Origin of the sequence: Niveibacterium sp. COAC-50, assembly GCF_013184235.1 — a bacterium.
Lineage (GTDB): Bacteria > Pseudomonadota > Gammaproteobacteria > Burkholderiales > Rhodocyclaceae > Niveibacterium > Niveibacterium microcysteis.
The window spans coordinates 1,372,098-1,487,440 of record NZ_JABCJM010000001.1; the positions used below are offsets into that span (position 1 = coordinate 1,372,098).

Sequence of the window (115,343 nt, forward strand, 5' to 3'; positions counted from 1 at the left end):
GGCCGTTCACCGGTCTATCGACCGAGAACGGCCGTTTTCTATTTCGATACGCAGCAGCCATGCCGCACCGCATCCTCAACGTTCCCGAATTTGGCGTCCGCGACGCCTATGAATCCCTGCTGAAGGCCCGTGGGTACAAGGCCGACGCGGCACAACGCGGCGCCATCGCGCGTTTGCAGGATCTCTACACCGATCTGCTGGCCTTCAAGGCAGTTCGCCGAACGCGCTTGCGCAAGCTGGTGTTCAACCCGCACCCGCCACGCAGCGTTTATCTCTGGGGGGGGGTTGGGCGCGGCAAGAGCTTCATCATGGACTGCTTCTTCGACGCGGTGCCTTACCAGCGCAAGCGTCGGGTTCACTTCCATGCGTTCATGCGGGAAGTGCATGAGCTGCTGCGCAGCTTCAAGGACAACGAAGACCCGCTGATCCGCGTGGCCGAGACGATTGCCCGCCAAACGCGGCTGATGTGCTTCGACGAGTTCCACGTTTCTGACATCGCCGACGCGATGATTCTCGGCCGTCTGCTGGACGCCCTGTTCGCACGCGGTGTGGTGTTCGTGATGACCTCGAATTACCCGCCGGACGGCCTCTATCCGAATGGCCTGCAACGGCAGAATTTCCTGCCAACCATCGACCTGATCAAGCGGCGCTTCGATGTGCTCGAAGTTGATCAGGGCACGGACTACCGCTTGCGCGCGCTTGAGCGCATGAACATCTACATCGTGCCAGCAGGCGCCAATGCGGACGAGCAGTTGGCCAATGAATTCAGGCAGGTGGCCGGTGGCAAGGGCATGCCGGGCGAGATCGAATTGCTCGATCGCCAGATTCCGGTACGGCGCCTGCATGAAGGTACGGTGTGGTTCGATTTTGCGACGCTTTGCGGCGGCCCTCGCTCGCAAAATGACTACCTTGACCTTGCCCGGCGCTACCACACGATATTCCTGTCCGACATTCCGGTCATGACGCGCGACAACGGCAACGAGGCACGGCGTTTTACCTGGCTTGTCGATGTGCTCTACGACTGTCGCGTGAAGCTGATTATCAGCGCGGAAGCCGAAGCGCCTGATCTTTATCGCGAGGGGCCGAATGCGCAGGAATTCCCCCGCACCGTATCGCGCCTGATCGAGATGCGCTCGCGCGAGTATCTGGCGGAGCGCCATCGCCCAGTGTGATCGGCCTGCGGCGGCCAGGGTCGTCCATCGGCCGTGCTAACATCGCCGACCCACGCGCCCGCCGCCATGAAAGAACTCTCCAGCTACTTCGCCGAAGACGGCGCGCTCGCCCAACGCATTGCCGGTTACCGGCCGCGGCCTCAACAGTTCGAGATGGCGCAGGCGATCGCCGACGCCATCAAGGGCAATCGGGTGCTCGTCGCCGAAGCCGGCACCGGCACCGGGAAGACCTTTGCCTACCTCGTGCCGGCGCTGCTCTCCGGCGGCAAGGTGATCGTCTCCACCGGCACCAAGACGCTGCAGGACCAGCTGTTCCATCGCGATCTGCCTGCGGTGCGCGACGCGCTACGCGTGCCGGTCAGCGTCGCGCTGCTCAAAGGGCGTGCGAACTATCTGTGCCACTATCACCTGGAGCGGGCACAGAGCGATGGCCGATTCGCCACCCGCGAAGATGCACTGCATTTGCCCAAAATCGTACGCTGGGCCAAGCACACCTCAACCGGCGATAAGGCCGAGTGCCCGGACGTTTCCGAAGACGCTGGGGTGTGGCAACAAGTCACCTCGACACGCGACAACTGCCTCGGGCAGGACTGTCCGAGCGTCAAGGAATGCTTCGTCCTCGCCGCGCGCCGCGCTGCGCAAGAAGCCGAGGTCGTAGTGGTCAATCACCACCTCTTCTTTGCTGATGTGATGCTGCGCGACACCGGCCTCGCTGAGTTGCTGCCGGCCTGCAATACGGTGATCTTCGACGAAGCGCACCAACTGCCCGAGACGGCCAGCCTGTTCTTCGGTGAGAGTATCTCGACCGGGCAACTGCTGGATCTCGCGCGTGACACTCGCAACGAGGCAATTGCCGGCGCCAAGGATTTCATGCCCTTGCAGGATGCGACCCGTACGCTGGAAAAGGCGGCCCGCGATCTGCGGCTTGCCTTCCCGGGTGACAACCAACGGCTCGGCTGGAATCAACTCGGCAGTTTGAAAGGTCTCGAGCCGGCGCTCGATTCGCTGGTTCGGGAGATGGACGCTTTTGCCGCCCTGCTCGAAACGCAGGCTGAACGCTCCGAGGGCCTTGAACGCTGCTGGCAGCGCACCTCCGAAATCGCGGAACGCATCACGCGCTGGCGTATGCCGCCGGGGCCGGAAATCGTTCGCTGGGCCGAGGTGTATAGCCAGTCTGCGTCGCTCAACGCCACACCGCTGCATGTGGCCGGACTCTTCCGCAAACAGCTGGAAGGCACCGCGCGTTCGTGGATCTTTACCTCGGCCACGCTCGCGGTTGGGCGCGATTTCCGGCACTACTGCGAGGAACTCGGCCTCGACGCGCTGGAACCGCCACCCGACACCGCGGTGTGGGGCAGCCCGTTCGATTACGCCACGCAGGCCTTGCTGTACGCACCAGAAGGCATGCCCGACCCGAACAGCCCCGGCTATGTGGACGCGGTGGTCGAAGCTGCGCTGCCCGCGATACGTGCTGCACAGGGGCGTACCTTCGTCCTTTGTACGGCTTTACGCGCGATGCAGCGCATCCATGAGCAGCTTGCGAGCCGTTTTGAGCGCGAGGCGCTGGATTTCCCGCTGCTGATGCAAGGGCAGGGTTCGCGCAGCGAATTGCTTGAGCGTTTCCGCAAGTTGGGTAACGCGGTGCTGGTCGCCAGCCAGAGTTTCTGGGAGGGCGTCGATGTGCCGGGCGACGCGTTGTCGCTCGTCGTGATCGACAAGCTGCCCTTCGCACCGCCGGATGATCCGGTGCTGGCCGCGCGTATCGAATGGATGCGTTCTGAGGGGCGAAACCCCTTCATGGATTACCAGCTGCCGCGATCGGTGATCAACGTCAAGCAGGGGGCAGGGCGTCTGATCCGCACCGAGCGCGACCGCGGCGTCTTGATGATCTGCGACCCGCGCATGATCGACAAACCCTATGGCCGGCGCGTCTGGCAAAGCCTGCCGCCAATGGCTCGCACGCGTCGCTCGTCCGACGCGGTTGCCTTCCTCGAGACGCTGCCGCCGCCGGCCAGAACGGACTGAGCGCACAAAAGCAAAACGGCCCGCGAGGGCCGTTTTGTTGATGCGCAGAAATCCGCTTACTGGATCTTGGCGGCCTTCTTTAGCTCGCCGATGTGCTTTTCGACGGCTTGCTGTTGCAGACGCTGCTGGATGTTGGCCTTGACCTGGTCATAGGCCGGCGGCGTTGCGTCACGCGAGTCGTCCAGCAGGATCACGTGGTAGCCGAAATCGGTCTTGACCGGCTCGGTCGTGTACTTGCCCTTCTGCAGCTTGCCGAGCGCTTCGCCAAACGGCTTAACGTAGGCATCCGGCGAATTCCAGCCGAGGTCGCCACCGTTGTCCTTGGAGCCGGTGTCCTTGCTGTCCTTCGCCAGGTCGGCGAATTTGGCGCCGCCCTTGAGCTTGGTGATGATCGCCTTGGCGTCGTCTTCCTTCTCGACGAGGATGTGGCGGGCCTTGTATTCCTTCTTGGCGCTCTTGGCGACGAGCTCGTCGTAGGCCTTCTTCACGTCGGCTTCCGGAATCGGATGCGTCTTGACGTAGTCTTCGAGGTAGGCGCCGACCAGGGCCGAGCGCTGCATCAGCTGCATTGCGGTCTGGAAGCGCGGGTTCTTGTCGACACCCTTCTTCTTCGCTTCCTGGGCGATCACTTCACGACGGACCAGCTCTTCGCGGATCGCGTTGCGCACTTCAGCATTGTCAGGCGCACCGCGCTGCATCTGCTCTTGCATGAACAGGTCGGCCTGTGCCTGCGGGATGGCAACGCCATTCACCGTAGCAACGGGGCCAGAAGACTTGGCAGCCGGAGCGGCAGCCGGTTTTGCGGCAGCCTTGTCATCGGCGGAGGCCGCAACCGAGATCGCGGCGGCAACGATACCGACGAGCAGTCGGCTGATTTCACGTTTCATGGAGTTCCTCTGGTTTGGTCAAGCGTGGGGTGAGGCAGATTCATCCGGGGTTCGCGCGTCGATGGCGAGCGCGTGAATCCTGGCCGGAATCATGTCGGCGAGTCGTGCATACACCGCGCGATGGCGAGCGATCCGCGACTTGCCGGAAAACTGGTGAGAAACGATGTGCAGGCGAAAGTGCCCGCCGCCGCCCGCGGCCCCGGCGTGGCCCGCATGGCGCGCGCTCTCATCTTCGAGCGTGAGCGCAAGCGGATCCAGTTCGGTCAGACGCGACCGGATTTCGTCGATCAGGGTGGTCATCAGGGGAGTACGCGCTTGAAGGGTCGAACGACGGTGCTGACAAAGACGCCATCGGTCACGTACGGATCTTGTGCCATCCAGGCCTCGGCTTCGGCTTGGCTCGCGAATTCTGCGACGATCAGGCTGCCGACAAAACCTGCGGGGCCCGGATCAGGGCTATCGATTGCAGGCATGGGGCCGGCCAACAACAAGCGGCCAGCATCAGCAAGCGCCTGGAGGCGCGCCAAATGAGCGGGGCGTGCAGCGAGCCGTTTATCGAGGCTGTTCGGGGTGTCTTCACCCATCAGGGCGTACAGCATTACTTCTTTTCCTCATCAAGGTAGCGCGAAAGCATCAAGCTTTGCGCCACCACGAAAACGAGCATCAACCCGGTCCCCCCAAACAGCTTGAAGTTGACCCAGGTCTGTTCTGAAAAGCGATAAGCCACTGCGATGTTGATCACGCCCATCACAGCGAAGAACGCCATCCAGGAGTAATTCAGCTTGCTCCAGGCCTCTTCAGGGAGTTCCAGCTGAGAGCCGAAGATCGCTTGCATCGGATTGCGACGAAATCCCCACTGGGTGACGACCATCGCGATGGCCATGCCCCAGTAGATGATCGTCGGCTTCCATTTGATGAACGTCGGATCGTGCAGTACCAAGGTCAGCGTGCCGAAGATCACAACGACAACGGCCGAGAACCACATCATCGGTTCGACCTTGCGATGGATGAAATAAGCCCACGCGAGCTGCAGTACCGTTGCTGCCACCGCCACACCCGTCGCGACGTAGATGTCGGCGAACTTGTAGGCGATGAAGAACAGCAGAACGGGGAGAAGGTCGAAAAGTATCTTCATATCAGCCGGCCATTATAGCGATGTCGTCGTTACGCGTTGCTTGTGGTGCGCGAAGCCTGCTGAACCAGGATTTGAGCAGCGAGTCCGCCGCCTTCACGCGGCAGCAGATCCAGACGTCCGCCGTGGGCACGTGCGACCCGATCGACGATCGCAAGCCCCAGACCAGACCCCATCGCATCGGTCCGCGCAGCCTCAAGGCGGGTAAAGGGGCGTTTGAGGCGCTCGACCTGATCAGGCGGAATGCCGGGGCCGCGATCCTTGACCGAGAAGATCAGTTGCCCGCCGCGACGTTCGCAGCCCACTTCGACGGGCTTCTCGTGGCCGGCGTAGCGAAGGGCATTGTCGATCAGATTCGAGATTGCGCGCCGCAGCGCTTTGGGTTTTCCGTGGAATGGCAGCGTGGTGCCCGTGATCTCGCCGGCGACGACATTTGCCAGGCCCCGCCGTTGATAGCTCTGGATCAGGTCGTTCGCGAGGGCAGCGCCGTCGAGTTCGGCCATCGATTCATCGGCGCTGCCGCGAGCAAAATCGAGGAACTGCCCGATGATCTTGTCCATTTCCTCGACGTCGGTGGACATCGCTTCAATGTCGTCCGGGTGCGCGCCGGTCATCTCGATCCCGAGGCGAAGGCGTGCCAGCGGCGTGCGCAGGTCATGCGATACGCCGGCGAGGATCAGCGCACGGTCGGATTCGAGCTGCGCGAGACTCTCCGACATCTGGTTGAACGCGCGGCTCACTTCGTTGATTTCGCTCGGGCCTTCTTCCGGCAGGCGAGGCGGTGGCTCGCCACGACCCACCATCCGTGCCGCCGCCGCAATTTGTGCCATCGGCCCGGCAACGCGCCGCACGATCAGGTAAGCGCCCAGCATCGCGAGAATGCCCGCGGCAATGCCCCATCCCAGCCATTCAGCGGTACGGACACGTTCAAAGCGCTCGCGCGGCAACATCACCCAGAACAGATCGTTCGGATCATCCGGGTCGATCCGGAAGCTGACCCAGATGCCTTCGATGCCTTCACGGCTGCCAGCGAAACGGGTTTCGCTGCCGAGCTGGCGGCTGACTTCGGCGGCGATCACACGAATCGTCGGGGAATCGGGAAGCGGCCCCAGCTCGTCGCCGGGTTCCGCTGGGTAGATGCGGATCCCTTCCTGGACCGACAGATCGCGCAACAGCGCAAGGCGCAGCAGCGGATCGGCATTGACCAAAGCGGCGCGAGTCAGATTGACCACGCTGACTAACATCTGGCCGAGCTGGCGTGCGCGCGGCTCCGATTCGAAACGCACGAACAGCTGGTACCACGCAGCCAGCGCGAGGCCGATCAGCAGCGCGATCAGGAAGAAGGTGCGCCACAGCAGGCTGCTGGGCGCAAAGCGAATCACCACTTAACGATGGGCGTCAGCTGCTGCGCTGACCATCCGGCACGAAGACATAGCCAAAGCCCCAGACCGTTTGCAGGTAACGGGGCCGTGAAGCCTCTTCTTCGACCAGTTTGCGCAGACGCGAGATCTGCACGTCAATCGAGCGATCGAACGCGTCGTACTCACGACCACGTGCCAGTTCCATCAGTTTGTCGCGCGACAGCGGCTGACGCGGGTGCTGCAAAAGCACCTTGAGCAGCGCGAACTCGCCCGTTGTAAGCGGCATTTCCTCGCCGTCACGCGTAAGTGAACGCGTGCCGAGGTTGACCGTGACACGACCAAAACTGACGACCTCTTCGTCTTCGGCTGGCGCACCCGGCGGCGTGCGTGGCTTGCGGCGCAGCACAGCGTGGATTCGCGCCACCAGCTCGCGCGGGTTGAAGGGCTTGGGCAGGTAGTCGTCAGCCCCCATTTCCAGGCCAACGATCCGATCGACTTCGTCGCCCTTGGCGGTCAGCATGATGATCGGCAGCTCGCTGCCGTTGCCGCGCAGGCGGCGGCAGATGGAAAGGCCGTCTTCGCCCGGCAGCATCAGGTCCAGCACCAGCAGGTCGGCGTGTTCGCGGGTCAGCGCGCGGTCCATGGCCGGGGCGTCGGCCACGGCCTTCACGCCGAAACCTTGTTCCTCAAGATAGCGCTCCAGCAGGTTGCGCAGGCGTGCATCGTCATCGACGATCAGGATACGGTGGCGTTCTTTGGTTTCCATGGGCTACATGCTAACGGCTCATCGCCGCGGTCGCCAGCGCATGGCAGGTAAAGGTTCGTTGCGGAAAGTGCGACATGAAACACCTCGTAACAAGGAACGGCCATCGCCAAACATATCATTCGCGGCGAGCGGTGAAGATGCGTCCATGAAAAGCGTGGATGTCATCCCGCACAAGCAGGGGATTCGAATGGTGAAGGTGATGTGGCGGAGCGTGGGAAGCGGGGCTTTTACAGCACTGCTGCTGGCGTTCGCTCATCCAGCGGTGGCCGAGGGCTTACGCTTTGGCCACAACTTCGAGAAACGTTCAACGCAGTCAGGCTTGCGTGAAGAGTTACGGGCCGAGCGTCAGGAGCAGCGCCGGGATGACTGGCGCGAACACCAGGCCGATCGCTTTGACGATAGCCGGCGACCCGGCAGGCTTGATGCGCGCTACGACAGCGAACCCACCCCCGCCGTAAGGCGGCTTAGTGCAGAAGAGCGCCGGCAACTCCGCCGCGACCTGCAAGGCGCCGCCCGCGACCTCTACGGCCGCTGATTGGTGCATTTGTCCTTCCGGGATTGATGACTGTCAAGCGGACGACACTCGCTGCGGCGTAGCGTGTCCTGCGTGAGCCGCCCAATGCAGGCGGCTGCGGGAACGCGAGGCCGTCATGACTCTTCCCCCAAAACTGGCACAGCTCCTTGAGGAGCGGCGCGCAGCCATTCTGCTTGCGGGCGGTGCCGACAAGCTTGAGCAGCGCCACAAGAAAGGCCAGCTAGGCGCTCGCGAGCGCCTCGACACGCTTTTCCAGCAAGGCACCTTCCAGGAATTCGGCGCGCATGTAACGCATGACGCGCATGCCTTCGGCATGGAAGGCAAGACACTCCCCTCCGACGGGGTGGTCACCGGCACCGGCTTTGTCGACGGGCAGCATGTTGCCGCGTTCAGCCAGGACTTCACGGTCTGCGCGGGCACGCTGGGCAAGGCGCACGCGAACAAGATCGTCCGGTTGATGAATTTCGCGCTGGCGCAGGGCATTCCGCTCGTTGCGTTCAAGGATTCGGGCGGCGCCCGTATTCAGGAAGGTGTCGAGGCCCTTTCTGGCTACGGTGAAGTGTTCTACGCGAACGTACTGCTTTCAGGAGTGGTGCCGCAGATCGCGGCGGTACTGGGGCCGTGTGCCGGTGGAGCCGCTTATTCGCCGGCGCTGATGGACTTCATCGTGATGACGCGCCGCAATGCGCAGATGTTCATCACCGGCCCTGAGGTCATCAAGGCTGTGACGGGGCACGAGACGACGATGGACGAAGTCGGCGGTGCCGAGATGCATGCGGCAGTGAGCGGCAATGTTCACTTCCTTGCTGAGGACGATGCGCACGCGATCGCGATCATCCGTTCGCTGCTCTCCTATCTGCCGGCCAACAACACCGAAGATCCACCACACCGGCTCGACCCAGGGCTGGATCTGTCACACGACGACGCGATCGATGCGCTGATTCCGGATCAGGCGAACGAGCCGTTGGACATGCCGGCCGTGATCCGCCGCATCGTCGACGATGGCGAGCTGCTTGAGGTGCATGCGAGCTTTGCGCGCAACGTCATCGTCGGACTCGCGCGAATCGGCGGCGTCGTTGTCGGCATCGTCGCGAACCAGCCGCAGGTGATGGCCGGGGCGCTGGACATCAACGCGTCAGACAAGGCATCGCGTTTTATCCGCTTCTGCAATGCCTTCAACATTCCGCTGGTCACGTTTGTCGATGTGCCGGGCTTTTTGCCCGGTGTCGAGCAGGAGCGGGGGGCCATCATCCGGCATGGCGCGAAGCTGTTGTTCGCATACGCATCCTGCACGGTGCCGAAGATCACGCTGGTGCTGCGCAAGGCCTACGGCGGTTCCTACCTCGCGATGTGTAGCCAGGAGATGGGCGCGGACATGGTGTTCGCCTGGCCGACTGCCGAGATCGCCGTGATGGGCGCAGACGCAGCGGTGAAGCTGCTCTACCGTCGCGAGATTGAACAGACCGAGGATCGCGCAGAGAAGGCGGCGGAATATGCCGCGGCTTACCGCGCTGAGTTTGCGTCGCCGTATGCCTCCGCCGCGCGCGGCTACATCACGGATGTGATCCAGCCCTCCGAGACCCGGGCTGCGCTGCGGCTTGCGTTGCGCAAGACGCTGGCCAAACGCGAACGCCGGCCGGCCAAGAAGCACGGCAACATTCCGCTGTAACGCCGCCATGAGTCTGCCGATCACGATCCAGATTTACTTGCTCGCTGCAGTTGTGAGCTTTGCCGTTGCGGGGCTCATCCATCTGCTTGTGGTCACGCTCGATGTGACACGACGCCGGCAGGTGACGATGGTGTCCTCGGCGCCGCCTTCGGTGGCGCCTCAGCCCACATCGCCGACGGCCGCTCAAGTGGCCGCCATCAGCGCTGCACTCAACGAGGTCCTGGGCAACTACCGGATCGTTCGCATCGAAACCGCCGAGCGTGGACACACATGGGTGTCCGGCGCGCGCGCAGCCCAGCACGATTCCCATCATCTGGCCCGTTCGCCGGGTCGTTCTCCCAGTCAGTGAGGCAAAGCATGGAGCGCAGCTTCCGCATAACGGTGGATGGTCAGGTATTCATGGTGACCGTCGAGGAGCTGGACGGCACGCCGCAGACTGCACTGCCTTCGCCAGCGCAGGCCTTTGCGCAGCCTTCGTCGGCCGTCGTCAGCGCGCCTGCCGCACCGACTGCGTCGCCGCCGGCCCAGGGTGCGGTGGTCAGCCACCTAGGCGGGACGGTCGATGAGGTTAGCGTGAAAGTCGGTCAACATGTCGCGGCAGGCGATCGCCTCGCAACGATCGAGGCGATGAAAATGAAGAACGCGATCTTTGCCAGCAGCGCGGGAACGGTGAAGTCGATTGAAGTCGCTGCGGGCGATACGGTGTCTGCTGGGCAAGTGCTCTTGCGGCTCGGCTGAGAGAAGCGCGATGCACGACATACTGAGCATGCAGCTGTTTCAGGGGGTGGCGACACTCATTGCGGCGGAACCGAAGATCGCGCTGGGCCGCATTGCCCTGATCGTGCTTGGCTGTGTCCTGGTCTGGCTCGGTAAGCGGGGGATTCTTGAAGAGCTTCTGATGATCCCGATGGGGCTCGGCATGGCCGCCGTGAACGCCGGTGTGCTGTTCATCAAACCGGGCACGTTTGGCACGCTGTTCGTCGACCCGCTCGCGAACGGAACGGACGCGGTGATGAACCAGTTGCAGATCGACTGGCTGCAACCGATCTATACGCTGATGTTCAGCAACGGTCTGATCGCGTGCCTTGTTTTCATGGGCATTGGCGTCTTGCTCGATGTCGGGTACGTGATGGCGCGGCCGTTCCAGAGCATGTTTCTCGCGCTGTGCGCCGAGCTGGGCACGGTGGTCGTCTTTCCGATCGCGATGGCGATGGGGATGACGCCGGGGCAGTCTGCATCGGTTGCGTTGATTGGCGGCGCAGACGGGCCAATGGTGTTGTTTGCTTCGCTGGTGTTGGCGCGCGACTTGTTCGTGCCGATCACGGTAGTCGGCTACCTCTACCTGGGCCTCACCTACGGCGCCTATCCCTGGATCATCAAGGCGCTTGTGCCGGAACGGCTGCGAGGCATTTCAATGGACGACGGGCCGGTGAAGCAGATCAGCGCCGGTCACAAGCTGATCTTCGCGGTTGCCGCGTGCGTACTGCTGTGCCTGCTATTTCCGGTCGCGGCGCCACTGTTCCTGTCGCTATTCATCGGTGTTGCGGTGCGCGAGGCGGGCCTCAAGCATTACACGGTGTTGCTGGGGGAACAGATTCTCTATGGTGCGACCCTCTTCCTCGGCCTGACGCTGGGTGTGCTGTGCGAAGCCGGTACGCTGCTCGACCCGGTGGTGCTGAAGCTTCTGTTGCTGGGCATGCTGGCGCTGCTGCTGTCTGCCCTCGGCGGGCTCGCGGGTGGCTATGCGATGTACTTTTTCACCCGCGGCCGCTTCAACCCGATGGTGGGCGTTGCTGGCGTGAGTTGCGTGCCGACGACGGCGAAGCTGGTTCAGAAGCTCGCAGCGGATGCTTCCCCCACGGCGATGATCCTCCCGCAGGCCCTGGGCGCCAATATCAGCGGCGTCATCACGACGGCCGTGCTGGCCGGTATTTACGTCGCGCTGCTGCGCTGATCAGTCTTTCTGAACAGCGCTGCGTGGCTTCACCGCAGCGCGTGCGCGTGAGGCTGGGCGCGACGAGACCGTTGCTTCCGGGCGCCCGGTACGGATTAGCTTGGCGCTGGCGACCTTCTTGCGTGTCGGGGTCGCCCTCTTGGTGGCGCGGCGTGCGTCGGCGATCGCCAGGTACTCCTGGAAGCTGTCTCGCACACTCTGCGCGAAGACTTCCGGCTCTGGCATCTGTTCACGACAGAAGGTCGGCGACACGATGATCTTGTCGTCGTAGCTCGTAACGGCGAATACCAGCCCCTGCCCGTCGGTGATTGGCATCAGGGCGGAGAAATACGTCATCCGCGCACCGATCAGGTACAGCGGTTCATCCGGCCCTGGCACATTGGTGATCGTGCAGTTCGCGCGCGGCGCGCGCTTGTCGACCTCCATTGCCGCGCGTGTCAGGAATTTGCTGGTGAATGCGAGCGTGGCGGCTGAGGCATGCAAGCGGCTGTCGGTCAGCTCACGCGCGCCGACACCACGTTCCATCAGTTCGCTGGCGGTCTGCTCGTGAATCGCACGCAGGCGTTCGACCGGGTCGGCGATGTCGGTGCCGAGCTGAACGCGAATCCACGCCACCTCCCGACGGGCGCCCGGTTCGCTCTCCGCATCACGCATGTAGACCGGCGCCATGGCCCACAGGCTTACTGAGGGCAATTCACCTTGCATGTCGAGAAAGTGGCGTAGCGCACCGCCACATACCGCCAGCACCGCATCGTTGATCCGCGCGCCAGGCACGAGATCGCGGATGCGCTTGAAATCGTCGAGCGGGAATCGCCGGGTCTCAAAGGCCCGGTACGGGGAAACTGGCGCGTTGAAGCGCGTGAGTGCGATCCGCGCCGGACGGTTGAGCACGTCGTTGACGAATGTGGTCACCATTGGCGCCAGGGTGCGCATGAGGTTGAGGCCGGGGCGGACCAGGCGGCTTGGCGGCCAGACGCTTCCGACGAGCCCGCGCGCCATCATCGAGAGCTCTCCCGGCGGTGTTTCCGGGAACCAGGGTTCAGGCGGTTCGGGCGGATGCGGTTTGGGCGTCGTGTCGTGGAGCAAGGACGTGATCTCGCTGCCTTCCTCCACATCCAGCGCGGCGTGGTGAAGCTTGGTCACCAGCGCGAAGCTGCCGGGAGGCAGATCCACGAAGCTGTCCAGCCCCTCGATGACGTACATCTCCCAAAGCGGCCGGTTGAGGTCCAGCGGGCGGGCGTGAATACGCGAGACCTGGATACAGAACTGCCGCCAGTCACCCGGCTTGGGCAGCGCGATGTGGCGGACGTGGAATTCCAGATCGAAGTTATCGTCTTCGACCCAATACGGAAAATCGAAGTCGAAGGGCAGGCGCTTGAGCTTTTGCCGGAAGATGGGCGAGCGGTGGAGCCGGCCTTCGATGTGCGCGAGGATGTCCTTGAAGCGAACCCGCCCGCCGGGCGCCGTCGACTGATCGTAGATGTGGATCAGCGTGACGTTGGAGTTGGCATGCGCCGAGTCCGAGTACAGGAAGGCGGCATCGTGTTCGCTGAGTTGTCGCATGGCGTCGTTGTGGCTTCAGATCGGCAGTGACTTGTGGGTCAACAGCCGGTAGAGGCGGCCGGTCAAGCCGCTCGGTTCGTAAGGGTGCCAGTCGCCTTCCGGTTGTGCGAGCCGATCGGCCACGATGTTGAGCACAACAGCGTTGAAGGCCAGACCAAGGTGGCTGCCCGGTACGCGAATGTTCTCGTGCAGCGTTGGGTCGCCATCAATGGTGGCCTCTTGTGGCGGCACCACGCCGTCGCTGAGCGAATACAGGCAGCTCATCGGAATCGGCATCCGTTTCTGCTCACGCAGGTCGCGCGCCTTGGGCTGCGCCAGGTGGCCGTGCGTGCCAAGCGGGTGGGCGATCAGTCGATAGATGGCCTTTACCAGCGGCGGTGACTGGCTGCCTTCGGGCCCCATGCTGACAGGGCTGCCCAGCGTGATGATGTTGCGCACGCATTCCGGCGCTGCTTTGGCGCCATACAGGGCGAACATGCCACCGAGGCTCCAGCCGACCAGGCTGACCTTGCGGCCGCTCTTGAAGTGCATGAAGCGGATCTTTTGCTGCAACGCGTTGGCGTGACGCGTCTGGAAGCCAAGATTACGCCCGAGGCCCCAGGTTTGGACGTCGTAGCCACGGTTGCGCAGGAAGTACTTGAGCGCGAGCAGGGAGCCCTCGTCGCCGAGGAAGCCGGGCAACAGCAGGACAGGGTGGCCATCGCCTCGCTCTGCGCTGGCAAGCAGCGGCAGCCCGGCGGGCAGGGCTGCAATTTCGAGCAGCGCGCGCGGCTCGATCAGCGAATGGAGCGGGTTCGGCGTGCCGGCGTGACTGTGTCGGGTCGTCATGACCAGACAGTTTGTTTCACAACCGGACTGATTGCAAAGGCAGCGGTCGTGCGGCAGACATTTTCTGCCGGCCTCGGGCTCAGGGGGTGCCAGCCGGCTCCAGATCCAGCGCGTTGCGCACGCGCGAGCAGATCTCCGCCGGGGTGCGGGAAATCAGTTCGTCCGGGACATCGAACTTCTTCGTCAGGCGCTTGTGGTCCTCAAACCCGTAGGCAGCGACGAAAGGGTGCATGCCGGCGGCGACTGCAGCACTGAAGTCGCTGAACTCGTCGCCACACGCATAGCTGCGCGCGGGGTTGATGCCGAACCGTTCGCGCGCCACGCGGAACGGATGGCGCTTATCGTCGCCGAGGGCAAGGCATGCGACGAAGTCCAGCGCAGTCAGGTCTACATCGTGCCGCGCAAACAGGCGCCGCAACGTGTGCGCAGGTTCGAAGGTGACGTTGCGGGTGACGAGGCCGACCCGCAGGCCCGGAGTAGCGATCAACTCGCGTAGCAGCTCGGCCATGCCCGGATAGAGTCTGGCCTCGTCGCGATAGATGTCGGTCAGCGTTGCCAGCACCTGCTTGCGGGTCTGCTTGCCGAACTGCTTCTTGAGGTTGCCGGGGAACTCCTTGATCCCGCCAAGGTACTTGAAGAGCTTGCGCCGCTTCTGGAAGCGTTCGAGGTCGCCAATTTCCATGCCATGGCGGGCAAAGGCGAGATCGATCGCCGCGAAGGCATCGACGGTGGTGCCGTCTGCGTCAAACAGGATCAGTCGTTCGCTGCTGTACATGGGCATCGTCTCCGACAATGCCCTGATTCTGGCCGGCGTGTATCACGGCAATGTGACGGTGCCGCGTAGCGCCGATCAGCCCTGTTGGGGGCTCAGGGTGGGCACCCAGTCGCCAGTCGGCGCGCGCCACGCACGCATCGCGGCCAGCAGGGCTGCTGGCGTATCGCCGACGCAGAACAGATCGAGGTTCTCCGGCTTCACGAAGCCTTCCTTGACCATGTGCCGCACCATGGCAAGCAGCGGCTCGTAGAAGCCTTCCACGTTGAGCAAACCTATCGGCTTGCGGTGGATGTGCAGTTGGCCCCAGGTGAGGATCTCAAATAGCTCATCCAGTGTGCCGTAGCCGCCGGGGAGGGCGATGAAACCTTCGGCGCGATCAGCCATCGCTGCCTTGCGCGTGTGCATGGAGTCTACGACCACCATCTCGGTGGCGCCGCGGTGTTGCAGTTCGCGTTCAACCATGAAATCGGGGATCACACCGAAAGCGCGCCCACCCGACTCGAGGCTCGCATCGGCCACGATGCCCATCAGGCCGATGTCACCGCCACCCCACACCAGTTCGATGCCTTGTTCGGCGAGCAGTTTGCCGAGCGCGATGGCGGATTGCCGATAAACCGGGCGCGTGCCAGAACGCGCACCGCAGAAGACGCAAATGGATTTCATCTGATCAAACCGTCTTGCTTGAGGGAGCGGCAGTATGCCTCGCCTCGCGCAACAGGGGGATGAAATGGCCCGCCTCACTCGCCTTGCAGGATCAATACACCTTGCTGGATAAGTGCCGAGAGCGTGTGCAAGACATCCTGGGCGGCGGTATCCGCCGGTTGGCTCGGAAAGGCATGTTCACAGGCGAAGCCGAGCGTTTCCCTGGCACCCAGGGCATCGAGCAGCTTGGCTTCGGGTGTGCCGAGGCTGCGAAATTGCACCGCGAGCCCGTGTCGCCAGACCAGCAACGCGTGCGCCGAACGCTCGGGCGCTTCGCTTTCGGTATCCGGGTCGGCTTGCAATTGGTGCCAGAGCGGTTCGATCAACCATTCCAGTGTCAGCACGGATACGCTTGGATGCACTGCGAACCGTAGAGATGGCCAGTGGTCGGGCGGATAGGTCGCCAGTTGGCGCAGGTCGGACATCGCACAATCCGCGGCATCAAAAGCGTGTCGCACAGCCCACTCCATGCGGATCAGGTCGGCCAGGGCAGGGTGAGGTAGTGCTTCCGGCTCACGGGTGACGAAATCGTACAGGGCGTCGCCGAACCACCGGATCGACGGATGCCGTGACGGATGGGCGCGGAGGTAGTCCACGCCCAGGTTCGCGAAGGCTTCATCCCCAAGTGCTGCGGCAAGCACCGGGTAGTTATCGCGCAGCGCGGCGACCATGCGGCCACGATAGGCATTGGCGTAGATCGCAAAGCGCGGTTCGACCGGCGTGCAACCGGCGGCGAGCAGCGCTTGTGGGCAGGTCTCCGCAAGCAAGCTGGCGCGAAATACGCGCTGCTGATCGAGCAATGAGGTCACGCGGCCACCTTGGTCGAATCTACACGCGAGGCAATGGCGCGTGCCTGATCGAGCTCCGCCAACAACTCGGGTAACGCCGGAATGTTGTCGTCCCGCTCGATCATCGTTGGCACCTGGCCGAGCCGCTCAACCGCATAGGCGTAGAGATCCCACACCGCGTTGCAGATTGGGTGATCGTGCGTGTCGATCAGGTAGTCGCCATGATCTTCGTGGCCCGCCAGATGGATCTGACGCACCCGATCGCCCGGCAGGCGATCGATGAAGCGGCGCGGATCGAAGCCGTGGTTAACGCTGGAGACGTATACGTTGTTCACATCAAGCAGCAACAGACAGTCCGCGCGCTGAGCTAACTCTGCCAGGAAGTCCCACTCAGCCACTTCATCGTTCGCAAACGCGATGTAGCTTGAGACGTTTTCCAGCAAGATCTGGCGGCCAAGGTAGTCCTGTACCTGGTCGATACGCTCCGTCAGATGCCGCAGTGCGGCCTCGGTGTAGGGCATCGGCAGCAGGTCGTGGAGGTTCTGATGGTCAACGCCGGTCCAGCACAGGTGATCGGAAATCCACGCGGGATCCACACGGCTTGCGAGGGCCTTGAGTGCAGCGAGGTAGTCGCGATCGAGCGGGTCGGTGGAGCCGATCGAAAGCGACACGCCGTGCATCACCATCGGATAGTCGCGGCGTATCGCGTCGAGATAGTGCAGCGGCTTTCCGCCCGGCACCATGTAGTTCTCACTGATGACCTCAAGCCAGTCAACGGCGGGCCGCGTTTCGAGGAAGTCTCGATAGTGCTCGACCCTGAGGCCGAGTCCGAACCCGTGCAGCGCATGGTTCATTGTGTGAGCGATCCCTCTGTATTTGATCTGGGGTGCCGGCACCGCGACGACTCGGGTGCCGGCGTGTTCGCATCAGGACTTGTCGACCTTGCCGCCGGCTTGGGTGCACTCAGCCGCAGTCTTCGTCTTGGTCCAGCCCTGGCCCTTGCAGGAGTTCTGGCCCTTACATTCGTTCTTTGCGGTCTTGCACTCGGAGTGACCTTTGCAGCTGTTGCCACCGACACACTTGACGCCCATGTCCTCGGCCGCCGCGACGTTCAACGGTGCAGCGCCCAGCGCGAACAGGGCTGCGGCGGCGGTTGCAATGGCGATTCCGGATTTTGCGTTGATCATGATGTTTCCTCTCTTTAGCGGGTTGTCGCCGATTGGGATCGGCTGCGATTGCACGAGGTGTGCAAGTGAGGTGATCGGACCAGGGGCGGATTCCTTACACAGCGGCGCCGGAATTTCTTTCCGCCATTGACTGCGCGCGGCCCAAGCGTGTTGAGATCAGATGGTCGAGCGACAAATAGCCGCCACCGCGGGCGATCAGTACCAGCAGCACCGTCGCCCAAACGCCGTGGGTGGGATAGGCATCCGGATAGACGAAGAGCTGGATCACCAACGTCATGCCGAGGAGCGCCGCTGCAGCGAATCGGGTGCCGAGCCCAATCAGTAACAAGATCGGGAACAGATGCTCGGCAAACGCCGCTGCCGTTGCCGCGAGAGCAGGATCCAGCAGGGGCAGTCGGTATTCGTCGCGGAACAAGGCGACGGCCGATTCGGAAAGCCGCGGCCAGCCGAAGTTGACGCTTCGGTCAATCAGGTCGATTGCAAAGCCGTCAACTTTCGTTTGCCCCGATTTCCAGAACACCGCTGCGATCGAGAATCGCCCAAGTGCGCAGAACAAAGAGTCTGGAATCCGCCCGGCTAAACCGACGGCCGTGTGTACGAATCTAGCGACGCTCGATGTTGAAGCGGTAGGCATCATGTGGATAGCTCCATGGTTGGGGTGATCGCTGCAACGCAGCGACACGCGATCAGGCTTGCAAAGCACTCGCGTAGGTCGAATGCGTGCGTGGTTTGGGTCGCACCGGCGCTCGCTTCCGCCAGGCATTCACCGGCGAGGAGGCGTTCGACCAGTGCGCCTGCCGGCTCACCGATAACGTGCAACGCGACCCGATCATCCGGCCGCAGGACAAGCACCGATTCGGGGTTGCTCACATCAACGCCTTGCATGGGATGTGCCCCCTGATGCGACAGCCAAATGCTGCCGACGGCCCAGTGCGAACGAACAAGGGAAGCAGACGGCAGCAGGCTGAAACGAAGGCCGGGCAGCAGCTCCGGTCGCGCGAGCCAACGGGCGAAGTCGGCGGCAGTGAGTGGGCTTGCATCGGCAGCATGCCAAGCCTGCACGCGCTGGTATTCCAGTCGTGCCACATCCGCCAGATACGGGTAATCGACCAGTTCCTCGAGCCCCGCGAGGCATGCTGGCAGCGCGTTGCCGTATTCGAACAGGGCAGGGGATTGCGGCGGGCTTACGTGGATGAAGTCGCGCGCGATGGCGCGGAAGCAGTCAGTACCGAGCAGTTGGCTGGTCACGGGAAAGCTGTCTTCCAGTGCACCAATCAGGCCCAGTACGCGATTGTTGCGATGGACTGCCATGCGCCGCGATAGCGATAGTTGCCCAGCATCGCGAAGACCAGACGCAGAGCAATCACCAACGTCGTGCAGCGCGCTGGCGAAGCATTCCAGCGCGCTCATGCTGCGTCCGATCTGCAGCGGCCAGCGTTGGCAAGCGTGAGGTCGACACGCCGGGCTTCCTGCAGCAAGCGGTCGAAACCGGGTAACGCGTTGTCCCACTCGATCAAGGTCGGTCGCGGGCCAATCCGTTCGAGTACCTTCCGATAGAGCGCCCAGACGCGATCACCTACAGGACCATTGTGGGCGTCAATCAGCAAAGCGACGCCGGTGTCGTCAATCTCTGTGGCAAAGCCCGCCAGGTGAATTTCGCCGACCGCATGGAGTGGCAGAGCCAGGATGTCAGCCCACGGATCGCGTCCGTGGTTGTTGGCCGACACGAACGCGTTGCTCACATCTAGCAAGAGGCCGCATCCGGAACGCGCCACAAGCGCGCTGATGAACGCGCCCTCGCTCATCGTGCTGGATTCGAATTCGACGTAGGTGGCGGGGTTCTCGATCAGAATCTGCCGACCCAGTCGAGTCTGCACCTGATCGATGTGGCGGCACACCCGCGCCAGCGTTGTTTCGTCGTACGGCAAGGGCAGCAAGTCGTTCAGGAACTCGCCTGCGTGGCTGGACCACGCGAGATGCTCGGAGAAGGCGGCCGGCTGGTATCGCGCGACGAGCGTGGCAACGCGCTCGAGGTGCGCTGCATCCAATGTTGCACCGCCAATCGAGAGGCCAACGCCGTGAATCGTCAGGGCGTGGTTGGCGCTGATCCATTCGAGCATCCGGTGCGCGGGCCCACCGGCGCCGAGATGGTTCTCGGCGTGCACTTCAAAGAACACGCAGCGGCCGCAATCGTCGCGCGCATCCTGCAGGTGTTGCGGCTTGAGCCCCAAACCAGCGCCGATGGGCAAGCCAGCGGCGCGGCGGCCGCGTGCGTCGACAAGCGGCATCATCACGAGTCACGCCTTTTTGGCTTTGAACGCCTTGAGTTGCCCGAAGCCGGTGGGTGATGTGGGCGACGGTGTCTTTTCACACGTGCCCTTGGGCACGTATCGCCATGAGTCAGCTTGAAAATCGACGCGCGACGTGCCGGCGCAGCTTGTGCCGGCGCCGGCGGCGCAATCGTTCTTGCCCTTCAGCGCGACGCCGAAGCACTTTTCCTTGTCATTTGCTTCTGCGGCGGACGCTGTCTGTGAGAGGGCCGCGCCGAGCGCTGCGGCAATGCAAAGGGCTGAAAAAGGGGCAAGTGCGTGATTGCGCGACATGTGGGACTCCTTGACGATAGGTGAGGAGCGCCCGCGTCTGCGGGCTGCTCGTATCGCAGTGGATCGGCCCAGCCCGCACTTCCTTACATACCCGAAATCAATTTACATAGCCGCGTCCCGTCATTGCCCGCGAACACAACGGCACTCAATTGCGCCACCCTTGGTTCAGCTGGCCGCACAGTCGATCACCTTGAATACGACGCGGCGGTCGAGCGCGTCGCTCGCATCATCACGTCCGTTACCGATGAGGTTTTCTCGCGAGCCCACGCCGTTGGCTATCGTGCGATTGCGCAGGGTAGGGGCGCTGGCCTCAAGCTTCTGCTTGATCGCTTCCGCGCGCAGCACCGAGATGCGCTCGTTCAAGGGTTCCGGGCCGCTGCGGCTTGTATGCCCGACGATCTCAAGGCAGGCCGAGCGCTGCGCAGTCCGCTGCGCCACCTCAGAGAGCCAGAAGGGGTACGCACTGCCGAAAGTGGGGTCCGCCGCAAAGGATGTTGAGCCTGGTTTGAACAGGAAGCGCACCGCCATGCGCTTCCGATCCAGGCCGAAATCCACGATTCGTTGGAAGACGACGCGAGCGGCGTCCTTGCGACCGAGTTTCCAGTTGGCCAGATAGACCCCGTTGAGGATCCGCAACTCATCGCCGGCCGCAGCCTGCATTGCAACGCTGTAGCTTTCGAGCGCCTCGCGGTAGCGGCCGCCGTTGTAGGCATCGATCGCGCGCTGCACGCTCGCTGCCGAGACGATCCGTGCGACATAGAAACCATCCATCGGATCGCCAATCTTGCTGCCCTGGCAGGTCTTGATGTAGCCCTCGGTCACGCTGTCCAGCGCCCAGGCAGGGCTATCGCGGAAGTAGGCCAGTGGGGTGATGTCTACACCCTCAGGTTTCGCTCGGGCGACCCCCTTGCCGACAAGCGTACGGGTGTCGAGGTCCGCGAGCGCGAGGCAAATCCGGTAGGCCTCGCGGACGCCTTGCGGCTTGCCCTGAGCGTCTATGCCGGTGAAGGTGCCAATCAAGACCAGTGGTTTGCGCTTGAGGTTATCCACCGTGAAGGGCTGGATCTCGAATTGCGCAAAGCGTTCATGCGCGATCTTGGCCAGACGCGCCTGCATCTGGCGGGTCGCCTGGGTTTGCTCGCCCGTTACGCCGTCGATCAGCGGGTCGATGACCACCAAGTGTTTCGTGCCGTTACCTGCCGCGGCAACACTGCCAAATAGTGCGTCGGCCGCCCGCTCCAATGCCTGCTCGAATGGCACCGGCGTCGGCGGTGGCGGCGGTGCGGGTGGCGTTGCCGCCGCGGGCGGAGCTGGCGGCGGCTCGGTTGCCGTTGCGCTCGGGGCAGGGCCTCCGCTCGAACAGCCTGCCAGCCCAGCGCACAGCAGGAAAAGCTTGAACGCGACCCGCAGGCTGCGCCCGATATCAAGGCTGTTTCGCAGGAACATGGCATCCCTCCAGTGAGTGCATGAACGACGAGATGCTGGCAGTGCGAACGCTCGCCTACGCCCTTCCTGATTGGTAGCAGGAGTTGGCCCGCTGCGCCAGCACTGCGTAAACCTTGCGTGTGGTGTGCAAGCTGTCGTTGCAGCCGGCGCGTTGGCTCGTGATAATCCGCTTGGCACTGATGACGAACGCAACTCTCCGAGGGTAGAACTGCATGAACTTCGTGTCACCGAAATCCCTGCTCGTTGCAACGCTCTGCGCGACGCTGGCAGCCTGCGGTGGAAAGGGCCTTGCCCCGCCACCGCCCCCGACGATAGTGCAACTCACCGTGGCCGCAGACAGCGCGGTCAACCCAGACGCCAAGGGCCGCGCGACGCCGGTTGTGGTGCGTTACTACCTGCTTGGCAACTCTGGCCCGTTTGAGGCCGCTGATTTCTTCTCGCTATTCGACGCTGACGAGAAGACGCTTGGCGCCACCGTGGTGTCACGCGAGGAGGTTGCCGTGCGTCCCGGCGAGCGCATCCAGAGCCGTCTGGCGCCGCAAGCGGAAGCGAAGGTGCTTGGTGTCTTCGTCGCCTACCGCGACCCGAACAAGACGCAATGGCGCGCCGTCGTACCAGTGCCCGCAAACAAGACGACCGCCTTCACGGTTGCTGTGCAGCGCGACCGTGTAACGATCACCCCTACACCCTGAGTTCGTTGCGCGGAAAACCTCATGTCCTGGTTCAGCAAGGTTGTTTGGTCCGAAGGCCTGTTTCTACAGCCGCAGCACTTCCAGCAGCAGGACCGCCATACCGAATGGTGGGTCGAGGCGCGTACCCGTCCGGTCTCTGCGCATTTCTGGGGGTTCAGTCACCTGGTCATCGACGAGGCTGCGCTGGCTGCAGGCAAGGTCGCGATACTTGAAGCGCGAGGCATCCTGCCCGATGGGACGCCGTTTGATTGCCCGACGATAGATCTTGCTCCGCCACCGTTTGATTTCCCGGCGGACGGCAAAGACGCGCTGGTCTGCCTCGCCTTGCCGCTGCGGCGCCCTCAGGCGGTCGAAGTCTCCGGGGAAGCTGACGCTGCCACACGCCTGGCGCGATACGAACCGGCCGAGGCAAACGTGCTCGATGCGCACACCGCGGATGCGGGTACGGTGCCGATCGAAGTCGGCCATCCGCGTCTGCGTCTCGAGTTGGCTGGTCCGCTGACCGAGGCGTTCGTCAGCATTGGGGTCGTGCGGGTTTCCGAACGCCGGGCGGACAACAGCCTCCTGCTTGATCGCGGCTACGTCCCGCCGGTACTGGGGTGCAAGGTTTCCAGCGTGCTCGGCGCCTACCTCAAGGAAATTTGCGCATTGCTGCGGCAGCGTGGTGACGCGCTTGCCTCGCGGCTTGCACAGCCGGGCGCTGGCGGCGTCTCGGAGTTCGCGGACTTCATCTTCCTGATGATTGCGAACCGCCATCAACCCGTACTCGATCAGTTCGCGCAGCTCAGCCTGCTGCATCCCGAGCGTCTACATGAACGGATGCTGGAGCTGGCCGGCGAGCTGGCGACGCTGACCCGTGCGGAGCGACGCCCGGAGAACTTTCCTGGCTATACGCACGACGCGCTCGACCAGTGCTTCCTCCCCCTGATGCGGGAAATCCGCCGAGGCCTTGCGACGGTGCTGGAACAGACGGCGGTGCCGATCGAACTGCAGGATCACAAGCAAGGGCGCTACGTGGGCATGATTGCCGACCGCGGCTTGCTGCGTCAGGCGGGCTTTGTGCTCGCAGTGAACGCCCAGGTGCCCGGCGAGGCATTGCGTGCGCGCTTCCCGACCCAGGCGAAACTCGGGCCGGTGGAGCGGATTCGCGAGCTCGTGAACCTGCAGCTGCCCGGTATCGCATTGCGACCACTGCCGGTTGCACCGCGTCAGCTGCCTTATCACGCGGGGTTCTCGTATTTTGAGCTCGACAACAGCGGCGAGCTCTGGAAGCAGCTCGACACTTCAGGCGGTTTGGGCATCTACGTGGCGGGTGATTTCCCCGGGCTGGAACTCTCGCTGTGGGCGATCCGCGCCTAATGCCGGCCGGCCCCGCTTGCGGAGCAGGTGAGCGCCCCCATACGACACATCATCGAATGCCGCACCCATACGCTGGGGCCGGCCACTGGAACGGGTGACAAGCGATGGCGCAAGACGATCCCTTCGGGCAGATGCCCTCAGACCGAACGCTGATTATTCCCTCCCCGGGTGCGCGGGCGGCTGCCGCTGCGCAGCCGGCATACGTGCCGCCGCCTCCCTCGGGCGGGCGCTTTGACAGGGTCGAACTGGGCGCGCTCGATTGGGATACGGGCCTCAATCCCTTGGTGGCGGCCGCGACCCCTTTGCTGAACCTTGTGCCGCAACTTCGGCAGGCCACCCACTCTGATCCGGCTGGCCTTCGCGAAATGCTCGGGCGGGCGATGCAAGAATTCGAGAACCGCGCGCGTGCGCGGGGTGCTCAGAACGAGCACGTGGTCGCTGCGCGCTATGCGCTCTGCACCTTCCTCGACGAGACCGCTGCCAATACCCCTTGGGGCGAGAAGTTGTGGGCGCAGCGCAGCTTGCTGGTTCAGTTCCATAACGAAGCTTGGGGGGGCGAGAAGTTCTTCCAGCTGTTGGGCAAGGTTGCCGAGCAACCGGATCAGCATCGGCCGCTTCTGGAGCTCTTTTACCTCGTGCTGTCGCTTGGATTCGAAGGGCGTTACCGCGTGCTGCAGAATGGGCGCGCGCAGCTGGACCAAGTACGCGAACGGCTAGCGCAGATGCTTGCCAAGGCGCGTGGCGAGCCAGACCGCGAGTTGTCGCCAAACTGGCGCACGACTGCGACGAGCCGCAAACCGCTACGTGACAGTGTGCCGCTATGGGCGGTGGCGGCGATCAGCGCGCTGGTGCTTGGGCTCGTGTTCGTCGCGCTGTCTTTCGCGCTGAACCGGCAATCCGACCCGACCTTCTCAAACATTCTCGCGCTTCGCGTCAAACCACCGACGCCGGTGGTGGCAAAGCCGGTCCAGGTGGCTGCGCCGGATCGACTTGCGAAGCTGTTGCAGGAGGACATCAACGCCGGACGCGTAGTCGTGCGTGATCTTTCGGACCGCAGCATTGTCACCGCACAGGGTGACGGCTTGTTCGAACCGGCCAGCGCGACCTTGTCGCCGAGCTTCGTCGCGATCCTCGACCGCGTTGGCGCCGCAGTCGCAAAGGTTGGCGGTTCGGTGCTGGTGCGCGGGCATACCGATAATCGGCCGATTCGTTCGGCCCGCTTCCCTTCCAACTGGCATTTGTCGAAGGCGCGGGCGGATGCGGTAGGCGAGGCGCTTGCGCCAAAGCTCAAGGGCGGTCAACGCGTTCAGACCGAGGGCAGGGCTGAGAGCGAGCCGGTCGCCTCCAACGAATCCACCGAGGGGCGCGCGCAGAACCGTCGCGTCGAAATCATCGTTTTCCCCGCCGCTGGCGGAATCTGAAACGGGTACAGGTCTTCCGATGAAACGCTTCTTCAAGGCGCTGTTGCATCCGGTGGTATTGGGCCTGCTCGGGCTGTTGGCCCTGGTGCTGGTGATCTGGTTCGTCGGCCCGCTGATCGCGATCGCCGGCCATGCGCCGCTTGAGCCAGAATGGGTTCGATGGACGTTGATCGCGCTGGCGGTGCTGATCGTCGTCGGGCGGTTTGCATACGTGAAGTGGCGGGCCCGAAAGAACAACGCGCAGTTGCTCGACGGGCTCGCAAGCCACGGCGGTGCGGAGGGCGACTCACCCGAAGTTCAAGTGCTGCGCCAACGTTTTGCCGAGGGCGTCGCGGTCCTCAAACACAGTCAGATCGGCGGGCCGAAGAAGGATGGCGCCTTTGCGAAGCTCGCCTCACTCGGCTCCAGTCGTTACCTGTATGAGCTACCGTGGTATGTGTTCATCGGCGCACCAGGTTCCGGAAAGACTACGGCACTCGTCAATTCTGGCTTGCGCTTTCCGTTGGCGGACAAGCTTGGTTCCCATCAGATCAAAGGGGTAGGCGGTACTCGCAATTGCGATTGGTGGTTCACCGACGAAGCGGTACTGATCGACACTGCCGGTCGCTACACCACGCAGGATTCCGATCAGGCTGCGGACCGCACCGCATGGCAGGGCTTCTTGGCGCTGCTGAAGAAGCACCGGCCGCGCCAACCGTTGAATGGCGTGTTGCTCACGATTTCGCTAGGCGACTTGCTCACGCAGGGCGAAGCGGCCGCAATGTCTCACGCGCAAGCCCTGCGCACGCGCATTCAGGAACTCTATTCCGAATTGGGCGTTCGTCTGCCGGTATACGTCCTGGTGACGAAAGCGGACTTGATTGCGGGTTTCACCGATTACTTTGGTGATCTGAGCAAGGAAGCGCGGGACCAGGTCTGGGGCACAACATTCGCCCCGGATGCACAGGGGGTGGATGCACAGGACCTCTCAACCCGCCTGCAGGGGCTTCAGGCCCGGGTCGATGGCTTGTTGCTTGACCGCCTGCAAACCGAACGTGACCTCGTCCGCCGTGGCGCGATCGCGGCGTTCCCGCAGCAGTTCGCGGCGGCTTCGCGCTTGCTGCGCGACTTCCTGGACAAAGTGCTCGCGCCGTCGGGCTTTGACCATCCCTTGATGGTTCGCGGCGTCTTTTTCACCAGTGGCACCCAAGAGGGCAACCCGATCGACCGCGTCCTCGCAAGCCTTGGCGGTGCTTTCGGGTTGGAGCGGCGCGTGCTGCCGCCGCAGGCCGGATCGGGCAAGAGCTTCTTCCTGACGCGTTTGTTGCGCGAGGTGGTGTTTGCCGAGCAGCGTTTGGGCGGCACCAACCTTAAGTGGGAGCGTCAGCGCGGTCTGCTTCGTCTCGCCGGGTTTGGTGCGATCGGCTTGGTGACGCTCGGGCTGCTTCTGGCTTGGACGCTGAGCTTTATCGGCAACCGCGGCTATGTGAATGAGGTGGATGCGCGCGTCGCAGAAATCGCACCGGCGGTTTCCGCTGCAGGGAGCGCACCGGTCGATGACATCGTAGGGATCATCCCGCTGCTTGGGTCTGTCAAGACCGTGTCGCAAACCGCATCCAGACCGGACGGGCGCTCCCCGTTGTCTTTGGGTTTTGGCTTGGGGCAGGGCGACAAACTGGACGCTGCGGGGGAGCAGGCCTATCGAAGTCTGCTGCGCGACGTGCTTTTGCCGCGGATCTCCAACCGTGTTGAAGCCCAACTTCGAGGCAGTCTAGACGGCAACAACCTTGAGTTCAGCTACGAGGCGCTCAAAACCTACCTGATGCTGCATCAGACCGCCCATTTCGATGCAGAAGCATTGAAGGCTTGGATCGCTCTCGATTGGGAACGTAATTTGCCGCAGAAGACTACGAGCGACCAGCGTGCGGCGCTGGCTTCCCACCTCGACGCGTTGTTCTCGGAAGGGCCGGTTGCATCTCCGGTTGAGGCCGACGCGGCGTTGGTGGCGCAGGCGCGCAACCAACTCCTGCGCCTGTCGCTTGCGGCACGGATCTATAGCCGGTTGAAGCGCCAAGGTGTAGGCAACGACATCCCGGCGTTCACCGTTGAACGCGCGGCCGGGCCCTCAGCAGCGCTTGTCTTCGTCCGCAAGAGTGGCCAACCGCTGTCGAGCGGGGTGCCCGGGCTCTACACCTATGACGGCTATTACAAAGGCTTTGACCGGGAGGTCGGCCGGGTTTCCAAGCAACTCGCCGAAGAGCAGGGTTGGGTGCTCGGCACCGAGGCCCAACAAGGCGGCGACGCGGCCAAGGTATCGGAAGACGTGCGTCGCTTGTACCTCGCAGACTACGGCAAGGTTTGGGAAGAATTCCTAGCCGACGTGACCTTGATCCGTTCGGCTTCATTGCAGCAGAGTATTCAGGTTGCTCGCGTCCTGTCGGCGCCCGACTCGCCTCTTCCGAAGTTCCTGCGCGCTGCGTCGCGCGAAACGACCTTGACGCGCCGAGCCGAGGATAAATCGGTTGTGGACAAGGCGGGCGAGAAGCTGAGTGGCGCCAAACAAGAGCTTGGCAAGATGCTCGGCATGGGGGACGCGGCGCCGGCGGCGCCCTCCGGCGCCGCGCTCGAAAGCCTCGTGGACGATCGTTTTGCGCAGATTCGCGCGCTTGTAACGGGCGATGGAAAAGCGGCGCCGATCGACGCTGTCACGGCGCTGCTCAACGATGTGTACGTGACCCTCACGGCGACCGAGACGGCCCTGCGCGACAAGGTTGCACCACCTCCCGGCGACACCGGGGTGCGGGTAAAGGCCGAAAGCGCCCGGATGCCGGAGCCGCTCCGCTCGATGCTTCAGCAGCTCTCTGCCGCAGGTACCACGCAGGCGCTTACCGCAACGCGAGAGAACCTCTCTGCGAGCGTTGGCGCCCAGGTCGGACAGTTCTGCCAGCAGGCCATCGAGGGGCGCTATCCCTTCGTCAAGGGCAGCAACCGTGATGTCACCCGTGAGGACTTTGCCCGCCTGTTCGCGCCGGGTGGTCTCATGGACGATTTCTTCCAGAAGAACCTCGCGCAGTACGTCGACATTTCAACGCGACCCTGGAGCTTCAAGAAGGTTCAGGAACAATCGCTCGGTGGATCGGGTAGCCTGATCCAGTTCCAGCGCGCGGCAACGATCCGCGACGTCTTCTTCCGCAGCGGAGGCTCGATCCGGCTCGATTTCAAGCCGCTTGAGATGGACCCCGCGATCACTCAGTTCACGCTGGATGTCGACGGCCAACTGGTGCGCTATGCGCATGGTCCGCAGGTGCTGCAATCGATTCAGTGGCCAGGTGCCAAGGGCGGGCTGGCCGCGCGGGTGCAAATCGCTCCGGCGGGTCCGAGCGGTGCCTCCGGCTTCAACACTGAAGGGCCATGGGCTTTGTTCCGGCTGTTCGACAAAGCCAAGGTGGAAGGGCTCGGCGCGCCAGAGAAATTCCGCGTCGTCTTCGACGTTGACGGTCGTACTGCGGCCTTCGAAGTCACTGCGAGCAGTGTGCAGAACCCGTTCCGTCTTCGCGACTTGAACGAGTTCCGGTGCCCGGCCGGCCTTTGAGCATGCAAGCAGCCGGTTGGTACGGAAAACTGCCCGCTCTCGGGGATTTCGCACAGCGACGCTTGGATGCCGAATTCGTCGCGGCGTGGGATCACTGGCTGCAACAGGCCATGCTGGAGAGCCAGCGCGTGCTCGGGGCCAACTGGCTGGACTGCTATCTCACCGCGCCGGTATGGCGCTTTGTGTTGAGCCCTGGCGTGATCGGCCCGCGTGGCTGGGCTGGCCTCATCGTGCCATCGGTGGATCGGGTCGGGCGATACTTTCCGCTGACCGTGTGTGTGCCGCTGGATGGGGTGGCTCTGGATCGCGCCGCGGTCGCGTCGCTCAAGCCATGGCTTGACCGCGTTGAAGCGGCCGCACGACGGTGCCTGTCGCACGACGCCACTGTTGACGGATTTGAAGCGGATCTCGCCTTGATTGGTTGCCCGGCATTCTTCCCAGACGCGCCATCGGATTCGGGGGCTGCCTTGTTGCAGCGTGCTTCCGTGGTCGAAGTATCGCGGGACGCCAGTGGCCCAGATCTCGCTACGCTCGCTGATAGCGTGTTGGCGCGCTTGCTTTCTGGCTATAGCCTATGGTGGCGGAGCGCCGGCAACGCCACCTTACATCTTCAATTGCCCTCAACGACGCGCTTCGGCAGCATGATTGGCCCGCAATAGCGGACCGATCGGCGGACTCGTGGATGAATCCAGTGTCAGATACAAACGACGACAAGACCGTAGTTCTCGGCGGCGCGGCGGCGATCCCCGCGCCACCTCCACCGCAACGCGAATCACACTCGCAGAACGCACTCCCAATCGGCACACGCCTTGGCGAGTTCGAGATTGTTGGGCTGGTGGGCGAGGGCGGATTCGGGATTGTCTATCTCGCGCACGACCACTCCCTTGAGCGCAAGGTCGCGCTCAAGGAATACATGCCGTCGTCTCTGGCATCAAGAGCTACCGATGCCTCGGTAGCGGTTCGCTCCGAGCGCCACCGCGAAACCTTCGAGGTAGGTCGCCGCAGTTTCGTGAACGAAGCGCGCCTGCTCGCCCAGTTCGATCACCCTGCGCTGGTGAAGGTGTATCGGTTCTGGGAAGCCAACGGCACCGCCTACATGGCGATGCCCTTCTACGACGGCATCACTCTGCGCGATGCGCTCAAGGCCCGCAACGGCGCGCCGGACGAGAGCTGGATTCGAAAGATCCTCTCGCCGGTGATGGATGCGCTCGAGATCATCCATCATGACAACTGCTACCACCGCGATATCGCGCCGGACAACATCATGTTGCTCCGCGACGACCGTCCGGTGCTGCTCGATTTCGGTGCCGCACGACGCGTGATCGGTGACATGACCCAGGCGCTCACCGTGATTCTCAAGCCGGGTTATGCACCGATCGAGCAGTACGCCGAGATGCCGGGCATGAAGCAAGGGCCGTGGACCGACATCTACGCGCTTGGTGCGGTGGTTTATTTCATGATCACCGGACGCACACCGCCGCCCTCAGTCGGTCGGATGATGCAGGACAACTTCGAACCCCTCGCGCAACTTGCCGCAGGACGTTACGACGACGCTTTTCTGCGCGGAATTGATCGCTGCTTGGCAGTAAAAGCGGAAGACCGCCCGCAATCGATCGCAGACATGCGCGCGCTGGTTGGATTCAGCAGCAGCTCGCCATTATTTGCCTCGACCAGCGCACCAATCGCCAACGCCGAACCCACTGCGAGCAAGCGCGACACCGGGGTGACGGTCGTTCAACCGACTGCGCAAGCCTCGTCACGCGGTGGTGCCACAGCAGAGGCGGCCACGCCGTCGAAACGGCCGAATGGCGTCTGGATCGGCGCCGCCGCAGGCAGCCTGGCGGTGCTGGGTATCGGGGCCTACTTTCTTTTTGGTCGTGGCGGTGCACCCGAGACACCAAAACCGGAGGCCGCAACGTCGGCGCCAGCGGTTGCGGCTCAGTCGGCACCCGTGACTGCCGAAACGCAAGTCGTGCAGTCTGCACCGGTTGCGCCACCTGCACCTTCGCGGCCAGTGAGTCTGTCCGCCGCTGAGCAGGCCCTTCAGGCGGGCGCGAGTGCGGACATTGGTGTGATGATCGACAAGGTCAAGAGCCCAGTCGTGATCGGCAAGGACGCCCTCACATTCAGCTTGCGCTCGAATCGGGGCGGCTATGTGTATGTGCTGTTGCACGACAAGGGCGCCGGCACTCTCTCCCGGATCTACCCGAATGCACTCGACCCGGACAACCGGATTGCTGCCGGCAAACCGATGCGTTTTCCGCGTGAAAACTGGACCTTCGACGCAGATCAGCCAAAGGGGGACTGGGAGGTCATCGGCATCGTTTCCGAATCGCCGCGTGAGTTCGACCAGCTGTCGCTTGAAACGCGCGATGGCATTGGGGTTGCCCCAATTAGCGCGGTGGAAGCTGCGTTGCAGCGAGGCGGCGCAGCTGCATTGGCGGGCACCCTGCATTGCACGGACGGAACATCGGCGTGCGCACCGAACTATGGCGTGGCGACCTTCACCGTGAGCGAAACGGATGTGGCGCCCGAGCCACAGGCTCGGAAACCCGCAGAGCCTGCGCCGCGTACCGAGAAACCGGCGCCGCAGGCGTCCAAGCCAAAGTCACAAGCTCAACAGCCAGGCGCAGAATCGGAAGCGGAGTACATGAAGAAGCTGAACAAGGATCTCGATCAGCTTCTTGGCGGCAAGAAGTAAAGTGTGGGCAGGCTTGCTGCCTGCCAGTTGGATGACGCCTGCGGTGATTACGCGCAGGCGCCGCTGTTGATGAGGAGCTTAAACGGTCTTCTGCGATGGCGCAGGATGCGGGCGTTTACACTTCAATCCGCGCCGGATTCTTAACCTCGATGGTGACGCGTTGCACGTTGCTCGGTGTGCGCGGATCGGTTACCACACTGCGCACCACCGCGCCCTTGCCAGCCGCTTCGCGCGTCTGCTGTGCGGCAACCTTGCTGCGGCCCGCTTTGTCCGGCGGCATCGCGATCGTCATCTCGACCGTCTCGCCCCGATCGGTTGCGACTTTACGGGCGTAGTCGTTCAACTTGCGCATCGCTTCCCGGCCGTCTGCCGTATTGACCTGACTGAGCGGGATATCGACTGAAACCGACTTGAACGCCTTTACGGATTCCGTTTTCCCGGTCTCCTTATCGGTGACCTGCACGACATCGGTTTGCACCGGCGCAGCCTTCGCACCTTCAACCGTTGTTGTCGCCTGCGCGGCTTTTTGCGCTTCCTCGATCTCGTTGCTCCGCGCGCGCTGGTAGCCAATCAAGCCGCCAACCACTGCACCGGCTGCGCATGCCGTGCCCGGGTCGTTCGAGGTGACCTGTGCAAGAACGGCGCCAGCCGCACAGCCGATTGCCGCGCCGATCATCGCGCCTTGGGTCTTTTCGTCCATGCTCGCGCAACTGCCAAGGAAGATCGGGACTATTGCAGCACTCAGGATTCGGATTCGTGTTGTCATGTTTTCGCTCCGGGAAAGGCGTGTCACTCGGCCGGCGTGCTGTCCGGCATGATGATCGTTGTTGTCGGCTCCCCCGAACCGACAACGACGCATACAGCGGTGAAGTTATCGTTGCCGCTACTTACTTTGGCGCGCAGCGCCTCACTCATCAAGCTTAGCCAGTGGGCGGGGGTGCTCGCCAGTTCAAGCAGACGGAGCATGTCTGTTTCTTCAACATACTCCCACCATCCGTCAGTGCACATGAGGAATGTGTCGCCCGACTGAATCTTGAGCGGCGTGCCTGCTACCGACAGTTCAATTGCCTCGGCCGAGCCGATCGCCGAAGTCAGCAGGCTTCGCTGCGGATGGCTGCGAATCATCTCAGTGGTGCCATAGCCGGCGTCGATGAGGTTTTGAACCAGGCTGTGGTCGCGTGTGCAGTAGGCGACCCTGCCGTCGCGGAACAAGTAAATGCGGGTGTCGCCTGCATGCCCCCAGATGGCCTCGTCCCGCTCGCGATCGATCAACAGCATCGCGGCCGTGGCGTGCATGTCGTCCTGCGTCGCACCACTTCTCTTGGCGTGAATGACCGCATCGTTTGCGCCGCGCAACAGTTCAACGGCGCGATCGGAACTGATCGCCGGGTCCGCCGAGAAGGCTTCCAGAATGCGGCTCACCACCAGGCGCGAGGCCATATCGCCGCTGCCGTGGCCGCCTGCTCCGTCGGAAACGACCCAGCAACCTCGTGTCTCGGAGCTCCAATAACCGCACGCGTCCTCATTGCGCGAACGGCCTCCGGGGTCGGTCAGGTACGCTGTCTCGAGCTTGAGCATCAATAGCTCCGCCGTTGCGTCAATCGCGACCGGGTTCGGACGCGAGTCGATCGATCTGCTCTTCATACGCGCGCAGGAACGCGCGCCCGAAGAGATTCTGGAAATCATCCTCCGCTTCGCGGGAGATGTCGGCGTAGTGCTGTTCGTAGAGATCCCAAAGGCGCGCCTTCCTTGATCCAGGCAGGACGTTGTCAAGGAAGCCGCGGTCGCTGATCCGCCCCTCAAGCTGTTCGGGTTTGAAGCGTTCGAGCACGCCGGTTAGCGCTGCGCGCATGCCCGCCATGAAACCGAACTGATGTGAGCGCAGGTCGTCATAGGCGTCGCGCATGGCCTTCACGGGCTCCATGAAACCACGCCCCTGCGGTGCCAGGAGCTGGACGAGCGCGAACTCGACATCCGGCGCAAATTTGAGGGGGTTGTTCTCCTTGCTGACGATCATCGTCACTTCCGCACGGATCTCTCGTTTGGTGAGCGCGCGCGCTGTCAGCAAGGCCATCGTGCCCGATACGGACTCGCGCAGCACCCGCCCGATCTGTTCCATGCGGTCCGGTGTCATGCCCTCCGGCAACTGCAGCGGGAAACCAAGACCCCGCTGGAATGCAGCAAGCAGCTCGTCCGGCGCCGCGCCAGGCGCAGGCGTTTTCGCTGCCGTCGCCGGTTGCGATATCGGTGCAGCTGGCGCTGGTGCCGGTGGGGCCATAGGCGCGACTATCGCCGGTTCTATGCGTACCGACACCCCCGGCGCAGCGGCCGGGCCGGGAACGACCCGTTCATGGGTGTCTGGCGGCGTCGGCGTAGACGCCTGGAGCGGTGACTCGGTCCAGGACACAACGATGCCCGCCGGTGGCGTGGCGTCGCCTGTGGGCGAGGCTGGTGCGGCTGCTTGCGCTTGCGCTGCTGGAATAGGGGCTGCTGTGGGGATGATTGGTTTCGGCGGCGTGAAATTCTCGGCCAGCATCGGTGCGTCGTCGCGAAGCGGTGCCGGGGTGGGGCCGGCTGCGGGTGCAGCGCCAAATAGCGCCAAGGGATCGGCCGCGTTGCTGCTGGCGGCAGGCGGTGCACTATGCGCTGAAAGTGCCGTGCCCGCGAATGGATCGGATGCTGAGTTCGCCGGGCCAAGTCCGAATAGATCGTCCACGCTGGCTGCAGGCGCAAGGTTGAGATCCATCCCCAGCGGTGGTGCCGGTTTCGGCGGGGGAGGCGGAGGCGCAAACGGGTCCGCCGTCGGGGCTTGAACGGCCGGCGCCGGCGTTGGCGCGGGCGCAGCCGCCATGAAGACCGCGAACGGGTCGTCGATCGGCGCAGATTGACGCGCGGCCTGCGACGGCGGGTTGGCGACCACTGGGGTTGGCGACGGTGTAGCGAACGGATCCGAACTTGGCCCCCCACCAAAGAGCCCCAAGGGGTCGCTTGCGATGGTAGGGGTGTTGACCGGTGTGACAAACTGTGCCGGCGCCCGGGTCGCCTCGGCACGCAACTCATAGCCACCAATCGCGAGCGTGTCGCCATCATTGACTGGCTGTCGATTTCCGCGCCCGACGGGCCGACCGTTGATCAGGGTGGGGTTGCCGCCATGATCCTCGATCAAGAAGACGCCGCCTTCGCAGAGCACTTGCGCGTGGAGGCGTGAGATGTGTCGTTCCGGGTCGGGCAACACCAGATGGTTTCCCGGCTCCCGCCCGATCGATCCTCCCTGCGGGCCAAACTCAACCTGAACCGGGCTTGGAGGTGGCGAACCTTTGAAGGTCAGTACCGTGAGACGCATAGCTTGAAGTCTTGCTCGCTGAATAAAGTGATCTTGTCGCTAAATGGCTGGCGGCGGCGGAAATACACGCGCTCCCGCGAGCGCTGCGCGGGCGCCAAAGTCCCATCTGGCCTCCAGGTCGATTGTCCGCTGTGCGGCCGAGGATAGGCTGACGCCAATGTCATGGCCACGGCACCAACGTGCGCCGGCAAGCCAACGGGCACCGTTTGCTGCCCATTGCTGCCGTGCCCGCGCCAGATCCGGCAGACGGACCTCCGGAGCGAATTCGCGATCGATTTCGTCCGCCTCCGGTCCGACCGGCACGCTTGCCCGCTCGCCTTCGACGTCAAAGCCAGTGACGCGAAACCAACCTGCGCCCGCATCCGCAGCGGCTGAAGGGTCTTCGCTCGACATCCATTCGAGCAGATTCTGGATTGCGGCTGGATGTCCGCTACGCGAGGCGAGTTTGCAGTGCCCCGCGTTCGCTTGGGGCGCGAGAGCTTTCAGCAGGCCCTCCGCGCCGGTCGCATCACCCACTGCCATGAACCATTCAAGGCCGAGTGCGTTACCGGCTTCCGCAAGCTTGCGTATGACCGTCGGCGCCCAGGGTTCGCCACGCCATATGCCAGCCTCCAGCGCGGCCGCACGGAGTTCCGGGTTCTCGTGGCCGATTGCCGCAGCGTAGGGCCGCGGGATGGGATTCGCCGCCGTGTCGACTTGAAGCAACGCTTGCCAGGCTTGCACTGCGATCGCCGGGGTAGGGTCGTCTAGCAGACGAGCGAGGCGCGAGTCGGCCGGATCAAGTCGGCGCTGCATCGCAAGCGCGAGGGCGGCGGCGGCGGCGTGCGCAGGGCTGCCGTGTGATAACGCGGCACGCAGGGTGGCTTCGGTGTGCAGCGGGGAAGCCATACCCAGCGCATCACGCAACCCATACAGTCGCGCGCCTTGGGCGAGGGCAAAGGCCGATAGAACAGTCTTCGCGGCCTCGGCGCTTCCGCTGCGTAGCAGGGGCCATGCCCCCGCAAACACCTCATCGCGGTCGTCGAGACCCAGCCGTTCGCCGACAACTTCCGGTAGTGAAGCAGCACAAAGCAGAAGCCCTTCGAGGTGGGCTTCGATGCGTTCGTTCAAGTCACCGAAGTCTCTGATCGTAAGTGTGGATGACCGAATCGCAGAACGACGGCGATGCCATAGATAGGCAAGCTCTTCCGCGTGGGTTTGGGCGAGCTCCGGAATGAACTCCCTACGACGAATCAGCGGCGTCGTGCGCATGGTTTCAGTTGATCGAGACACTGCCGGCTTTGATGCGCTGCAGGCCACGCGCGCGTATCAATACATCGTCGCCCTTCAACACCGCCTTGCCGTCGGCACGCAGATCGAGTGTCGCATCGCCACATTTGAGCGTGAGCACCTCGGTCGCTTCAAGCGTGAATCGGGCGGCCGGCGAAGGTGCGCGGTACGGACCAACGCGGCCTAGCACGACGCCACGCGCGTCACCATCAAAGAACTGGACCAGCACGGTGTCACCCACGTTGAGTGCGTCGACTCGCAATGCGTGGGTATCCAGCCAGTCGCAAGGGCGCTCCGCCCAAGCTTCATCGCGCACCCAAAGCGTGCCGTCTTCCGAGATCTGCGTGAGGCTGCAACGGCGGGTACCGGGTGCCGGGCGAGGGCCATTGACCGGAAGTGCGACGACGCTGCTGTTCTGTTTTGTCATGGCTTGTCAGCCTCTGCTCGGTAGAGTGTGGACGTATTGCGCTTTCCGATGCTTTGCCGCGCGGGAAGGCTGCGGCGATTCGCCATTGCCACGATCGGCTGGTGTCCGCATGCCAACCTGCGTCATACCATCACCCGCAGATGTTCTTCTTGTTGTGCCAGAGCGGGTCACCCATGCGGCACACGTTCTTGCCGTCCAGCATCACATTGAAGGAGTACATCAGGAATTCGCACTCCTGCTTGAAGGTGCCGCTCATGACGCCACCGACCGTGCCCGGTTCGTCACCGGCGCTCATCATGTACTTTGCGCCCTTGACCATCACCATGTTGCCGTCGGCCTTGACCGTCGAGGTGCCCGAGGTGGTATCGGCGGACTTGCCGATGTTTGGATACGGAATCGGAATTGGCGGCGCAGGTGGGGCAGGCGTCTTGCAGACGTCGGGAAATACCATGCTCATCCCTCCGCTGCCTTTGTGGGCGAACCCCTGGATGTTGTGAACGGTACACGGCATCGACGGTTACTCCGGCTGATTATGCGGCGCGATCCAGGATGGCTGCGGCGCGATCGGCGTGGTCGGATGAAGCATAGACCAGCGCTGGTGCGCGTCGGTAGCCCCGCGCGATGCCATGTGCGGCAAGTGCCGCAAGTGCGACACCGTGGGCCGCCCCAAGGTCGCCAAAGCACTCGGCGGGGTGCTCCATAGCGGCATCGTCCGCAAAGGCTGCGGCGTTCCGGATGCGTGCTACACCGAACTCTCGGGCCCAGTAGCGCTCGCCGTTGAAGGTGCAGAAAACGCTCGCGATTTGCGTCGGGAGCTCTGCCGCGTCGATCGCACTGCTTACAGCGCTAGCAAGCCCCTCGCCGAGATACGGTTCGTCTGAATACAGGTGGCCCGGCTCCTGACCAATCGCTGCGGCACTCACGTTGGCCAGGGCCGGAATGCCGTAGGCTCGAGTGGTGTCTGCATCACCAAGCAGAACAAAAGCGGCACCCTCCGAAGGCGAGAAGCCGTCGCTGACGGTCTCGCCGCGAACGCGATCCTCGCGATCGAACGTTCCCAGCAAGTGGAGATCGACAAGACTATCGACGCCACCGACCAGGACGAATTTCGACTGACCGCTCTCGATGCGCTGCAGGGCTTGCTTAATTGCCATTACCCCTGCGGCACGTCCGCGTGGTGCGGCAATACTGTTGCCAAGGTCAAAGCAGGGGCCGGCCTGAAGGGCCAGCCGTTGCAGAAAGCGTGCGGGCTCAATGGCTATGGTGGTGTGATGTTCCGGCAACGCGAGCAGTAGAGGGGGTGCCTCAATTTGCGGCGGCAAATCGCGGACGACATCAGCCAACGCCGCGTGCGCCAACTGGAGCATCCGCGACTCCCGGCTCGGACGCATTTGCGCCGCGAGGGCAGCATTGAGTTCCGGTAGGCCATCGTCGGGGACGCGCCCAACCACGAATGCATCGAATCGACGGTCGAGCCAGTCAATTGCTTTCAAGCGGGCTACGCGAGCACGGGTGCTCGCTGCGGTTTCGGCAAGCGTCAATCCGCCCGGGGTAATGCAGCCAGCAGCCAGGATTGCACATTTCATCGCCTCGCACCTCGCGGGTTGCTTACCTGGAAGCGTTTGAGCTTCAGCAGACGTTTGTCCACCACCAGCGGGGCGCGCCACACCATTTGCATGCGAGCGAGATCGGGCTCAAACAAGATCGTGTCGAGATGCGCCTCCGCAGCGATTTCTGCGCCGGCAAAGTCAAACGCAAGTTCAACGTCAGGAGTCGGAAGATCGAACGCTAGCGTGCTGGCGGCTACACCATGCAAGGCCACTGGCTCGCCGCCAACGAAGCGCCTCGCGGGTACGAGCGTAGAGGGCGCCGCGTGAAGGAAGCGTGGATCGAAATCCAGCGGGAGATGTGGGGCGCGGCCTTTTTGCCAAGCCGCATCGTAAGTGCCAGCGTACTGGCGACGCCCTAGCCAAGCCGGAGCGAGCGGGGCGAAGCCTACCGGCGTCGGGCGGTCGTACGGCGTCGTCATCAGGTTGCCCGGGTCTTCGATATTCGGAAGCGGACGCCCTTCAAGTTCGGTTTCCCATGAGGCGACGAACCCACGGCCCACCGGATTGCGGGGCTCATTTTCCAACGGATGATTTGGATCGGCGGGCGAACTGCCGCCGAAAGCAAACTCCCAACGCAAGGGCATGCGATCAAACGATAGAGGCTCGCTAACACGCCAAGCCTTTCCGTCGCGGAGCCAGACACGGTCGCCGGTTACGCGCAGCGCTTGCTGCACCGACCCCACCTGCATACGCACATCCATCGCTGGTACGGGCCCGGTGATCGAGACGGCTCGGCCGATCAACATGACATCCGTCGATGGTTTAAGCAGCGTAACGTCGCCCGCCGCACGCAGCGAGCTCTCCGCGGGGTCGGCCCAATAGACGTCGGCCGCAAGGAACCCGGCTTGGCGGGGCGAGGGCACCGGCCGGCCTGTCGAGAGGTCGTACGTGATCTTGACCGCACCGTATGCGGTCTCTACCCCGGATGGAGCCGGGAAGACCGAAAGCAGCGCGGCAAAGGGGGTACGGTTATCGACTTGAAGCATCGTGTTCCGTCGGTTGCTGGCGGTTTGAAGAAACGCATCGACCACTCAAGGCCATTGGGACTCGGGTGTCGCTCAAACGGACTTCCATACCGTGGAGGCCCGGAACACCAGACAGCATTCGCGTCCTGCTAGTTGTTCGCAATCTTGGAGCCTTTCATCACCAGGTCGCCCGATGCTTTGACGCCGATCTTGCCGCTGCCCTGAATCGTGATGTCCTTGCCCTTGATCGTGATCGTGCCGTCCTTCTTCAGCGTGATGCTCGCGTCACCTGTCTTGAGGGTGATTTCATCGCCCGCCTCAAGGTAGTACTTCTTGCCAACCTGAGCCTGCGCGTCCTTGCCGACCGATACGGACTGGTTTTCGCCGATGCTAACGGTGACGTTCTTGCTTACCGTTTCGCTCAGATCAGCGCCAATGTTGATCGTTTCATTCTTCCCGACGTTGCGTTGGCGATTCGCACCCACGTCGTGTGACTCGTCAGCGCCGACTGAGATACTTCTGTTCTTGGCGATCGTGGTGCTTGCGTTGGCGCCGACATCGAGGGTGCGCTCGGCGCCGATGGTGACGGACTCGTTCTTGCCAACCGATTCCGTACGATTGACCCCGATCGTGATTGTCTCGTTGTTATCGACAGTCTCGGTTCGGTCGTGCTTGACGTGTGTGGTCTCGTCGTTGCCGATCGTTTTCGTGCGATCGTGTCCAACCTGATGGGTCTCGTCGTTCTCGACAACGATGTCCTGATTCTTCTCGGCGTGGATGTAGACCTGTTCCTCGCCTTTCTTGTCCTCGAATCGGATCTCGTTGAAGTTGGCCGGCCCGCCCTGCTTGGTTGAGCGGGTTTTGATACCGGTTTGCGTCATGTTCGCCGGTAGCTCGTACGGCGGCATTTGCTCGGCGTTGTAGACGCGGCCGGTGATGATCGGGCGATCCGGGTCGCCTTCCAGGAACTCGACAATAACTTCCTGACCAATGCGCGGAATTGCCACCATGCCCCAGTTCTTGCCGGCCCACGGGTGTGATACGCGAATCCAGCATGAGCTGTTTTCGTCGCCGGTTGCATAGCGATCCCAGTGGAACTTCACTTTTACGCGGCCGTATTGGTCGGTATAGATTTCGTCGCCTGAGGGGCCGACCACAATCGCGGTTTGCGGGCCTTGTACAAACGGTTTCGGCGTCGTACGCGGCGGGTGGTAAGGCTGGCGACTCGGAATCGTTGTGATCGATACTTCGAAACGATCACCCTCGTCGTCCGTCGACTCATGGCCCGCATGTTCGATCGCGTAGCTCGCGCCAATGATCAGGTACTCACGGTTCTGATCCTCGCGCGGATATTCCGCGAGTTTGAACAGCGCGCCCGTGGTGAGCCCGCGAACATTGCCGTTGCCGCTGCAGACTTCGTATTGGTGACGTAGTTCTTCGATGCGCACGCGCGCCAGTCGCTCACCCTCGGAGCGCGCGACATATTCGCCCGGATAGTCAAAAACCTCGTGATCCGCCTGCGCGTGTTTGCCCGGAATCGAACCGGCCTTGCTCGCCAGGAGATTGGCCCCCGGTTTTGTGAAGTCGAAGTCGGTAACGGCGTATTTTGACGGCTGGATCTCGCGTTGCAGACGCCAGCCGCGCAAGCCGGGGCGCGCCTCGACACCGCGATCGGAATGCGGGACGAAATCGACCGTCTCGAAGCCAGGTTGTGCGCGGTGTCCGGCGTACGAGTCCGTCACCACCATCGTGTGCCGGCCGTTTGCATGCTTGAAGTAGAAGTAGATCCCTTCCTGTTCCATCAGCCGGCATACGAACCCGAGGTCCGTCTCGCGATATTGCACGCAGTATTCGCGTGTCGGATACGAATCGGAGAGCGAATACTCGACATCTGCTACGGCGTGGTCGGCAAATACCGCTTTGATGATGTCTGGAATGCTCTTCTGTTGAAAAATTCTGCAGTCAGCCGTGCGTGACAAGAGCCAGGCCCACGGGCGTACCGTGAGCTGATAGCGGTGAAAACGGCCTTCAATGCCGGTTTGTGCCATTGCAGTGACAAACCCGCTGAACTCCCGGAGTTTGCGCTCGGCGACCTGGACCTTGATGGTGACGGTTTTCCCGATCAGATCGTTGAGTTCAATCTGCTCTTTCTGTGAGAGCACGACAACCTGATACTGGAAAAGCCGACTGAGCTCTTCGTGGCCTTGCATCGACCGGAAGAGCAGATCCCCCCTCAGTGGTGAGGTGATCTCCACGAAGCTGTCTAGCTGCATTGATTCCTCCCGGCGTGCTCAGCGCACATCGGTTCTATTGCGGGTTGAGCCTCAAGAAGTTTGGCCAATGTTCGACTCAATTCTGTGGCTTGCGGGCGACCACCACTAGGCCTTCGACCGGTTTGCCGTTCTCCGTCCGCAGGATCGCAGAATCGACGGAACATCGCTCGAAACCGGACGCGCGCAAGCATGCTTCGATATGGCCAACCGTGTGGCTGTAGCGCCCGTGCGGATTGATTTTATGCCCTTCGTCCGCAATGGACTCGTCGGTTGCCTCGACGCTGAATGTGAGTACGCCTCCACCGCGCAATGCTCGCGCAGCCGCCTGAATGGGTTCGGCAAGCGATCCAAAGTAGCACAGCGTATCGGCGGATACGATCAAATCGAACTGCACCGGATGGGCCGCGATCCATGAAGTCAGTTCGGCTTTGATCAGCTCGTCATAGCAGGCCTTGCCAGTGGCTTTCTGAAGCATTCCCGATGATAGATCCACCCCAACCATGCGCCGCGCCCATGGCTTGAACAGCGGACCGCAGAGGCCGGTTCCGCAACCCGCATCCAGCACATCCAACGCGTGACACGGTGCGGGTAACACTCTGGCGCTTGCCTCCGCAACAAGCTCCGGCGCGCGATATGAGAGCTTCTGTTGGAGTTGCTGCTCGAAGCTCTCTGCGAAAAGGTCAAAGGTGCGCTCCACATAGTCGTCCGCTGCACGTACGGGCACGTCGATACCGCTGCAGGCGGCGTACATATGGCGTGGGGTAGGGTGGTCGGGCATGACCTCCATCCAGTGGCGGTAGACATCTGCCGCCTCCTGTAGGCGCCCCTGGGTGAAATAGAGTGCTCCGAGAAGATGGTGGCCGTCCGCGTGCTGCGGCATCAAAGAAATGGCCCGCGAGTAGTAGCCGATCGCGTCGTCGTGGCGTTCAAGCTGATCGCAAAGAAGTCCGAAATTATTGAGCGACTTGAGGTGATCTGGCGCGATGCTGAGCGCAGTGTTCAGCAAGGCTTCGGCTTCCCCGAAGCGATCCTGCGCCCGGCAAAGCGTTGCGAGGTTGGATAGCGTGTCCGGGCTCTCCAGTCGCAGTTCGAGTACACGTCGATAGTGTCGTTCGGCCTCGTCGAGTCGACCGGCAAGGGCGAGGATATTGCCGAGGTTGTTGTGAAAGTCTGGGAAGTCCGGGACCATCGCGATGGCTTGCTCAATAAGCGCTATCGCCTCGTCAGGGCGCCCTTTCTGATTAGTAAGAACGCCAAGAAAATGCAGCACATCGGGGTGTTCAGGAGCAACCTCCAGTATTCGGCGATACAGCGCCTCTGCCGGATCAAGCCGACGCTGACGATGCAGCGCTACCGCGTATGCAATGGCTTCTCCAAGGTTCAGCTCAGTAGCCACCTCCGCCTCAGCACTGGATGGAGGAGGAGCCAGACGTTCACTCGTATTCAAGGCTGAGATTCCCCCGGGTCGGCTTACAGATCAGAAATTCAGATTCGGTCGATTGGAGTGCGCAACGCTATGGTTGTTCTCCAGACGCAAGCTCAGCCAGTCGCACGTCTGGGCCAGACCATCGCGACTGGCGGCGGAGATGCTCCTCAAAACTCGCCATCTCCGCCTAGCGTTGCTGGCCTCTCGTGCGAGGACACTGTGGTGGTGGCAAACGCGTTCTAAGCCACCTTTCCGGCCTTAGCGTATGAACTCACCCAGAAAACGGTTGTAGTTCTCCGCATTCAGGGCCGCCTTCTGCGGGTCGTTTGCCGCATAACTCAAGCAGACATCGACCTTGTAGCTGAGATCGGTCGTACCGCCAACCTTGTGTGAGAGTTCGTGATACATGGTCTCCGCGAGATCGTTGATGTTCCCGTTATGCGTTTTGGGGACCATGAGTACGCGCATACCGCTACCGGCATGGATGGTTCGGCTGAACTGGTCCCCCGGGCCGTCGTTACGGATCTTCCAGACGTAGCCGCAGAGCCCACCTTCCTGCTTGTCGATCGCGTTCCCCGTAGCGTCTGCAAAGGTGATTGGACGCTTCTGGATTGCTTCGTCGATTTCCTTGACGATGCTTGCTACCTTCATCAGGTGAGCGTTTTTTCCGGTGCTATCAAACCACTTGCTGAAGGCCGTAAGGTCACCCGAAAGCAGGGCGTCCTTCGCCGCCGCCGATGCGGCCTTGAGAACCATTGTCGCCGCGATCAGTTGTTGCTGTTGAGGGATCGAAAAACCATCAAATTTGAAGGGCATGGCGGCATCCTCATTTAAGTTTCGGTCTGGACACGGAGCGGCCCGTCGGACCACGGGATCGCTCGACGAACGAGAAAGCGAGTTGAGGGCTCAGAACTCGTATTTGAAGTCTCCACTCTCCGTTCCGACGCGTACCCGTTGGATCGGTGTGCCTTCCATCATTCGGGTAAGGAATTCGCGCGAGATATCCGGCAGCATGGTGTTAGTCAGAATCGCGTCGATCATCCGCCCACCGGACTCGCTCTCAGTGCAGCGCGAGACCACCAGCTTGACAACGTCGTCGGCGTATTCGAACGGAATCTTGTAGCGAGCTTCAACGCGCTTCTTGATGCGGTTGAGTTGCAGCTTGACGATCTTGCCCAGCATCTCGTCCGAAAGCGGGTAGTAGGGAATCGTCACCAAGCGGCCGAGTAGGGCGGGCGGGAAGATCTTCAGAAGTGGCTCACGCAGTGCCTTGGCGAGGCCTTCCGGATCCGGCAGCAACTCCGGGTCGCGGCACATCCCGGCGATCATTTCGGTGCCGGCATTGGTGGTCAGCAGGATCAGCGTGTTCTTGAAGTCGATGAAGCGGCCTTCGCCATCTTCCATGAAGCCCTTGTCGAATACCTGGAAGAAGATCTCGTGGACATCCGGGTGGGCCTTCTCCACTTCATCGAGCAGCACGACGGAGTAGGGCTTGCGGCGCACCGCTTCGGTCAGCACGCCGCCTTCCCCGTAGCCGACGTATCCGGGCGGGGCGCCTTTGAGCGTGGAGACGGTGTGCGCCTCCTGGTATTCGCTCATGTTGATGATGATGAGGTTCTGCTCACCACCGTAGAGCGCCTCGGCCAGCGCCAGTGCAGTTTCCGTCTTGCCGACACCAGACGTGCCAGCAAGCATGAAGACGCCGATGGGCTTTTGCGGGTTGTCCAAACCGGCACGCGAAGTCTGGATGCGCTTTGCGATCATCTCCATCGCGTGGTCTTGACCAATGACTCGTTCGCCAAGCGTCTTGGCAAGATTGAGAATTGTCTCGACTTCGTTGCGTGCCATCCGCCCAACTGGGATACCGGTCCAGTCGCCCACAACACTCGCGACGGCTTGGTAGTCAACGGTGGGCAGGATGAGCGGGTTTTCACCCTGCAATTCTGCGAGCTGCCGCTGCACAGATTTGAGGGTTTCGAGGTGCGCCAAGCGTTCCGCCTCAGCGGCAGCATCGTCACTTGTCGGTGGGGTTGTGCTCTCTTCAGCAACCGCCTCCGCGGCGGCTTCGAGCTTGCTGCCGGTACCTTCCACCGGCTTGATGCCGGCGCGCAGTTTGGCACGCAGATCGAGCAACTGCGTAACGAGTTCGCGCTCGCCATTCCAGCGCGTCTCTAGCGAGGCCAGCCGCTCTCGCTCGTGGGCAAGCAGCTCGTTTGCTTCGACCTCACGCTTGCCGATATCGATGCCGATGGCCTTTTCGCGCCCAATGATCGCCAGCTCTGTTTCCAGACCCTCGATGCGCTTGCGGCTGTCGTCAACCTCCGCGGGTACGGCGTGCAGGCTTACTGCAACGCGCGCACATGCGGTGTCGAGGAGGCTTACCGACTTGTCCGGCAACTGCCTTGCTGGAATGTAGCGATGCGAGAGTTTGACGGCAGCCTCGAGGGCTTCGTCGAGAATCTGAACCTTGTGGTGTTGCTCCATTGTTGAAGCGACGCCGCGCATCATCAGTATCGCTTTGGGCTCGTCCGGTTCGTCGACCTGCACCGTCTGGAAGCGTCGTGTAAGCGCCGGGTCCTTCTCGATGTGCTTCTTGTATTCGGCAAACGTCGTTGCGCCAATCGTCCGCAGAGTGCCACGCGCCAATGCGGGCTTCAGCAGGTTGGCGGCGTCACCGGTCCCGGCCGCGCCGCCGGCGCCTACCAAGGTGTGCGTCTCGTCGATGAAAAGGATGATCGGCTTGGGACTGGATTGGACTTCTTCGATGACGGAACGCAGACGCTGTTCGAACTCGCCTTTCATGCTGGCCCCGGCTTGCAGCAGGCCAACGTCAAGGGAACGAAGCTCCACATCCTTCAGGCTGGGCGGTACGTCGCCACGGGCAATGCGCTGCGCAAACCCCTCCACAACGGCGGTCTTTCCGACGCCGGCTTCGCCCACCAGAATCGGATTGTTCTGACGCCGGCGCATCAGGATGTCGACAACCTGGCGGATTTCGTCGTCACGGCCAACGATTGGATCCATCTTGCCGCCGCGAGCCTGCTCGGTCAGGTCAACAGTGAATTTCTTGAGCGCCTCCTGCTTGCCGAGCGCAGCCGGCGCGATGGCACCGCTGGCTTCGCCAGGCGCGCCGCTGCCATCGCTCGGGACTCCGCCGTCTTCTGGCGAACCGGCAACGATGCGCGCGAAGTCGTCGCTCAAGGTGTCTGGCTTGATGCGATCGAACTGCTTGGAGATGCTGGAGAGTGCGTTGCGCAGGCTTGGCGTTTTGATTGCGCCAAGAATCAGGTGGCCTGTTCGTACCTGATTGTCCTTGAACAGCAACGAGCCATAGACCCAGCCACGCTCGACAGCGTTTTCCACATGCTCCGACAGGTCGGAAATCGCTGTGGAGCCCCTCGGCAAGCGGTCCAGCGCCGCAGTGATATCGCCAGCAAGTTTGCCGCTATCCAACTCAAAGTGACGCACGATGTGATGCACGTCCGAGTCGGGGTTCTGCAAGATCTGCGCAATCCAATGGACAAGCTCCACATAAGGATTGCCGCGGAGTTTGCAGAAAACCGTGGCGCCCTCGATGGCCTTGTAGCCTAGGCTGTTCAGTTTTCCGAAGAGTGCAACTCGACTGATTTCACTCATTGCTGTCTCGCTGTGGGGTGTAGGGTTGTGGAGTCAGACTTTGGATGCGTCTGGTGCGCTGCGCTTTCGCCTTACGAGGCGTTCGACGTCCAAAACGAGATCGGTCGCATCCTTTGTTCGATGCTGGCATCCGAGCCAACCACTCAAGCCGAGGCGACCTAGACGACCTAACGCCAGCTTGGGAATCTCGCCGCGCTTCAGAGTGAGCCGCGCATCCCAGTCATACTCGTGACCGGTGTAGTTCCGCACACAGGCTGCAAGCTTCGAGATCCCGACTGTGTCGGGGAGCAGCGCCGAGTATTCCGCAAACGATAGCGGACCGAGATGCAGGCGGAATTTATGCTGGCGATCCCAGATTCGTTGCCCCGCCAGCGCATTGCGCCCGAGGCGGGCGGTATTTCCACCTAGACGCGTGCGGTCGCGCGTTTCCATCGTCATCCAGTGACCGACAAACTGTTCGACCTCGGCGTGAATTCGGAAGGTGCCAGATACCAGCTTCGCGAGACCTTCTGCATTCCTGACCTGGCGGCTTAACAGCCCCGCATGGTGCAGCTTGGCAAAATCGGGCATCGCATCGCGGTTACGCAGCGATGGCAAGCCGACGCCAAAAAGGGCGCCCACCTGATAACCGAAACGATCTTCGTCGGGGCGGTCAAGGCTTACCGTTGGCTGCGCCTGTGCCCACGCACGGTAGAAGAGCGTGAGCAAGCGGTGGTGGAAGATGTCGGCGAAGCGGGCGAAAGTTGGATCGCCGGCATTCATCAGACGCCCGCGAGCGTACTCAGTCAGGTGTAGCGGCAGCGGGCCGTTTGGACCGAACAACCCGAAGAAGCGCACTTCGAGTCGTGGTGTAGGCGCATTGCTCGGGCGAACCAGCGCTGAGAGGCTTGCTGGCGCGAAGGACATGGCGGGTTCCTGCCCGAGCCGAATTGGCTCTTCCGCGGGCTTTAGCGCAGCCCCCCAGCGAGGACGCTCTGGATACAGACATTCCAAGCGCCTTAGGGTCTGGAAGAAGTCGTGTTTCCAGGGAGCCTGCGCGATCGCCCCAAGCAGCGCATCGCGGCTCGCTTGCCTTACAGCGTCGGTCGCAAGCCGCATCGCGCGCTCCAGTGCATCAGTTGTCCGCGCGACATCGAGTGCAGCACGGTCTCGGTGAAGCTGTTCAGGCTGACGTGGCGGGAGAAGAACCGCTCGAGCACGGCGCCAAGCAAGAACGCACTGCCCCCCTCAAAGGCCATTTCATCGACGGTCACAGCAATCTGAACGCCTCGGCCGAAGCAAAGCGGGCCCGGCATTGGCAAGCGGGTTACGACGGGCACGCTTTCGATCCCTCGAACGCCTTCGATTTGGCGTCGCATGCCGGCATCATTGGTGGAGGCATAGAGTTCGAGCAATTCGCGCAGAGCCGCGGCACCGGACTGTTTGTCCGTATCAAGCAGCGAAAGGTAGTTGAGCGAGAGGTGGCTAATCAGCTTCCAGGCCGTCACCCCATCGGCGATAGCGGCGTAGGGTTTTGAGGGGCCCTTGACGACCCGGATCGCGGTTACGGGTGCCGAGATGTCCAGCGTGAAGTCGCTCCGGGTCAGCCCGAACGGCATCAGGATCGGCAAATCACGGTTCGTGCACAACGCTTTCAGCGATAGCTGCCGCAGATCCGCGCGATAGGGTGCTTCGTTCGGGTCGACCAGCGAGATAAAGACCTCACTGCCGATATAACTCGACCTTGCCCCAACACGCTTTTGCTTCTCGGAGTAGAGACGGGGCTCCCGGCGCAGCGTATAAAAGCCGTGCGATGCGGCTTCTGCCGCCCCGATATCTGCATAAAAAGGCTCGAAACGCTGCTCACTATCGGGGCCGGTTCCGTGACCCGTGACTTCAACAAGGTCATAGACCTCGAAGTCCATCGGCCGTGTTCGGTCCACCACGACCTGAAATTCGTGGTTGCTGTCGTCAAGGTGGATACGGTCGGTGCGACGGGAGAAGAGATTGATCGCTGGGGTGCAGTTCAGCGCGAAATTGGCGGCTTCGACGACCCCCTCCAGCGCAGCATCGCCCCGCCCGAACAACAGGATCAGTTCAACTTCGTTAGCCTTGCAGCGAGAGAAGGCCCGCGCGAGTCCGCTGACATCAAAGAACAAGTAGCGCTGCGGGAATGAAAAATATTCCTGCAGCAGACGATAGCCACCGAAGGAGCGAGTCGATATCGGGAGAAGCGCGTCGGCATCATCAAATCCGGCGAGTTGAACCTGATCCGAGTCGAGGAATTCACTCCAAGACGGCGCGCCCGACGGTGGCGCAACGACTGCGCCCAGGCAGCTCGAGCCGATGAATTCGTGAAGGCGGTATGCGACCTCATCGGCTCCTGCCAGAAAGAAGCGCAATTGCTTGGTCTGCAGGTCAGAGAAGTTCAAACCGGCGGTGGTCCGCAACTGCAGCCGCACCCCGCCTTTCACGCGCGCGCCCGCTGGCAAGCGGGGTAGGGGTATGTCTGGCGCAAATGAGAAATAGCGTGCGCCAACCGCGTCGAGCGGCCACAGCGTCACATCCTGAGCGGTGGTGAATTCACAGGGCGTGATCTCGTTGCGTGGGATTACGCCTTGTAAGGCAGTGCCGCGAGGGATGATCACCCCCGTTCCCAAATTCGGGTCGCCCAACTCTGGTTGCAACTGCGCCACCAACATTGCCGGCGTGGGTGCCAGGTAGTGCGGGTACAGCATCTCGAGCAGACGCTGGGTGAACCTCGGAAACTCTGCGTCCAGCTTGAGCTGGACTCGCGATGTGAGAAAGGCAAAGCCTTCCATCAAGCGCTCGACGTATGGATCAGTCACTTCGATGCCATCAACGCCAAGCCGGCCGGCGATCTTCGGAAACTGCTGGGCAAACTCTGCGCCCATCTCGCGCAGATGCCGCAATTCGTCGTTGTAATAGCGAAGCAGGCGAGGATCCATGGGGCTACTTAGGCGTTAGCGTCGGCCAATTCCACTTGGCCGGTTTCGAGATCGACTTCCGTACGCAGCAGCAATTCGAGCGGTACCGGCTGAGCCCACAGTTGTGCAGAGATGCGAACACTCACGATGTTGTGCCAATTCAGAACGCTGTCCTGCGTAACCGCCTCAACCTGAAGCGTTTCGGGAAGGATTCGCGGTTCGAAGCGGACGATGGCTTCGCGGATTGCGCGTTCCAGGTCGCCCACTTCAAGGGTTGATGCTGTCTCGCCTGAGAATGCAGGTAGTCCGAAATTCAATACGGACGACTCGACGTCCGGATAGAGCGAGAGATCCTCGGTGGCCGACAGACGGGTTGCGTTCATGAGCCAAGCCAGATCGCGCAGCACCGCGGATCGAAGTTGGCTCTTGGTCAAGACGCGTCGCTCCCGCGCTTCGGACTGCTGGCTAGGCTCGTCGTCGGTGAGGCGGTCGAGCAACGCTGGTTGCAGCCGATCGAGCGGCGTTAATTCGGCCATGCCTACGCAACCGCAGTTGGTGAAAAGGCGATTTCCCGTATGTTCATCAACGGTTTCTCGCTGACGTTTGTCGTCAGCACCCGCTGTCCGAGGCCATGGAATACGCCGTTGGAAACCTCAACCCAATCGGTCTTCCGCGCCAGGCGGATCAAAGGGTCTGGGTCTTGCTCTGAACCGGGGTAGCGCGTCGGAATCACTCCAACCGCTTCACCGCCATTGGTGAACAAGAAGTGTGCAGGCATCCACACGAGATCACGCAGATCCTCCGGCGGCTCGATATCGATCTTCGCGAGTGCCGAATAAGGAACGAAGTAGTACTTGCCGTTGATGACCGCCTCACATACCGGGCCAAGGCGCATGTCAGCATCGGCAATCCAGGAGAAAGCTTCTCCGTCAATCGTGCCGGCCGAAGGCGTCGCATCGTTGAACGCCTGCTCTCGCAAGGCCGTTGCACGCGCCGCGTCGCCTTGGCCGGCCGCGAGCAAAGACTCAATTAGCAGCGCGAGCCATTGCTCCGGCATCCCAAACACGAGCGGGGAGCGACGACCCGCAAACACATCATTCCGCAACGCTTCGCAACGAAGCGCCTCACGATACATCTGCGCCATGGCAAGGGTGGATGCGTCGAGCTCTGCAGCAACGTTGAGCTGATTGAGAGCTCGATCCCACTGCCCTTGGACTGAGAGTAACTGGAACAAGAAAACGCGAAGTTTCGGATCGGCTGGGTTGCCCCTGACGCCGTCCTGCAGGTACTTGAGCGCGAGGTCAGGATCAGCATCGCGAATGGCTTGTTCAGCAGCGGCAACCGGATTCATAGGTTCGATCTCGCGCTAGGCGTGTCAGTCGGGTTGAACGTCAGTCTCAAAAATCATCGCGCCGCGTGAGCCACCAGTCTTGGTCTGTGGCTGATACTCAACGGCAATCTTCTGGAATCCCACTCGAAACACTTCACCCAGCACGGTGGAATCGGCATCCAGTCCGCCCTCTATGTGGTGGTGGGTAATCCGTGCTTTCTCCAGCGTGATCGTGAAATAGTCCAGGGCGTCGACACCGCCCGCTTTTCGAACAGAAAGCGTGAGCTTCTTGATCACCTCGTTGCTGCGCAATGCGGCCATCAGCGCTGTGGTCGCCGAATCCACACGCTTGGTGATTTCAAGCTCCTGTAAAGAGGTTCTCCCGCCGCGTTGGCCGAGCGCTTCGTGCGAAGCGTCCATCCCCCAAGCCCAGCTGATGACGTCTATTTCGTCCGGATGTTTGGGGTCAACCGATTCGCCCTTGATCACACCTTGCTTTGTGCCTTCGATTTTCACGAACATGTCGCGGTGTGACATGGGGTGCGAGCTCCAATCAAGCCGTTAAGTAAGACTCTCGACGAAACTTGGCACCCTGCGGTGATGTCCGCAGGGTGCCGGCTGCAGATCAGCCGAATGCCGTGTTCTCGGCAATGTTCCAACCAACGATCTTCGGACCGCCATCCGGACCGCCTTTTTCGTTCTGCGGTTGGTACTCAAACTTGACCTTGGCGAAATTCAGCGTGACGTTCTCAGTCAGACGGTCTTCGCCGCCGCTGCCACCCGTGCTGACGGAGGTGATGATCACTTCGTTCATCGTGATCTTGATGTACTCAAGCGGATCCTTGCCGGCCTTCCGGACGACAAGAACGGCTTCGTCGTGGTGCTCGCCGTTGCAGCAGGAGAGCATCAGTGCGTGGGTGGATGCGTCGACCCACTTGGTAAAAGAGATGTCCTGAACGCTCACCTTGCCCGAGCCGCCACCGCCACCCATGTGGGTTGTGCCTGATTGCGACATGCCCCAGCTCCAGGCCAGCACATCAATCTCTTTCTTGTGCGACTTGTCGGTGGACTCACCGTCAATGCCTTTGATCTTCATGAACATATCAACTGCCATGGTGCCTCTCCTTAGTGGGTTGCCTGCTGTTCGCGCCCGTTTCGGGCAGGTACGTCATGAGCACGAGACGGCGTGCCCGCCCAGATCCAACCCCGCCCGACGTGGGCGGGGTACTACCAGTTGTGCGCAATCGCCAAAGCGACGACCGGCACTAGCTTCAACAAACGATCCTGGCGTCCTGCGCGTCAGGCGCTCTTCTGCGAAGGCAGCTTCGAAACCAGTCGCAGAGAGACCGTTAGGCCCTCAAGCTGGTAATGCGGCCGCAGGAAGAACTTCGATGAGTAGTAACCCGGGTTGCCTTCGACTTCTTCAACCTTGACTTCCGCTGCCGCGAGCGGGCGACGGGCTTTCGTTTGTTCCGACGAGTGCGCCGGATCGCCATCGACGTAATTCATGATCCACTTCTGCAACCAGCGCTCCATGTCGTCACGCTCCTTGAATGAGCCGACCTTGTCGCGGACGATGCACTTCAGGTAGTGCGCAAAGCGGCAGCATGCAAAGAGATACGGCAGGCGCGCCGCAAGGTTTGCATTGGCTGTGGCGTCCGGGTCGTCATATTCAGCGGGCTTCTGCAGTGACTGGGCGCCGATGAACGCAGCAAAGTCTGAATTCTTGCGGTGAATCAACGGCATGAATCCGCACTTGGCAAGCTCGGCTTCGCGGCGATCACTGATGGCGATCTCGGTCGGGCACTTCATGTCAACGCCGCCGTCATCGGTCGGGAAGCTATGGACAGGAAGCCCTTCCACGGCGCCGCCGGATTCAATGCCGCGGATACGTGAGCACCAACCAAACTCCTTGAAGGAACGGTTGATATTGACCGCCATGGCATAGGCCGAGTTTGCCCAGGTGTACTTGCTGTGGTCGGCCGCGCCAGTGTCTTCTTCGAAATTGAATGCCTCGACCGGGCTGGTCTTGGCGCCGTAAGGCAAGCGCGCCAGAAAGCGCGGCATGGCAAGGCCGATATATCGGGCGTCATCGGAGTCACGCAGAGACCGCCATGCCGCGTACTCCGGCGTCGAGAAGATCTTCGTCAGATCACGGGGATTGGCGAGCTCTTGCCACGAACCCATCTGCATGACGGTCGGTGACACGCCAGCGATAAACGGCGCGTGGGCGGAAGCTGCGACCTTCGCCATTTCGCCAAGCATCTCGACATCCGGGGCGCTCTGATCAAAGTGGTAGTCCCCAACCAGACACCCAAAGGGCTCGCCACCAAACTGACCGTACTCTTCTTCGTAGACCTTCTTGAACAACGGGCTTTGATCCCAGGCGGTACCCTTGTACCGTTTGAGGGTCTTACCAAGTTCCGCCTTTGAGATGTTCATCACACGGATCTTGAGCTGCTCGTCGGTCTCGGTGTTGTTGACCAGATAGTGAAGACCGCGCCATGCGCCCTCGAGCTTCTGGAAGTCCTCGCTGTGCATGATCAGATTGATCTGCTCCGACAGCTTGCGATCGAGCTCCGCGATCATTGACTCGATTGACTTGATAACATCCGAACCGATCAACTGCGTCTGCGACAGCGCTTGTTGCGCGAGTGTCTGCACAGCGCGGCTTACGGCATCGCGCGCCTCGTCGGTTTTCGGCTTGAACTCGCGTTGGAGTAGCGAAGAAAAGTCGCTTCCTTCTGCTGCAACGGCGGCTTGCGATTCCGTTTGCATTTGCGGGTCGGCCATTAGGGTTTCCTCCGGCTAAATTAGTAATTGGACGGAACGGTATGCGCTTAGCTGCCTGACTCTTCAGCCGGCTTCGGTGTCGCGGCGAGCGTCTGGAGCAGGGCGGGATCACTCAGGACTTGCGAGATGAGCTCTTCAGCGCCGGTCTTTCCGTCCATGTAGGTAATCAGGTTCGAGAGCTGCTGACGCGCTTCGAGCAATTTGTTCAATGCATCTACTTTGCGAGCGACCGCAGCAGGCGAAAAGTCGTCCATGCTCTCGAACGTGAGTTCGACATTCAGGTTGCCTTCGCCGGTCAGCGTATTGGGCACGGCGAATGCGACACGTGGTTTCATCGACTTGAGGCGACTGTCGAAGTTATCGACATCAATCTCCAGGAATTTGCGATCGGCCACGGGTGCCAGGGGCTCCGCGGGCTTGCCGGACAGATCCGCAAGAACACCCATCACAAAAGGCAACTGGACCTTCTTTTCCGCGCCGTAAAGTTCGACGTCGTACTCGATCTGGACTCGCGGTGCGCGGTTCCGCGCAATGAACTTCTGGCTGCTATCGGCCATGTCTGCCTCCGGTCAGGGTATTAGCGTGATCCCCGTCGAGGGGACCGCGATGGTCATTACTCGTTTTCAAGCTTGGCTCCGACAATCTTCTCAGCCTGCGACAGGCCGTCTGGAGCAAGATCGTTCAGCAGCTCAAGGAAATTCATATTCATCATTCGCTGAGCACGTCGCAGGACCAGTTGCACTGGGTTGCTCGGCTCCGTTCTGGCAAGGTACTCGCACATCCGTTCAAGTGTCGTGACAACATCCTCGCGAGATCGAATTTCGCCTGGCCTCGTGACGACTACCCCTTGACGGTCGGATTCGCCGGGCTGCGCACCAGCCGTTTCCGACTCCGCGGCGGTCTCGGCCGTCTGGGGAGCAAGTCGATCGACGAACTGGCGCACTGAAAACAGCGTCCCCAAGATTGGTTTTAGATCAAGCGATTGGGCACCGCCAACCTTGTCGGCAATGTAGCTCTCGATGGCTTTGATGATTTCGAATGAGGCGCGGACTCGTGCCGGTAGTTCAGGATCGTCAGCGATACCTGCGGACAGCATGCCGCTCACTTGCGCTTCGCTCAGCGGACTCTCGGATCGCGGCGGCAGGCGACCAGCAGCCACCTCGATATCGCGTACGGTGAGGGCACCTGCCTGTCGCGAGCGGACCAACCATGCTTCGCGCAGATCACCGACGACAGCCTCTACCGCAGTCAGCGGCGTCAGCGCGTTGACGCGCATGGTCGGGTCATTGTCGTCCTCCGCATCCAGCTCGGGATGAAGTGCGTCCCAGTAGGTTTCGAGAAGCCGCTGAATCAGCGTAATGCCCTGGACAAATCCCGCAAAGCCGTCAATGTGGGTCGAAGCCCGAAGCAGTTGCATCGCAACGCGCAGGTCCTTCGAACGTGTTAGCAGCGAAGTGGCAATACGACTCACCAAGGCCCAGTCTGGGCCATTCCCTTCGATGCGACGCACGCCGGAGCCGTCGGTCGTCCCGAACTCCTGGTCTGGCTGAGCTTTGGCCGCTTCCTCCAGTTCCAGAAACTCTGGGTCGTACTCAAGGTTCGGACCACAGGGTGATGAATCTGACACTGGCTTGAGTGCTTCGTCGATATTCACTTTGTCCCCTCCGGAGTCACCGACCTGCGTGGCACGGCGCTATCCCGATATTCTGCACGCATGAGGTGCGTTACGACTACTTGCATGACAGCGAATTAGCGTCCGGATCACAAGTTTCTGGACGACGCAGCCCGTCAACGTCGGTCGTGGCGGGGCGGCCGGGGCCTACCTCAGCGATGACGCCGCTGCGCAGGCGCCGCGTAACGTTCTCCGTCCGCACCGCATCTTCAATCTTCTGGCGACGTGCATCCTCCGCAATGGCTGAGACGGCGGTCAGGGCGCCGACGAGGTTCGCGGACTGAGGCAGGGCGCCGTTGTAGAAGATCTGAATCTCAGTGCTTACGTTCGTGCCATCGTAGAAGGGAATCTGGCTCGTCGAACCACCGGCAAATACAGCGAAGTCTGGTCGAAATGCGCCCTTCGGGTTCAGCGTTACGAACCCGCCGCGGCCCTCGTCACCGATCTGGATCCGGATCCAGTCACCTTGAGACGGGGAGCCAAACCCTTGGCTCGTCAGCCCTGCAGGAAGAATGTCAAAGACCACGCCTGGCAACGAGGTAGGCACACCCTGGGCATCGATGTAAGGCAGACGGGCTTTGATGAGGCTGTCGGTGCCGGTCCGAAGATGGGTGCTGGTGATCTTAATGGCGTCGGCGAGCAGCCCTGACGCGGGGGCCGAAAGATCGGCCCTGGGGGAGCCGGCCACATTGATTTGGTCTGAGCTGAGCCGGACAAAGCTCACCGGGATTGATTTCGCGGTCTGGCTAAACCGATTGGCATCGCTATAAGTACCGCTGATGGCGGAGACGTCGCCATGTAGGGTGTTCGTTGTCCCTTCGATGTTGATAGAGCCGCCACCGGTGGATCGCAAGGCGAGCAGACTACCCGCGGCGGTATTGATGGACGAGCCCGCCTCTTGTGAGATCGTCGCGCTGTATTCCTGCAAATCGGCCGAACCAAAACGAAGTGAAGGAACGCCTGCCTGGCCGGCGCGGGCAAGGAGCGCGGGATCGGAGTAGTGGCCCAATACTGTTGGCGTCGCGTTACTTGTCACCACCAGCGTTCCGCCGTCCAACACCAGGTCGCCGCCAAAGGTGACGACCTGGTCGGCCGTGATGTCGCCGCCCGCGCGCAGATGGACGTCTCCAAGACGCAGCGAATTCGAGCTACGAACTTCTGCGCTGTTCGCGTCGATATTCAGAGCGTTGCCCGGTGCGGCCCAACGATTGGCGGTGTTGGTCGCAATAACGCTGCCACCGGCGTTCAAGGTCAAAGGACCGTCGCTTACCACTGCGTCTCGAATGACGATGTCGCCCGTCGTACGAACGGACGGGCCAGCGGTTCCAAAAGCGAACTCCGTTTTGTCACCGGCCGAACCCGAGTAATCAGTCGCGACGCGGCCCAGCGCGCCTTCGACTCCCAGGGCGCGCGTGAACCGTGTAACGCCTGCTGTTTCGGCCGTTAGCGACGAGCCGTTAGCACTATTGATGGCGCCGTTGAAAACGATCGACCCCGCTTCCTGGCTGACGAGTCGAGCGTCGCTATTCAGCCAAACGGCCCCATTCCAGTGCTGGTCTCCGCGTGTCGTGATGGACGACGCTGCAACGTCAATTCGGTCTACTGCGCTAGCTATCAGCGACGTCGGGGCGGCGGTTGCACCGACCGCTCCGCTGATCGTAATTCGCGTCGCAGCGTCGAGCATCAAAGCGTGTGGTCCGTCGATTGGCGCACGAACGGCCACTGTATTGGCGCGCACGGCGACATTTCCGCCTAACGTTACCGGACCGTCAAAAGTGATCGTGCCAGCTGAGGCGCCGAACGTGTTCGTCAGCAAAACAGCAGAGCCGTAGTGTTGCGAGCCACTTGTCTGCACGCCATGCAGGCTCGCTGGGCCCGTTACATCGAGCATAGTGAGCGCAGCACTGCTCCCAACCAGACTTGAAAGCTCCGTGGCCTTGGCGCTGTCGAGGATTAAACTGCGGCCACCGTCGACTCGATCGGAGAACGAGATTGAGCCGCTGCCAGTGCTAACGGTAGTGTCGCCGACGAGGGTGGTTGTACCCGTCACCGCAAACGCGTCGTTGCTGGTGGTGTAGCTGCCATCGAGCGTCGTGGCACCGTTGAGCGCCACATCGCCACCGGCGGTGAGGTTCTTCAGGCCAATGCTGGTGGCCGTAACGCTGACCGCACCGTTTGTGCTGATCGCTTGGGCTGCGTTGAAGCTGCCCGCCGAGGCGGTGAGGGTGGTGGGCGGGCTGCTGGCGCCGACCGTGCCGCTGAACGTGGTGCTGCCGGTGTTGGTGGTGCTCAGTGCATGCGCGCCGTCAACGGTGCCGCCGAAGCTGATCGCCCCCGTGCCGGTGTTGACCGTGGTGTCGCCGGCGAGGGTGCTTGCACCCGTGACGGCAAACGCGTCGTTGCTGGTGGTGTAGCTGCCATCGAGCGTCGTGGCACCGTTGAGCGCCACATCGCCACCGGCGGTGAGGCTCTTCAGCGCAATGCTGGTGGCCGTGACGCTGACCGCACCGTTGGTGCGGATCGCTTGGGTTGCGTTGAAGCTGCCCGCCGAGGCGGTGAGGGTGGTGAGCGGGCTGCTTGCGCCGACCGTGCCGCTGAACGTGGTGCTGCCGGTGTTGGTGGTGCTCAGTGCATGCGCGCCGTCGACCGTGCCGCCGAAGCTGATCGCCCCTGTGCCAGTGCTGACCGTGGTGTCACCCGCGAGGGTGCTTGCACCCGTGACGGCAAACGCGTCGTTGCTGGTGGTGTAGCTGCCATCGAGCGTCGTGGCACCGTTGAGCGCCACATCGCCACCGGCGGTGAGATTCTTCAGGCCAATGCTCGTCGCCGTAACGCTCACCGCACCGCTGGTGGTGATCGCTTGGGCTGCGTTGAAGCTGCCCGCCGAGGCGGTGAGGGTGGTGAGCGGGCTGCTGCCGCCGACCGTGCCGCTGAAGGTCGTGCTGCCGGTATTGGTGGTGCTCAGTGCATGCGCGCCGTTCACGGTGCTGCCGAAGCTGATCGCACCACTGCCAGTGCTGACCGTCGTGTCGCCGGCAAGGGTTGTTGCGCCGGTGACCCCAAAATTGCCACCAGAGGTGATGTAGTTGCCGCTGAGCGCGGCATCGCCGCCGATCGAGATCGCGCCGCCGCTCGTTTCGACGCCAATGAGTTGCGTGGTCCCGGAGCCCGTGCTGGTGAGGCTGGCAAGATGCATGGTGCTTCCAACCAGCGCGCTGAAAGTCTTGTCGAAGTTCCCGTTGAGTGTGAGTGCGTAGGCGCCGTCAACCAGTCCGCTGAAGGTGAGTGTCCCGGTGGCGTTCAGGGTAACGGCGCCGAGCAGGTTAAGACAGGGCATGCTGCCACTGGCTGAGAACGTGCCAGCGATACTGTCGCACCCACCAACGAAACCGTCGCGCTTTGCAAAGCCGTTGCCCGCACGGTCTAACGACACGAGTCCATTAATCGACCCTGAGATGCTCTTGAGGAAAGTCGGTTGCTCAAGCTGCACCGGGTCGTCGTAAGTCTGGTCGTACGTTGTTGTAACGCTTGCGATATTGGGATAGCTGGTGCCGGCCACCGCCAACTGCGTCAAACCGCCTCCCGTGATGGTCAGGCTTGAGAGTGGTGTCGTGGCGCCAACGGCGCCACTGAGGCGGGTCGTGCCGGTGTTCGTGAGCAGAAGCGAGTGAGCGCCGTTTACGGTGGCGCCAAAACTGATCGCCCCCGTGCCGGTGCTGACCGTGGTGTCGCCGGCGAGGGTCGTTGCGCCGGTGACTGCAAACGCGTCGTTGCTGGTGGTGTAGCTGCCATCGAGCGTCGTGGCACCGTTGAGCGCCACATCGCCACCGGCGGTGAGGCTCTTCAGCGCAATGCTGGTGGCCGTGACGCTGACCGCACCGTTGGTGCGGATCGCTTGGGTTGCGTTGAAGCTGCCCGCCGAGGCGGTGAGGGTGGTGAGCGGGCTGCTTGCGCCGACCGTGCCGCTGAACGTGGTGCTGCCGGTGTTGGTGGTGCTCAGTGCATGCGCGCCGTCGACCGTTCCACCAAAGCTGATCGCCCCCGTGCCGGTGCTGACCGTGGTGTCACCCGCGAGGGTGCTTGCACCCGTGACGGCAAACGCGTCGTTGCTGGTGGTGTAGCTGCCATCGAGCGTCGTGGCACCGTTGAGCGCCACATCGCCACCGGCGGTGAGATTCTTCAGGCCAATGCTCGTCGCCGTAACGCTCACCGCACCGCTGGTGGTGATCGCTTGGGCTGCGTTGAAGCTGCCCGCCGAGGCGGTGAGGGTGGTGAGCGGGCTGCTGCCGCCGACCGTGCCGCTGAAGGTCGTGCTGCCGGTATTGGTGGTGCTCAGTGCATGCGCGCCGTTCACGGTGCTGCCGAAGCTGATCGCACCACTGCCAGTGCTGACCGTCGTGTCGCCGGCAAGGGTTGTTGCGCCGGTGACCCCAAAATTGCCACCAGAGGTGATGTAGTTGCCGCTGAGCGCGGCATCGCCGCCGATCGAGATCGCGCCGCCGCTCGTTTCGACGCCAATGAGTTGCGTGGTCCCGGAGCCCGTGCTGGTGAGGCTGGCAAGATGCATGGTGCTTCCAACCAGCGCGCTGAAAGTCTTGTCGAAGTTCCCGTTGAGTGTGAGTGCGTAGGCGCCGTCAACCAGTCCGCTGAAGGTGAGTGTCCCGGTGGCGTTCAGGGTAACGGCGCCGAGCAGGTTAAGACAGGGCATGCTGCCGCTGGCCGAGAATGTGCCAGCCAGGCTGTCGCAGCCCGCTCCGCCTCCGTTTCTCGTCGCAAAGCCGTTCCCGCCCGTAACGGGGGCGTAGACGAGAACGACTGACGCGCCAGTACTTTTCAGAAAGGTCGGTCTTTCAAGCGTGACCGGGTCGGCGTACGTCTGGTTGCCGGTGGTCGTGACGGTGGCGATATTGGGATAGCTGACGCCCTCAACCGCTAGTTGGATCGTGCCACCGCCATCAATGGTTAGATTCGACAGCGGTGTCGCAGCACCCACTGCACCTGCCAGGCGAGTGGTGCCATTGTTGGTAAGTGTGAGCGACCGAGCGCCATCCACCGATCCATCGAAACGAATTTCACCGCTGCCGGTGCTGACCGTGGTGTCGCCGGCGAGGGTCGTTGCGCCGGTGACTGCAAACGCATCGTTGCTGGTGGTGTAGCTGCCAGCGAGCGTCGTGGCACCGTTGAGCGCCACATCGCCACCGGCGGTGAGGTTCTTCAGCGCAATGCTGGTGGCCGTGATGCTCGCCGCACCGTTGGTGCGGATCGCTTGGGCTGCGTTGAAGCTGCCCGCCGAGGCGGTGAGGGTGGTGAGCGGGCTGCTGGCGCCGACCGTGCCGCCGAACGTGGTGCTGCCGGTGTTGGTGGTGCTCAGTGCATGCGCGCCGTCGACCGTGCCGCCGAAGCTGATCGTCCCCGTGCCGGTGCTGACCGTGGTGTCACCCGCGAGGGTGCTTGCACCCGTGACGGCAAACGCGTCGTTGCTGGTGGTGTAGCTGCCATCGAGCGTCGTGGCGCCGTTGAGTGCCACATCGCCCCCGGCGGCGAGATTCTTCAGGCCAATGCTCGTCGCCGTAACGCTCACCGCACCGCTGGTGCTGATCGCTTGGGCTGCGTTGAAGCTGCCCGCCGAGGCGGTGAGGGTGGTGAGCGGGCTGCTGGCGCCGACCGTGCCGCCGAACGTGGTGCTGCCGGTGTTGGTGGTGCTCAGTGCATGCGCGCCGTCGACCGTGGCGCCGAAGCTGATCGTCCCCGTGCCGGTGCTGACCGTGGTGTCACCCGCGAGGGTGCTTGCACCCGTGACGGCAAACGCGTCGTTGCTGGTGGTGTAGCTGCCATTGAGCGTTGTGGCGCCGTTGAGCGCCACATCGCCACCGGCGCTGAGGTTCTTGAGCGCGATGCTGGTGGCCGTGACGCTCACCGCACCGCTGGTGCTGATCGCTTGGGCTGCGTTGAAGTTGCCCGCAGAGGCGGTGAGGGTGGTGAGCGGGCTGCTGCCGCCGACCGTGCCACTGAACGTAGTGCTGCCGGTGTTGGTGGTGCTCAGTGCATGCGCGCCGTCGACCGTGCCGCCAAAGCTGATCGCGCCACTGCCGGTGCTGACAGAAGTGGGGCCGGCGAGGGTGGTTGCACCAGTGACTCCAAAATCGCCACCGGTTGTCGAGTATGCGCCCAGTAGCGTCGCCGGCCCGCCGATGGCAATCGCGCCCGATGCGTTTACGCCACGCGCGTCCACTGGGCCTGTTACGGAAAGGCTGCCAAGCCGGGTACTGAGACCTACGCCTGCACCAAAGCTCGTACCAGCAGATGAGATGGTGGAGAGGGACTGCGCACCATCCACTGAACCGTCAAAAATGATGGCCCCACTGCCGGTGTTGATCGTTGTAGCACCCGTCAGGGTTGTCGCACCAAATACGCTCAATGCGTCATTCGACGTTGCGATGGCCCCCTTCAGGCTGACTGCACCGGTTAGTGTGATGTCACCGCCAGCAGAGATGCCGTTAGCACTGATTGTGGCTGCTGTGAGGCTTGACGTACCGCTTGTTGTGACGGTTTGCGCTGAATTCGCGATACCAGCGCTGACTGTCAGGCTGCTCAGGGGGGTGCTGTTGCCGACAGCCCCAACGAATGAGGTACTCGCGCTGTTCGATGTGCTAAGTGAATGGGCGCCATTCACCGTGCCGCTGAACGTAATCGCGCCAGCGCCCGCAGTGATCGACGTATCGCCGCCCAACGTAACCGCGCCACCCGCGGAAAAGTCGCCACCGCCCGTCGTGTAGGCGCCATTGAGTGTCGCAACGCCGTTGAATGTTTGGGCACCGTTGGTTTTGACCCCGAGTGCATTGGTTGCGCCACTCACCGTAAGGCTGGATAGCGGAGCCGTTCCTCCAACCGCATCGGAGAAGGAAGCGGTTCCGGAGGTGTTGATGGCGAGTGCGTGCGCGCCGTTGACCTTCCCAAAGCTCGCACCACTCTGGGCCGTGATCGTAACGTCCTTTAGAAGGCTCGTTGGGCCGCTAGCAGTGAAACTTCCATTCTTAAGATCAATCGTTGAGTTATTGAGCTGGATGCTTCCCGTTCCGCTCTGCAGCGTCAGATTGAGCCGGGTTGTGTCAGTGTCGCCGGAGATCTTCCCATTAAGAATGACGCTCCCTGCTGCATCCAGAACTAGCTGCCCGTTATCGCCAGTGCGTGTGTATTTGAGATCGGCTGTCAGGGTGATGTCGCCATTCTCGGCGGCAGAACCACTACCAACGGTCGTTACCGTGACGGTTGTCCCTGCGTCGAGGGCTCCTTCGATCTTGTTAACCCCAATTTGCGAGCCAGTTGCCGTCGGGCTGAACGGCGACGAGCCTGTCGCGTTGGTAACGCTGTTGCCCGCAACGATCTCGATGTTGAGCGGGTCGATCAACCAGCTTCCGCCAACGCCCGCATTTGGTGTGCCCGCAATATCGAGATGGCCCGCGGAGGACGTCTCAATAAAGCCGCCGGATTTACCCTGTGTGCTGAGTGCGCCGCCCACGTAGGTGCTTCGATTTGACCAAACGACAAGCGATCCACCAGCACCGAAGTCGCTGCCATCTGCTTGCAGAAATGCGCCATCGGCAATATGGACTTGATCGGCGTTCTCTATCGAGCGATCGGCCCCGCGGATCCCGCCGCCGATCCGGATAGCTCCGCCGCTTACCCCAGAACCGTCGAGTTTGCCAGAGGCGTCGATCAATACCTTCTCGCCCGTGACGCTTATGTCGCCGCCCCGGCCCTGCGATGACGTGGCATCGAGGGTTCCGGCCACGCGGGTGATGCCGGACGGACCACCATCCAGCACAATTCGACCGCTCTTCTGTCCGATCCCACGCGCCTGAACTACGCCCTCCATGTTCAGGACGGTGTCAGACAGCACTGCTCGTGCCTTTGCCTGCAGGCTGACCGAACCACCATCAGCCTGTATGCGCCCGAGTTGTTCGATGCGAGGCGCCAGTGCGCCACTTTCGACGCGGAAGGCCATCAACCCGTCGCCGTCAACATCCACCAGTACTGTGTCACCAGCGATCAAGCCAACGCTCGCCCCGTCAGCCCGCAAGTTGCCTTGGTTCGCGACGCTCGGCGCTATCAACGCGATCCCGCCGGAGCCGGCGGTGATGGCCCCTTCATTGCGGACAACGCCAGCGCTGCCATCGTTGGTGAAGCGCAGTCGATTTGCGAGGAAGTCTTGTGTAGAGAGCGACAGCGTTGATGCAACCAGCCCACCAACGTCGACCCGAGCATTGCGGCCAAACACGATGCCATTTGGGTTGACGAGGAATACGCGGCCGTTGGCTTTGAGGTCACCCAGCAGTTGGCTCGGATCCATGCCGAGAACGCGATTGAGGACGACGGCACTAGACGACGGCTGGGCAAACTCCACTGACTCTCCCGCGCCGATGCCGAAACTCCGCCAGTTGATGACCGCCTTGTCGGTGGTCTGACGGACTGTCAAGGCGTTGGGCGCAGCACTCTTGATTGCCGCCTGCCCCGTTTCCACGACAGGATCTGTGGGCAGTGCGTACGCAACGTCGCAACCCAACAGCGCCATTGCAATCGCGTTCGCAAGGATCGTTCGACGAGGCAGCGTGATAGTGCGGCGGGCGTTGGGGTTGTTTGCCATCGTGCTTGAGCCTTGGTCGGTTGGCGAACGGGATCAGAATGCTTGCGTTGCAACGAAGTAGAAGCGGGGCAGACGGTCTGCCGAGTCACTGGTGCCCGGCCCGGTCGCCCGCCAGGCTACTGACGCGCGAACCGTGCTGCGCTGCGGTCGTTCCCAGGTCAGGCCAAGGCCGCCACCGGCGAGGTAGACCGAATTGTCGAACCCGTGCGGCTGCCTGGAAACGTCGTGCCTCAACTTAGCGTAGCCCCAGTCACCAAAGGCCGACAGCGAAAGTTCGCGTGCGATGTAGAACCATTGCGCTGGCGGGAGAAAGCGGAATTCCAAGGTCCCGACGTGCGCACTGTCGCCGGCCCCTTCGCCTGGTGCGTAGGCGCGTACGCCAGACTCACCACCGAGGCTGAAACGCTCTGTCGAGTCCAGGTTCGCGAATGCAACCTGCCCGTTGTATCGCGCGAAAAGCAGAAACCGATTGGGAATGATCGCTTGAAGGCGTGATGCGGAAAGACCGAGCTTTGTGAAGCTTCGATGATTGTCGAGCCCCTCGGCTGGGTTCTCAGGCACCACCTTCCCGCTGGCAAGCAATGCGCTGAATGACATGATGCCGCCTCCGAGCAACAGGTCTCGCGAGTCGCCCGCGAGGCCCGTCCACACCAAGCGCGTTTGCTTCCGGCTCTCGATATCAAGGGCGGTCTGGCTATCGACGAAGTCTTTGCGGTCCCAGCCTAGTTGCGCAAACAGATTGAGGTTGCGCCCACGCACCACGGGATAGAGCGCGAACAGGGAATACGCGTCGGTGGTGCCCGTCAGCCCAAGCGGGAAGTCGTCCTCGTTCAGGCGATAGCGCATGTGCGATAGCGACACGCCGAGCTTGAAGCCGTAACGGGACACCGGCACCGTGTAGTTCAACAGCCCGAATCCAAGACCGCCGGTTTGCGACACCATGCCGTTCAAAGAAAGTCCGTCGCCAAGCCCCAGTGGGCTCATCACCGATCCGCCGACACCTAGCCGATACTCGCCGGAATAGCGCGACCCCAGGTTGTCCAGCGTGACCTGGCCGGTGTAGCGCGCGTCCGGCTCCGGTATGACCACCAAGGTGGCAGTGCCCGGAAGACGACCGGACTTGACCTCGAAACGAGCACTCCCGCCGAGCAAATCATTGAGAACAAAAACGAGGCGTTCGACGTCGCGCACCTTGATGATGGCACCCGGCTGGATCGCCGCCAGGTGCGACTCAATGACGCTCTGGCGAATCAGACTCTTGGGATTCCACTCAAGTGAGATCTGGTCAAGACGCCCCTCCATGACCGCAATTTCGATGATCCCGTCTTTCGGCGTCTGTTCCGGAAGGTAGGCGTAGCCAAGGTAATAGCCGAGTTCGCTTTGCAGATACTCGGTGGCGGCAGCGGCTGCGTTTGAGATGTCCTCATAGCTGCGTGCACTGCCCGAAAATTGCTGAAGCAGCTGCTCAAGCTCTTGCGGGTTTGCCTCGGTCAAGCCGGTGACCTTGTAACCGCGCACATCAATCCGCATGTCTTCCGCCGGCTTGCCCAACTCACGAGTCGGCGCAGCAGGCGCAGTCGGTGGCTTGGCCTCGTCCTCGCGCTGCGGGGCTGCCTGTTCCACGTCGCGCTTGAGCTCTTCGATTCGGGGGACGACGGGCCGAATGGGCGCTGTCTGTGCATGGGCGCTACCGACGACAGTCAGCAAGAGAAGCAGAGCCAAACGGCGTGCAGCGAGCGGCCAGGGCATCTTGTGTTCGGTGCAGTGCGGACTAAGCAGGTGACGCAATCGGAAACCTCGTTTGCTCGTTGCCGCACTTCCGAAACCGGGCGGTGAACCCTGCCTGCGACCGGAAACACTGGGCTGATTTGCAATAACCAAAACAACTGCTTATGCAGCAGAGCGGGTATTGCCGGGTGTCAAGGCGACAGCACGATAAAAATGCCTCGCATATTTGCGAAGTATGCCGTCGGCAAGCGGCGATGTGTGTGCAGCGTTACGCATCCTGCAAGATTATTGGCCGCCAACTTGCTCTGGTGATGGTGTTCTTGTGCCTACAATCCAGGCTCATCGAAACACTGGATCGCCCTCAATGCGCCGCACATCCGCCACGCTGTCGATCTCGCGCCGCCACTTTCTTGCGCTGCCCTTGCTCGCAGCGGCCACTCGGCTTGGCGCAACACAGGGTCAGAAGCGCCTGGCGCTGGTTGTGGGTAACCACCTGTACCCCGATCCGTTTGATTTGCCACCGATTCCGAAGAACATTCGCGACGTTAGTGCTGCGCTCGAACTACGCGGCTTTCAGGTCGCGACGGCCGCCGATCTGGTTACACCCGCCTTTCTTGGTGCTATCCGTGATTTCGCGAATCGCGTGCGGGCGGCGGGCCCAGATGCTGTGGCGCTGTTCTTCTTCTCAGGACATGGCGTGCAGGTGGAGGCCGAAAATCTGTTGTTGTCGGCGGGGCTCAATCCAGCGAGTGCAGCGCGCGATCTGTTGGGGCAGGCAATCCGGCTGCGGCGGGATGTTCTGGACATCTTGCCGCAGCGGCCGGAGGGTTTGACCATGGCCGTCATCGATGCGTGCCGGACGTCGATCAGTTCGGTTACGCGGGACACAGATGGTCTCAATCAGATCGAGCCACCGCCTGGCGCGCTGGTTGCCTTCGCCACCGGCGCTGGACGCCCGGCGATCTCACCGGTCGATCCAGCGCAGAACACTTTCTACACAGGCTCGTTCGTCAAGGTTTTGAAGCAAGCGCCGGACGACGTGTCGTTCTCCGACTTCTTCCGCATGGTCAAGACCGATGTGACGCGAACGATGGAGAGCCATCCTGTGCGCGCCATACGACAGATCGCGCAGATCCCGTATATCGCGGAGAACACCCGTCAACGTACGCGCCTGGGCCTTGGGACGGAGACTGTACCGATGGCCGCGGACGAGCAGGGCGCTTGGGCGGAGGTTGAGGCTGCGACGTGGCCAGCCGACGTGATCAGTCGCGCGGAGAATTACCTGCGCGCCTATCCAGAGGGGCGCTTTGCCGCAAGCGCAACGGTTGCGCGAGACGGCGCGCGCGAAGCAGCAACGGCGCTGGGATCGCGCGATGTGCGGTTGTATCGCAGTGCGTTCGCGACCGACGTCGGTGACAGTGATTACCGCAGCGATCTCGGCAAGGTTGTTCGCGGCGACAAGGACGCTGCCGCCCGCATCGGGCGCATGTATCGCGATGGCACGCACCGCATCGCGGCAGACTTGAAGCGCTGGGAGGGTTGGCTGCAGTTGGCCGTGGAGCTTGGCAACGGTATTGCAAGTTATGAGCTGGCCCTGCATTACCGTGCGACGGATCAGCCCCATCTCGCATCGCGCTACGAGGGGCGGGCGAGGGCGCTCGGCTTCACGCCGCCGCCCACGCTCGACAATACCCGGAAGTAGCCTTACTGCTGGCGGCCGATCTCAACACGACGGTTTTCGCCGCCGGCAGGATCCTTCGGGTTACGCAACTTCTTCGATCCCATGCCGGCCGCTTCGAGCTGCCCCGGCTGCGCGCCCTTTGCGATCAAGTAGCTACGCACCGCTTGTGCGCGGCGGAACGAGAGTTTGTCATTGAGTGCATCAGGGCCGGTAATGTCCGTGTGCCCTTCGATCACGATCTTGTAGCTCGTATCGGTCTTGGTCTTGAGTACTTCTGCAAACGCGTCGAGCTGGTTCTTGAGTTGATCGCTGAGTTCGGAAGAGCCGCGCGCGAAGGAGGCGCCGGGCAATGAAAAGCGCACCGCGGGCTTGAAGCCCATGCACTTGAATCCGCTCGCCTCGAGTTCCTTGCAGGTGTCTTCGGGGAACAACCCCTCAGCCACGGTTTTAGCGTCCGGCACTCGGGTCCCGAGGTCGATGACCTCCTCTGCATAGGCGCCAGAAACATGAAGCAGCATGCTCGCCAGCAAGGAGGGGGCAAGACGGCGGAGTTTCGATGACATTGGGAATTCCTGCTGTGTTGGGTGGTTTCGTTTGCACGTTAGCCCAGCAGGAATTTCTGTCAAGCTCATGGATCACGCTCCGCCGCATGCCCGAGAGTCGCGCGTCAATTGGCTGGCGCCATCTCCTCGTAGTAGCGCACCAAGCGCTCGACTTCAGACCGCGACCCCATCACCACCGGGATCCGCTGATCCAACGCGTCGGGCTGTACGTCGAGGATGCGGCCGGTCCCCGTCGATGCCATCCCACCGGCCTGTTCCACAATCATCGCCATCGGGCTCGCCTCGTATAGCAGCCGCAGCCGCCCAGGTTTGGTCGGATCGCGCTTGTCCTTCGGGTAGATGAAAACGCCTCCGCGCGTGATCAAGCGGTGCATGTCGGCGACCATCGAGGCCACCCATCGCATGTTGAAATCCTTGCCGCGAGGCCCATCCTTACCAGCCAGCAACTCGTCGATATATCGCTTGATCGGTGCATCCCAGAGCCGTGCGTTGGAGTGGTTGATTGCGAACTCCTTCGTCTCGGCTGGAATCTGCATATCCCGCTGTGTCAGGAACCAGGTACCGAACTCGCGATCGAGCGTAAAACCGACGACGCCGGCGCCAACGGTCAGCACCAACAGCGTCTGGGGTCCATAAAGGGCGTAGCCCGCGGCGTGCTGGCGGGCTCCTGGTTGCAGGAAGGCCTTGGTATCCGGCGTCTGCCCCTCAGGGCAGTGAAGCACGGAGAAGATGGTTCCGACGGAAACGTTGTATTCCAGGTTGTTCGTGGCATCGAGCGGATTGAACACCAGCAGGTATTCACCCTTCGGATAGCGATTCGGGATGACGTAGGGTTCGCTCATGGTGTCCGACGCCATCGCCGCGAGGTGGCCACCCCATTCGTTGGACATCAGCAGGATTTCATTGGCCACCTGGTGAATCGGCTCGGTGTGTGGTGGCACTTCGTCGTCCGACCCGTACCCGGCGCCGATCGTGCTTGAAATGTTGGCTTTGCCGACATTGACACTGATCGCGCGAACAGCGCGAGCAACCACTTCAATCAACAGTCGCAGATCGGCTGTGATGACATTGCGGTCCCGCTGTTGTTCGAGCAGGTATTGCGTGAGCGTGATGCGTTCCATCGTGTCCCCCATCCCCATGCGTCATGACGGGCCCTGCGATTCCCCCGAATCCTGCTGGCGCCCCGGTTGATTAGCGCCAGTATGTCGTTTCGTTGCCTGGCGCAATAGTGGGGATCCCCCGAGGTGCGGCGACCATTCCTGGCGATGCCAACCTTTGCGACTGCCTGCTGGCCCGATTTCCCTGACGCCGCGCAAAAGCACCGCTCACCCGGCGCCTAGAATGAACTGTAGCCCGACGCTGCCGGGCATACGTGCGGAGGAAAGCGATGCCGCTGTCGTCCAGCCTGGATCGGGTGCTTGCAAGAATATCTGCACGCTACCAAGACGATCCGTACCAGTTGCTGCAAATGCTGCGCGCGGTGCAGGCTTCGTACTCGCACGTGCCGCAGGCGGCGATGCAGTTCTTTGCGCGCCACTTGGGCGTGCCGCTCTCCCAAGTCCAGGGCGTGGTGGAGTTCTACGCCTTCCTGCATGAGACGCCCCGCGGCCGCTACGACATCCGCTTTTCGGACAACATCACCGACCAGATGCTCGGCGCCCGCACGCTGATGCAGCGACTGTGCGAGCGGCTGGGCGTTTCCGCCGGTGTGCCCCGCGGCGATGGCGCGGTCACCGTGGATCTCACCTCGTGTACCGGCATGAGCGATCAGGGACCGGCGGCCTTGGTCAACGGATTGGCCGTGACGCGGCTCGACGCGGCCCGCATCGATGAGATGGCCGACCTGGTTGATGCGGGGATCGCACTGGAAGCCTGGCCCCGTGATTGGTTTGCGGTGCGCGACAACATTCGGCACCCGGGCCCGATGCTGGAACTGGCGATGGCGCCTGGCGCGGCATTGAAGGCCGCCGTTGCAAGAGGGGCCGCCAGTACCTTGACCGAATTGGCGCATTCGGGCCTGCGCGGGCGTGGTGGAGCGGGCTACCTGACAGCACACAAGTGGCGCTTCTGCCTTGAGGCACCGGGCGTTCAGCGCTTCGTGGTGTGCAACGCGGATGAGGGCGAGCCCGGTACCTTCAAGGACCGCGTGTTGCTGACACGCTTTGCGGACGAGCTCTTCGAGGGCATGGCGCTGGCCGGATTCGTGGTTGGCGCACGCCAGGGCTTTCTCTACCTTCGCGGTGAGTATGAGTACATGTTGCCGCATCTCGAATCCGTACTTGAGCGGCGCAGGGAAGAAGGGCTGCTTGGCAGCAATGTGATTGGCGCTGGCTTCGACTTTGACATTGGGATTCACCTTGGGGCCGGCGCGTACATCTGCGGCGAGGAGTCGGCACTGATCGAATCGCTCGAGGGCAAACGGGGCCAGGCGCGAGTGCGGCCGCCATTCCCCGCTGTTCGGGGCTATGCCGACAAGCCAACCGTCGTGAATAACGTACAAACGTTCATCCAGGCAGCGCAGATCTCCGCGATGGGGGCGCCATGGTTCTCGTCGCTGGGCACGGAAAAGTCACGCGGTACGGTGCTGTTATCCATCTCTGGTGATGTGCCGCGCCGCGGTATCTTCGAGTATCCATTCGGCGTCACGATCAGCGAAGTGCTGGCGGATTGCGGCGCCACCGCGGTGCAGGCGATTCAGATCGGTGGGCCGTCGGGCCACCTTATTGGCGCAAGTGAATTCGGGCGCCGCATCGCGTTTGAAGACATGCCCACGACGGGTTCGCTGATGGTGTTTGACTGGAGTCGCGACGTGATCGCCGTGGTGCAGAACTTCGCGCGCTTCTTCCAGCACGAGTCATGCGGTTTCTGCACACCATGCCGTGTCGGCACGACGGTTCTCCGGCAACTGGTGGACAAGGTGGCCGACGGCCACGCGAGCGCAGCAGACCTTGTCGAGATTGAAGGTGCCGGCAGGGTGACGCGCGCACTGAGCCATTGCGGGCTCGGGCAGACCGCACCGAATCCGGTGTTGGACGCGCTGACACGCTTTCGTCCTGCGTTCGAGGCCCGCTTGACCAGCGCAAACGGCGATCCGGGTTTTGATCTGGATGCTGAGCTCAGCGAAGCGCGGCAGATGAGCGGCAAGGAGATGCAACATGGCGGATAAGGGCCACTTTTTGTTCGACGGCGCGCCGACTCCGTTCGTCGCGGGGCAGACGATCATCCAGGCTGCAGCGGCAGCCGGGCACTACATTCCGCACCTGTGCTATCGCCCGGAGTTTCCACCGCACGGCTCGTGCAAGCTGTGCTCGGTCAAAGCCAACGGAAAGTTCACCTCGGCCTGCTTCGAGCCGGTCACCGAAAGCATGAAGGTGGAGAGCGAGACGCCGGAGATCCAGGGCTATCGCAAACGCGTGGTGCAAATGCTCTTTGCAGAAGGCAACCATTACTGCCCGTTCTGCCAGCAAAGCGGCAATTGCCAGTTGCAAGCAGTCGCCTACTACCTTGGCATGGAAGACACGCACTACGCGCATCAGTACCCACGGCGCGAGCTTGATGCCTCACACCCGGACACGATGATCGATCACGACCGCTGCATCCTGTGCGAGCTGTGTGTGCGAGCAAGTCGCGATGTGGACCACAAAGAGGTGTTTGGGGTCTCCGGGCGGGGCATTCACGCGCGCCTGGTCGTCAATAGCGCAACCGGGCTGCTCGGCGATTCACGCTTCTCGGCGAGTGATGTGGCGGCGCAGGTGTGCCCAGTGGGGGCGATCGTGCCCAAGCGGGCAGCGTTTGCGGTACCGATTGGTCAGCGTCGCTACGATCACCATGACATTGGCGAATCCGGCGACGCATCACCAAGCGCAACCAGCCCGGAGTGAACCGCGATCCGGCAGGTTGACGCCGGACAAGAGCGCAGTCGTCCATGAGGGGTATCAATTCGCATAGCGAAACCAACCCACGGGACACGACATGGCTTCCCCCCTCGGTCAGTCCACAACGCTGCACGACATTGCAGCGCGTCACCTCCATGCGCGCCATCGCCTTCTGCAGATGCTGCGCGAAGTCCAGGCGACGCGCTCGTATGTACCGGAAGAGGCAATCCAGTTCTTCGCGCATGTGCTCAATTTGCCGATCGCCCGCGTGCGCGGTTGCGTCGAGTTCTATAGCTTCCTGCACACCACACCGCGTGGTCAGTTCGACGTTTATTTCAGCGACTCAGTTACCGACCGCATGGCTGGCAGCCAGATTGTGGCAAAGCGCCTTGCTGAGCGGCTGGGCGTGACGTTTGACAAGCCGCGGCCAGACGGGCGCGTCACGGTGTCGCTGACTTCATGTACGGGGCACTGCGAACAGGCGCCGGCCGGCTTGGTGAACGGCCGCGTCTTCACGCGGATGACCGAGGCGCGCATCGAGAAAATGGCGTCATTGATTGAGCACAGGGTGCCGGTCAGCGAGTGGCCCGCCGACTGGTTTCACGTCGACGACGGAATTCGCGAGCGCGGTATCACGCTCGATACCTTCATCCCGCCGGGTGAGGCGATTCGCACTGCGCTCGCTCGCGGCCTCCCCGCGACGCTCGACGAAGTCGAACGTTCCGGACTCCAAGGGCGCGGCGGTGCAGGCTTCCCGGTTGGGCGTAAGTGGCGCGGCGCCTATGAAATGAAGGGCACCCATTACATTACCTGCAACGCCGACGAAGGCGAGCCCGGTACCTTCAAGGACCGCGTGCTGCTGGCCAAGTACGCCGACGAATTGTTCGAAGGCATGACGATTGCCGGACTGCTTGTGGGCGCCAAGAAGGGCTATGTGTACGTACGCGGTGAGTACGAATACATGATGGAGGGCTTGCAGAACGTGCTCGCCGAGCGCCGCGCAGCCGGGCTGTTGGGCGACAACGTGTGTGAGAGTGGGCTGGATTTCGACCTGCGGATCCACCTTGGGGCGGGTGCCTATGTATGCGGGGAACAGTCTGCGCTGCTCGAATCGCTGGAAGGCAAACGCGGCATTCCGCGCGTACGGCCTCCGTCTGCAGTGAAGATCGGCCTCTTCGGTCAATCAACCATCAACAACAACGTTGAGTCCTTCGTGCAGGCGGCGCAGATCGCCTGGAAGGGCGCAGAGTGGTTCTCCAGCCACGGGGAGGCCAAATCGCGCGGCACCAAGTTGCTGTCGGTTGCCGGCGATTGCCTGCGCCCGGGTATCTATGAACTGCCACTTGGGACCACCGTTCGGGAGTTGCTCGCACGCTGCGGCGGGGAGAACGCCAAAGCGGTGCAGGTAGGCGGCCCAGCGGGTACCTGCGTCGGGCGCGATGAGTTCGACCGCCGCGTGAGCTACGCCGACCTCGCTACGGGTGGCAGCATCATGGTCTTCAATGACTTGCGCGACATGGTGGACGTGGCGCGGCAGTTCGCTCACTTCTTTGCCCATGAGTCATGCGGCTTCTGTACGCCATGCCGCGTTGGCACCCAGATGCTCAAGCACTATGCCGACAAGATTGCGGACGGGCAGGGCACCAAACGCGACCTTGAACAGGTGCGTTCGCTCTGTGACTTCGTCAAGGGCTACTCGCATTGCGGCCTGGGAGAAACCGCGCCGAATACCTTGCTCGACACCATGAAGAGCTTCCCAGAGGAATACTCCAGTCGGCTATTGGCGGAGGCGGACTTCGTGCCCGATTTCGATCTGGATGCCTCGGTGACCGAGTCGCGTGCGCTGACCGGGCGGCAGGATCAACTTGACCAGATTCACAGCGATTGAGAGCCCCATGAGCGACCCGAAGAACACCTTCACACTGGACGGCCAGCCCGTCGAATTTGAAGCTGGCCAGACGATCATGAATGCCGCGCTGGCCGCCGGTCACTACATCCCGCATCTTTGCCATCACCGGGAGTTCCAACCTCACGGCAGTTGCAAAGTATGCACGGTGCGGGTGAATGGCTGGCTGAGCGCCAGTTGCACCACACCGGCGAGTGCTGGCGCAAAGGTAGAAAGCGATGCGGCGGACATCCAGGACGCACGACGCCGCATCGTTCAGATGCTGTTCATCGAGGGCAACCACTTCTGCCCGTTCTGCGTGAAAAGCGGCAATTGCCAACTGCAGGCCGTGGCGTACCACCTCGGCATGGAGGACACCTCGCTGCCGCATCGATTCCCCAGCCGCGCAATGGATGCGTCGCACCCCGAGGTCGTGCTGGACCGCGATCGCTGCATCAATTGCTCATTGTGCGTCCGCGCCAGTCGCGACGCCGATGGCAAGGAACTGTTCGGCCTCTCTGGGCGGGGCATCGACACGCAACTGGTCGTCAATTCGCCTACCGGCTTGCTGAAAGACACCAATATCGAGGCGACCGACCGCGCGATCCAGGTGTGCCCGACGGGTGCCTTGCTCGTGAAGCGTCGTGGTTACGAACAGCCGATTGGCGAGCGGCGTTTCGACGCCCAAACCATCGAATGTGAATTCGAATCCAAATACTGAACGGGACTCCGCAACGATGAACGCGCCCAACGAACAGCCCCCACGCCTGACGGTTGCGACCTGTTCGCTCGCAGGTTGTTTCGGGTGCCACATGTCCTTTCTGGATGTGGACGAGCGGATCGTTCAGCTCGCCCAGCTCGTGACCTTCGACCGCACACCGCTCACCGATGTGAAGCACTGTTCGGAGCATGTCGACGTCGGCCTGATTGAGGGTGGTCTCTGCAATGTCGAGAACGTTGAAGTGCTCCGCGAGTTTCGTGACCGCTGCAAGTACATCGTGGCCGTGGGCTCCTGCGCGATTACTGGCGGTGTGCCGGCTGTGCGCAACAAGTTCACCCTTGAAGCCTGCCTGCGGGAGGCATACATCGACGCACCAGGCATCGAGAATCCGCATATTCCGTTCGATGCCGAGATTCCGCTGCTGCTCAACAAGGTGCGACCAATCCATGAGGTGGTGCGGGTCGACTATGTGCTGCCCGGCTGCCCACCGCCCGCCGACGCATTCTGGGAGTTGCTGACCGCCTTGGTGGAAGGGCGCGAACCGCAGCTTGCCTACGAAAACCGAAGATTCGACTGAGCCGGAGCGCAACGCATGTACGAAAATCTGGAGACGGCAAGCGAGTCGATTGGCCTGCAGCGCCTCGCGATCGAACCGGTCAGCCGGGTAGAGGGACACGGCAAAGTCACGCTGCTACTGGACGCCGAACGCCGCGTGCGGCAGGCGCGCCTGCACGTCGTGGAGTTCCGCGGCTTCGAGAAATTCATCCAGGGCCGGCCCTATTGGGAAGTACCGACGCTGGTACAGCGCCTCTGTGGCATCTGCCCGGTGAGCCACCTGCTTGCAGCGTCGAAGGCAACCGACTTCTTCGTCGCCGGCAATGTGCCGATCTCGCCCACCGCAACCAAGCTGCGCCGCCTGTTGCATTTCGGCCAAGTGCTGCAGTCACATGCGCTGCATTTCTTCCATCTCGCCTCGCCGGATCTGCTTTTTGGATATGACGACCCGGTAGCGCATCGGAACGTCGTCGGCGTTCTGCAGGATCATCCGGAAATCGGATTGATCGGCGTGAAGCTGCGCAAGTATGGGCAAGAGGTGATCCGCGTGCTGACAGGCAAGCGTGTTCACGGCACCGGCTCAGTGCCGGGCGGTTTCAACAAGCCCTTGTCCGCCGAAGAGCGGGACTACTTGAAGCAGGACATGCTCACCGTGCTGGGTTGGGCTTCACACGGTCTCGCGATTGCCAAGCAGCTCTATGTGGCCGATGAGGCCGCAAACCAAGGCTTTGCCGCGGCGCGCTCGAACTTCCTGTCGCTGGTGGCGCCGGATGGCGGCTTGGAGCTCTACCACGGCGGCATTCGCGTGAAGGACGCCGACGGCGGCATCGTGCTCGACCATTTTGACTATCGGGGCTACAACTCCATCCTTCATGAGGAAGTGAAGTCCTGGAGCTACATGAAGTTCCCGTTCCTGACCGCGCTGGGCAGGGAACAAGGGTGGTATCGCGTGGGCCCGCTGGCTCGCATCAACAACTGCGACCATATTCCGACGCCACGTGCGGAAGCCGCGCGCGCCGATTTCATGGCCCACGGCGGCGGCCATCTGGTGCAAGCGACACTGGGCTACCACTGGGCGCGCATGATCGAGTTGCTGCATTGCGCAGAGGCGATCGCGGAATTGCTGGACGATCCGGAAATCACCGGAACAGACCTCTCTCGCTCGGGTACCCCGCTGCGTGAAGGGGTGGGCGTGATCGAGGCGCCGCGCGGTACCTTGTTCCACCATTACCGGATCGACTCCAACGACCTCATCACGATGGCCAACCTGATCGTTTCGACGACCAGCAACAACACCGCGATGAACGAGTCAGTGCGTGCGGTAGCCGCCGAATGTTTCGACGGGCGAGAGGTTACAGAGGGTCTTCTGAATCGCATTGAAGTGGCGATCCGAGCATACGATCCTTGCCTGTCCTGCGCGACCCATGCAGTGGGCAAGATGCCGCTGAGCATCGAAGCCATCGCGCCAGATGGTGAGGTCGTCAGCCGCTTGGTCAAGAGTGGCGACGGCAGCTTTAGCCGCGAGGCCGAAGCATGAGCGCCGCTCCGGTGCTTGTCCTTGCGTTCGGGAATCCCGGGCGCGGTGACGATGCGCTCGGACCGATGCTTGCCGATCGGCTGGAAGACTGGCTTGCTGCCCAAGGCCGGGACGACGTGGAGGTGATCGTCGACTTCCAACTCAACATCGAACATGCCCTCGATCTGGCTGATCGCGAGCGCGTGCTGTTCGTGGATGCGCGCGCGTCGGGCGAAAACGGCGCCAGGCTGGATGCGATTTCCGCCCGAGCCGATGCCAGTTACTCCACGCACGCGGTTTCACCGCAAGGCTTGCTGGCGGTGCATGAGCAGGTTATCGGGGAGACGCCACCACAGGCGGAACTGCTTTCCTTGCGGGGGCATTCGTTCGAGCTGGGTGACCCACTGAGCCTTGCGGCACGACAAGCGCTGGAAGCGGGATGGAGCGGCCTACTCGGATGGCTGGATGCTGCGACGTGCAGTCGGACGACGGCCACCGTCTGAGGCCAACCGCCGCCGCGATGGCGTGACCTCATTAGGTTGCTGGCGAACATCCACGTTGTCGGTGTTTCCGTGCCGCGCTGTGCCGGCGCTGAGGCTATGGGCAACAGGGCTGCTGTGTGCCCGGTAAGGCCCCTACGTGATACGCGACCGGATAGTCGCTGGGCGATCAACAACGGTGAGTGGTTCGCGAGCCATACGCCGAGCGCCAGCGCCCCTTTGCCCCGAACTGACGCGTAGCCCCTCAGAGGTCAGCGGATGGTTGCGACGCAATCCTGCGCCAACTGCTGGGCGGCTACAAAACCATCGATCCGGTCACCCGTCGAGTCAAACAGCGCGTCCGACTTGATATGGCGAGCCCTGACCACGAACGACTCTTCAGCCTGAAGTTGCTTGACGAGCCTGGCCGTATCCTTGGCCCCGAATCGCAGCGTGCCACTCGGGCTCAGGTGCACGTCGGAGAGGAACGCCTGGCCGGCGATGTTGATGCCGACGCCGTTGGTGTTTGTGCTGAAGGGCATCGACGGCGTGCCGGGCTCTGCTGCCGAGACAAGTTCCGCGATCTCGCCTTCTTTTGTGTACTCGACACGTAGGCGTGCCACCGCAACCGGGCGATAACGCGAACCAAAGCCGATCGAAGGCGACTGCACAAAGCAGCCTGACTTGCCGTTGCCGTCGGTTCGCTTCTCGAATTGCCAAGCCGAGCCTGCATCCCGTTGGGCGCCAACATGCTCGGTCCGTGCTTCCGGCGCACATGGAATGTCCTGAAATACGGTCCGTCCGTCGGCCATCTTGCACTTGTAGGTGGTCGCAAATGCGACTGGCGAGGCGACGAGCAGGATACTGATAACGAGCAGGCGTGTTTTCATGGTGGCCGGAAGTTGGTGAGGTCGGATGCCTTGCGGATTGTAAGGCCTCGCAAGAGCCCGCCCCGTGCCTCAGTTCATTAAAGATTATCAATTGCCTTGTTCTGGAATCGGCGCATCATGTCGCCCGCAAAAGGCCCGCGTGGCCAACCAGGACAACGGAGGTTTGAAGCATGCGTATCGAACAGGATCTGAAACTGGACTTCAAGGATGTCCTGATCCGCCCAAAGCGGTCGACCTTGTCCTCGCGATCGGAGGTCGACATTTCGCGTGAGTACACCTTCCTGCACTCAGGGCGAAAGTACCGCGGCGTACCAATCGTGGCGGCCAACATGGACGTCACGGGCACATTCGAAATGGCCACCGCGCTCGACAAGCAGATGCTCGCGACCGCGCTGCACAAGCATTACGACGATGACGCCCTGGTAGCCCATTTCAGCGCACTCGCGGATAACGCCACCCGCTTCTACTCGATGGGCATTGGGGCCGCGGACATGGCGAAGTTTCGCCGGGTCATGGAGCGGGCAGGGCCGGCAATCAAGAGCGTCTGCATCGACGTTGCGAACGGCTATACCAAGGCGTTCGTTGACTTCATCCATTCACTGCGCGAGGCCTATCCGGCGCTGACGATCATGGCCGGCAACGTTGTTACCGGTGAAATGACCGAAGAGCTGGTGCTGGGCGGGGCCGATATCGTCAAGGTTGGCATCGGCCCAGGCTCGGTGTGCACGACCCGCAAGATGACGGGCGTGGGCTATCCGCAGCTCTCCGCGATCATCGAATGTGCCGATGCCGCGCACGGCTTGGGCGGTTTGATCTGTGCGGACGGCGGCTGTACGACACCGGGCGATGTGGCTAAAGCATTCGGCGGCGGGGCGGACTTCGTGATGCTCGGTGGCATGCTGGCCGGGCATGATGAGTGTGGCGGGCAACTGGAAGAAGTGGACGGCGTACGCAAGATGCGCTTCTACGGCATGAGCTCCCGCATCGCGATGCAGAAATACGCCGGGGGCGTAGCAGAGTACCGTGCCTCCGAAGGCAAGGAGGTGCTGATCGACTATCGCGGTCCGGTGGAAAACACCCTGCAGGATCTGCTCGGCGGCGTGCGCTCAGCTTGCACCTATGTGGGCGCCCGCAAGCTCAAGGAGCTATCCAAGCGCACCACATTCATCCGCGTCAGTCAGCAGCTCAACGAGGTTTTCGGCAAGTCCTGAACGAGTTCAGATCGTCTCCGGCACCATCTCGATTGCGCCGCAGGGGCACTCTGCGGCGCACAGACCGCAGCCCTTGCAGTAGTCCAGGTTGATCTTGAAGCGTTTGCCCGGACCAAGTTTGATCACCGCGTTGTCCGGGCAAACCCCGTAGCAGTTGTCGCATTCGAAGCAGTTGCCGCACGAGAGGCAGCGGCGTGCTTCGAACAGCGCCGTATCTGCGTTCAACCCGCTTACGACTTCGTCGAAGGTCGATTCGCGCCGCACCCGCTCCAGCTCTTGCTGCACCGAGCGCGGAGCGTCTGTGTAGTACCAGGTATTCAGACGTTCGAAGGGGGCCACCGGGTGCTTTTCGGGTACATCTGGGGCCTCACCCCGCAGCCATGCATCGATATGACGCGCCGCTTTCTTCCCGTGGCCGAGGGCGACGGTTACCGTGCGTTCGGCCGGCACCATATCGCCGCCGGCAAAGATGCCCGGGCACGCTGTCATCATGTTCGAGCCGACGCCGACCACGCCGTCAGTGAGCTGCAGATCTGGCACATCATCAAGGAGTGACAGGTCAACGTCCTGCCCCAGAGCGAGCACCAGCGAGTCGGCTTCGATCTGCTCAAATTCGCCGGTTGGCTGAGGAAAACCGGTTTCGTCGAGCGCCATCTTCTCGATGGTGAATTGCTCACGCGCTCCGGCGTCCGCCCCCATCTTGATCGTGGACAGCCACCGGAACATCACGCCCTCGTCCAGAGCTTCCTGAACTTCGGAGTCATGCGCCGGCATCCGGTCGCGCGTGCGCCGGTAGATGATGACTGCCTCCTCGGCGCCAAGGCGGCGTGCAGTGCGCGCAACATCAATCGCAGTATTGCCACCGCCATACACCAGCACACGGCGGCCGAGCAGGGGCTTTTCGCCGAGTTCCACACTGCGCAGCACGCTCAGTGCGTCCATGATGCGCGCAGCCTCGCCAGCGGGCACCCAGGCCCGTTTGGATACATGCGCACCGACGGCAACGAACGCCGCGTCAAAACCACCTTCGTCGCGCGCCTTGAGGAGATGCTCGACCTTTGTATTGAGCCGGATCGTCACGCCGAGTTGTTCAATGCGACGAATCTCGGCGTCCAGCACATCGCGCGGCAAGCGGTACTTCGGGATACCAAAGCGCATCATGCCGCCCGCCATCGGGCCCGCTTCCCGCACCTCCACCGCATGCCCCAGGCGCGCCAGGTGGTACGCCGCAGCCAGGCCAGATGGGCCTGCACCGACAACCAGCACGCGTTTGCCACTCATGGCTGGCGGTCGCGCGAACTGCCAGTTCTGCTTGATCGCTTCGTCACCGAGAAAGCGCTCAACTGCGTGGATGCTGACCGCGGAATCCAGCCGCGCGCGATTGCACGCCCCTTCGCAGGGGTGGTAGCAGACGCGTCCGGTCACCGCTGGCATCGGATTGTCCTGAACCAGCACCCGCCACGCCGCCTCGTATTGTCCGCTCTCGGCGTGGTAGAGCCAGCCCTGGATATTTTCGCCAGTTGGGCAGCCTTGGTTGCAGGGCGGAAGGTGGTCGACATAACTTGGCCGAGCGGTGCGCCAGCTGCCGGTGTGGTTGGCCAGCGACGAGCCTGGGTCAAGCGTGATGGCAAACGGTTTGTCCATGATCGGCTCCGCTCCTCAGGGCAGCAGTGCGTAACGCTTGATGTTGCGATCGGCCTGCGCCTGGATGACTGCAATCCGTTCGGTGTCGATCGTAGGTTCGAACAGATGCGCAAAGCGCTTTTGCAGGCGCAGGAACTCATCGACCGGAACTGGGCGCCGGATCGGGCGAGCCTCGCTCACCTCACCGAAGCGCGCTTCGAAGATCGGGAACAGGCCGCTCTCGGTTGCCAGTCGCGCCAGGCGGATCGTGTCGCTGGAAGCGGCGCCCCAACCAAGCGGGCAGGGCACAAGCACATGGATATAGCGCGCGCCGCGAAGATGGGTGGCTTCTTCCACCTTTGCCTCCAGATCGCGCAAGTCAGCAACGCTCGCGGTGGCGACATACGGAATCCGATGCGCCATGGCGATCTCTGGCAAGAACTTGCCTTGTCCGAATTCGTTGCCGGGCGCCGGCCCCATCGCCGGTGTTGTTGCGGTTCTTGCCGCTGCGGGCGTGGCGGACGAGCGCTGCACGCCGGTGTTCATGTAGGCCTCGTTGTCGTAGCAGATGTAGAGCACATCATCGTTACGTTCGAACATGCCGGAAAGGCAACCAAAGCCGATGTCAGTTGTTCCGCCGTCGCCCCCCTGTGCGATCACGCGGACATTGCGCCGCCCCTTTACGCGCAGGGCTGCGGCAACGCCTGTGGCAACCGCGGGCGCGTTGCCAAAGAGCGAGTGCATCCATGGCACCTGCCATGATGTTTCGGGGTAGGGCGTTGAAAACACTTCGAGGCAACCGGTGGCATTGACGACCACCATCTGCCTGTCGGTGGCATGCATCGCAGCATCCATTGCATAGCGGGCGCCCAGTGCCTCACCGCAGCCTTGGCAAGCGCGGTGGCCAGAAGTCAGTGAGTTGGCACGGGCGACGGTCGCCTGCACGGTACGCTGCGCCTCATCGAGCAACCGGTTGCCGACGGTGTAGGTGCCAGTCTGGTAGAAGCGGACAGGTTGGAAGCTCATGCTGCTCTCCTACTCGATGCGGACACTGGCACGTGCGATCTCTTGCACCATCCGGTTCGCCAAAGGCCCACTGCGGCGAACCTCGCGTTCATGCGCGAGAACGCGGTCGACCGCGCCCTGGTCGAGATCGAGGAAGCTCAGACTCGCCAACGCTCCTGCGAGCGCTGTGCGGAACAAGCGTTCGAGCGAGACAGCCGTGATCGGCCTGCCACCGAGACCTGCGACGACGGTGTGCGTTGGAATGTGCAGGCCTGCGAGTGCCTTGCGCAGCGAGTCGGCGACGATGCCCCCCTGGCCAATGGCAAAGCTGCGCTCAATTACAACGACGCGCTTTGCTTGAGCCAACGCTTCACGTACCGCGTCGAGCGGGAAGGGGCGGAAGGTCTTGATGGCCAGCACGCCTATCGAGGCCCCCTCAGCGCGCAGCGCGTCCACCACGTCCTTGATGGTGCCGAGCACTGAGCCGAGCGCAACGATCACGGTGTCGGCGCCCTCGCTGTGGTATTCGGAAATCAGTCCGCCGGCTTCCCGGCCGAAACACTGGCTGAACTCAAGCGCCAGTTCAGGGATCAGCGCCAAGGCCTGCAGTTGCCGCGCGTGGGCAAGGTAGCGCACCTCGGTGAAGGCCTCGGGGCCCACCATTGCACCAATCGAAACCGGATCGTCCGGGTCTAGGAGTTGGCGCGGTTCGTAGGGCGGCAGGTAACTGTCGACCAGCGCCTGGCTCGGGATGTCGACGCGTTCGTAAGCATGGGTAAGGATGAAGCCATCCATGCACACCATAACCGGCAGCGACAAGGCTTCGGCCAACTTGAAGGCCTGGATGTGCAGATCCAGAGCCTCCTGATTGTTCTCGGCGAAGAGTTGCAGCCATCCGCTGTCGCGCAAGGCCATCGAATCGGAATGATCGTTCCAGATGTTGATCGGCGCGCCGATCGCACGATTGGCTATCGTCATCACGATCGGCAGGCCCAGCCCCGATGCGTTGAACACTGCTTCGGCCATGAACAGCAGGCCTTGAGAGGCGGTGGCTGTGTACGCACGCGCCCCCGCGGCCGAAGCGCCGATCGCTACCGACAATGCGGCGAACTCCGACTCAACGTTGATGTATTCGCAGGGCCATATATCGCCGGTTCGCACCATCTCGGAGAGCGCTTCAACGATGTGCGTTTGCGGAGATATCGGATAGGCGCAAATCACCTCGGGCCGGCATAGCGCTACCGCTTCGGCGACGGCCCGCGAACCTTCGATCTGTTTAAGCACGTGAGACTCCCTTGCAGCCCGGTCGGCCAACTGGCAGTTCAGATTTCGGCGGGTTGGAGGGCCGCCATTGATCGCGCGGTGGCGAAGGCATCACTCGCGGCCGCGATGTTGGCCTCGGCGATGCGCGGATTGAACTTCTCGCGAATTGCGGCGTGGATGGATTCGAGTCGCACCAGGCCGGTAATCGCTGCGAAGCCGGCCAGCAGCGGGACGTTCGGGACCGGGCGACCAACATGCCGCAAGGCGATTTCGGTCGCGGGCATCGTGCATAGGTGCGCCGGCGGGAAGCGCTCTGCGACCGAGGCAAGGCCCAACTCTTCGAAACTGCTGCTCGAATTGATCAACACGTAGCCGGTACTGACCAGACCCGCGAACACGTCGATCTGATGGAGCAGGGTGGGATCCTGAATGATCAGCGCGTCCGGCTTCATGACCGGCTCACGCGACCGGATCTCCTTCTTGTCGATACGGCAGAAGGCGACTACGGGCGCGCCTGTGCGCTCTGAACCGAAGCTGGGAAAGGCTTGCGCCCATTCGCCATCAAGAAAGGCGGCGATCGAGAGCATTTCGGCGGCGGACACCACCCCCTGACCACCGCGACCATGGATGCGTATCTGGAACATCGCGCCTCCCCCGAAGCTGATGCTACCCAACCAACCTGAAACCCCCACGATGCCGTTAACCGCATCGATGAGCCGGATTGTGGGCGCCATGCAGGGCGCGACCTTGACATTGGGCAAAAGCAATGCGGCCCGCACGATGGCGGGCCGCAAGGAGGAATGAGGCTGTCCGGTCAGCGATTACTTGGGAAGCTGAACACCGTTCCTTCGCGCACGCCAGCCGACGGCCAGCGCTGCGTAATTGTCTTGCGGCGGGTGTAGAAGCGCACCGCGTCCGGGCCGTATGCCGACAGGTCGCCGAACAGCGAGCGCTTCCAGCCTCCAAAGCTGTGATACGCCACCGGTACCGGCAGCGGTACGTTCACGCCCACCATGCCGACCTTGATGTTGTCGGTAAAGTAGCGGGCTGCTTCGCCGTCGCGGGTGAAGATGCAAGTGCCGTTGCCGTACTCGTGGGCATCGATAAGGTCCATGGCCTCCTGCAAGCTCTTTACACGCACCACCGAGAGCACCGGCCCGAAGATCTCGTCACGGTAGATCTTCATCTGCGGGGTCACGTTGTCGAACAAACAGCCGCCAAGGAAGTAACCGGACTCGTGCCCAGGCACCTTGATGCCACGGCCATCGACGACAAGCGTGGCACCTTCCTCGACCCCAAGGTCTACATAGCCCTTCACCTTGTTGAAGTGCTCGCGCGTGACCAGCGGCCCCATGTCGTTGCTGTTGTCGGTGCCGGGCCCGACCTTCATCTTGGCCAGTTCTGCGGTGAGACGCGCCACGACGTCGTCACCCACCGCGTCGCCGACCGCAACGACGACCGGAATCGCCATGCAGCGCTCGCCGCAGGATCCATATGCTGCACCCATCAGCGCGCTGACCGCGTTGTCCAGGTCGGCATCGGGCATCACGATGGCGTGGTTCTTGGCCCCACCCAAAGCCTGAACCCGCTTGCCGTTGGCGCAGCCGGTAGCGTAGATGTACTCGGCGATCGGGGTTGAGCCAACAAAGCTCACCGCCTGTACCCGCGGGTCGGCGAGCAAGGTATCGACCGCGACCTTGTCGCCGTTGACCACGTTCAACACGCCAGGTGGAAGCCCAGCTTCCATCGCCAATTGTGCGATGTAGAGCGTTGAAGACGGATCGCGTTCGGAGGGCTTCAACACGAAGGTGTTGCCGCAAACCACCGCCATCGGCCACATCCACAGCGGCACCATGCAGGGGAAGTTGAAGGGGGTGATGCCCGCTGCAACGCCCAGCGGTTGGAATTCGCTCCATGAATCGATTGCCGGGCCAACGTTCTTGCTGTGCTCGCCCTTGAGTAACTCGGGCGCGCAGCAGGCGTATTCCACGTTCTCAATGCCGCGCTGGAGTTCGCCCATTGCGTCGTTGAGCACCTTGCCATGCTCGTCCGTGATCAGCGCGCAGATTGTGTCGGCGTGCTCTTCAAGCAACTGCTTGAAGCGGAACATGATGCGCGCGCGCTTGATTGGTGGGGTATCGCGCCAGGCAGGGAAAGCGGCCTGCGCTGCGGCGACCGCCGCCTGAACGGTGTCCGATGAGGCCAAGGCGACCTGCTTGGTCGCTTCGCCCGTGGCCGGGTTGTAGACGTTCTGCACGCGCCCGGCATCGGCAACCGCCTTGCCGCCGATGAGGTGACCTACGATATTCATGGTGCGATCCTGCATGTTCGTTTGAGTGGGCATCAGGGCAGCGACTGGATGACGTCGCCCAGGGCGTCGACCAGGCGATCGATCTGCTCTTTTTCGACAATGAATGGCGGTGCCAGCTGAATCGTGTCGCCGCCGTACCGAACGTAGAAGCCCTTCTCCCAGCACTTCATCGCGATCTCGTATGGGCGCCGCGCAGGCTCGCCCGGCATCGCTTCAATGGTGAGGCCCGCAGCAAGCCCGTAGTTGCGGATATCGCTGATGTACTTGAGTCCCTTCAGACCGTGCACCGCGTTCTCGAAGTACGGTGCAATTTCGGCGACGCGCGCCACGAGGTTCTCCTTCTCCAGCACATCCAGTGCCGCCATCGCTGCGGCGCAGGCGAGCGGGTGGGCGGAGTAGGTGTAGCCGTGCGGGAACTCGAGCATGTATTCCGGGCCACCGCTGTCGATGAAGGTGCGGTAGATCTCCTCGGTCGCGATCACTGCGCCCATCGGCACCGCGCCGTTTGTAATCTGCTTTGCGACGTTGAGGATGTCCGGCACGACGTCGAAAGCCGTGGCGCCGAACAGCGAACCGGTGCGCCCGAAGCCGGTGATGACTTCGTCGAAAATCAGCAGGATGTCGTGCTGCGTGCAGATCTCGCGCAAACGTTTGAGATAGCCCTGCGGCGGAATCACCACCCCCGACGAACCCGAGAAGGGTTCCACGATCACGGCCGCAATGTTCGACGCATCGTGCAGCGTAATCAGATTCAGCAGTTCGTCTGCGAGGTGCGCGCCGTATTCGGGCGATCCGCGCGAGAACGCGTTTTGCTTCAATTGGGTGTGCGGTAGATGGTCGGCCTCGATTCCTTGGCCGAACAGCTTGCGGTTGCCGGCAATGCCACCGACGCTGATGCCTCCGAAGTTGACACCGTGGTACCCCTTTTCGCGGCCGATCAAGCGTGTCTTGCTCGCTTTGCCCTTTTGCCGCCAGTACGCGCGCGCCATCTTCAGCGCGGTGTCGGCGGATTCGGAGCCGGAGCCGGTGAAGAACACATAGTCGAGTCCTGCTGGCGCCATCTCCTTGATTCGGTGCGCCAGCTCGAAAGCAGTAGGGTGCCCGAACTGGAACGCGGGGGAGTAATCGAGTGTCGCCGCTTGGCGTCGGATGGCTTCGGTGATCTCCGGGCGGCAATGCCCCAATCCAGAGCACCAGAGCCCGGAGAGCCCATCAAACACCTGTCGCCCGCTGGCGTCATACAGGTAGGCACCCTCTGCGCGTGTAATCAGGCGTGGGTTCTTCTTGAAGTCCCGGTTTCCCGTAAATGGCATCCAGTGCGCTTCAAGCTGTTCGGCACTCAGGCCGCAGTTCAGGCTTTCCATCTTCATGCGAACTCCAGTGAGCTGGCGAGTCTTCTGACGTAGCAATCTTCTCCCAAGTGCTTGCTTGCGTTAAATTGCAATATATCCATGTTTACTTGCCGAATCGTGCAAACAAGCGCCTATGAAACGGAAGCCAACGCTCGGCCAAGTGAGTGACCTTGATATCCGTCTGCTACGGGTCTTCCGAACAGTTGCGGAATGTGGCGGATTAGCAGCGGCGGAGCTTGAACTCAACATAGGCGTCTCGACCGTGAGTCGCCATATCAAGGATCTCGAAGACCGGCTCGGACTGGTTCTGTGTAGGCGAGGGCGGGGCGGCTTTGCGCTGACTGCCGAGGGCCAGCAGGTCTATGACGACGCCTTGCGGCTACTCGCCGCGATCGACGGGTTTCGAGCGGGCGTGGAGGAGATCCACCAGCGGATGACTGGTTCAATCGCGATTGCGTTGTTCGACAAGATCGTCAGCAACCCTCAGGCGCGGGTGAGCCACGCTCTGGGGGCCTTCGCAGAACGCGCACCCGATGTCGCGATTGAACTGCACGTTGCGCCGCTGAACGCGATCGAGCGTGGCGTGATGGATGGTCAGTATCAGATCGGCATCGCGCCGATGCATCGATGTTCGGCAAGCCTCGATTATCACCGGCTGTTTCCGGAGCGCATGTACCTCTACTGCGGATACGACCACCGTCTCTTTCGGGCAAACGATGGCACCCTGACCTGGGACGATATCCGTGCCGAAAGCTATGCCGGACTCGGCTACCACTCGCCGAACATGGAGCTCAGTCACAACGTGCAGTTGCGGCGAGCGGCCTCGGCATACGACCAAGAGGCGGTGGCGATGCTCGTGCAGTCCGGGCGCTTCGTCGGCTTTCTGCCCGATCACTACGCCCGCAGCTTTGAGGAGGATGGCGCGATGCGGCGTCTGCGCCCGGAGATGTTCAACTACGACGTTCAGTTCGCAGCTTTGGTTCGCCACGCACCAAAGCCATCACGCGTGGCGCAGACCTTCATCGACTGCCTCCTGGCCGCCCACCAGGTATCTCCAACGAACTGAGCGCATGCCATAAATAGCAACGGGCACCGGGGCCTTCACCGCCGGTGCCCGTTGGCAGGCATTGCTAACGCACGCCTAGAAGGCTGTGTCGTCCTTCACCACAAGAAGTGCTGTCTTGAAGATGATCCAGAGGTCCAGACCAGGCGACCACTTGCGCAGGTACTCGAGGTCAAACTCGATGCGCTTCTGCATCTTGTCGATGGTCTCGGTTTCGCCGCGGTAACCATTCACCTGAGCCCAGCCGGTGATGCCCGGCTTCACCTTGTGGCGAACCATGTAGCCTTTGATCAGCTTGCGGTACTGCTCGTTGTGCGCGATCGCGTGCGGGCGCGGGCCAACGATACTCATCCGACCCTGCAGCACATTGATGAACTGCGGCAACTCGTCGAGCGAGGTCTTGCGGATGAACGCGCCGAACGGGGTAATCCGCTGATCGTTGCGTGTAGCCTGCTTCACCACCGCACCGTCATCGCAGACAGTCATCGAGCGGAACTTATAGACCGTGATGTCCTTGCCATCGAGGCCGTAACGCCGCTGCTTGAACACGATCGGCCCCGGCGAGCTTCGCCAGACACCGATTGCGACAGCAATCAGAATTGGTGAGATCAGGATCAGGATCAAGATCGACAGGACGATGTCCTCAAACCGCTTGACGACGCCATTGAATCCCGAGAACGGCGTATCGCACACAGCCACCACCGGCATGCCAGCAACTGACTCGGTCCGTCCCTGGATCAGGTCGGTCACGAAGATGTCCGGCACGAAGTAGATGGATGCGGTGGTGTCCTTCAAATCATCCAGCAACGCGAGAATCCGCGGCTGAGTCGCCATCGGCAGTGCGAGGTAGATGCGATCGATGTGGTGCTGCTTCACGTAGTTGGCAACCTCGGACAGCGAACCCAGCAGTTGCACATCATCCTGGGCACCCAGACGAGCACGGCTGCGGTCATCGAAGAACCCCATCAGCTTTACGCCCAAGAAACGGTTGCTGAGGAAGTGCGACGACAACTGCGACCCGATGTCGTTGAAACCGCACACCACCGCTGTGACCTCCGCCTCAGAAAGCGTCAGCACCCGAGGGATCGCATAACGGGCCGCTGCATGTGTAGCAAACAGCACCACGGGCAGCGAAGCGAACCACGCAAACAGCACTTCAGCCGGAAAGTAGCTCGCGTAGCCGGTTGCATAACCGAGCAGCAGCAAGATCCCGGCAAGGATCATCGCATTCAGGAATGCATCTTTCGCCACCCGGCGAAGCGGGTCGCTCAGCAAAGTGTTTCCTGGAAAGCTCAAAGAAAACGCGATCAGCGAAAGGATCACATAATCAGCATCAACCGACTCCCCGAAAATCAGGGCCGAGACGAACAAGGTGAGGATCACCATCACCGGGTCGAGGAAAGTCTCCACCACGCCGGCCAGGGTGACATTGTTTCGCAGGGGGGTGCGTTGGGCTTCAAGTCGGGCAAGCATCGTTTAAGCGAGAATCCGTTGGCACAGAATTTGAAAGCTGGGCGTCATACTATCGACACCAGTGTTGCGAACATTCGATCGTGTCGCATGTTCAACACGAACTACTCAATTTAAGAAACAGATGAACATATCAAGCAAGAAATTCGCCCGTTGTGGCATCGCCAGTGTCATGAGCGTCGTGCCACTTGTCTTGACACCGCCTGCGCTGGCGGAAGATCCGACACCGCTTCGCTACGGTGCGGGTGTCACCTTCCAGAGGGACTCAAACCTTTTCCGAGTCGATTCCGAAGCGTCGGGAGGTGTCCAGTCTGACAACATCACCAACGGCTACGCCTACCTCGGCTTTGACACGACGCTCAGCCGGCAAAGGCTCTACGGAAACTTCAATTTCGGAAAAACGCAGTTTAGCCGATTTTCACAACTTGATTATGACAAACAGGACATCAAGGCAGGCTGGGACGGCGACTTCCCAGGCCAGGTCCGAACCGGTTTGGTATGGACACGGACGGCTCAACTCGCGAACTTCGCCGATCTAACGATTCCTCGCCGCAACGTCATCACACGCGACGCAGTGCGATTGGATCTTGATGTTCCCGTCATGGCGAACTGGCACATTATCGCAGCAGGCACCGTCAACCAAGCAAGGAACAGCAACACGCTCGACCGCGGGAATGATCTCGATGGGCGCTCTGTGGAGGGCGGCCTGCGCTACGTCACGCCCTACGGGAATCGACTCGATTTCGTTGGCCAGCAGACCAACGTCGACTACACGGAGCGCACGCCAAATCCATTCTCTGACTCTGCCTACCGCGAGCGTATGGGGTCGCTTCGGGCGCTTTGGGCTATCACTGGCGCGAGTCGTCTGGAGGGGTACGTTGGCTACTTGGAGCGTCGCAATGAGAACTTCTCCAACCGCGATTTCTCGGGTCCGAGCTTCCGTGTTGCATGGACCTGGGAGCCGGCCGGCTCCACCGTTGTCGCCATCACCGCATACCGCACGATGGGTGCAGCCGGTGACAACGAGTTCGATGCTGCGGTAACGAAGGCGCTGCGCATTGCGCCGGTTTGGGAGGTGACTGGCAAGCTCTCGCTGAATGCGCTGCTTGAAGCTGGCCAACGCCGCTACATCGGAAGCATCTTCGAGGGGCTGCCGATTGAAATCGAGGCTCCGGGCAGGGAGGACGACTTCCAATCCTGGGGCGTGGGCTTGCGTTATGCAGCGCTGCGCTGGTTGCTTGTGGACCTCGGATATCGCGGCGAACGCCGCGACTCAAATCGATATTTGCGCGACTACGACGACCACACTGGCACCGTGACAGTGCAGATCGGTTTTTGATGGTGCAGCGCAGCGCTGCGAACCCCGCATGGGGTGACCAGATCCGACTTGACGACGCCACTGACGATCCGCCTGATAAGGCCGCAAGATGGTCGCATAAACAGCTTGAATGGCAGTAACGGTAATAAGTCGCGCGCAATACCTTTGTCATGTTGCGACGCAATCCTTCACTCGCTAGACTCCGCGCTCCAAAGCGGTTCAGGCAGCGGAGTCTGGCGGTAGACGGTGTTCTTATGGCGACGGCGGGCTCTTTTGCACTTGGGTCCGAAAACAGGTCGCACTTGGCACGTCGATTGCATAAGTGAAGCTGCCCGACCAACACAACAGAGGTCATCCCATGAGTTCTACTGCAATCAAGATCATCGCCGCCGCTGTTGCGGTGATTGGCTCTGCCGCGGCATCTGCTGCGGTTACCACGCTCGACGGCAAGGGGTTCGATGTCAGCTTCAACGGCAGCACGTTTGCCCCCGGCGCCATCAGCCTCTCCGCTGACGGTAAGTCGGTACTGTTCGACACCGACGCACTGTCCGCCTTTGCGGAAAAAGGCGACTCCGACTTCGCATTCGACAAGCTGAACTTCTCGATCACGCTTGATTCCGGCTACACCTTCAAGTCGCTCGAGATGTCGCAGTCTGGCGACTACGCGCTGTTGAAGAAGAACAGCGAAGTGTTTGCTTCGATGACCAGCACCGTGTCGATCGCTGGTGTCGCCAAGAGCGCAGCGTACAAGACCGCGATCTTCGATCTTGACGGTGTGAAGAAGGGTGCGGATAGCTGGTCGCTGACTTCCACCTATAACCTCGCTGGCACGCCGTACGCCAACGCTTCGAAGCTCAACGTCTGGGCGCTAAGCCTCCTGTCCGCTGACGCGGCCAAGGGTGGCTTCGCATCCATCGCTGCGCATGACTACTCGCTGCAAGTCATGACTGCCGCTGTTCCGGAACCGGAGCAGTGGGCGCTGATGCTCGCTGGCATCGGCATGGTGGGCGCCATCGCCCGCCGCCGTTCCGCTCGCGTCTAAGCGCAACTGCCTGCATCGCACCGGGTCACAGTTCACACTCGGTGCGATGCAGGCGCCCGCCGTAATTTGCCACCATTGATATTTCTGGCAAATTGGCGGGTTCTTGCCCGACTTCCCGGGCGTCACCATCCAGAGGTCCCGATGTCTGCTGTTTCTGTTCGCCACGTTGCCTTGGCGCTGCTCGCTGCTGCCGTGCTCGCCGGTTGCGGATCCAAGTCCAAGGAACCCAGCGCAAGCCAGGTTGCTGCAAAGGTCAATGACGAAGAAGTGACCGTTCACCAACTGAATGGTCTGCTGGGCAAGGCGAACATCCCTCCTGGAACCGATGTCAACGCGGCACGCAAACAAGCGCTCGACCGCCTGGTCGAAGAATCCCTCCTCGTGCAAGCCGCAAAAGAGAAGAAGCTCGATCGTGACCCGCGTGTTGTCCAGGCAATCGAAGCCGCACGACGCGAAGTCATTGCCCGCGCGTATCTGGAGCAAGTAGCAAATGGCCAGGCCAAACCAACGGACCAAGCCATCTCCGCGTACTACACCGAACACCCCGAACTGTTTGCAGAACGTCGCATCTATAACTTCCGCGAACTCGCGGTTGCCGACGGCAGCAAGCAGGACATGATCAAGAGCCATTTCGATGCAGGCAAATCGATGGATGACTTGATCGCCGTACTTCGCGCCCAGAATGTTCGCTTCGCCGCAAACGCCTTCGTGAAGCCGGCGGAACAGCTTCCGCTCGACGCTGCGCGGCGCCTGCATGGTCTCAAGGACGGCGAAGTGTCGATCATCCCGCGCGGCCAAGGACTCATCGTCCTGCAGGTCGCTGCGTCGCGCACCGAGCCCGTGGACCAAGCGAAGGCCAAGCAGGCCATCGAGCAGTTCCTGACGAACAAAGCCAAGTCCGAGGCGGTCGCTGCGGAAGTCAAGCGTCTGCGCGATTCCGGAAAGATCAGCTACGTCGGCGAGTTCTCAAAAGACGCACCGGCCACGCCAGCGACTGAAACGTCAGCCCCTGTCGCAGACCAGTCCGCCGCGGCCGACGGGATGCAGCAAGGCATCAAAGGTCTCAAGTAATTGCCGCGTGTCGTAGTAACGAATAGAGGCAACAGAAGCATGTATTCACTTAGAGCATCCATTTCCGGGGTTCAGCGCATTGTCCGTCTAGCGGCGCTCGCCCTCTTTGGCTTTGCCATGACCGGCGTAAACGTCTGGGCTGCAACTGAGCAGCCTGCGGTCGAGAAGGGGGCTGAATACCTGCTAGGTCCGGGCGATGTCATTCGCATCAGCGTATTCCAGAGCCCGGATCTCTTGCTCGAGACCCGTGTATCCGAGAACGGTAGCATCAGCTACCCGCTGATCGGCAATGTGAAGGTCGGCGGGCTTGCGCTATCCGTGGCTGAGGCCAAGATCGCCAAACTTCTGAAAGACGGCGGTTTTGTCGTGCAGCCGCAGGTTTCGATCCTGCTGTTGCAAATTCGCGGCAACCAGGTCGCGGTGCTGGGCCAGGTCAATCGCCCCGGCCGCTACCCGCTCGAAACTGCAAATACGCGCCTGTCAGACATGCTCTCCCAAGCAGGCGGCATTGCTGCGACGGGCTCTGATGTTGTCATTTTCTCCGGCGTGCGCGACGGCAAACAGGTTCGTCGTGAAATCGACATCGCCTCGATGTTCCTCCGCGGCGATGCTCAAGACGACCTCGCGCTCAAAGGCGGAGACATCCTCTACGTGCATCGTGCCCCGGTGTTTTTCATCTATGGCGAAGTGCAGCGGCCCGGGGTCTTCAGAGTCGAACGCGATATGACAGTGATGCAGGCCCTGGCGTCAGGCGGTGGTCTCACCCAGAAGGGTACGCAACGTGGTCTGCGTATCCATCGTCGCGGCGCCGATGGCAAGGCTCAAATCATTGAGCCGGCACTCGACGAGCTTGTTCAACCGAATGACGTTGTGTACGTCAAAGAAAGCATCTTCTGAGAGACGCACTGACATGACATTTCAACAGTTCGTCCTGGTTCTAAAGGCTCGCTGGAAAATCATCCTGACGATTTTCTCGGTCGTAGTCAGCCTCGCATTAATCCTGAGCCTTGTCTTGCCGCGGCAATACACTGCGTCGGCGTCGGTTTTGGTCGATGTGAAATCCACCGACCCGATCTACGGCGCCATGATGCAGGCGCAATTGTTGCCTGGCTATATGGCAACCCAAGTGGACATCATCACAAGCGATCGCGTAGCACAGCGCGTAGTCCGGATGCTCGGTTTTGACAAGAGTCCCGAGGCAATCGCGCAATGGAAGGACGAAGGCGAAGAAAAAGGGACCGTAGTGAGCTTCTTTGCCGACCTGCTCCAAAAGAAGCTTGATGTTAAGCCTTCGCGTGAATCGAGCGTTATTACGATTGGCTTTACCGGAGTGGACCCGAAATTCGCCGCGGCCGTCGCGAATGCTTTCGCTCGGGCCTACATTGATACCAACCTGGAATTGAAGGTTGAGCCCGCTAAGGAGTTTGCGAACTGGTTCGGTGATCGCGCCAAGCAACTTCGCGACAATCTTGAGGCCGCCCAGGCGCGACTCTCTGCCTATCAGAAAGAAAAGGGCATTGTTGCTACGGATGACAGGCTTGATGTTGAAAACGCCCGGTATGCTGAGCTTTCGTCACAGCTCACGGCCATCCAAGCCCAACGCGCCGATTCATCGTCTCGCCAGCGTCAAGCCACCGGCCGGATGGATACGTCGCCGGACGTCCTAAATAGCCCGATCATCCAGTCGCTTCGCGCTGATGTGGCGCGCCAGGAAGCAAAACTAAAGGAAATGGCAGGCCAATTGGGTCAGAACCATCCGCAGTACCAGCGTACGCAAGCGGAGCTCGACGCACTCAAATCCAAGCTCGACGCCGAAATGCGTCAGGTGGCATCGTCAGTAGGCACATCGAACGTCGTGAATCTGCAGCGCGAACTCGAACTTCGCGCGTCGCTTGAAGCCCAGAAGAAGAAAGTACTCGAATTGCGCGCGCAGCGTGATGAGGCGTCCGTTCTTCTCAAAGACGTCGAGACTGCGCAACGAGCCTACGATTTGGTCGGACAGCGCTTGTCGCAGACAAGTCTTGAGAGCCAGACGCAGCAGACGAACATTGTCGTGCTGACACCAGCCGAACCGCCAATCAAGCATTCGAGCCCAAAACTGATCCTGAATTTGGTGGTGGCAGTGTTCCTGGGCACTTTGCTTGGAATCGGGGTTGCTCTGTTGCAGGAAATGCGTAACCCGAGGATACGGTCGCGTGACGGCCTTGCCGAGATGCTTGGTCTGCCCGTGCTCGCAGTGCTGGAGTCGGTCGCGTTGCCACGACCCAAACGTCGGATCGGCTTTCGAAACAAGGCGATTGCCTAACCGGCTGCACTGACTCGCGACGGTTTTCCGTGGAACCAAGAAACGACGAAGACGATTCGCGGATAGCAAAGCAACGGCGACACCATCGGGAGAAACATCGTCGTTCGCCGGTGGGCAACAAAGAAAGAGCAGGATCATGGATATGAATCAGCCCAACGTAATCGAAACATCGGCGGCGGCTCGAGCCGCAGGGACTTTGGGGCGCGACCGATCGATTGGTGCGATCCTGATCGATGCAGGTCGGCTTGATGTAGAAAGCGCCGAGCGAATCATTCGCGAACAGAAGGCGAAAGGACTACGGTTCGGTGACGCGGCTATCGAGCTCGGTCTCCTCAAACAGAGCGATATCGATTTCGCCCTCGCTCGCCAGTTTGACTATCCCTACTTAAACGCTTCGGATGAAACGGTAAGTCCCCAGTTGGTCGCCGCGTTCAATCCGTTTAGCCCTGCCGTTGAGCAACTGCGTGCGCTACGAAGCCAACTCATGGTTCGCTGGTTTGCGGAAGACCCCTCGCAGAAAGCCTTGTCGATCGTAAGTCCAGATCGTGGTGATGGGCGCAGCTATATTGCAGCGAACCTCGCCATTGTTTTTTCGCAACTCGGCGAGCGCACGCTGCTGATCGACGCAGACCTTCGCAATCCAAGCCAAGACAAACTGTTCAAGCTTGATCCGCGTGCCCCAGGGCTCTCCGCCGTGCTCTCCGGTCGCGCTAACGGTGAAGCGGTAGTGCGTATCCCGTCACTAGTCGGGCTTTCGGTCTTGCCGGCAGGTGCAGTGCCGCCGAATCCGCAGGAGCTGCTTTCTCGTCCTCAATTCTCAAGATTGATCGAACAGGCGAGCAAGTCTTTCGACGCCATCATCATCGACACGGCTGCGGCGAGTACAGGTGCTGACGCGCAGGTCGCAAGCGCACGAGCAGGGGCTTCGCTCTTGGTCGCCCGGCGTGACTACACAGCGACGGAGCAGTTGCACGCACTTATCGCTTCACTTCGGGGCTCAAGTGCACAGCTGCTCGGTTCTGTGTTGAACGCGTACTGAACGATGTTCGGCTTGGGGCGGGCGGTTGCCGCCGCTATTTGGCGGCGAGCAAAGCCGCGCTCGGCCGTCCAATAGCCTGGCCGCTCTGCCCGAAAGCGCGGTGATGCGGTTGCGGTCACGCCTACCGCATAGACATTCGCACTTAGCGCTCACTGCGTTTTCAGCAACAACAGAACTGACTTGCCGCCATGTCTGCCACAACATCCGCCGCTCCGAGCTCTAATCCTGACCCACTGATTGCACTCGTGGGTCCGTGGGTAGCAGTACTTATTGGCCTTGGTGTGCTCTACGTGCCTACATTCTCCGACTTGTTCAACGGCCTGTGGAGTACCGACCAGAACGCGCACGGGCCCATCGTATTTGGCGTTGCGATGTGGTTTCTCTGGTTCAGGGCCAGGGAAATTGCAGCAGACTCAAGCATCAAAGTCGTTCCTTCATCGTTTATCGGTGGCGTCACTATCTTCTTTGCCCTCGCACTCTATGTCCTGGGCAGGTCGCAGGCGGTCTATCTCTTCGAAGTTGGCTCGCTAATTCCCTTGCTCGCCGGTGGCGTCTTGCTGTTCTTTGGCGCTGCCGTGTTGCGAAAGCTGTGGTTTGCGTTCTTCTTCATGCTCTTCATGATTCCGCTGCCGGGATCGGTCACCGATACCCTTACCCAACCAATGAAGATTGCCGTCTCTTGGGGAGCAGAGCATGTCCTCTATTGGCTTGACTACCCCATTGCACGCAACGGCGTTGTGCTTAGCATTGGGCCCTATCAGTTGTTGGTCGCTGATGCCTGCGCTGGCCTCAATTCGCTATTTACGCTCGAAGCATTGGGTCTCCTCTACCTCAACGTTACCCGCCATGAAACGGCGTTCCGCAACATTCTTCTTGCCACACTAATAGTCCCAATCAGTTTCACGGCGAATTTGATCCGCGTGGTGACGCTCTCACTTATTACGTTCTACCTTGGCGACGCAGCGGGGCAGGGGTTCCTGCATAAGTTCTCTGGAATGGTGCTTTTCATCAGTGCGCTTGCTCTAATCATCGTGCTCGATGGGGTGCTACGTCGTGCATCCATCATCTGGTATCAGCGTAAGGGCCACAAAGCATGACCGCGGTTGCCAGCCTTATTCCCCGCATTTCGCTTCGCACGGCCCTGGCGTACTCGATAGTCTGTGTACTGGCGGCAGTTGGCGCTTGGGTGCTTACCCCTCATCCGGTCGCCGTGCTAAACGCGCAACGCCTTGAAGACAGTGTTCCACGCCAGTTTGGCGATTGGTCCGAATTGCCATCGCCGTTCACGCAAGTCAGCCTGAGCACCGGCGACGCACCGAACATAGATCAGCCATATGATCAGACCTTGATGCGTACCTACGTCAACGGGAAAGGTCAAATCGTCATGCTTGCGCTCGCTTGGGGCGCAACGCAGCGTCAGGAAGTCAAAGTTCACCGCCCGGATCTTTGCTACGTTGCTCAGGGGCACAAGGTGAAGCGAATGAGTCCGATGCAATTCTCGGCAATAGTTGGAACTGGCGGGCCGATAACCGGCACGCGCATGCTTACCGAGAGTCCACGGGGTGGCGAGGCGGTGATGTACTGGATTCGAATCGGGAACATCTACAGTGAGAGTGCACTAACCACGCGGCTTCATATCCTGTCGGAAGGAATATCCGGACGGATTCCGGATGGCATTCTCGTGCGCGCATCTGTGCACGTTGCCCGCGAAGATGATGCAAACGCTGCTTGGCCCCTGATGGAATCGTTTCTCAATGAGCTTGTTTCTGCCACACCAACGGAAGCCCGAAAGTTGATGGTCCGATAGTCATGCAGCCAACGAGCTCAAGGTCAAAATTCATTGCCGGGGTTGCGAAACTCCTGGGTGGAAACATGGCCGTCGTGGTCGTTCAGGCACTGCAATTTGTGCTGCTTGCACGAGTGCTCGGCGTCGATCAATTTGGCGAGATCGCTGCTGCAAACGCGCTGTCGGCGGTGCTCATCCCGCTGTCTGGTCTTGGCATGGGTAACGTCATGCTCATGGAGGTCTCACGTGATCACGCCGCTGGCCGTCTTTGGGCGGGAAATGCCCTTGCGCTGACCTATCTTTCAGGCGTTCTACTGGTTGCTGGCGGAACGATCGCCGCCTTTTACATCTACAAGATGGGTGTATCGCTATGGGTGGTTGCTGGGGTGCTATCCGTGGAGTTGCTGCTTTCGCGGACTGTGACGCTCGCAGCCCAGTATTTCTCAGCGCTCGAAGACTTCCGTCGTTCCGCAATGGCGACGCTATCGGTAGCGCTTGCACGTTTGGGCGCCACGGCCGCTTTGTTTTCGGGTTTGGTGCCACGGACTTCGTCTGTGTGGGTTCTGATCTCAATCGTCTTCTCGGCTTTCTTGGCGGCCGCTTACGTATTCAAACTGATCCGGCATTCCGGTGGTTTGTCAGTCAATATTGATTCGATTGCAAAGCGCGCGCGAATGGGAGTCGCTTTCGCATCTGGAATTGGCGCAAAAGCAGTCTATACAGATGCCGACAAGATAATGCTCGCGCATTTCGCGTCGGCGGGTGCGCTAGGTGCGTATGCCTCGGCCTACCGCCTCACCACCATGGCGTTCATGCCTGTCCGCGCGCTGCTTGACGCGAGTGCGGCACGTTTCTTCCGCGCGGGCGAGGGGGGCATGGGTGGCGCCGTCGCGTTATCGCTCAAGCTCCTGCGCGTCTCGGTCCCATATGGCGTTTTCGTTGGGGGCTCGATGTACCTCTTTGCTCCCCTTGTACCGCACATACTCGGGCATTCGTTCGCGACTGCGCCTGAGGTGCTCCGTATTCTGTGTCTGCTCCCATTCATTCAGTCGGTTCATTACGTGCTTTCTGATGCTCTTACGGGGGCGGGCCTTCAGGGACTTCGGACCAAGATACAACTCCTCGTCGTCGTCGCTTACATCGTCGCCGGGTATCTGGCAATCCCCGCCTACGGATGGCGAGGTGCTGCCGTGGTTTGCATCTCGGCCGAATCCCTACTCGCTGTCATGATCGCTCTTGCTGTGTGCTGGGAGCATCGGCGCGACCAACTGGAACGAGACCATAATCGATGACAACGCTGATGCTCACGCACGAATATCCACCATATCCGGGTGGAGTGGGTCGTTATTGTGCTGAACTGCTGTCCGCCGCAGAGGAAAGCGGCATTGATCTACATGTGCTCGCCCCCGAGTTTTCCAGCTACGGCGAATCCAGGCATCACGCACGAATCACGAGATTTCCCGGAGGGGTATTTCACCCTCGTGGCTTGTTAGCTGCTGTATCAGCGATTAATCGCGTTATTCGAACGAAGAAATTCGATCGAATTCACGTGGCGGATTGGCCCATGCTGATAGCACTTTACTGGTCGCGCGCGCCGAAAGATATTCCGGTGTCGATGACGTTCCACGGCACAGACGCGCTGATTCTTGGGCGTTCGAAAGTGCTACGTCTTCTTGGCGCGAAACGCGCTGCAAGGCGTGTAGATACAGCATTTGCGAACAGTGCATTTACGCTCGGCCTCGTACGGAGTGCCTTCCCCGAAGGGCTCGGAAAAAGGCAGGCGGTAACGCCGCTGGGAGTGGGGGCCCATTGGTTCGAGCCGCCGGAACCTTCGTGGTGTCAGTCGGCAAGGACTCTCGCCGGCGCGAAAGACGGCGACGAGATCATCCTGACCGTGGCGCGCCTGGATCGCAGAAAGGGGCACATAAAGGCCTTGCGTGCCATCGGGCAGATTGAAAAATCCGAACGCGATCGGCTCTGCTACTTGGCAATTGGTGGCGAAGTGGACAAGGGCTACAAGGCGGAACTGGAAGCCCTTGCGCGCGAACTTGAGGTGAGGGCGGTCTTTGCGGGGCGACAGCCCGACGAAATTGTGCGGGGTGCCTACGGCGCTGCCTCCGCCTTTCTGCTACCGGCAGAGCCGGATCCGAGTCGAATAGAAGGATTTGGGCTCGTCTTTCTTGAGGCGGGGGCGCAGGGTTTGCCGTCGATCGGCTGCCGTGTGCACGCGATTCCCGAGGTGATCGCGGAGGGCTCTACCGGGTGGCTTTGCGATCCAGATGACGTTTCCGACATTGCAGCGAAGATCAAGCTCGCCATTGTATTAGGCCGAGATTCCGCCGCGCGCCTTGCCTGTATTGAGCACGTTCGCCAGTACACCTGGGCTCGATGTGCCGCGCAAACCTACACGAGCTGAAAGCGCAGGATGAGAATCGCGATCGTAAATACCTACTACCACCCTCAGGACGTTGGGGGCGCTGAACGCTCCATTCGCTTTCTCGCGGAAGCCTTCGTGCAGCGGGGTGACCAAGTGATGGTTGTCGTCACAGGAGACACCGATAGCGAAGAGGAAATCGGCGGTGTCCGTGTGGTTCGCCGCCGTCGGCGCAACGCCGCCCAGTTGCTTCCGCTCAAGGGCGCAGCGGGAAAGCTCCTTTGGCACTCGGTTGACACATGGAACCACGCCGCGGCGGGTGACGTTGCTGCCGTGATCAACGCCTTTGCTCCCGACGTTGTTCATACGAACAACTTGTCAGGAATCTCCGTCGCGCTGTGGCCGCTCCTCAAGCGCGCGGGAATACCCATCGTCCATACCCTGCGCGACTATTACCTGCTGTGCCCAAATACCGCCATGTTCAAGCACGACAAGCAATGTCCGTCAGGGCGCTGCGCAGTTTGTCGCGGCCTTTCTAGCCCCCGAATACGAGCGACCAAGCATGTCGATGTGGTCGTTGGAAACAGCCGCTTTATACTGAATAAACATAAAGAACATGGGGCGTTTTCGAATTCACAATCCCATGTGATCTATAACGCCTATCAGCCAGTAAACGCGGAAGAAGATAACCGCGACCCCGGATTTGTGACGTTCGGCTATATCGGGCGTTTGGCGCCAACAAAGGGTGTTGGGATTTTGTTGGATGCGTTGCGCGCGGCAATGCCGTTTTTGCGGCCGATACGCTTACTCATTGCGGGCGAAGGTGATCCCGAGTACGTCGCAACACTACACCGAATGGCTCTCGATCTGCCGGTGGAGTTTCTGGGAAGAGTCTCTCCACAAGATTTTTATCCGAGAATTGATTGGTGCGTCGTCCCATCACTCTGGGACGAGCCTTTGGCGCGCGTTCTCTTTGAATCGTTCGCGCATGGCATACCTGTAATTGGCGCTAGAACTGGTGGAACTCCTGAATTGATCAACCACGGCAAAAATGGGTTCGGCTATGCCGCAACCGACGTGGCAGCCTTGGCTAAAACTATAAAGGATGCGACCGTCACGTCACGTGTTCAATGGCTTGATTTCAGCCGTCAGTCCCGAAATGACTCTACTTCATTTTTGCCGAGCCGCGTACTTCATGGTTACACCTTAGCGTATCAGGATGCCTGCAGTGAACCCTAGTGAGACGATAGGCAATACAAGGACGTCAGCCAAGCTAGAGAGGAATGTGCTGTTTCTCTGCTGGCTCTACCTAATTACGTTTGCGTTCGATGCCTTACTCCGTTTCGGTCTCAGCAGAATTGGATTGGCGACCCTCCTTTACGGTCGGGACTTGGTCCCGCTGGTGATAATTGCCGCATCAGTCGTCATGTGGAGTCGTCGCGACACAAGGTTCGTTTGGATCTTCGTCGCACTCTACATCTTGTGCATCCATGTTGCGATAGGTCTGCTATTTACGTCCGGAGTCGTTCAAGTCCTGTTTGGATTGAAGATACTGTCGTCGGTCTTTGTAGGGTTGTTTATCGGATGCGTTGCAAACGATACGGCTTTGTTGGGGTGGCGGACTGCCTATCTATTACTGCTTGTCTCGGTTGTAGGAATATTCGTTAACTACTTTGTGGCGTACCCGTGGGGTGGTGGCGAGTTCAGTTCGGCCTTCGGAACGGTCGCTATGGCGAAAGACTGGGCAATGGACGGTGTAAGACGGCTTGCCGGATTTGCAAGAGCCTCTTATGACGCTGCGTCCGTTGTTGGCGCACTAATGATTGTCGTGCTGTCTTACTGTAACCGGTTTTATCTGAAGTCTTTTGCTGCGGCACTCTCGCTCGCTGCCATATTTATGACGACTACCAAAGGTGCTGCCATCAGCGGAATGGTTGTCGTTGTTGTTTGGCTGACATACCTTCTGTTTGCTTCAGCCTTAGTCTTGCGGGTCGCTCTTTTGATCGTTGCCATCCTTTCGCTCGCGATTCCACTTGGCACTGTAGTGCTATTTCCATCTTCATTGTCAGTGGGTAAGTCAGCGCTCCTGCTGTCGTCCTTTGTGGAGCGGATTACCTACATGTGGCCAATGGCCTTGAAAAATGTTACGGAATCCGGAAGCTTAATCTTTGGACGAGGAGTTGGCGGAATTGGCGTTCCCCAGCTCTTTGGGGAATGGTGGATTCATAATGCCGCCGACAACATCTTTGTCTATGGATATTCGGTGTTTGGGATGGCGAGCCTTGTTTATGTTCTCTGCTATGTGGTCACCATCATTCGATCGCCGACTAAAAGCCGACACACGCTATTTGCGCATTTATTTAGCATCTTCACATTTTCTTACGGCATCACGGCTAACGTATTTGAGCAGCCGGTGCTTCTATCTGGGCTCGCGGCGTCGGCGATACTAGTGCTCGCAAATCGAAATAGAGGCTAATCAGATGAGGTACTCAACGTTCGTAGGTGTAGTTCAGATGCTATTTCTTTGGCATTGTGGAATTGCGCTAGCTAAAGATGATTTTGTGGTTGGCGTTAACGTTGCGACGGGTCAAAACAAAGTCCGATTCGAGGAGGCAAGAGCACTACTTTCTATGGCGAGCTTTACGTCTGTGCGAGTTGAATTTTACTGGCATCGACTGCAGCTACCCGGCAAATCGCTCTCGTTTCCAGATAGCCTCAATGATTCCAAGTGGACCGTCGAGTGGATGCGCAAGGCGGGAGGTCGGCCCCTAGTGGTTTTGGACTATGGAAACGATAATTTTGGGGGCGGACTTCCGCTAACTCCGGCAGCGAGAGCAGGATTCTCAGAATACGCCAAATTCCTTGTGCGAATCTTGGGCGACGCGGTTTCGTATTACGAGATTTGGAATGAGTGGAATATCGGCGCAGGAGCGCTAAAAGGAAGCCCTAGGTACGGGGATCCGGCGGCGTACGTTGAACTAGCAAAAACCGCGAGCGAGTCGCTGCGGAACGCTGGATCAAAAGCAAAGGTGTTGTGTGGCGGAATTGCAGATCTAAATCAATCTTGGGCGGAAGAAACGGTGGCCCTTGGCATCATGAAGTACTGCGATGGATATAGTGTCCATCCTTATGTCTTCGGTTTTGGGAGGACGGGAACGGCTGAGCGATCAATCGCATGGGTTAAGGCGCTACAGCGAAGACTTAGTGCGATTGCTGGCTTCGAGGTTCCGATCTACATAACTGAGATCGGTTGGCCAACAAGTACCAATCAAGAAGGAGTAAGTGAGGGCCGCGCAGCGGACGAACTGAAGAACCTTATCAGTTTGGCTAGAAATGATCCTCACATCAAGGGTGTCTGGATCTATGAGTTAGTTGATAGTGGAAGCAGCGATAACGAACGCGAGCATCGCTTCGGTCTTGTTCGGAGGGACCTAACGCCAAAGAGGGCGTTTATGACCACCGGTCGGGGTGAATAGCCCGCTTGCGCGCGCCACCGCCCGAGATGCAACGTTGTGATCTCGATTTGGTGAGCCCCAAATTGCGGGATCTGCAGGCGCCGAGAATCGTCACCGCAGACCCGCAACATAGAACTTAGGAAAATGGCGAATACCAGAATTGATTGGATAGATGAGCTCAAGGGATTAGGCATGCTGTTTGTTGTCATAGGACACAACGTTGGCATTTGGCTTAATGCACCGGACCTTGCGAGGGCAATCTATCTTTTTCATATGCCCCTATTCTTTTTTACGACAGGCTTGACAACTGACTTGCTTGGTGCGGCAGGCCTCAATGTTCGACGCGTCATTGTCGTCGCAATCCAGTATTTGGTTCTTTCGATCGGAATGATTCCGGTGGGAGTGCTCTTTAATGGCAACGGATCGCTAACGGCTCAACTCGCCGGAATTCTATATGGCACCGGTCATACAATTGACGTAACGCCACTGTGGTTTCTCCCGTGTTTGGCATGCGCCCTCACGTATATATTGTGCATTGGTAATGCAATGAAGCTGGTCGGCGTAAAAAGCATCGAGCCGCTCACTATTGTCTTGATTGCCACGGCGCTTTCTTTTGTTGGGGCTTGGGCTCTCAACTTCCTTCACGGTGAATATCAATACATACTTGACTGGGGTAGTGTGCATGAGTCAGGTACGTTCTGGGGCGCAGATGTAGCTATTTTGGGTTCTGCGTTCGTTCTATTCGGCATTGGATGGAGGGTATATGGAGCGCGTCTGGGAGGTCCGTTGTTGAATTTCGGATTTGTTGCGGGAGCTGTGATTGCGCTCGCATTTGCCGTTCGTTACGGAGTCCGCACGGACCTTCATTTTCGTCGTTTTTCGCCCAGTATTTTCGCTCTACTTTGTTCATTGATCGGCATTGTTGGATCCATAGGATTGATTAATCTGCTCGCTCGCATTGAGTATGTTGGTCGCGCTCTTAGTGTTGTTGGAAGATCTAGTTTGATTGTTTTGGTTCTTCATAATGGACTTCAGAATCGGGGGGCCAAAGTTTCTCTATTGCCAGTCTTGGGCGATGGCTTTCTATATTGGGCTGTTGCAGCATCCTTGGCAGTTGTGCTCCCGGTTGCAATCGATCGTCTGATCATCAGAAAGGTCGCCCTTCTGAATTCTATCGTTTATCCGAGAATACATTGGCTTGCTCGGTCTCATCGATCAGGAGTTGATTGTGCGCCTAGGTAGTGCTTCGATTTCGATTAATGGGCGTTTCTTAGGTCGCCGCGCAACCGGTGTCGATCGGTTTGCCTTGGAAGTGATTCGCGCTATTGATATCCTGATGACCGAGAGGTGTCCGGAAGTCGCCGGAATGAATATCGAACTCCTTATTCCGCATGGAGTGAAGTCGGTTCCGCCGTTCTCATCCATGACAGTACGTGCGGTCGGCTCGTTTGGTGGGCAGCTTTGGGAGCAGGTTGATTTGCCCCGCGCAAGCGCACGAGGGACACTGGTTTTGAGTCTATGTAACACAGCGCCGGTTTATTGGCGCAATCAGGCTGTCGTTATACACGATGCGGCGACAGCAGCAATTCCGCAGGCTTTTAGCCGTGGCTTTCGGTGGTGGTACCGTTTGTTAATGCCGATGCTTGGTTGGGTAAGCCGTTCGGTATTAACGGTTTCGGATTTTTCGCGGTCGGAATTGGTCGAGAGATTCAAGATTGCAGAGAATAAGATTCGAGTGGTAATGGAGGGCGGTGAGCATATCCTGCGTGTGCCGAGCGACGTGAGTGCGATTGACCGTTTCGGATTGGCGGAACGCCCATTTGTTCTAGCTGTAAGCAGTATGGCAGCCCACAAGAACTTTCAATTGGTACTCGATGCGATCGCAAAGCTCGACGACCCGCCTTTTGATATTGCGATTGCGGGCGGTGCGAACTCACGAGTGTTCGGCACCGCGGGCTTGGTGCATTCGGATCGTATTAAGTGGCTGGGCTATGTGAGCGACGAGGAGCTTCGCGCGCTGTATGAAGGCGCGATGTGTTTCGTGTTTCCGTCGCTTTATGAGGGCTTTGGCATTCCACCGCTGGAGGCGATGACGTGCGGCTGCCCGGTTTTAGCGGCGCGAGCAGCGTCTATTCCGGAAGTGTGTGGCAATGCAGCGGTGTACTTTGATCCACGCGATGCGGGTGAATTGGCTGCGCAACTGATGCGCGTTGCCAGCGATGCTGATCTGCGTGCTGAACTCGTAAATAGGGGGCGCGCGCAGGCGGCGAAGTTCTCGTGGGAAACTGCGGCCCGTCAGGTGCTTGCGGCCTGTCGCGAGGTGGCGAATTGAATGCTTCGTGTGGCGCGGTTTTGCATTGCGCTGAAACGATAAAGGGGGGCATCGCGACCTATTTGCGCGAATTGATCCCTTTGCAGCGCGACGAATTCGGCCCCAACAAGGTGTTCGTCGTGATACCAGAATCGCAGCGCATGGAGTTACCTGTGCCCAACGGCGTTACGGTGGTGACGTATGCGGACGGCGGCGGGCGGGCGGCCAATGCCATGCGACTGGCCCTCAGGTCTCTTGCTGTTGCACGTCGCGAGCGAGTTGCCGTGGTACACGTTCATTCAACGTTTGCCGGCGCTTTGGTGCGGCCACTGCTGGCCTTGGCGTATCGCTCTGCAAGGGTGGTGTATTGCGCACACGGCTGGGCGTGGGATCGCCCGCTGTCAGGCAAAGCGCGAGCCGCGGTTGTAGCGGTTGAGCGCTTGTTGTCGTTGCTGAGCGACATGATTGTTTGTATTTCCGAGCACGAGCGGGTGACCGCGATTGATAACGGCATTTCGCCATCGCGCCTCGTTGTGGTGCGCAATGGAGTTTCGCAGCAACGACCGGTGCCGCTTGGCGACGCACCGCACTGGCCGGAAGGGCGGCTGCGTGTGCTGTTTGTGGGGCGGTTTGATCGACAGAAGGGTGTTGATCTGCTTTTCGATGCCCTACGGGTGCTGGGCGACAAGGTTCACGCAGTGGTTGCAGGGGCTGCAGTGCTTGCTGACGGCACGGTCCTTGCGATGCCCGACAACGTGACCACGATCGGATGGGTGTCGCCTGGCGAACTGGAAACGCTGTTCGCTTCGGCGCAGGTGCTTGTCGTGCCCTCGCGGTGGGAGGGCTTCGGGCTTATCGCGGCTGAAGCGATGCGGGCGGGGCTGGCCGTAGTCGCTGCTCGCGTCGGTGGCCTACCCGAAGTGGTGGCAGATGGGGTGACGGGCATGGTGATCGACCCTGGGTCGACTGATGCGCTGGTTGCAGCATTGGCGCAGCTTAGCGCGGAGCGCGCGCGCGAAATGGGTGATGCCGGGAAAGCGCGCTTCCTTGAACATTTCACCATGGAACGCGTGCACCGCGAATTGCGCGAGGTTTATGGATTTAGTACGTGAAGGCAGCGCTGCTGTGCGGCCTGCCTTACAGCAAAAGACTATCGACTCTCTCTTCAAACTAATCGGAATTCAAAGCCATGAAAGTCACTGTAGTAGGAACCGGCTATGTCGGTTTGGTCTCGGGCGCATGCCTTGCCGAGATGGGTAATGACGTGCTGTGTCTTGATCTCGATGCGAACAAGATCAAGATCCTTCAGGATGGCGGCATTCCGATTCATGAACCTGGGTTGGATAAAGTCGTCGAGCGCAACGTGGCCGCAGGTCGCCTGCACTTTACGACCGACGTTGAAGAGGCGGTCCGCTTTGGGACGATTCAGTTCATCGCAGTCGGAACGCCGCCAGATGAGGATGGTTCTGCCGATCTAAAGTATGTATTGGCTGCGGCGCGCAGCATCGGCCGCCTGATGACCGATTACAAGGTCATTATCGACAAGAGCACAGTGCCGGTGGGTACGGCAGACAAGGTGCGCGCGGCGGTGGCAGACGAACTGGCAAAACGGGGTCTGGACCTTGAGTATTCGGTGGTATCGAATCCCGAGTTCTTGAAGGAGGGCGCGGCCGTTGAAGATTTCATGAAGCCGGATCGCATTGTGGTTGGCGCCGAGGATGATCGGGCGATTTACATGATGCGGGCGCTCTATGCTCCGTTCCAGCGAAACCACGACAAGCTGGTGGTGATGGATGTGCGTTCCGCGGAGCTGACGAAGTACGCCGCGAATGCGATGCTGGCCACGCGGATTTCGTTCATGAACGAACTGGCGCTTTTGGCCGAAAAATTGGGCGCTGATATTGAATTGGTCCGGCAGGGCATTGGCTCCGATCCGCGGATCGGCTACCACTTTCTCTACGCTGGATGCGGTTACGGCGGTTCGTGCTTCCCCAAGGACGTCAAGGCCTTGATCAAGAGCGGTGCAGATGCGGGGCAAGATCTGAAGGTGCTCAACGCCGTGGAAGCGGCCAACGATGCACAGAAGCTGGTGCTGGTGGAAAAGATCGTCAAGCAATTCGGTGAAGACCTGAGCGGCAAGCGCTTCGCCCTGTGGGGGCTGGCTTTCAAGCCGAACACCGACGACATGCGCGAGGCAACGAGCCGTGTAGTGATCAACGAATTGTTTAAGCGCGGTGCGACGGTAAGCGCGTATGACCCGGTGGCGATAACTGAGAGCAAACGAATCTTTGGTGACGAGCCACGCCTGGCCTACGCAAATAACCCGATGGAGGCGCTGGAGGGCACTGACGCCCTGGTTATCGTTACCGAGTGGAAGGAATTCCGGAGCCCCGACTTTGCGCGAATCAGATCTGTGCTACGCAGCCCAGTTATTTTCGACGGACGTAACCTCTACGACCCCGCAATGCCTCGTGCCGCGGGCTTGACCTACTTGCCCATCGGCCGCCCTTGAGTCGGCGAGAATGAAGGCGTTGGAGAAAGCGCCGGTTTGGATTGTTGGCCGCCTTCTCCTATCAAGGCTAATTTGCTGGATAAAATCATGACTGGAATGACGAAGGCGATCTCGATTGACGAGATCCAAAAGACACGCGGCGTACGCTTTGGAACCAGTGGCGCACGGGGTCTGGTGGCGGACATGAGTGACGAAGTCTGTTACGCCTATTCTGCAGCTTTCCTCAAGGCAGTCGCGGCGCGAAGTGGCGCGATCGCACTGGCTATGGATTTGCGACCGAGCAGCCCGGGAATCTCAGCTGCCTGCGCGGCTGCGATTCAGCAGGCAGGGTTGTCTGTGGATTTCTGTGGTGCAGTGCCGACACCGGCGCTTGCCTATCACGCTCAGACGAAGCATCTGCCGGGAATCATGGTAACCGGGAGTCATATCCCCTTTGACCGCAACGGCATTAAGTTCTATCGCGCCGATGGCGAGATCACAAAAGCGGACGAGGCGAAGATCAGCGAAGCCGTCGTCGATGTGCCGAACGTAGGCACTGCCGCAGTGTTGCCTGAAGTGAACCGTGGTGCCTATGACGCCTACGTGGCGCGCTACATCGACTTCTTTGCGCCACAGAGTCTCGCTGGAATGCGCCTCGGCTTTTATGAACACTCGAGTCTGGCCCGCGAAGTGCTTAGGACGATTCTCGAGCGGCTGGGGGCGGAAGTCGTCTCATTGGGGCGTACTGACGAATTCGTGCCGATTGATACCGAAGCTGTGAGCCGCGACGACATTGAGCAAGCTAGACGTTGGGCGACCGAACACGGTTTCGATGCAATCTTATCTACCGACGGAGACGCCGACCGGCCATTGGTTGGTGATGAGAACGGAGACTGGTTCCGTGGAGACGTCGTCGGCATCCTCTGCGCCCAGTACCTTCGAGCCAAGGGTGTTGTCACCACCGTTAGCTCGAATACCGCAGTCGAACGGTGCGGCGCATTTGCAAAGGTGTCCCGCACTCGGATCGGCTCGCCTTATGTGATCGAGGGTATCGAACAACAGCTCTCAGACGGTATTGCGCCAGTTGTCGGCTTTGAACCGAACGGCGGTTTTCTTGTGGGTTCAGTGATTGAGCGTGACGGTCGAACCCTCTCGCCTTTGATGACACGCGATGCGGTATTGCCGATCCTTTGCGTGTTGATGATGGCCCGCGAGCGGGGTGTAAAGGTTTCCGCGCTGCCTACAAACTTGCCTGCACGATTTACGGCTAGTGACCGGATCCAATCCTTCCCGACAGAATTAAGCCGCAAGTTGATCGCTGATTTCTCAACTTCGGACGACGCCTTTTCCAAGGTGTTCGAAGATTTGTGCGGTGAGTCTGTGAGTCAGGATCACACGGATGGTCTGCGCGTTACGCTGAAGAATGGGGAAATCATCCATCTGCGCCCGTCAGGAAACGCCCCGGAACTGCGATGTTACGCGGAAGCTGACACCCAGGCGCGGGCGGAGTATCTGGTCCGAGAGGCTCTGTTGCGGATGAGAACGCTCGGACCTGCGAACTAACCTTTTTTATGGGTCCTGGGACAACGGTCAGTGGCGACGTCGAAACATCAGAGAAACTAGGGGAAATAACAATGGCAAAGGCATTGATCCTTGCTGCCGGACAGGGCACGCGCGTAAGACCCTTGACGAAGCACACGCCGAAACCGATGGTGCCAATTCTCGGCAAGCCGGTGATGGAGTACCTGATCGATCACCTCGCGCTCTATGGCGTGAAGGAGATCATGGTCAACGTTGCTTTCATGCACTGGAAAATCGAGAACTACTTTGGGGATGGGCGCCGCTTCGGCGTCGAACTCGGATACTCGTACGAGGGCGTGCGCGAAAACGGTGAGGTGGTCTGCAAGCCGGTCGGTTCTGCAGGCGGCATGCGCAAGATTCAGGATTTCGGCGGCTTCTTCGATGACACGTTCATCGTGCTGTGCGGAGACGCAATCGTTGATCTCGACATCAAGGCCGCGCTATTCGAGCATAAGACTAAGGGCGCAATCGCCAGCGTGATCACGCTGGACGTACCTCGCGAAGAGACGAAGAACTACGGGATCGTTGTAACCGATGAAACCGGACGCGTAACGTCGTTCCAGGAGAAGCCAAAACCCGAAGAGGCCAAGTCAACGGCGGCGTCGACCGGCATCTACATCTTCGAGCCAGAAGTCCTTGATCTCATTCCGCCAGATACCGAGTTCGATATCGGTAGTCAGTTGTTCCCGCTCTTGGCTGAGAAGGGGTTGCCGTTCTTCGCACAGAAGCGGTTCTTCAACTGGATCGACATCGGTCGTGTGTCCGACTACTACTCTGTGCTGATGCGCGTTTTGCGCGGTGAAGTGGCTCAGATGGATATGCCGGGTAAGGAAGTCGCGCCCGGGGTGTGGGTTGGGCTTAACACATCGATTGCGTGGGATAGCGTTCAGATCGTCGGGCCTGTGTATATCGGCTCAGGCGTGAAGATCGAGCCCGGTTGTAGCGTGATTGGGCCGGCATGGATCGGGCACGGCAGTCATCTACGGCATGGCGCAAAGGTGATTCGTAGCGTGCTGTTTGAATACACCCGTCTGGGTGAAGACATGGTCTTCGAGGAGATGATCGCCTCTCCGCAATACTGCGTGGACAGGAAGGGCGAGACCATGTACGTCGGCGATGATCGTTGCCTGCTACGCTGGGGTGACGCTCGGGCCTAACGGACTAATGCGGGTAGTGCGAAGAGCCGGCCGAGCCGGCTCTTTTTTTGTTTGCTTGGTGACCCGCGAGATCCGAAGGCGTGACAGCGTAAAATCGGCAACTTTCGCTGTATTCGACGCCCGATAGGACTTCCAACGCTGTCGTGGTTCGACTGTTCGATCTTGACTAGAGACCCGATGACCATACTTGTAACCGGCGGCGCCGGCTTTATTGGCGGCAACTTTGTTCTGGACTGGATCGCCAACACAGGCGAGCCGGTTATTAACCTCGACAAGCTCACCTATGCGGGCAACCTTGAGACGCTCAAATCGGTTGAAGACGACGCGCGCCACACCTTTGTGCAAGGCGATATCTGCGACCGTGCGCTAGTCGATTCGCTCCTAGACGCCCACAAGCCGCGCGCAATCGTCCACTTCGCTGCCGAGTCGCATGTTGATCGTTCCATCCATGGCCCTGGCGAGTTTGTTCGCACGAACGTGGAGGGCACCTTCACGCTGCTTGAAGCCGCGCGAGCCTACTGGAATGGACTTGAGGGTGATGCAAAGTCGGGTTTCCGTTTTCATCACGTCTCGACCGATGAAGTTTACGGCTCGCTCGGCCCGAATGATCCGCCCTTTACCGAGACCAACACCTACGAGCCGAACAGCCCGTACTCGGCGAGCAAGGCCGCCAGCGATCACCTCGTGCGCGCTTGGCACCACACCTACGGTCTACCGGTCACGACTAGCAATTGCTCGAATAACTACGGCCCCTATCACTTCCCTGAGAAGCTGATTCCTCTGATGATCGCCAACGCACTGGCTGGCAAGCCGCTTCCGATCTACGGCGACGGCCAGCAGATCCGTGACTGGCTCTACGTCACCGACCACTGCAGCGCGATCCGCACGATCCTCGCGCAGGGCAAAGTGGGCGAGGTCTACAACGTGGGCGGTTGGAATGAAAAGCCGAACATCGATATCGTGAAAACGATCATCGCCCTGCTTGACGAACTGAGCCCCAGTCCCGAGGGTAGCTATGCGCGTCTGATCACCTACGTGACAGACCGCCCCGGCCACGACCGCCGCTACGCGATCGATGCCCGCAAGATCGAGCGCGACCTTGGTTGGAAGCCGGCTGAAACCTTCGAGACCGGCATCCGCAAGACGGTGCAGTGGTACCTCGATAACCAGGCCTGGGTGCAGAACGTTTTGAGCGGTGCCTACCGCGACTGGGTGGCGAAGAACTACGGCGACCGCGCGGGGGCATGATGAAGATCCTGCTACTCGGAAGGGGTGGGCAAGTCGGTTGGGAACTGCAGCGGGCACTGGCGCCGCTTGGTTCGATTGTCGCGGTCGACTTTGAAAGCGCCGATTACTGCGGCGACTTCACGGATCTGGACGGTTTGGCTGCGACCGTCCGGGCCGTGGCGCCGGATGTGATCGTCAATGCCGCAGCGCATACCGCTGTGGATAAAGCCGAGAGCGAATCCGATTTGGCGCGCACCATCAACGCGCTTGCGCCGGGCGTGCTGGCGCGGGAGGCCGCTGCGACGGGCGCACTGCTGGTGCATTACTCCACCGACTATGTTTTCGACGGTAGTGGTGACACAGCGCGCGACGAGTCAGCAGCCACGGCTCCACTGAGTGTTTATGGGGCTACGAAGCTCGAAGGCGAGCAACTGATCCAACACAGCGGTTGTCGGCACCTGATCTTCCGCACGAGTTGGGTGTACGCCGCGCGCGGCGGCAATTTCGCCAAGACGATGCTGAAGCTGGCGCGTGAACGGGAGCGCTTGACGATCATAGACGACCAAATCGGGGCCCCAACGGGCGCCGATTTGCTCGCTGACGTGACGGCCCATGCGATTCGTACGGTACAGGCGCGGCCGGATCTGTGCGGTCTGTACCACCTTGTCGCTGCCGGAGAAACGTCCTGGCACGGCTACGCGAGCTTCGTCATCGAGTTTGCCCGTCGTGCGGGGGAAGTACTCGCGGTCAATGAGATTGCGCCGGTTCCGACGACGAGTTTTCCGACTCCGGCAAAGCGGCCGCTCAACTCAAGAATGTCGACGGCGAAGCTGCGGAACACGTTCAGACTTACGCTCCCCGACTGGACGGTCGGCGTGGAGCGCATGCTCATCGAGACCTTGGGCAAATAGGTCTTCAGTCGAAAAATGGCGCTTGCTCGCACACGTTTCGATTGTTTGCGGGCCAAACACCAGCCGGAGAGGACATGACATCACGTAAGGGAATTATCTTGGCCGGCGGTTCCGGCACTCGATTGCACCCAGTGACACTGGCAATCAGCAAGCAATTGATGCCAGTGTACGATAAGCCGATGATCTACTACCCGCTATGCGTGCTGCTGCTGGCGGGGATTAGGGAGATCCTGATCATTTCAACGCCGCAGGATACGCCGCGTTTCGAACAGTTGCTCGGCAATGGGAAACAGTGGGGCATCGAGATCTCCTATGCGGTACAACCAAGCCCCGATGGTTTAGCGCAAGCGTTCATCATTGGTGCGGATTTCGTTCGAGATTCGCCGTCGGCTCTGGTGTTAGGGGACAACATATTTTACGGGCATGACCTGCAACGTCGGCTTGAAGAAGCCGACAAACGAACGGGAGGCGCGACCGTCTTCGCGTACCCGGTGCAGGACCCCGAGCGCTATGGCGTTGTTGAGTTTGATCCCGATGGGCGTGCGATCAGCCTTGAGGAGAAACCCACGGCACCCAAGAGCCGCTATGCGGTTACGGGTCTTTATTTCTATGACCAGCAAGTCGTAGAGTTTGCGCGCCAACTTCGACCGTCAGCCCGCGGCGAACTTGAAATTACCGACCTGAACCGAATCTACCTTGACCGAGACTTAATGGACGTTCAAGTGATGGGTAGGGGGGATGCTTGGCTCGATACAGGTACCCACGACAGCATGCTTGAGGCCGGTCAGTTCATCCAGACGATCGAGAGACGACAAGGTTTGAAGATCTGCTGCCCCGAAGAAATCGTCTGGCGCAAGAAATGGATCAATGACGCGCAAATGGCCGCGCTGGCGAGGCCGCTCGCAAAGAGCGGCTACGGCCAATACCTCGCGAGAATTCTCGAGGACAGGGTCTTCTGATGCAGGTAACCGCTACTGCACTCCCTGAAGTGCTAATCCTAGAACCGAAGGTATTCGGCGATTCGCGCGGTTTCTTCATGGAGAGCTTTAACGCGAACACGTTCCGTGAAGCCACCGGGCTCGACGTGCAATTCGTGCAGGACAATCACTCACGCTCGACGCGAGGGGTACTGCGCGGTCTGCACTACCAGCTGCAACAGCCCCAGGGCAAGCTGGTGCGGGTTCCGCGAGGCCGCGTTTTTGACGTGGCGGTGGATATGCGCAGATCCTCGCCGAACTTTGGTAAATGGGTCGGTGTCGAGCTGAGCGAAGATAACCACCGACAGTTGTGGATCCCCGCAGGCTTTGCGCACGGTTTCGTGGTGCTGTCGGACTCAGCCGATTTTCTCTACAAGACCACGGACTACTACGCGCCGGCGCATGAACGCTGTTTGAAGTGGAATGATACGACCGTGTGTGTTCAATGGCCACCCGAAGGGATTGAACCGTCACTGTCCGCGAAAGATCAGCTAGGCAAGCCACTAGCGGATTGCGACACGTTCGATTGACGATCTCGCCCTTGCCGTCATTTGCGCGACGGCCAGCCTCACGTACAACTGCAGGCTGGCATGAAGAAAAACGCCGACGATATGTCAGCATTTTGCTTTGCGGGTATCAGACCGAGTCAGCGTCTCGGTTTGCGCATCAGGGTCGACTTCCCGAAGAGGCTTTCGATCAGGTCCACCGCGAGTAGTGCCGTCTGATTCTGGCGGTCGAGGGCGGGGTTGAGTTCGACGACATCGAGGGAACCCAGCATGCCGGTGTCGGCGATCATTTCCATGCACAGTTGTGCTTCGCGGTAGGTGGGCCCGCCGCGAACGGTTGTGCCAACGCCGGGGGCGATTTCTGGATCGAGGAAGTCGACGTCGAAGCTCACATGCAGGTGGGTGTCGGGGTCCAGATCGTCCAGGGCGAGCTCCATCGCCGCGCGCATGCCGGCTTCGTCGATGAAGCGCATGTCGAAGACCTCGAGGTTCTTGGTGTGCACGAGGCGCTTTTCACCTTCGTCGACACTCCGGATACCGATTTGCCGAATGCAATCCGGCTCAATCGCGGGCGTCTGACCACCGATCTCGATCAATGCTTGCGGCCCGAGCCCGCACAGGCAAGCCACCGGCATGCCGTGGATGTTTCCACTCGGCGTGATCTCGCTGGTGTTGAAGTCGGCGTGAGCGTCCAGCCACAGGATGCGTAGCTTGCGGCCCGTCTCACGGCAGCGACGGGCGACGGCGCTGATCGAGCCGATCGCGAGGCAGTGGTCGCCGCCGAGCATGATCGGTAGCCGGTCGCGTTGAAGTTCGCCATAGATCGCGTCGTGCACGGCGCGGTTCCACGCGACGACTTCGTCGAGGTGACGATAGCCCTCAACCGGCGGCAGCCAAGGATTCTTCGGGCCGGCGATATTGCCGCGGTCTTCGACGTCGAGGCCGTGGCGCTGCAGCATCGGTCCGATATCCGCCACGCGCAGGGCCTCGGGGCCCATTGAAGCGCCACGGCTACCTGCGCCGATGTCGGTGGGTGCGCCAATCAGGCTGATGCGAGTTTTCATGTTCGGGCGAGCGGGCAGGTGAGCGATGCGTGATTTCACTCCGACAAGCTGATCCGCGCAATCGCCCTTGCGACATGAACGTCCG

99 protein-coding genes are annotated in these 115,343 nt (G+C 60.9%); 47 read left to right on the forward strand and 52 right to left on the reverse strand.

Annotated features, from left to right (window positions below):
* The first annotated feature begins 59 nt into the window (after positions 1 to 59).
* On the forward strand, positions 60 to 1,172 hold the full coding sequence (zapE, locus tag HH302_RS06110; protein WP_172199630.1) for a cell division protein ZapE: 1,113 nt from the start codon (positions 60 to 62) through the stop codon (positions 1,170 to 1,172).
* A gap of 66 nt (positions 1,173 to 1,238) precedes the next feature.
* On the forward strand, positions 1,239 to 3,197 hold the full coding sequence (locus tag HH302_RS06115; RefSeq protein ID WP_172199633.1) for an ATP-dependent DNA helicase: 1,959 nt from the start codon (positions 1,239 to 1,241) through the stop codon (positions 3,195 to 3,197).
* 56 nt (positions 3,198 to 3,253) lie between these two features.
* Here the strand turns inward: HH302_RS06115 and HH302_RS06120 are convergent, their stop codons facing one another.
* Genes HH302_RS06120 through ompR form a run of 6 tightly spaced genes read right to left on the reverse strand, consistent with a single transcriptional unit; the run spans position 3,254 to position 7,343 of the window.
* Positions 3,254 to 4,084: a peptidylprolyl isomerase gene (locus HH302_RS06120; protein WP_172199636.1), complete on the reverse strand. Its 831-nt coding sequence runs from the start codon at positions 4,082 to 4,084 to the stop codon at positions 3,254 to 3,256.
* Positions 4,085 to 4,102: 18 nt separating this feature from the next.
* Positions 4,103 to 4,384 (reverse strand): BolA family transcriptional regulator, encoded by a 282-nt coding sequence (locus HH302_RS06125; RefSeq protein WP_172199639.1) that lies wholly within the window; start codon positions 4,382 to 4,384, stop codon positions 4,103 to 4,105.
* Entirely contained in the window at positions 4,384 to 4,683 is a 300-nt protein-coding gene (locus tag HH302_RS06130; protein ID WP_172199642.1) for a YciI family protein, read from the reverse strand. The genes HH302_RS06125 and HH302_RS06130 overlap by 1 nt, the downstream gene beginning before the upstream one ends.
* Entirely contained in the window at positions 4,683 to 5,219 is a 537-nt protein-coding gene (locus HH302_RS06135; RefSeq protein WP_172199645.1) for a septation protein A, read from the reverse strand. The genes HH302_RS06130 and HH302_RS06135 overlap by 1 nt, the downstream gene beginning before the upstream one ends.
* 29 nt (positions 5,220 to 5,248) lie before the next feature.
* The gene (locus HH302_RS06140) at positions 5,249 to 6,601 is read right to left on the reverse strand and encodes an ATP-binding protein (protein ID WP_172199648.1); all 1,353 of its coding nucleotides are present in this window, start codon (positions 6,599 to 6,601) and stop codon (positions 5,249 to 5,251) included.
* A 13-nt stretch (positions 6,602 to 6,614) separates the two neighbouring features.
* Entirely contained in the window at positions 6,615 to 7,343 is a 729-nt protein-coding gene (gene ompR, locus HH302_RS06145) for a two-component system response regulator OmpR (RefSeq protein WP_172199667.1), read from the reverse strand.
* A gap of 145 nt (positions 7,344 to 7,488) precedes the next feature.
* On the opposite strand from ompR, the gene HH302_RS06150 reads away from it, so the two are divergent.
* The 5 genes from HH302_RS06150 (at position 7,489) to HH302_RS06170 (ending at position 11,501) form a co-directional block, all read left to right on the forward strand.
* The gene (locus HH302_RS06150; RefSeq protein WP_172199670.1) at positions 7,489 to 7,878 is read left to right on the forward strand and encodes a hypothetical protein; all 390 of its coding nucleotides are present in this window, start codon (positions 7,489 to 7,491) and stop codon (positions 7,876 to 7,878) included.
* Between the two features lie 115 nt (positions 7,879 to 7,993).
* Entirely contained in the window at positions 7,994 to 9,547 is a 1,554-nt protein-coding gene (locus HH302_RS06155; RefSeq protein WP_172199673.1) for an acyl-CoA carboxylase subunit beta, read from the forward strand.
* A gap of 7 nt (positions 9,548 to 9,554) precedes the next feature.
* Positions 9,555 to 9,896, forward strand: coding sequence for a hypothetical protein (locus tag HH302_RS06160; protein ID WP_172199676.1), 342 nt, complete (start codon positions 9,555 to 9,557; stop codon positions 9,894 to 9,896).
* Between the two features lie 8 nt (positions 9,897 to 9,904).
* Positions 9,905 to 10,285, forward strand: coding sequence for a biotin/lipoyl-containing protein (locus tag HH302_RS06165; RefSeq protein WP_172199679.1), 381 nt, complete (start codon positions 9,905 to 9,907; stop codon positions 10,283 to 10,285).
* Positions 10,286 to 10,295: 10 nt separating this feature from the next.
* The gene (locus HH302_RS06170) at positions 10,296 to 11,501 is read left to right on the forward strand and encodes a sodium ion-translocating decarboxylase subunit beta (protein WP_172199682.1); all 1,206 of its coding nucleotides are present in this window, start codon (positions 10,296 to 10,298) and stop codon (positions 11,499 to 11,501) included.
* On the opposite strand, the gene HH302_RS06175 is transcribed toward HH302_RS06170, so the two are convergent.
* The 12 genes from HH302_RS06175 to HH302_RS06230 form a co-directional block, all read right to left on the reverse strand.
* Positions 11,502 to 13,064, reverse strand: a complete 1,563-nt coding sequence (locus tag HH302_RS06175) for a wax ester/triacylglycerol synthase family O-acyltransferase (protein ID WP_172199685.1) — start codon at positions 13,062 to 13,064, stop codon at positions 11,502 to 11,504.
* A gap of 15 nt (positions 13,065 to 13,079) precedes the next feature.
* Entirely contained in the window at positions 13,080 to 13,892 is an 813-nt protein-coding gene (locus tag HH302_RS06180) for a triacylglycerol lipase (protein ID WP_172199688.1), read from the reverse strand.
* A gap of 79 nt (positions 13,893 to 13,971) precedes the next feature.
* Positions 13,972 to 14,667 (reverse strand): HAD family hydrolase, encoded by a 696-nt coding sequence (locus tag HH302_RS06185; protein ID WP_172199691.1) that lies wholly within the window; start codon positions 14,665 to 14,667, stop codon positions 13,972 to 13,974.
* Positions 14,668 to 14,742: 75 nt separating this feature from the next.
* Positions 14,743 to 15,330: a TIGR00730 family Rossman fold protein gene (locus HH302_RS06190; protein ID WP_172199694.1), complete on the reverse strand. Its 588-nt coding sequence runs from the start codon at positions 15,328 to 15,330 to the stop codon at positions 14,743 to 14,745.
* Between the two features lie 74 nt (positions 15,331 to 15,404).
* Positions 15,405 to 16,178 (reverse strand): DNA-binding domain-containing protein, encoded by a 774-nt coding sequence (locus HH302_RS06195; protein ID WP_172199697.1) that lies wholly within the window; start codon positions 16,176 to 16,178, stop codon positions 15,405 to 15,407.
* Positions 16,175 to 17,011, reverse strand: coding sequence for a DUF692 domain-containing protein (locus HH302_RS06200; protein ID WP_172199700.1), 837 nt, complete (start codon positions 17,009 to 17,011; stop codon positions 16,175 to 16,177). Before HH302_RS06200 ends, HH302_RS06195 begins: the two co-directional genes overlap by 4 nt.
* A gap of 72 nt (positions 17,012 to 17,083) precedes the next feature.
* Positions 17,084 to 17,344, reverse strand: coding sequence for a hypothetical protein (locus HH302_RS06205; RefSeq protein ID WP_172199703.1), 261 nt, complete (start codon positions 17,342 to 17,344; stop codon positions 17,084 to 17,086).
* A 94-nt stretch (positions 17,345 to 17,438) separates the two neighbouring features.
* Positions 17,439 to 17,981: a DoxX family protein gene (locus HH302_RS06210; protein WP_253945992.1), complete on the reverse strand. Its 543-nt coding sequence runs from the start codon at positions 17,979 to 17,981 to the stop codon at positions 17,439 to 17,441.
* Positions 17,978 to 18,754, reverse strand: a complete 777-nt coding sequence (locus HH302_RS06215; RefSeq protein WP_172199706.1) for a DNA-binding domain-containing protein — start codon at positions 18,752 to 18,754, stop codon at positions 17,978 to 17,980. The genes HH302_RS06210 and HH302_RS06215 overlap by 4 nt, the downstream gene beginning before the upstream one ends.
* On the reverse strand, positions 18,751 to 19,635 hold the full coding sequence (locus HH302_RS06220; protein WP_253946056.1) for a DUF692 domain-containing protein: 885 nt from the start codon (positions 19,633 to 19,635) through the stop codon (positions 18,751 to 18,753). Before HH302_RS06220 ends, HH302_RS06215 begins: the two co-directional genes overlap by 4 nt.
* Positions 19,636 to 19,641: 6 nt before the next feature.
* Complete coding sequence (locus HH302_RS06225) at positions 19,642 to 19,947, reverse strand: DUF2282 domain-containing protein (protein ID WP_172199709.1); 306 nt, start codon at positions 19,945 to 19,947, stop codon at positions 19,642 to 19,644.
* A 165-nt stretch (positions 19,948 to 20,112) separates the two neighbouring features.
* Complete coding sequence (locus tag HH302_RS06230) at positions 20,113 to 21,393, reverse strand: OmpA family protein (RefSeq protein ID WP_216661761.1); 1,281 nt, start codon at positions 21,391 to 21,393, stop codon at positions 20,113 to 20,115.
* Positions 21,394 to 21,605: 212 nt separating this feature from the next.
* On the opposite strand from HH302_RS06230, the gene tssJ reads away from it, so the two are divergent.
* The 6 genes from tssJ (at position 21,606) to HH302_RS06260 (ending at position 31,137) form a co-directional block, all read left to right on the forward strand.
* Positions 21,606 to 22,085, forward strand: coding sequence for a type VI secretion system lipoprotein TssJ (tssJ, locus tag HH302_RS06235; protein ID WP_172199712.1), 480 nt, complete (start codon positions 21,606 to 21,608; stop codon positions 22,083 to 22,085).
* 21 nt (positions 22,086 to 22,106) lie between these two features.
* Positions 22,107 to 23,444, forward strand: coding sequence for a type VI secretion system baseplate subunit TssK (tssK, locus tag HH302_RS06240; protein WP_172199732.1), 1,338 nt, complete (start codon positions 22,107 to 22,109; stop codon positions 23,442 to 23,444).
* 104 nt (positions 23,445 to 23,548) lie between these two features.
* Positions 23,549 to 24,865 (forward strand): DotU family type VI secretion system protein, encoded by a 1,317-nt coding sequence (locus HH302_RS06245; protein WP_172199735.1) that lies wholly within the window; start codon positions 23,549 to 23,551, stop codon positions 24,863 to 24,865.
* A 19-nt stretch (positions 24,866 to 24,884) separates the two neighbouring features.
* Positions 24,885 to 28,436 carry a type VI secretion system membrane subunit TssM gene (tssM, locus tag HH302_RS06250; RefSeq protein WP_172199738.1) on the forward strand — a complete coding sequence of 1,184 codons (3,552 nt, stop codon included), beginning with the start codon at positions 24,885 to 24,887 and terminating at the stop codon, positions 28,434 to 28,436.
* 2 nt (positions 28,437 to 28,438) lie between these two features.
* Positions 28,439 to 29,095, forward strand: a complete 657-nt coding sequence (gene tagF / locus HH302_RS06255; RefSeq protein ID WP_172199741.1) for a type VI secretion system-associated protein TagF — start codon at positions 28,439 to 28,441, stop codon at positions 29,093 to 29,095.
* 23 nt (positions 29,096 to 29,118) lie between these two features.
* Positions 29,119 to 31,137 (forward strand): serine/threonine-protein kinase, encoded by a 2,019-nt coding sequence (locus HH302_RS06260; protein ID WP_216661762.1) that lies wholly within the window; start codon positions 29,119 to 29,121, stop codon positions 31,135 to 31,137.
* A 115-nt stretch (positions 31,138 to 31,252) separates the two neighbouring features.
* Here HH302_RS06260 and HH302_RS06265 read toward each other — a convergent pair whose 3' ends face one another.
* The 23 genes from HH302_RS06265 to HH302_RS06375 all read right to left on the reverse strand — a co-directional run bounded on the left by HH302_RS06265 (position 31,253) and on the right by HH302_RS06375 (position 65,240).
* On the reverse strand, positions 31,253 to 31,903 hold the full coding sequence (locus HH302_RS06265) for a glycine zipper domain-containing protein (RefSeq protein ID WP_253945994.1): 651 nt from the start codon (positions 31,901 to 31,903) through the stop codon (positions 31,253 to 31,255).
* A gap of 23 nt (positions 31,904 to 31,926) precedes the next feature.
* A complete protein-coding gene (locus tag HH302_RS06270) occupies positions 31,927 to 32,715 on the reverse strand; it encodes a PP2C family serine/threonine-protein phosphatase (RefSeq protein WP_172199744.1) in 789 nt (262 codons plus the stop codon).
* Positions 32,716 to 32,734: 19 nt separating this feature from the next.
* Complete coding sequence (gene tagH / locus HH302_RS06275) at positions 32,735 to 34,480, reverse strand: type VI secretion system-associated FHA domain protein TagH (RefSeq protein ID WP_172199747.1); 1,746 nt, start codon at positions 34,478 to 34,480, stop codon at positions 32,735 to 32,737.
* 39 nt (positions 34,481 to 34,519) lie between these two features.
* Positions 34,520 to 35,590 carry a hypothetical protein gene (locus HH302_RS06280; RefSeq protein ID WP_172199750.1) on the reverse strand — a complete coding sequence of 357 codons (1,071 nt, stop codon included), beginning with the start codon at positions 35,588 to 35,590 and terminating at the stop codon, positions 34,520 to 34,522.
* A gap of 145 nt (positions 35,591 to 35,735) precedes the next feature.
* The gene (locus HH302_RS06285; protein WP_172199753.1) at positions 35,736 to 36,176 is read right to left on the reverse strand and encodes a hypothetical protein; all 441 of its coding nucleotides are present in this window, start codon (positions 36,174 to 36,176) and stop codon (positions 35,736 to 35,738) included.
* 130 nt (positions 36,177 to 36,306) lie between these two features.
* Positions 36,307 to 36,627, reverse strand: a complete 321-nt coding sequence (locus HH302_RS06290) for a DUF4150 domain-containing protein (protein WP_246479868.1) — start codon at positions 36,625 to 36,627, stop codon at positions 36,307 to 36,309.
* Between the two features lie 79 nt (positions 36,628 to 36,706).
* Positions 36,707 to 37,669, reverse strand: a complete 963-nt coding sequence (locus HH302_RS06295; RefSeq protein WP_172199759.1) for a beta-ketoacyl synthase N-terminal-like domain-containing protein — start codon at positions 37,667 to 37,669, stop codon at positions 36,707 to 36,709.
* 89 nt (positions 37,670 to 37,758) lie between these two features.
* Positions 37,759 to 38,772 carry a DUF2169 domain-containing protein gene (locus HH302_RS06300; RefSeq protein ID WP_172199762.1) on the reverse strand — a complete coding sequence of 338 codons (1,014 nt, stop codon included), beginning with the start codon at positions 38,770 to 38,772 and terminating at the stop codon, positions 37,759 to 37,761.
* 128 nt (positions 38,773 to 38,900) lie between these two features.
* Positions 38,901 to 41,024 carry a type VI secretion system Vgr family protein gene (locus tag HH302_RS06305; protein ID WP_172199765.1) on the reverse strand — a complete coding sequence of 708 codons (2,124 nt, stop codon included), beginning with the start codon at positions 41,022 to 41,024 and terminating at the stop codon, positions 38,901 to 38,903.
* 76 nt (positions 41,025 to 41,100) lie between these two features.
* A complete protein-coding gene (locus tag HH302_RS06310) occupies positions 41,101 to 42,420 on the reverse strand; it encodes a tetratricopeptide repeat protein (RefSeq protein ID WP_172199768.1) in 1,320 nt (439 codons plus the stop codon).
* 288 nt (positions 42,421 to 42,708) lie between these two features.
* A complete protein-coding gene (locus HH302_RS06315) occupies positions 42,709 to 43,266 on the reverse strand; it encodes a M35 family metallo-endopeptidase (protein ID WP_172199771.1) in 558 nt (185 codons plus the stop codon).
* Positions 43,267 to 43,356: 90 nt separating this feature from the next.
* Positions 43,357 to 46,086 (reverse strand): type VI secretion system ATPase TssH, encoded by a 2,730-nt coding sequence (tssH, locus tag HH302_RS06320; protein ID WP_172199774.1) that lies wholly within the window; start codon positions 46,084 to 46,086, stop codon positions 43,357 to 43,359.
* A 33-nt stretch (positions 46,087 to 46,119) separates the two neighbouring features.
* Entirely contained in the window at positions 46,120 to 47,184 is a 1,065-nt protein-coding gene (tssG, locus tag HH302_RS06325; protein WP_172199777.1) for a type VI secretion system baseplate subunit TssG, read from the reverse strand.
* Positions 47,160 to 49,034 (reverse strand): type VI secretion system baseplate subunit TssF, encoded by a 1,875-nt coding sequence (tssF, locus tag HH302_RS06330; protein ID WP_172199780.1) that lies wholly within the window; start codon positions 49,032 to 49,034, stop codon positions 47,160 to 47,162. The genes tssG and tssF overlap by 25 nt, the downstream gene beginning before the upstream one ends.
* 8 nt (positions 49,035 to 49,042) lie before the next feature.
* Positions 49,043 to 49,549, reverse strand: a complete 507-nt coding sequence (tssE, locus tag HH302_RS06335; protein WP_172199783.1) for a type VI secretion system baseplate subunit TssE — start codon at positions 49,547 to 49,549, stop codon at positions 49,043 to 49,045.
* Between the two features lie 2 nt (positions 49,550 to 49,551).
* Positions 49,552 to 50,364: a type VI secretion system accessory protein TagJ gene (locus tag HH302_RS06340; RefSeq protein WP_172199786.1), complete on the reverse strand. Its 813-nt coding sequence runs from the start codon at positions 50,362 to 50,364 to the stop codon at positions 49,552 to 49,554.
* A 24-nt stretch (positions 50,365 to 50,388) separates the two neighbouring features.
* Positions 50,389 to 50,880, reverse strand: a complete 492-nt coding sequence (locus HH302_RS06345; protein WP_172199789.1) for a type VI secretion system tube protein Hcp — start codon at positions 50,878 to 50,880, stop codon at positions 50,389 to 50,391.
* An 88-nt stretch (positions 50,881 to 50,968) separates the two neighbouring features.
* Positions 50,969 to 51,457 carry a type VI secretion system tube protein Hcp gene (locus HH302_RS06350; protein WP_172199792.1) on the reverse strand — a complete coding sequence of 163 codons (489 nt, stop codon included), beginning with the start codon at positions 51,455 to 51,457 and terminating at the stop codon, positions 50,969 to 50,971.
* A gap of 185 nt (positions 51,458 to 51,642) precedes the next feature.
* Positions 51,643 to 53,136 (reverse strand): type VI secretion system contractile sheath large subunit, encoded by a 1,494-nt coding sequence (gene tssC / locus HH302_RS06355; protein ID WP_172199795.1) that lies wholly within the window; start codon positions 53,134 to 53,136, stop codon positions 51,643 to 51,645.
* Between the two features lie 47 nt (positions 53,137 to 53,183).
* Positions 53,184 to 53,693, reverse strand: a complete 510-nt coding sequence (tssB, locus tag HH302_RS06360) for a type VI secretion system contractile sheath small subunit (RefSeq protein WP_172199798.1) — start codon at positions 53,691 to 53,693, stop codon at positions 53,184 to 53,186.
* 56 nt (positions 53,694 to 53,749) lie between these two features.
* Positions 53,750 to 54,790 (reverse strand): type VI secretion system protein TssA, encoded by a 1,041-nt coding sequence (gene tssA, locus HH302_RS06365; protein ID WP_172199801.1) that lies wholly within the window; start codon positions 54,788 to 54,790, stop codon positions 53,750 to 53,752.
* 76 nt (positions 54,791 to 54,866) lie between these two features.
* Positions 54,867 to 63,452: a filamentous hemagglutinin N-terminal domain-containing protein gene (locus HH302_RS06370; protein ID WP_172199804.1), complete on the reverse strand. Its 8,586-nt coding sequence runs from the start codon at positions 63,450 to 63,452 to the stop codon at positions 54,867 to 54,869.
* Positions 63,453 to 63,485: 33 nt separating this feature from the next.
* Positions 63,486 to 65,240 (reverse strand): ShlB/FhaC/HecB family hemolysin secretion/activation protein, encoded by a 1,755-nt coding sequence (locus HH302_RS06375; protein WP_172199824.1) that lies wholly within the window; start codon positions 65,238 to 65,240, stop codon positions 63,486 to 63,488.
* 304 nt (positions 65,241 to 65,544) lie between these two features.
* Between HH302_RS06375 and HH302_RS06380 the strand changes: the two genes are divergently transcribed.
* Complete coding sequence (locus HH302_RS06380; RefSeq protein WP_172199827.1) at positions 65,545 to 66,882, forward strand: caspase family protein; 1,338 nt, start codon at positions 65,545 to 65,547, stop codon at positions 66,880 to 66,882.
* A gap of 2 nt (positions 66,883 to 66,884) precedes the next feature.
* Here the strand turns inward: HH302_RS06380 and HH302_RS06385 are convergent, their stop codons facing one another.
* A complete protein-coding gene (locus HH302_RS06385) occupies positions 66,885 to 67,493 on the reverse strand; it encodes an OmpA family protein (protein ID WP_172199871.1) in 609 nt (202 codons plus the stop codon).
* A gap of 35 nt (positions 67,494 to 67,528) precedes the next feature.
* On the reverse strand, positions 67,529 to 68,545 hold the full coding sequence (locus HH302_RS06390; RefSeq protein ID WP_172199874.1) for a class 1 fructose-bisphosphatase: 1,017 nt from the start codon (positions 68,543 to 68,545) through the stop codon (positions 67,529 to 67,531).
* Between the two features lie 266 nt (positions 68,546 to 68,811).
* On the opposite strand from HH302_RS06390, the gene HH302_RS06395 reads away from it, so the two are divergent.
* The 7 genes from HH302_RS06395 (at position 68,812) to HH302_RS06425 (ending at position 76,479) form a co-directional block, all read left to right on the forward strand.
* Positions 68,812 to 70,590, forward strand: a complete 1,779-nt coding sequence (locus HH302_RS06395; protein ID WP_172199877.1) for an NAD(P)H-dependent oxidoreductase subunit E — start codon at positions 68,812 to 68,814, stop codon at positions 70,588 to 70,590.
* Positions 70,580 to 71,305, forward strand: a complete 726-nt coding sequence (locus tag HH302_RS06400; protein WP_172199880.1) for a 2Fe-2S iron-sulfur cluster-binding protein — start codon at positions 70,580 to 70,582, stop codon at positions 71,303 to 71,305. Before HH302_RS06395 ends, HH302_RS06400 begins: the two co-directional genes overlap by 11 nt.
* 91 nt (positions 71,306 to 71,396) lie before the next feature.
* Positions 71,397 to 73,187, forward strand: a complete 1,791-nt coding sequence (locus HH302_RS06405) for an NAD(P)H-dependent oxidoreductase subunit E (protein WP_172199883.1) — start codon at positions 71,397 to 71,399, stop codon at positions 73,185 to 73,187.
* 7 nt (positions 73,188 to 73,194) lie between these two features.
* Positions 73,195 to 73,905 (forward strand): 2Fe-2S iron-sulfur cluster-binding protein, encoded by a 711-nt coding sequence (locus HH302_RS06410; RefSeq protein ID WP_172199886.1) that lies wholly within the window; start codon positions 73,195 to 73,197, stop codon positions 73,903 to 73,905.
* Between the two features lie 16 nt (positions 73,906 to 73,921).
* The gene (locus tag HH302_RS06415) at positions 73,922 to 74,482 is read left to right on the forward strand and encodes an NADP oxidoreductase (RefSeq protein ID WP_172199889.1); all 561 of its coding nucleotides are present in this window, start codon (positions 73,922 to 73,924) and stop codon (positions 74,480 to 74,482) included.
* A gap of 15 nt (positions 74,483 to 74,497) precedes the next feature.
* The gene (locus tag HH302_RS06420; protein WP_172199892.1) at positions 74,498 to 75,997 is read left to right on the forward strand and encodes a Ni/Fe hydrogenase subunit alpha; all 1,500 of its coding nucleotides are present in this window, start codon (positions 74,498 to 74,500) and stop codon (positions 75,995 to 75,997) included.
* The gene (locus HH302_RS06425) at positions 75,994 to 76,479 is read left to right on the forward strand and encodes a hydrogenase maturation protease (protein WP_172199895.1); all 486 of its coding nucleotides are present in this window, start codon (positions 75,994 to 75,996) and stop codon (positions 76,477 to 76,479) included. Before HH302_RS06420 ends, HH302_RS06425 begins: the two co-directional genes overlap by 4 nt.
* A 248-nt stretch (positions 76,480 to 76,727) precedes the next feature.
* Here the strand turns inward: HH302_RS06425 and HH302_RS06430 are convergent, their stop codons facing one another.
* Positions 76,728 to 77,345 (reverse strand): DUF4124 domain-containing protein, encoded by a 618-nt coding sequence (locus tag HH302_RS06430; protein WP_172199898.1) that lies wholly within the window; start codon positions 77,343 to 77,345, stop codon positions 76,728 to 76,730.
* A gap of 170 nt (positions 77,346 to 77,515) precedes the next feature.
* Here HH302_RS06430 and HH302_RS06435 point away from each other — a divergent pair, with 170 nt between their 5' ends.
* Positions 77,516 to 78,556, forward strand: a complete 1,041-nt coding sequence (locus HH302_RS06435) for a GMP reductase (RefSeq protein ID WP_172199901.1) — start codon at positions 77,516 to 77,518, stop codon at positions 78,554 to 78,556.
* A gap of 6 nt (positions 78,557 to 78,562) precedes the next feature.
* Here HH302_RS06435 and HH302_RS06440 read toward each other — a convergent pair whose 3' ends face one another.
* From HH302_RS06440 to HH302_RS06455, 4 genes are read right to left on the reverse strand one after another with little or no spacing between them, the layout of a single operon-like run.
* The gene (locus HH302_RS06440; protein WP_172199904.1) at positions 78,563 to 80,200 is read right to left on the reverse strand and encodes an NAD(P)-binding protein; all 1,638 of its coding nucleotides are present in this window, start codon (positions 80,198 to 80,200) and stop codon (positions 78,563 to 78,565) included.
* A 15-nt stretch (positions 80,201 to 80,215) separates the two neighbouring features.
* Entirely contained in the window at positions 80,216 to 81,205 is a 990-nt protein-coding gene (locus tag HH302_RS06445; RefSeq protein ID WP_172199907.1) for a thiamine pyrophosphate-dependent enzyme, read from the reverse strand.
* A 9-nt stretch (positions 81,206 to 81,214) separates the two neighbouring features.
* Positions 81,215 to 82,468, reverse strand: coding sequence for a transketolase C-terminal domain-containing protein (locus HH302_RS06450; protein WP_172199910.1), 1,254 nt, complete (start codon positions 82,466 to 82,468; stop codon positions 81,215 to 81,217).
* A gap of 38 nt (positions 82,469 to 82,506) precedes the next feature.
* Positions 82,507 to 83,091, reverse strand: a complete 585-nt coding sequence (locus HH302_RS06455) for a 2-oxoacid:acceptor oxidoreductase family protein (RefSeq protein ID WP_172199913.1) — start codon at positions 83,089 to 83,091, stop codon at positions 82,507 to 82,509.
* Between HH302_RS06455 and HH302_RS06460 the strand changes: the two genes are divergently transcribed.
* Positions 83,075 to 83,251, forward strand: coding sequence for a hypothetical protein (locus HH302_RS06460; RefSeq protein ID WP_172199916.1), 177 nt, complete (start codon positions 83,075 to 83,077; stop codon positions 83,249 to 83,251). The two genes, HH302_RS06455 and HH302_RS06460, sit on opposite strands and share 17 nt — an antisense overlap.
* A 10-nt stretch (positions 83,252 to 83,261) precedes the next feature.
* Here the strand turns inward: HH302_RS06460 and HH302_RS06465 are convergent, their stop codons facing one another.
* Together HH302_RS06465 and HH302_RS06470 are read right to left on the reverse strand one after the other, a co-directional pair.
* Positions 83,262 to 84,758, reverse strand: coding sequence for a CoA-acylating methylmalonate-semialdehyde dehydrogenase (locus HH302_RS06465; protein WP_172199919.1), 1,497 nt, complete (start codon positions 84,756 to 84,758; stop codon positions 83,262 to 83,264).
* A gap of 32 nt (positions 84,759 to 84,790) precedes the next feature.
* Positions 84,791 to 86,128 carry an aspartate aminotransferase family protein gene (locus HH302_RS06470; RefSeq protein ID WP_172199922.1) on the reverse strand — a complete coding sequence of 446 codons (1,338 nt, stop codon included), beginning with the start codon at positions 86,126 to 86,128 and terminating at the stop codon, positions 84,791 to 84,793.
* A 115-nt stretch (positions 86,129 to 86,243) separates the two neighbouring features.
* Here HH302_RS06470 and HH302_RS06475 point away from each other — a divergent pair, with 115 nt between their 5' ends.
* Positions 86,244 to 87,176: a LysR family transcriptional regulator gene (locus HH302_RS06475; RefSeq protein ID WP_172199925.1), complete on the forward strand. Its 933-nt coding sequence runs from the start codon at positions 86,244 to 86,246 to the stop codon at positions 87,174 to 87,176.
* Positions 87,177 to 87,251: 75 nt separating this feature from the next.
* Here the strand turns inward: HH302_RS06475 and HH302_RS06480 are convergent, their stop codons facing one another.
* Positions 87,252 to 88,646 (reverse strand): undecaprenyl-phosphate glucose phosphotransferase, encoded by a 1,395-nt coding sequence (locus HH302_RS06480; protein ID WP_172199944.1) that lies wholly within the window; start codon positions 88,644 to 88,646, stop codon positions 87,252 to 87,254.
* A gap of 121 nt (positions 88,647 to 88,767) precedes the next feature.
* On the opposite strand from HH302_RS06480, the gene epsL reads away from it, so the two are divergent.
* The 23 genes from epsL to rfbC all read left to right on the forward strand — a co-directional run bounded on the left by epsL (position 88,768) and on the right by rfbC (position 114,218).
* On the forward strand, positions 88,768 to 89,982 hold the full coding sequence (gene epsL, locus HH302_RS06485) for an XrtB/PEP-CTERM-associated polysaccharide biosynthesis outer membrane protein EpsL (protein ID WP_172199947.1): 1,215 nt from the start codon (positions 88,768 to 88,770) through the stop codon (positions 89,980 to 89,982).
* Positions 89,983 to 90,319: 337 nt separating this feature from the next.
* Complete coding sequence (locus HH302_RS06490) at positions 90,320 to 91,003, forward strand: PEPxxWA-CTERM sorting domain-containing protein (protein ID WP_172199950.1); 684 nt, start codon at positions 90,320 to 90,322, stop codon at positions 91,001 to 91,003.
* Between the two features lie 141 nt (positions 91,004 to 91,144).
* Positions 91,145 to 92,074 (forward strand): EpsD family peptidyl-prolyl cis-trans isomerase, encoded by a 930-nt coding sequence (locus tag HH302_RS06495; protein WP_172199953.1) that lies wholly within the window; start codon positions 91,145 to 91,147, stop codon positions 92,072 to 92,074.
* 39 nt (positions 92,075 to 92,113) lie between these two features.
* A complete protein-coding gene (gene epsE / locus HH302_RS06500; RefSeq protein WP_253945996.1) occupies positions 92,114 to 92,971 on the forward strand; it encodes a polysaccharide export protein EpsE in 858 nt (285 codons plus the stop codon).
* Positions 92,972 to 92,984: 13 nt separating this feature from the next.
* Positions 92,985 to 94,379 carry a chain length determinant protein EpsF gene (epsF, locus tag HH302_RS06505; RefSeq protein WP_172199956.1) on the forward strand — a complete coding sequence of 465 codons (1,395 nt, stop codon included), beginning with the start codon at positions 92,985 to 92,987 and terminating at the stop codon, positions 94,377 to 94,379.
* Positions 94,380 to 94,515: 136 nt separating this feature from the next.
* The gene (epsG, locus tag HH302_RS06510) at positions 94,516 to 95,418 is read left to right on the forward strand and encodes a chain length determinant protein tyrosine kinase EpsG (protein WP_253945997.1); all 903 of its coding nucleotides are present in this window, start codon (positions 94,516 to 94,518) and stop codon (positions 95,416 to 95,418) included.
* A 188-nt stretch (positions 95,419 to 95,606) separates the two neighbouring features.
* Positions 95,607 to 96,515, forward strand: a complete 909-nt coding sequence (gene xrtB / locus HH302_RS06515; protein WP_172199959.1) for an exosortase B — start codon at positions 95,607 to 95,609, stop codon at positions 96,513 to 96,515.
* On the forward strand, positions 96,512 to 97,225 hold the full coding sequence (locus HH302_RS06520) for an exosortase C-terminal domain/associated protein EpsI (RefSeq protein WP_172199962.1): 714 nt from the start codon (positions 96,512 to 96,514) through the stop codon (positions 97,223 to 97,225). Before xrtB ends, HH302_RS06520 begins: the two co-directional genes overlap by 4 nt.
* Positions 97,226 to 97,227: 2 nt before the next feature.
* Positions 97,228 to 98,496 (forward strand): oligosaccharide flippase family protein, encoded by a 1,269-nt coding sequence (locus tag HH302_RS06525; RefSeq protein WP_256378318.1) that lies wholly within the window; start codon positions 97,228 to 97,230, stop codon positions 98,494 to 98,496.
* Positions 98,493 to 99,620: a glycosyltransferase family 4 protein gene (locus HH302_RS06530; protein ID WP_172199968.1), complete on the forward strand. Its 1,128-nt coding sequence runs from the start codon at positions 98,493 to 98,495 to the stop codon at positions 99,618 to 99,620. The genes HH302_RS06525 and HH302_RS06530 overlap by 4 nt, the downstream gene beginning before the upstream one ends.
* A gap of 9 nt (positions 99,621 to 99,629) precedes the next feature.
* Entirely contained in the window at positions 99,630 to 100,817 is a 1,188-nt protein-coding gene (locus HH302_RS06535; RefSeq protein WP_172199971.1) for a glycosyltransferase family 4 protein, read from the forward strand.
* Between the two features lie 124 nt (positions 100,818 to 100,941).
* Positions 100,942 to 102,054 (forward strand): hypothetical protein, encoded by a 1,113-nt coding sequence (locus tag HH302_RS06540; RefSeq protein ID WP_172199974.1) that lies wholly within the window; start codon positions 100,942 to 100,944, stop codon positions 102,052 to 102,054.
* Between the two features lie 37 nt (positions 102,055 to 102,091).
* Positions 102,092 to 103,054, forward strand: coding sequence for a cellulase family glycosylhydrolase (locus tag HH302_RS06545; RefSeq protein WP_172199977.1), 963 nt, complete (start codon positions 102,092 to 102,094; stop codon positions 103,052 to 103,054).
* A gap of 123 nt (positions 103,055 to 103,177) precedes the next feature.
* A complete protein-coding gene (locus tag HH302_RS06550; RefSeq protein ID WP_172199980.1) occupies positions 103,178 to 104,275 on the forward strand; it encodes an acyltransferase family protein in 1,098 nt (365 codons plus the stop codon).
* Positions 104,232 to 105,365, forward strand: a complete 1,134-nt coding sequence (locus HH302_RS06555; RefSeq protein WP_216661765.1) for a glycosyltransferase family 1 protein — start codon at positions 104,232 to 104,234, stop codon at positions 105,363 to 105,365. Before HH302_RS06550 ends, HH302_RS06555 begins: the two co-directional genes overlap by 44 nt.
* Positions 105,311 to 106,456, forward strand: coding sequence for a glycosyltransferase (locus HH302_RS06560; RefSeq protein ID WP_371814587.1), 1,146 nt, complete (start codon positions 105,311 to 105,313; stop codon positions 106,454 to 106,456). Before HH302_RS06555 ends, HH302_RS06560 begins: the two co-directional genes overlap by 55 nt.
* A 77-nt stretch (positions 106,457 to 106,533) precedes the next feature.
* Positions 106,534 to 107,856 (forward strand): UDP-glucose/GDP-mannose dehydrogenase family protein, encoded by a 1,323-nt coding sequence (locus HH302_RS06565; RefSeq protein ID WP_172199986.1) that lies wholly within the window; start codon positions 106,534 to 106,536, stop codon positions 107,854 to 107,856.
* An 87-nt stretch (positions 107,857 to 107,943) separates the two neighbouring features.
* Positions 107,944 to 109,398: a phosphomannomutase gene (locus HH302_RS06570; protein ID WP_253945998.1), complete on the forward strand. Its 1,455-nt coding sequence runs from the start codon at positions 107,944 to 107,946 to the stop codon at positions 109,396 to 109,398.
* A gap of 71 nt (positions 109,399 to 109,469) precedes the next feature.
* Positions 109,470 to 110,573, forward strand: coding sequence for a sugar phosphate nucleotidyltransferase (locus HH302_RS06575; protein WP_172199989.1), 1,104 nt, complete (start codon positions 109,470 to 109,472; stop codon positions 110,571 to 110,573).
* Positions 110,574 to 110,750: 177 nt separating this feature from the next.
* On the forward strand, positions 110,751 to 111,821 hold the full coding sequence (gene rfbB / locus HH302_RS06580; RefSeq protein ID WP_172199992.1) for a dTDP-glucose 4,6-dehydratase: 1,071 nt from the start codon (positions 110,751 to 110,753) through the stop codon (positions 111,819 to 111,821).
* Positions 111,821 to 112,711, forward strand: a complete 891-nt coding sequence (rfbD, locus tag HH302_RS06585; RefSeq protein WP_172200799.1) for a dTDP-4-dehydrorhamnose reductase — start codon at positions 111,821 to 111,823, stop codon at positions 112,709 to 112,711. The genes rfbB and rfbD overlap by 1 nt, the downstream gene beginning before the upstream one ends.
* A gap of 74 nt (positions 112,712 to 112,785) precedes the next feature.
* Positions 112,786 to 113,670 (forward strand): glucose-1-phosphate thymidylyltransferase RfbA, encoded by an 885-nt coding sequence (gene rfbA, locus HH302_RS06590; protein ID WP_172199995.1) that lies wholly within the window; start codon positions 112,786 to 112,788, stop codon positions 113,668 to 113,670.
* A complete protein-coding gene (rfbC, locus tag HH302_RS06595; protein ID WP_172199998.1) occupies positions 113,670 to 114,218 on the forward strand; it encodes a dTDP-4-dehydrorhamnose 3,5-epimerase in 549 nt (182 codons plus the stop codon). Before rfbA ends, rfbC begins: the two co-directional genes overlap by 1 nt.
* A gap of 116 nt (positions 114,219 to 114,334) precedes the next feature.
* On the opposite strand, the gene rocF is transcribed toward rfbC, so the two are convergent.
* Positions 114,335 to 115,258: an arginase gene (gene rocF / locus HH302_RS06600; protein WP_172200001.1), complete on the reverse strand. Its 924-nt coding sequence runs from the start codon at positions 115,256 to 115,258 to the stop codon at positions 114,335 to 114,337.
* Positions 115,259 to 115,343: the final 85 nt, after the last annotated feature.

Excerpts from the sequence above, each read along its gene's own strand:
- zapE (WP_172199630.1), top strand. The coding sequence starts at position 60 with ATGCCGCACCGCATCCTCAACGTTCCCGAATTTGGCGTCCGCGACGCC.
- HH302_RS06115 (WP_172199633.1), top strand. The coding sequence starts at position 1,239 with ATGAAAGAACTCTCCAGCTACTTCGCCGAAGACGGCGCGCTCGCCCAA.
- HH302_RS06120 (WP_172199636.1), bottom strand. The coding sequence starts at position 4,084 with ATGAAACGTGAAATCAGCCGACTGCTCGTCGGTATCGTTGCCGCCGCG.
- HH302_RS06125 (WP_172199639.1), bottom strand. The coding sequence starts at position 4,384 with ATGACCACCCTGATCGACGAAATCCGGTCGCGTCTGACCGAACTGGAT.
- HH302_RS06130 (WP_172199642.1), bottom strand. The coding sequence starts at position 4,683 with ATGCTGTACGCCCTGATGGGTGAAGACACCCCGAACAGCCTCGATAAA.
- HH302_RS06135 (WP_172199645.1), bottom strand. The coding sequence starts at position 5,219 with ATGAAGATACTTTTCGACCTTCTCCCCGTTCTGCTGTTCTTCATCGCC.
- ompR (WP_172199667.1), bottom strand. The coding sequence starts at position 7,343 with ATGGAAACCAAAGAACGCCACCGTATCCTGATCGTCGATGACGATGCA.
- HH302_RS06150 (WP_172199670.1), top strand. The coding sequence starts at position 7,489 with ATGAAAAGCGTGGATGTCATCCCGCACAAGCAGGGGATTCGAATGGTG.
- HH302_RS06155 (WP_172199673.1), top strand. The coding sequence starts at position 7,994 with ATGACTCTTCCCCCAAAACTGGCACAGCTCCTTGAGGAGCGGCGCGCA.
- HH302_RS06160 (WP_172199676.1), top strand. The coding sequence starts at position 9,555 with ATGAGTCTGCCGATCACGATCCAGATTTACTTGCTCGCTGCAGTTGTG.
- HH302_RS06165 (WP_172199679.1), top strand. The coding sequence starts at position 9,905 with ATGGAGCGCAGCTTCCGCATAACGGTGGATGGTCAGGTATTCATGGTG.
- HH302_RS06170 (WP_172199682.1), top strand. The coding sequence starts at position 10,296 with ATGCACGACATACTGAGCATGCAGCTGTTTCAGGGGGTGGCGACACTC.
- HH302_RS06175 (WP_172199685.1), bottom strand. The coding sequence starts at position 13,064 with ATGCGACAACTCAGCGAACACGATGCCGCCTTCCTGTACTCGGACTCG.
- HH302_RS06180 (WP_172199688.1), bottom strand. The coding sequence starts at position 13,892 with ATGACGACCCGACACAGTCACGCCGGCACGCCGAACCCGCTCCATTCG.
- HH302_RS06185 (WP_172199691.1), bottom strand. The coding sequence starts at position 14,667 with ATGTACAGCAGCGAACGACTGATCCTGTTTGACGCAGACGGCACCACC.
- HH302_RS06190 (WP_172199694.1), bottom strand. The coding sequence starts at position 15,330 with ATGAAATCCATTTGCGTCTTCTGCGGTGCGCGTTCTGGCACGCGCCCG.
- HH302_RS06200 (WP_172199700.1), bottom strand. The coding sequence starts at position 17,011 with ATGAACCATGCGCTGCACGGGTTCGGACTCGGCCTCAGGGTCGAGCAC.
- HH302_RS06205 (WP_172199703.1), bottom strand. The coding sequence starts at position 17,344 with ATGATCAACGCAAAATCCGGAATCGCCATTGCAACCGCCGCCGCAGCC.
- HH302_RS06210 (WP_253945992.1), bottom strand. The coding sequence starts at position 17,981 with ATGATGCCTACCGCTTCAACATCGAGCGTCGCTAGATTCGTACACACG.
- HH302_RS06215 (WP_172199706.1), bottom strand. The coding sequence starts at position 18,754 with ATGAGCGCGCTGGAATGCTTCGCCAGCGCGCTGCACGACGTTGGTGAT.
- HH302_RS06220 (WP_253946056.1), bottom strand. The coding sequence starts at position 19,635 with ATGATGCCGCTTGTCGACGCACGCGGCCGCCGCGCCGCTGGCTTGCCC.
- HH302_RS06225 (WP_172199709.1), bottom strand. The coding sequence starts at position 19,947 with ATGTCGCGCAATCACGCACTTGCCCCTTTTTCAGCCCTTTGCATTGCC.
- HH302_RS06230 (WP_216661761.1), bottom strand. The coding sequence starts at position 21,393 with ATGTTCCTGCGAAACAGCCTTGATATCGGGCGCAGCCTGCGGGTCGCG.
- tssJ (WP_172199712.1), top strand. The coding sequence starts at position 21,606 with ATGAACTTCGTGTCACCGAAATCCCTGCTCGTTGCAACGCTCTGCGCG.
- tssK (WP_172199732.1), top strand. The coding sequence starts at position 22,107 with ATGTCCTGGTTCAGCAAGGTTGTTTGGTCCGAAGGCCTGTTTCTACAG.
- HH302_RS06245 (WP_172199735.1), top strand. The coding sequence starts at position 23,549 with ATGGCGCAAGACGATCCCTTCGGGCAGATGCCCTCAGACCGAACGCTG.
- tssM (WP_172199738.1), top strand. The coding sequence starts at position 24,885 with ATGAAACGCTTCTTCAAGGCGCTGTTGCATCCGGTGGTATTGGGCCTG.
- tagF (WP_172199741.1), top strand. The coding sequence starts at position 28,439 with ATGCAAGCAGCCGGTTGGTACGGAAAACTGCCCGCTCTCGGGGATTTC.
- HH302_RS06260 (WP_216661762.1), top strand. The coding sequence starts at position 29,119 with ATGAATCCAGTGTCAGATACAAACGACGACAAGACCGTAGTTCTCGGC.
- HH302_RS06265 (WP_253945994.1), bottom strand. The coding sequence starts at position 31,903 with ATGACAACACGAATCCGAATCCTGAGTGCTGCAATAGTCCCGATCTTC.
- HH302_RS06270 (WP_172199744.1), bottom strand. The coding sequence starts at position 32,715 with ATGCTCAAGCTCGAGACAGCGTACCTGACCGACCCCGGAGGCCGTTCG.
- tagH (WP_172199747.1), bottom strand. The coding sequence starts at position 34,480 with ATGCGTCTCACGGTACTGACCTTCAAAGGTTCGCCACCTCCAAGCCCG.
- HH302_RS06285 (WP_172199753.1), bottom strand. The coding sequence starts at position 36,176 with ATGACAAAACAGAACAGCAGCGTCGTCGCACTTCCGGTCAATGGCCCT.
- HH302_RS06290 (WP_246479868.1), bottom strand. The coding sequence starts at position 36,627 with ATGGTATTTCCCGACGTCTGCAAGACGCCTGCCCCACCTGCGCCGCCA.
- HH302_RS06300 (WP_172199762.1), bottom strand. The coding sequence starts at position 38,772 with ATGCTTCAAGTCGATAACCGTACCCCCTTTGCCGCGCTGCTTTCGGTC.
- HH302_RS06305 (WP_172199765.1), bottom strand. The coding sequence starts at position 41,024 with ATGCAGCTAGACAGCTTCGTGGAGATCACCTCACCACTGAGGGGGGAT.
- HH302_RS06315 (WP_172199771.1), bottom strand. The coding sequence starts at position 43,266 with ATGCCCTTCAAATTTGATGGTTTTTCGATCCCTCAACAGCAACAACTG.
- tssH (WP_172199774.1), bottom strand. The coding sequence starts at position 46,086 with ATGAGTGAAATCAGTCGAGTTGCACTCTTCGGAAAACTGAACAGCCTA.
- tssG (WP_172199777.1), bottom strand. The coding sequence starts at position 47,184 with ATGCGGCTTGCGACCGACGCTGTAAGGCAAGCGAGCCGCGATGCGCTG.
- tssF (WP_172199780.1), bottom strand. The coding sequence starts at position 49,034 with ATGGATCCTCGCCTGCTTCGCTATTACAACGACGAATTGCGGCATCTG.
- tssE (WP_172199783.1), bottom strand. The coding sequence starts at position 49,549 with ATGGCCGAATTAACGCCGCTCGATCGGCTGCAACCAGCGTTGCTCGAC.
- HH302_RS06340 (WP_172199786.1), bottom strand. The coding sequence starts at position 50,364 with ATGAATCCGGTTGCCGCTGCTGAACAAGCCATTCGCGATGCTGATCCT.
- HH302_RS06345 (WP_172199789.1), bottom strand. The coding sequence starts at position 50,880 with ATGTCACACCGCGACATGTTCGTGAAAATCGAAGGCACAAAGCAAGGT.
- HH302_RS06350 (WP_172199792.1), bottom strand. The coding sequence starts at position 51,457 with ATGGCAGTTGATATGTTCATGAAGATCAAAGGCATTGACGGTGAGTCC.
- tssC (WP_172199795.1), bottom strand. The coding sequence starts at position 53,136 with ATGGCCGACCCGCAAATGCAAACGGAATCGCAAGCCGCCGTTGCAGCA.
- tssB (WP_172199798.1), bottom strand. The coding sequence starts at position 53,693 with ATGGCCGATAGCAGCCAGAAGTTCATTGCGCGGAACCGCGCACCGCGA.
- HH302_RS06370 (WP_172199804.1), bottom strand. The coding sequence starts at position 63,452 with ATGGCAAACAACCCCAACGCCCGCCGCACTATCACGCTGCCTCGTCGA.
- HH302_RS06380 (WP_172199827.1), top strand. The coding sequence starts at position 65,545 with ATGCGCCGCACATCCGCCACGCTGTCGATCTCGCGCCGCCACTTTCTT.
- HH302_RS06385 (WP_172199871.1), bottom strand. The coding sequence starts at position 67,493 with ATGAGCTTGACAGAAATTCCTGCTGGGCTAACGTGCAAACGAAACCAC.
- HH302_RS06390 (WP_172199874.1), bottom strand. The coding sequence starts at position 68,545 with ATGGAACGCATCACGCTCACGCAATACCTGCTCGAACAACAGCGGGAC.
- HH302_RS06395 (WP_172199877.1), top strand. The coding sequence starts at position 68,812 with ATGCCGCTGTCGTCCAGCCTGGATCGGGTGCTTGCAAGAATATCTGCA.
- HH302_RS06400 (WP_172199880.1), top strand. The coding sequence starts at position 70,580 with ATGGCGGATAAGGGCCACTTTTTGTTCGACGGCGCGCCGACTCCGTTC.
- HH302_RS06405 (WP_172199883.1), top strand. The coding sequence starts at position 71,397 with ATGGCTTCCCCCCTCGGTCAGTCCACAACGCTGCACGACATTGCAGCG.
- HH302_RS06410 (WP_172199886.1), top strand. The coding sequence starts at position 73,195 with ATGAGCGACCCGAAGAACACCTTCACACTGGACGGCCAGCCCGTCGAA.
- HH302_RS06415 (WP_172199889.1), top strand. The coding sequence starts at position 73,922 with ATGAACGCGCCCAACGAACAGCCCCCACGCCTGACGGTTGCGACCTGT.
- HH302_RS06420 (WP_172199892.1), top strand. The coding sequence starts at position 74,498 with ATGTACGAAAATCTGGAGACGGCAAGCGAGTCGATTGGCCTGCAGCGC.
- HH302_RS06425 (WP_172199895.1), top strand. The coding sequence starts at position 75,994 with ATGAGCGCCGCTCCGGTGCTTGTCCTTGCGTTCGGGAATCCCGGGCGC.
- HH302_RS06430 (WP_172199898.1), bottom strand. The coding sequence starts at position 77,345 with ATGAAAACACGCCTGCTCGTTATCAGTATCCTGCTCGTCGCCTCGCCA.
- HH302_RS06435 (WP_172199901.1), top strand. The coding sequence starts at position 77,516 with ATGCGTATCGAACAGGATCTGAAACTGGACTTCAAGGATGTCCTGATC.
- HH302_RS06440 (WP_172199904.1), bottom strand. The coding sequence starts at position 80,200 with ATGGACAAACCGTTTGCCATCACGCTTGACCCAGGCTCGTCGCTGGCC.
- HH302_RS06445 (WP_172199907.1), bottom strand. The coding sequence starts at position 81,205 with ATGAGCTTCCAACCTGTCCGCTTCTACCAGACTGGCACCTACACCGTC.
- HH302_RS06460 (WP_172199916.1), top strand. The coding sequence starts at position 83,075 with ATGCGTATCTGGAACATCGCGCCTCCCCCGAAGCTGATGCTACCCAAC.
- HH302_RS06455 (WP_172199913.1), bottom strand. The coding sequence starts at position 83,091 with ATGTTCCAGATACGCATCCATGGTCGCGGTGGTCAGGGGGTGGTGTCC.
- HH302_RS06465 (WP_172199919.1), bottom strand. The coding sequence starts at position 84,758 with ATGAATATCGTAGGTCACCTCATCGGCGGCAAGGCGGTTGCCGATGCC.
- HH302_RS06470 (WP_172199922.1), bottom strand. The coding sequence starts at position 86,128 with ATGAAGATGGAAAGCCTGAACTGCGGCCTGAGTGCCGAACAGCTTGAA.
- HH302_RS06475 (WP_172199925.1), top strand. The coding sequence starts at position 86,244 with ATGAAACGGAAGCCAACGCTCGGCCAAGTGAGTGACCTTGATATCCGT.
- HH302_RS06480 (WP_172199944.1), bottom strand. The coding sequence starts at position 88,646 with ATGCTTGCCCGACTTGAAGCCCAACGCACCCCCCTGCGAAACAATGTC.
- epsL (WP_172199947.1), top strand. The coding sequence starts at position 88,768 with ATGAACATATCAAGCAAGAAATTCGCCCGTTGTGGCATCGCCAGTGTC.
- HH302_RS06490 (WP_172199950.1), top strand. The coding sequence starts at position 90,320 with ATGAGTTCTACTGCAATCAAGATCATCGCCGCCGCTGTTGCGGTGATT.
- HH302_RS06495 (WP_172199953.1), top strand. The coding sequence starts at position 91,145 with ATGTCTGCTGTTTCTGTTCGCCACGTTGCCTTGGCGCTGCTCGCTGCT.
- epsE (WP_253945996.1), top strand. The coding sequence starts at position 92,114 with ATGTATTCACTTAGAGCATCCATTTCCGGGGTTCAGCGCATTGTCCGT.
- epsF (WP_172199956.1), top strand. The coding sequence starts at position 92,985 with ATGACATTTCAACAGTTCGTCCTGGTTCTAAAGGCTCGCTGGAAAATC.
- epsG (WP_253945997.1), top strand. The coding sequence starts at position 94,516 with ATGGATATGAATCAGCCCAACGTAATCGAAACATCGGCGGCGGCTCGA.
- xrtB (WP_172199959.1), top strand. The coding sequence starts at position 95,607 with ATGTCTGCCACAACATCCGCCGCTCCGAGCTCTAATCCTGACCCACTG.
- HH302_RS06520 (WP_172199962.1), top strand. The coding sequence starts at position 96,512 with ATGACCGCGGTTGCCAGCCTTATTCCCCGCATTTCGCTTCGCACGGCC.
- HH302_RS06525 (WP_256378318.1), top strand. The coding sequence starts at position 97,228 with ATGCAGCCAACGAGCTCAAGGTCAAAATTCATTGCCGGGGTTGCGAAA.
- HH302_RS06530 (WP_172199968.1), top strand. The coding sequence starts at position 98,493 with ATGACAACGCTGATGCTCACGCACGAATATCCACCATATCCGGGTGGA.
- HH302_RS06535 (WP_172199971.1), top strand. The coding sequence starts at position 99,630 with ATGAGAATCGCGATCGTAAATACCTACTACCACCCTCAGGACGTTGGG.
- HH302_RS06545 (WP_172199977.1), top strand. The coding sequence starts at position 102,092 with ATGCTATTTCTTTGGCATTGTGGAATTGCGCTAGCTAAAGATGATTTT.
- HH302_RS06550 (WP_172199980.1), top strand. The coding sequence starts at position 103,178 with ATGGCGAATACCAGAATTGATTGGATAGATGAGCTCAAGGGATTAGGC.
- HH302_RS06565 (WP_172199986.1), top strand. The coding sequence starts at position 106,534 with ATGAAAGTCACTGTAGTAGGAACCGGCTATGTCGGTTTGGTCTCGGGC.
- HH302_RS06570 (WP_253945998.1), top strand. The coding sequence starts at position 107,944 with ATGACTGGAATGACGAAGGCGATCTCGATTGACGAGATCCAAAAGACA.
- HH302_RS06575 (WP_172199989.1), top strand. The coding sequence starts at position 109,470 with ATGGCAAAGGCATTGATCCTTGCTGCCGGACAGGGCACGCGCGTAAGA.
- rfbB (WP_172199992.1), top strand. The coding sequence starts at position 110,751 with ATGACCATACTTGTAACCGGCGGCGCCGGCTTTATTGGCGGCAACTTT.
- rfbD (WP_172200799.1), top strand. The coding sequence starts at position 111,821 with ATGAAGATCCTGCTACTCGGAAGGGGTGGGCAAGTCGGTTGGGAACTG.
- rfbA (WP_172199995.1), top strand. The coding sequence starts at position 112,786 with ATGACATCACGTAAGGGAATTATCTTGGCCGGCGGTTCCGGCACTCGA.
- rfbC (WP_172199998.1), top strand. The coding sequence starts at position 113,670 with ATGCAGGTAACCGCTACTGCACTCCCTGAAGTGCTAATCCTAGAACCG.
- rocF (WP_172200001.1), bottom strand. The coding sequence starts at position 115,258 with ATGAAAACTCGCATCAGCCTGATTGGCGCACCCACCGACATCGGCGCA.